The organism is Allorhizocola rhizosphaerae (assembly GCF_003426775.1).
GTDB classification, from domain to species: domain Bacteria; phylum Actinomycetota; class Actinomycetes; order Mycobacteriales; family Micromonosporaceae; genus Allorhizocola; species Allorhizocola rhizosphaerae.
Window position 1 is genome coordinate 1 of record NZ_QJUG01000003.1, and the last position, 87,255, is coordinate 87,255.

Here is an 87,255-nt window from a genome sequence, read left to right on the forward strand (position 1 = left end):
TGGACCTCGGCCAGCCTGATCGGCACCTTCGTGCGGACCCAGGGCTACCCCGGCGACAAGCCGATCAACCAGCAGTGGGCCTCCGACGGCACCATCCAGTCCGAGTCGCTGCGGCTGTTCTACAACAACGACACGGTCGGCGGGCAGAGTGGAAGCACCGTATATGTGCCGAACCTAGCCGGTTGCGGGCACTGTAGTGCGGCCATCCACGCCTACGGCGGCAGCCTCAACAGCGGCCCGCGGATCAGGGAACCGGTGTTCAACAACCTCGTCGCTTGGATCAACGCGTAACGAATAAACATGGCCCCGGACAGCTCCCCGTCCGGGGCCAGCCCCAGCGCCGTCACAGATCAGAGGAAGTCACGCATGCCCCGCTCCACCGCCATGGCCGCGTTGGCAATGGCCGCGACTCTGCTGGCGGCCTGCGCCGGCGAACGCGGGCCCGGCGCGCCGCAGCCGCACGATCCGGTCAACCCGTCTGTGACCGCGGCCGGTCCGGCAGCGCTCGGCAACGTCACGGGCCTGGTCACGGACGCCGCCGGCAAACCGCTGTCCGGCATCCTGGTGCAGGCGTCCTCATTGGACAACCCACCGCGGCCCGTGCCCGAGATCGCCATCACCACCGACGCGGCGGGCCGCTACACCTGGTCGCTGCAGCCGGGGAAGTACGAGCTCGACGCCGGCGGCGCGAAGACGACCGTCACCGTCACGGCCGGCGAGCACATACAGGCGGCCGATCTGAAGGCGAACGGCTGAAGTAACCGACCTCCGGATTATGCGCCGGGGCGGGCGGGCTCCCAATAGACCTCGACGCGGTGACCATCCGGATCGTGGGTCTTGAAGCCCACATAGTCCGGCTCGTCGGCGGCCTCGTCGCTGACCGGCAAGCCGAGATGGGTCAGTCGCATGGGCACGGGCTCATCCTAAGGTGCTGCACGAGCGAATTTTCCCGTGCAGCACCTTGGCTCCCCTACAGGCGGTGCGCCAGCGGGGCCGACGGGCGCCGCCACGCGAGCCAGAGCACGAGCCCGGCCAGCGCAAGCGCCAGCCCGAACCCGAGCGGTGTCGCGCCACGGCTCTCGGCCGGGACACCACTTCCGCCCTCGGCCGAGTCGAGGTCCATCGGGCTCGGCTGATGCGCCTTGCGGACGGCCGCCCGCAGATCATTCCCGGCGTTGAGGCGCTCGACCATCGCGGCCGCCACAGCGGACAATCCGGATGCTTTGCCGTCGGGCGTCACCTCGACGAGACCGCCCATGCGGGGATCCGCAACGACTTTGCCCGTACCTTCGCCTGTCACCAGCGCCTTGCCCGCGGTGACGTCATCGTCGGCGTAGGCGAAGGCGACCTTCCCGTCAGGGGTGAAGACCGCGGCGATCGTGCCGACGACCTGGCCGTCGCGGTACAGGGCGGCCACCCACTCGTCGCGTGCCACAACGGTCTCGGCCGAGGTGCCGGCGACGAAGGCGGGGTTCCAGTTGTGCAGGTGCACCGGCGCCCCTGCCGTGTACACGCCGCCTGATCTGCTGGCGTCAAGCCCGACCGACCTGGTCTCCAGCACGTCGCTGGCGACCTGACCCGCGTCATAGGCAAACCACGACACGATGGGCTGGGGCGCGGAAGGGGATGCGGATGCGGGCGAACCGAGCAGCACAAGGCCGATGGCGAGCGCCGCCGTCGCCAGCACACCGATGCGTAGCGTCTTCTTAGCAGTCATGTCAGCCTCGTTCACTGCCGGTAGAGATAGATGAGGGCGGTGGTTGTGGTCCAACTCGAGTTGGAGTTGTAATTGGCCCATTCGCGGGACGCGGTCGTGCCGGTCAGCGGGTCTATATAGGACACTCCCGTGGAGTAGCCCGTGCTGTAGTACCCACGGATGACGTGGGCGTGCGCGCCACCGGAGTTCCACGCGATGCCGCTGTAGATCGGGCGCGAGGTGTCGATCTCCGCGACGGTCTGGCCCCAGCTCAGGTCCACCGTGGTGCCGGGGTTGACCCCGTGGATGTCGAGCGCGCGCATCACGTTCGCCCGCGAGCCCGCCTGGTTCGGGCAGGTCGAGATGCCTTTGCCGTCCTTGACGATCTGGCACTGCGCGATGATGCGGCCCGTCTGGTACTTGATAATCATCTTCGAGGCCGCGGCCCAGCACCAATTCGACTGCTCCTGCCGGTAGGCCGTGACGCTGAGGTACCGCTCGGCCCCGAGCGCCGCGTGCGGTGCGGCGATCGCCAAGCCGAGGGAGACCATCAGCACGGCGACAATCCGTGCCGGGTGCCTCCGCAATCCGTTCACGTGCAACCTCCTGTGGGTTGGTAGGTCGAACCGCGAAGCTGCCCGAAGCGGTTCGCCGCCAAGTATCGGCACCCGTCTCACAGATCCCTCACCTGTTGATCACAAGACTGGTTGGATGGCTTCGTGGATGGGCCGATTGAGTGGATCGGACGCCGAGCGGTGGACGACGGCGTCGTCGAGGAGTGGTTCCGCCTGGTCGGGCCGGCTGGCGGGGTTCCGGGGGTCCTGTGGCTTCCGCTCGCCCCGGTGTCCCCACCGCCTGTGGTCCTGCTGGGACACGGCGGTAGCGGGCACAAGCGAAGCGAGCGCATCATGGGCCTGGCCCATTGGTTTGCGTCACATGCCGGTCTCGCGGCTCTCGCGATCGACGGGCCCTTCCATGGTGATCGAGTTGCCGCTCGGCTGACCGCTGCGGACTATCAGGCACGCATCGCCGAAGGGGGATCGAAGTCGTCCTCGATCGAATGGCAGACGAATGGAGGGCAACCGTCGACTCCCTTGGGGCCCTTGGCATCGTGGACACCGAGCACCTCGGATACCTGGGAATGTCCATGGGCACACGGTTCGGCCTTCCTTTGGCGGCCGCCATGGGCGACCAACTCCGCTGTGTCGTCCTCGGCAAGTTCGGTGTTCGGCAAGGACCGGCCATGCACAAGGGCTTGTTGACCACCGGTGAGAAACGGCCGCTCCGGCGGCTTACCGAGGCCGCTGGAGGAATCCGGCTTGTGACGGGCCACGGGACGCTGCGCAGGCGCCTTTCCTGGCGACGATCATCTGCGTGCACTGCGGTCGGTTCGGGGCCGAGTCCTGAGCCTTCACGACCCCACCGTCCATATTGGACGATAATGCCGAGTGGAGGCAACCGGTTGGTGGGCGGCAGGTCCTGCTGCCGATTTCGTTTTCATAATCCGCGAACCTGGAGCGCACTCATGCGCGTCATGTCCTCAGCGTAGTTTGAATCTATTCTGACGTTCGAAATAATTACAATGATCCCTGTTTCACGCGTCGCATGTGCACGTGAAACGCATGAACCTGGGGGGTTACATGGTTTCGAGCCTGCCGGCGTCGGTGCTTGTCTGTCACAACCTGCCCATAGTGCGCGAGGGCCTGCACAGGATGCTTACCGCCACCCCCGGCATCGATGTTGTCGGTGCCGCTGACAACGTCACGCAAGCGATCGTCGCCGCCCGGCAGACGCGGCCGCACGTGGTGCTGACCGGCCTGGCGCTCGGCAGCTCCTCGGGGATCGAGGTGATCGAGCGCCTCGGCCGCGAGGATCTCGACCCGCCGCCGCGCTTCCTGATGTACGCGACGATCGAGGACAATGAACTGCTCACGGCGGTCCTGCGGGCGGGCGTCAGCGCGGTGCTGGCCGACGACGCGAGCCCGGAGGAGATGGTTCTCGCCGTGCGCATCGCCGCCCGCGGGCAGGCGATGCTCGGCCCCGGCGTGGCCGAGCGCATGCTGACCTGGTTTCGCGGGCGCAACGGCGAATCCACGGTGCAACCGACGATGCCCATGTCCGAGCTCGCGGTCCGCTCGCTGACCCCGCGCGAGCGGGAGATCCTGCTGCTCACCGCGAGCGGCATGTCCATTGACGACATAGCACACCAACTTTACATTGGACCGACCACCGTGCGGACCCACATCTATCGACTCCGGACCAAACTGCAGGTGAAGGACCGCGCGCAGCTGGTGTCCCTGGCCTACCAGGCGGGGCTCATGACGCCCGCTTGACCCGTGCCAGGCCGACCTCCCGCCACAGGTCGCCCGGCCGGCCGAGCCGTGCGACCTCGTGGCGGACGCGCAGGTAATACCGCGAGGCGCGCAACTCGTGGGTCATCGCACGCACGCCACACAACTGCATCACCACGCTGATGGTCGCGCTCGCGGTCTCAAAGCTAACGCCTAGCGGGGCGCTTGCCGCGCTTGGGGAGCTCTTGCTGTTCCAGCCGCACAGCCAGGCCGTCGAGCAGGCTCACGAGGCCGAACTCGAAGGCGAGCGCCCGAATGACCGTCGGGTCTTCGCTCTGCATGCGTTGGTAGCCCTCCAGCAGCTCCGGGTAGTTGGCGGCCTCGGCGGCCTTCTCAAACAGCGGTCCCATCTCCGCCACGACCGCGCGCGGGTCGCCACCGGACTGGGCGAGCATGCGTTGCCATGAGACCTCGGACAGGGCCCACCCCAGGACGTACACCGTCACCGACGAGGCGGCGTAATCGACGTTGTAGCCGGCGAAGCCCGCGTCGCGCAGCGCGCCCGTGAGGTGGCTCATGGCCCGCAGCGCGTTGGGGCCGATGGCCGGCCGCGACCCCACCAAGGGCACGGCCCACAGGTGCCGGGCAAGCGTGTCGCGCATCGAGTAGGCGAACCGCTGCACGACATCGCGCCAGCGCAGTCCCTCCTCGTCCAGGGGCACCTTCAGCTCGCCGTAGACCTCGTCGAGCACCAGGTCGAGCAGCTCGTCCTTGTTGGCGACATGCCAGTAGAGGCTGGTGGCACCCGACTTCAGCCGGGCGGCCAGGCGCCGCATGCTCAGCGCGTCCGCGCCCTCCCCGTCGAGCAGGGCGATCGCCTCCCGCACGATCTGCTCCCGGCCCAGCGTCGGGGCCTTGGCCTGCCGTTTCTCCCGGGTCCACACCGAGCCCGCCATCTTCTGCATCACACGAGCATAAACCCTCTCGCACACTGTGCGAGGATGTCGTACAGTGTGCGAATGCAATCGCACACTGTACGAGAAGAGGTCCCGGTCCGGGACCCCAGGCGCTGGTGGATCCTGGCCGTGCTCTGCCTCAGCCTGCTGGTCCTGGTCGTCGACAACACCGTGCTCAACCTCGCGATCCCGGCGCTCATGACCGACCTCGGCGCCACGCCGTCGGACATCCAGTGGGTTCTCGACGCGTACATCCTGGTCTTCGCTGGTTTGCTGCTGACCTCGGGCGCGCTGTCCGACCGCTATGGGCGGCGGCGCATGCTGCTCATCGGGTTGGCCCTGTTCGGCGGGGCGTCGCTGCTCGCGCTTGTGGTGCAGGAGCCGTGGCACCTGATCGCCGTGCGGGCGCTCATGGGCGTCGGCGGCGCGCTGCTCATGCCCAGCACGCTGTCCATCCTGATCACCGTCTTCGCCGAGGACGAGCGGCGCAAGGCATTCGCCGCGTGGAGCGCGGTCGCGATGGTCGGCGTGATCGCCGGGCCCACCGTCGGCGGTTTCCTGCTCGACCAATACTGGTGGGGGTCGATCTTCCTGGCCAACGTGCCGATCGCGATCGTGGCGATCATCGCGGCGCTGCTGCTCATGCCGGAGTCGAAGGGCCCGGCGCGGGCGATCGACCCACTCGGCGCGGTGCTGTCGACCGTCGGCATGAGCGCCCTCGTCTACGCGATCATCGCCGGGCCGGTCGACGGCTGGTCCGAGCCGCGCGTGCTGATCGCCGTCGGCTTGGCAGTGGTCGGCCTGATCGCCTTCATCGTCTGGGAGCGGCGGACCGAGCATCCGATGCTGCCGCTGGGGTTGTTCCGCGACCGCCGGTTCAGCGGCGCCAGTTTTTCCATTGTTCTGCTTTCTTTCGGTACCGGTGCGCTGCTGCTCATGCTCACGCAATACCTCCAGTTGGTGCAGGGCTACACGCCCATCAAGGCGGGCCTGGCACTGCTGCCCTACGCCGTCGCGGCCGCACTGTTCAACGCGGTCGGCGCCGGGCTGGGCCAGCGGGTCAGCAACCGCCTGCTGATCGCGGTCGGTCTGGTGGTCATCGCGGCCGGATTCTGCGTCATCGCGTTCCTCGACGCGGACAGCAGCTACGGCACGCTCATTGCCGGGCTGCTCATCATGGGAGTCGGCGGCGGGTTGGCCGGACCGGCGGCCTACACCACATTGCTGGGCGCGGTGCCGCCACAGCACGCCGGGGTCGGGTCGGCGCTCAACGACACCGTGCAGCAGGTCGGCATGGCCCTGTCGGTGGCGGTGCTGGGCAGCGTTCTGGCGTCCGTCTACACCGGACGGATGCCAGAGTCGGCGCCCGACGCGGCGCGCGAGTCGATCGCCGGTGCGGTCGCACTGGGCGACCCGGGCATCATCGCGGCGGCCCGCGAAGCGTTCGTCACCGCAATGGCCCTCGGCTCGTGGATCGCCGTCGCCTTCTCACTGGCGGCAGTGGCGCTCGCGCTCATCATGCTGCCCCGCACCAAACCGGCCGCACCCGCAGCACCCACAGCCGACCCCACACCGGAACTCGCCAAAACCACCACCCACTAACCCCTTTCCGGTCGAGCCGCGCTACCCAAGTGCCAGCGTGACCGGCCGGTGGCATCATTGCCCGATGGAAATCCTGCCTGGCGAGGGCGTGGCATCGGCAAAGGTGGGCCACAGCCGGGACGAGGTCGAGCATCGCCTAGGTGCGCCTATACATCCCGGCCGCTCACGCAGAGCGGTCTACGACACCGTTCCCCAACTTGTGCTGACCTATACAGAGGACGACACGGTCGAAATCGTGGAGCTCGGCTATTGCGGTAACGGTGGTGAGGAGGTTTTCTTCGACGATGTTCAGCTGACCTACCGGTTCCTCGACGACGTCGTGGCTGACCTGGCTGCGAAAGGCTACCGCTACGAGCCGATCGACATCGGATATCGGTTCGAGCCAGGCTTCGCGATCTGGTCGATGGGATCAAGGTGGGCCAGGGACTTGGACCCTGACGCGACGGAGGATGATCCCCGTCGGGTCTGTGAAGGTGTATCCGTTGCACCGTACGACTACTTCCGGCCGCCGACCGAAGAGGAGATCGAGGCGTACATCCGCAAACTTCGGTGAGTCCTTGTAGCCTCTTCGCCCCGGCGGTGGAAAAGCCGGATGAGATCACCGGTGTCGGCGTACGCTCCGCGCAGGAGATCATCGCCGAGATCGGTGGGACGTGAGGTGGGACCGGGGCGAAAACCCCGGCCCCACAATGGTTTTCAGAAGCGGGCTCCCACGTTGGCGTTGTTGCTGGGGCGCAGGAACGTGGTTGACGGGATCGAGCCGTCGGCGTTGCGTGGCCCGGTGATGACACTGGGATCAGTGCTCTGCAACGACCAGCTGCCGCCCAGATCCCACGAGTTGCCCGAGCCGCTGGAGTTCGAACCGTAGGAGTGGGTGGTGCCGTTGGCCACGGCGAGGTTGCCGGTCAGCGTGCTGTCGGAGCGGTCGAAGTCGAACCCGGTCCCGGGGTTGTCCCACGCGGTGCACCGCTCGATGCGGTGTTGGCCCGGGTTGTTGTTGTCGATGAACCCACTGACCGCGTTGTCCCATGCCATGCTGTTGCGCACCGTGATGTTGGCCGCCACACCGTTGCCACCGAGCTTGAACCCGTTGCCGTCGCCCGTGAAGTTGGGGATGTTCCACCGGTTGAACCCGTTGCCCCACGCCAGGCTGTTCTCCACCAGGATGGGCGATTGGAACATCCAGAAGTCCAGGCCGTCGTCGGAGTTGTTCCACAGGCGGGCTCCGCGCACGACGTTTCCGGTACCAGATCCCTCTTTGATGGCAAGGCCGTCGGCCGACTCGCCGTTGTTGCGGGGGTCGCGGTTGCCGTAACTGTCGAGGTTGACAATGGTGTTGTTGCTCGACGTCAGGAACAGGTGGAACCCCGACTCATAGTTGTCCCGGGTCACCAGCCCCTCATAGTAGTTGTTGCTGGAGTCCAGGCCGAAGACGCCATAGGGGCCGTGGATGATTTCCAGTCCGATGATGCGCCACCAGTCACCCTCGATGTGGATCGCGCCACGCTCCGGGCGGGGGATGGTCGAGCCGACGGCGCCGGGGGTGTAGGGCATGTTTTCGCCGTCGAGGATGACCCGCTCGTTGTTGTAGTTGCGCATCGTGATCGGCTGCGACGACGTGCCGTTCTTGAGGATCTGAATGTTGGTGGACGGGGCGTAGGTGCCACCGCGGATGTAGATGGTGTGTCCGGGCTGGGCCAGATCGACCGCCCGCTGGATGGTCCGAAGTGGAGCGGCAAGCGTGCCCGCGTTGCTGTCGTTGCCGTTGGTCGCCACGTAGACAGCGTTGCCCGCCGGAGTCGATGGACTGACGCTTGGCGACACGCTCGGCGACACGCTCGGCGAAGGCTGCGCTCCGTCGTTGACCGCGACGTCGTCGAAACGGGCGCTGGCGTAGAACGTGGCCACGCCCACCTGCCCGCTGGCGAATTGCGTGTCCGTCGCGGTCAGAGCGGTTCCGCCGTTGACCATGCCGCGCAGCGTGCTGCCCGAGACTTCGAGGCTCAGCGTGTGCCATGTGTTGAGCGAGAACGTGACGCCGGCCGAGGCCAGCGTGGTCGCCGAGCCACCGACGAGCTTCTTCAGCTCGACCGTGTTGTTGCTGCGCAGCGCGAGATAGTAGTAGCTCGTGGACGACTGGACCCGGGCGAGCACCGCCACGAACCGGTTGCTGCCGTTGATCGCGGTCGGCTTGACCCGCGCGGTCACCGTGTAGTTGGTCCAGGTGGCCGAGCCGGCGCGGGCACGCGCGTCCGAGCTCGTGCCGCCCTGCTGATAGACGGGTGTGCCGTCGGCGACCACCGACCACGACCCGCCCGATGTCGTCCAGCCGCCGGCGTTGCCATCGTTGAAGTCATCACTGAACAGCGTCGCCGCCGCAGCCGTGGTCGACAGTCCAATCACGACCATCGCCGCCGCGGCCAGGGAGCCCGCGGCGGCCGCCACGAGCCCCTTGCGCCCGGTTGGCTTTCCCATGACCGTTAGCCTCTCCGTATCGGCATACTTGATTGGCCCTCAGCCTAGGGAAAGCGCTTTCCTAAGTTCAATAGCCTGCGTTTGCAGGTTTGTTGCAGTGGCCCGGCTCGTGGCTACCCGGTCTTCTCCGGCATGGCCGACGAGTGGTGGTTGATGATGAGCCACTTGCCGTCGCGCAACTCGTAGACGTACGTGTAGCGCGCCTCAACCTGCTGCTGCTTTCCGTCTTTGGTGAGGGTGAAGACGTACACGCCCGCGTCGACGGCCGTGTTGTCGTCCAGGACATGGATGGTCGACTCTTTGATCGCGCCCTGCGGCTTGCCCTCCAGGAAGTGGATGAAGTAGTCGACAATCTCGTTGCGGTCGGTGCGGACGTTGTTGGAAAGCGTGGGCAGGAGCACCGCGTCCGGCGCGTAGCGGTCGGCCACCCGCTGCGGGTCGCCGGTGGCCAGCGACGCGTTCCATTCGGCGAACAGGTTCGCGATCGTCTCCTTGGTCGGCGTCTGTGATGCACCGGCGGCGGTCGCCGCGTGGTATGCCGTTACACCCGCTGCCTGGCTTGTGCCGCACGCGGCGGCTCCCAGCGCCAGCGCTGCGGCAAGCGCACCGGTGACAACGAATCGTGGTGTCCTTCGCACTCCGAATCCTTTCTCGGCGGGATCTTCAACACCACCAACGATGCGGAGTCGCCATCCAGCAACGGGTCAGCGGACCGGCAAGGGAGTGCAAGGTTATGGCAAGGATTGTCTTTACGTGGCTTGGGGCGTGCGCAGCACGATGCGGACGGTCACGCCGCCGGAGGGTGATTCTTCCAGCGATACGGTACCGCCATCGTCCATCAGGAGCTGTTTGACGATCGCGAGACCCAGCCCCGAGCCCGGCCTGCTTCCGGGCTGCCGCCGCCCGCGCCAGAACCGGTCGAACGCCCGCTCGCGGTCATCCGGACTCCGGGGTGTAGGCGCCTCGTCACCGTGGCGCTGACCCGGCGCCGCCACCCGGGTCATCCGGACTCCGGGGTGTAGGTGCCGAGGAGCCGGCCGTCGGAGCTGGTGACGATGGCAAGGGCGACGCGGCGGCGGCGCATGCGTTCGTTGAGGTCCTTGACTTCCTCGCTGGGCCGCACCGTGCTCACGCCGAACGTCATGGCCTGCTCCGCGGTCAGCTCGCCCGGCTGGTGGTGCAGCGCGTCATGGGTGAGGATGCCCTGCAGGATGTGGTCGTCGGTCACGACACACAACTGCGCCTCGCGACCGAGCCTTTCCCGCAGCGCCGCGAGGGTCGTGTCGGTGGGGCAGGTGGGCACGTCGCGGTCGAGATGGTTGCCGACCAGATCGGCGTTGCCGTCAAACGGGAGACCGAAGGACAGCCAGTCCATCTTCCCGCCCGCGTAATCGTAGACCTGGCGCAAGCCGAGCCGCTGCAGCCGGACCGCCGCACGCGGGCTCATGTCGCACTCCGTGTTGTTGCAGTACGTGATCACGGGCCGCTGTGTGTCCAGGGCTGCCGCACTGTCCGCGTCGAGCTCCTTGAGGTGCAGGTGGACTGCGCCGGGCAGGTGCGCCCACTCGTACTCCGGGCGCGGCAGCACCTCCACCAGCTGGGCCCGGTGCGACGCGATCAGCTGCAACACCGCGGCACGCTCCACGATCTCGACCATGTCCGGGACTTTCCCGCCTCGGGGCGGGAGAAAACGCGGGTGCCCGATAATGCTTTCGTAAGGACGTCAATGCTTGCCTGCCTACCGGCGCGGGAGTTGAATCGGCTGGTGAACACTTCATCCACGAAGCTGGATCGCGCGCTGCTGGCCGTGGTCCGCGTGGGGCTCGGGTTCCTGTGGCTGGGGGGTGCCGGCTGGAAGGTGCCGCCGGAGTTCGCCGACCTGCGCCACTGGACGGGCTTCGCGGTGCAGTTTCCGGTCCTCCCCCCTTACACGTGGTTGGTGGAGCACGTGGTGTTGCCCAACTTCGCGTTCTTCGGCTGGGCCGTGCTGTTCCTTGAGGCTTCGCTGGGCGGCTTCCTCCTGGTCGGCCTCGGCACGCGATTCTGGGCGGTGCTCGGGATGGCCCAGACATTGGCCATCATCTTTTCGGCGCTGCGGGCTCCGCACGAGTGGCCCTGGTCGTACTTCCTGATGTTCATGGCGCACCTGGCCGTTTTCGCCACGGCGGCCGGGCGCTATGCCGGAGTCGACGGCGTGTTGCGGCCCGCGTGGCAACGGTCCCGCTCGTGGCCGGCCCGGACCCTGGTGAGGGTGTCATGAGCGAGGGCTTGCCCGAGCGAATCGAGGGGCATGCGCCGCGGAGCGCAGCGGAGGGACGCCACAGTAGCGAGGGCTTGCCCGACATGAGCGCGCGGACCGCGGCCGACCGGGCCGCCGTGTGGCTGGGCGTCGCCTCGCCGGCGAGCCTGATTTTCCTTGTCCTCAAGCGGGAACTGCACTTCGTGCTGATCCCTCAGGCGGGCATCGCCGTTGCCATCGTGCTCGGCCTGCTGGCGATCGCCGGCGGCTGGCTACGTGTGCGGGCGGTGGTGCTCCTGGCGGGAGCCGGGTTCCTCGCGGCTGCCATCGCGCAAGTCGTGTTGCAAACCAACGGCTCCTCGCTCGCCACCAACAGCAACGGCTCCACGTTCGGGCTGTGGCTGGGGCTCGGCTTCGGCCTGCTGGCAGTCGCCCTCACCCGCGCGGACCCGACGCCCTGACCCACCACACGAAGCGCCCGGCTCGCCGGCCTCGATCAGCGGCCATCGGAGGTTCGCGGCTGAGCCGTTCCCTGCCACCACAGGGTGACCAGCTCGCGTCCGGATGAGCCGAGGTCGGGTGGGGTGTGCTCGCTGATTGCGTCGCGGCGCAGCGCGGCCGCGACATCGCCCGCGCGGTGCGGCGGCAGGCAGAGGCGGCGGCGGGTGACATCGACGAGCGTTTCAAAGCTCGCATACTCGGCCATCGGCGTGCGGGTCCACCGTTCGGATTCCACGTCGAGGCCGAGCGCCCGCAGCGCCGCGATGGCGTCCTCGGCCGTGGGGCCTTCCGGCCGGATGATGCCATGGAATTCTTTCCAGTACCGGTTCAGCTCCGCCAACGGATGGCGCACCGTGATCTCGGCGATGACGACCCGGCGCGCATGCGAGGTCAGCGCCGCCACAAACGGCTCCAGCTCGGCGACGTTGTAGAGCACGTGATGGCACAGCACCACGTCCGCCGGCTCGACCTCGCCCGCGACGTCGGGCCACCTGCCGCACACCAGCCGCGCCTGCACACCCAACGGCGCGGCACGCTTGCGCAGATCGTCGAGCAGTGGCCGATGCGAGTCCACGGCGGTCAGGCCGGTCAGCAACCGCGCGAGCGGCAGGCTGGCCGCCCCGGCCCCGGCCCCGATGTCGAGCACGGTGCCGCCGTCGCCGAGCGCCTGCACGGCCAGCCGATGCGACGCGCCTTCCGGATGCGCGATGTAGCGCTCGGCCCGCCGCGCGAACACCTCGTCGGGCAACACCCACGGCGACTCGTCCACCGCCAACAGGATCGACTCCGGGATGCGCCAGGCGGCCAGGTCGTCCGCCCACGCACGCAAAACGTTCATGAGGTCGCTCCCAATCTGCGGCGCACCGCGCGCGAGGCTCGATCGACAACCAGGATGATGGCGAGTATCGCAAGGATCAGCGTGGACAGTTCGTCGTACCGGAAAAGTTTGAGTGAGATGGCGAGCTCCTGCCCGATCCCACCGGCGCCGACGAAGCCCAGCACGGTCGAGGTGCGCAGATTGCACTCCCACTGATAGAGCAGCAGCGAGGCCAGTCCCGGCGCGGCCTGCGGGACGACGGCCAGCATGGCGGTGGCCGGGCGGCCCGCGCCGGTCAGCCGCAGCGCCTCGACCGGGCCGGGGTCCACCGCCTCCATCTGCTCGGCGCACAGCTTGGCCAACAGTCCCGCGCCGTGCACGGCCAATGCCATCGCACCGGCCGCCGCTCCCGGGCCGACCGTTGCCACGAACAGCAACGCCCACAACAGGTCTGGCACACCGCGCAGCATCGCCGCGACGACACGCGCCGCGGAGCGCAGCGGGCGCGGCGCCTGCACGTTGCCCGCGATCAGAAACGCCAGCGGCAGCCCGAGCAGAGCGGCAAACAGCAGGCCGGTCAACGAGATCTGCACCGTCTCGACCACCGCCGCGGCCACGTCGCCCAGGAACTCCCGCGAGAGGTCCGGCGACAGGAAGCCCTCGATCAGCGCGGCGGCCCCCTGCCTGCCCTGCACGAGCGCGGCGACGCTCACCCCGCTGCCGCTCACCGCCCATCCGAGGACGACAGCCAGCGCGGCCGTCCCGACCCACCGCGAAGTCGTCGTCACGTGTAAATCTCCGCGCCGATGGTGGCACCGTCATGGGCCAGGCGCCCGTCGCGCAGCGCCAGGATGCGGGGGAACCGGCCCGCCACCGCCAGGTCGTGCGTCGCGACGATGACCGTCACCGAGCCGGGCAGCGCGCACAGCGCGTCCACGGCCGCCGCCGCGTTGACCGGGTCGAGCCCGCTGGTCGGCTCGTCGGCGAGGATCAGGCGCGGGCCGGGCAGCAGCGCACGGATGAGCGCGACCCGCTGCCGCTGCCCTCCGGACAGCTCACGCACCGGGGCGCTCAGTGACTCGGCGACGCCGTGGCGTTCGGCGAGCGTGCCGAGCCGGACGGCGTAACGACTCGGCACGCGTCCACACAGGACGGTCAACCAATCGCGCACCGTCCACTCTGGACTGCTACCCATAAAAGCATTTGTCCGGGCAGTCAGACCCGGCACCAGATCGCCGCCCTGCCGGATGACACCGGTGGCGCGGCGCACGGCCCGGCGCTGCGCCGCGGAATACGGGTCCATCCCGCCCACCCGCACGGACCCGGTGGCGCAGACCGCGCCCAGCAGCGCACGCAGCAATGTGGACTTGCCCGCGCCGGACGGCCCGAGCAGCGCGACGTGCTCCCCCGCGGCGATCCGCAGGCTCAGCCCGTCGACCGCGCGCAACCGGCGGTGCGCGAAGTCGACCGTCAGATCACTGGTGTGGATGTCCACTCGTTCAGCCGTTCGTGGTGAGCAGGCCGAGATCCGTGGCGGCGCGCCGGATCGGTTCGTAGTCGGCAGGGGTGACCGCCGTGTATCCCTTGGCCCGCATCAGATCGAGCAGCACCGTGTCCTGAATGGACACGAACGCGTCGGCGAGCGCGGCCCGCGCCGGTTCACCGAGGGCCGCGCGCATCACCCACGGATAGCCCTGGACGCGGCGCTCGGCGATGACGCGCAACCTGCCGGCCGGCACCTTGCCCTCCTTCTCCAGGCGGCGCAGGATCCGAAGCTCGATGCCGCCCGCGTCCGCCTGCCCGCTCAGCACCGCTTGCGCGGTCGCGTCGTGGCCGCCGGTGAAGCTGACCCTGCGCAGTGGCGGGCATTCGTCGACCTTGCGCGGCGAGCATTTCGCCCCCGCGTCCGCGAGCATGAGGCGCGGATACAGGCTGCCAGAAGTGGAGCTGACGTCGCCGAACGCGAACGACCGTCCGGCTTGGACGATGTCGGCGCGCAGGTCACGATGGGGCACGTCGTCGCGGACCACGATGGCCGACACATACTCCGCCGTGCCCGTCTCGTGGTCGATCTCGGTGACCAGCGGCGTGAGCTTCGCCTGCTGCTCGGCCTGCACATAGGTGAGCCCGCCCAGATAGGCCAGGTCGATCCGCCCACCGGCGAGCGCCGCCACCACGCCCGCGTAGTCGGCCGCGACGAACAGCTCCACCTTGACGCCCAGGCGTTGGCGCAGGTGCTCGGCGAACGGTTCATACTTGGCGCGCTGCTGCTCCGGCGCGATGTTGGGGATCAGGCCGACACGAAGCGTTTCCGGAAGCCCGTTTTCTTCAGAAGCTTTTCCTCCAGTACACGCCGAGGCGAACACGAGCGTCAGGACGATCAAGGACACGAGTCGGCGCACGCCTACAACGGAACCATGCGCGTGCCGGTTCGTGTCTTACGAAACGATGACATCCTTGAGTGCGTCGATGACAACACGAGCACGGGCCGCCTAGCGTGATCGCCGTGACTGCCGTCCGTCTGCTCGCCGCCGCCGACGCCCCGCTGCTGGCTGCTCCGTATTACCGGGGCGGCGACCCGGGCCCGATCGTGCGCTCGCTGGCCCACGTGCCCGAGCTGCTGGAGGCGGCCATGCCGTTCATCGGTGTGGCGCTCGGGCCGTCGGGGATCCCGTGGCGGACCAAGGAGCTGGTGATAGTCCGGGTTTCCGCGCGGGCCGGGTGTCGGTACTGCGTGCAGGCGCACACCGCCGTCGCGCTCGACGCGGGCCTGACGCGCGACGAGATCCTGGCGCTGCGGCTCGCACACGACTTCCGGCAGGTGTTCACCGATCCACGCGAACGCGCGGTGATCGCCTGGTCCGATGCCGCGACATCGTTGACCCCGCCCGACCCGCAGACGCGGGCGGAGGCGGCCGAGCACCTCGCCGAGCACGAACTGGTCGAGTTGACCGTCCTCGCCGGGGCCACGCTGATGCTCAACCGGCTCGCGACGATGCTCGAATTGCCCACGGCGCCAAGCACTCTGGCCCGTCTCAACGAGCTGGCTCTCGCATGAGCGAGATCGCTGAAGCGGTAGCCGGTGGGCGGCTGCCGGGTCGGCTTTGGATGTATGCCAACTACCACTGCAACCTGGCGTGCACCTACTGCCTGACCGAATCTGCGCCGCAGGTGCCGCGCCGCGAACTGGGCCCAACCCGCATGGTCGAGATCGCGCGGGAGGCGTCCGAGCTCGGCTTCACCGACCTCGGCGTCACGGGGGGCGAGCCGTTCCTGCTCATGTGGCTGCCGCAGACGCTGGCCGAGATGGCAACGCATCTGCCCGTGCTGGTGCTGACCAACGGCACACTGTTCAGCCCGAAGCGGCTGGCCCGGCTGGAGCCGATCCGCGGGAGCTCCGTGGCCATGCAGATCTCGCTGGACCGGCCCGATCCCGACGCCAACGACGAGATGCGCGGCGCGGAAAACTTCGCCAAGGTCGTCGACGCCATCCCGCGTTTGGTAGATCTAGGCATTAGGGTACGCATCGCGACCACCGTGGAGTCCATTGAGGACGCTGAGCTGGACCGCCTGTGCGCGCTGCACCGACAGCTGGGCGTGCCCGACGAAGACCACGTCATCCGACCCATCGTGCGCCGCGGCCGGGCCGTGGACTACCGGCTCGGGGTCGACGCCCAGCGCGATGACCTGCCCGCCGAGCTGACCATCACCACCGACGGGGCCTACTGGAGCCCGTTCGGTCCGACCGTCCACAGTGGAGTCGTCGGCACCGACCTGCTGATCACGCGCACCACGAGCCCGCTGAGCGTGCCCGCCAACGCCCTGCTGCGATTGGTCGAGGCCCGGCCACCGGGCGACGACATGACGCTCAATATCCGTTGAGCGTGAAGCCATCGGTGCCCGGTCGGGTACCCTTAAAAAAAACCGGCGACGGACCGGAAGGCCGACATGTAGCATGCTTGGCCATGGAGTGTTTTGCCGCTTGGCGGGTTCGTCCCTGAGGGAGTTCATCGGACCATCCACCCCTCAGGACGAAAGGCACACTCCCATGTTCATCCGTTCCTTCGTTCAGCCTGACCTCCCACGGCTGGTCGAGCTGACCATCGAGACCTTCGGACCGTTCTACGAGCAGTCGTTCCGGCGCATCGTTGGCGAGGCCGTTTTCGCCAACCAGCACGGCAACTGGCGCGACGACTACCGCACGCAAGTGCCGCAGCTGCACGACCCGAGCCAGCACAGGCAGGTCGCGGTCGCGCAGGTCGACGAGATCATCGTCGGTTATGTGGCGTGGAGCGTCGATCCGGCGCGCAAAAACGCCACCATCGTGATGCTGGCGACGTCAGCCGACCATCGCAGACACGGACTCGGCACGGCGCTTTGCGAACACGCCTTCGCGCACATGCGATCGCTTGGCGCCGAGGTGGTCGAGATCGGCACCGGCGGCGACCCGTTCCATGCACCCGCGAGGGCCTTGTACGAAAGCCTCGGGTGCACCCTGTTCCCGGTCGCGCACTATTTCCGCCAGCTCTGACGCACGCGCGCAAGGACCGTTGAGCAGCTCCGGCTGCCAAACGGTCCTTGCATTCATCGATTGATTCTGACATGCTGTCGGTCGGAAAGCGCTTTCCTAGCTGGTGTACCGGGCAGCGCCAGCGTTGTCCACGCGTGTGATAAGCCGGGCGGCGCGGTCGGCGGGTCGCACGTCCCGTTTCGTCGTGTGACGAGCTAGCCCCTTCGGAGACGAAGATGCGCTTCAAAACTGTTTTCGCGTGTGTCGGTCTGTTGACCGGTGCCGTGGTGGTGTTGTCTCAGCCCGCCGCGCATGCCGCGCCCGTCCGGTATGAGGCAGAGAATTCCCCGGCGGTGTGCACGGGCACGATCGATTCGAACTGGGCCGGGTTTTCCGGGTCCGGGTTTTGCAACGGCAACAACGCGGTCGGTGCCTACCTGCAGTTCACCGTGAACGCTTCGGCTGCGGGCACCGCCACGTTGGGGGTGCGGTTCGCCAATGGCACCACGACCGCCCGGCCGGCGGGTTTGGTCGTCAACGGGTCCACGGTTCAGACGCCGTCGTTTGAGGGCACCGCAGCGTGGAACACGTGGGTTACCAAGACCCTGTCGGTGTCTGTGAACGCGGGCAGCAACACGATCCGGCTCAACCCGACCACCGCCAACGGGCTGCCCAATGTGGACTGGCTGGATTTCGAGGTCGGTGGCGGTAATCCGCAACCGCCCGGTGGGATCGTCGGCTGGGCCACACAGGGTGGCGGCACGACCGGTGGTGCGGGCGGCCCGACGGTGACGGTCACCAACTGGAACGACTTCCGCACTCAGGCGCAGGCCTCCGGTGCCCGCACGATTCTGGTCAGCGGCATGCTGTCCGGTTCGGGCACGGTGGAGATCAGCGCCAACAAGACAATTCGCGGTGTCGGCGCCAGTTCGGGGGTTTCCGGGACCACGTTGAACATCGAGGACATGCGTCCGGCGAATGTGATCATTCAGAACATGAACATTCGTGGGGTGCGGGGTACTGATGCGATCCAGATCGAGAACGCCACGCACATCTGGATCGATCACAACACGATGTCCTCGACGATCGAGAGTGATCCGGACTTTTATGACGGGATGCTGGACTGCACGCATGCCTGTGATTATGTGACGGTGTCGTGGAACATCATCCGTAATCACTGGAAGACGTCGCTGGTGGGGCATTCGGACAGCAATTCTGGTGAGGATCGGGGTCATCTGCGGATCACGTATCATCACAACTGGTTTGACCGGACGTTTGAGCGTAGTCCGCGGGTGCGGTTCGGTGAGACGGTGCACGTGTACAACAATTTTTACTCGAACGTGAACAACAACTCGGCTTCGTATGCGATCGCGTCGACGATGGATGCGGGTTTGCTGGTTGAGGGCAATGTGTTCGAAAACGTGCAGCAGGCGTGCTGGTCGGCAAGTGGCTACGCCGATTCTGATCCGGGTCGGTTGGTGGCGCGTAACAATTCGCTGACCAATTCCGGTCCGTGTGAGACCAACGGCTCGGTGGCAGCCGTGCCGTACAGCTACACGGCCGAAAACGTCGCCACTGTCAAGGGATCCGTCACCGCCAACGCGGGCGCGGGCAAACTCTAGACACGACACCACACGCGGCGGCCGGCCTCCATCCGGTCGCCGCGCGAAAGCAGCCCCCACCCGGGTGCGACTTGCCCCGGCAAGACGCACACCAACCACCCCCGCCGGCATCTCGGCGCAGCGGCCATGCGGGACGGCCGGTGCGAGGCACCATGCGAGGTAGCACCATCCACTTCGGACGGCATGGGGGGTCGGGTGGCCATGCGGGCGCGCTTTTGGGATGATCTCCGCGTTGGGTGACGGTGGAAGGGACCAGCACGATGGACGTGGAGCGCACAGATCTTCCCGGAATTGGGCTGCGGCACGAGTTTCGCACGACTCGCGGCCAGCACGCGGCAGTGATCTCGCATCACACCGGCCGTCGCGATGTGGTGGTCTATGACCGCAACGATCCCGACACCGCGCTCGCGATTTTGACCCTGACCCCGGACGAGGCCAACGGCCTGGCGGAGTTGTTGGGTACCGCCCGGTTGGTGGAACGGTTGGCACAGCTGAACAAGCAGGCCACCGGGCTGGTGACGTCACAGACCCCGATCGCCACGGACTCGGTCTACGACGGGCAGACACTCGGCGACACCCAGGCGCGCACCCGCACGGGCGCGTCCATCGTGGCGGTGGTGCGCGGCAGTGAGGTGATCGCGTCCCCACGGCCGGACTTCCGGTTCCGCGGGGGCGACATCGTCGTGGTGGTCGGGACCGAGGAAGGGACCGCTGCGGTGGCCCAGATCCTGGCCCACGGTTAGCCGGGACAGCGGGCATGCACAGCGCCATTGTCCTGATTGAAATCGGCGCCATCGTCCTCGGCCTGGGACTGTTGGGCGCGCTTTCGGTGCGGTGGAGCATCTCCCCGATCCCGCTGTATCTTCTGGCCGGTTTGGCGTTCGGCAAGGGTGGCGTCCTCCCGTTGGCCACGAGCGAGGAGTTCACCGCGACCGGTGCCGAGATCGGCGTGATCCTGCTGCTGTTCACCCTGGGACTGGAATACACCGCGCCGGAACTGGTGGGCACGCTGCGCAACAACGCCCCGGCGGGCCTGGTCGATCTCGTGCTCAACGCGGCGCCGGGGGTCGCGGTCGCGCTGCTGCTCGGGTGGGGACCGGTCGCGGCTGTCGCACTCGGCGGCATCACCTATGTCACGTCCTCCGGCATCGCCGCCAAGGTCATGGCCGACCTCGGCTGGGTCGGCAACCGCGAGGTGCCGGTGGTGCTGTCGCTGCTGGTGTTCGAAGACCTCACCATGGCCATCTATCTGCCGATTCTCACCGCGCTACTCGCCGGGGCGGGTCTGCTGGCGGGGTCGATCACCCTGGCGATCGCGGCGGCCACGATCACCGTCATCCTCGTCATCGCGTTGCGGTTCGGCGGGCTCGTGGAGCGTCTTGTCGCCTCGCCCAGCGAGGAGGTGCTGCTGCTCAAGGTGCTCGGGCTGACCCTGCTCGTGGCCGGTGTGGCGCAGTACCTGCAGGTGTCGGCGGCCGTGGGCGCCTTCCTGGTGGGGATAGCGCTGTCCGGCCCGCTCGCGCACACCGCCCGCCAACTGCTCACCCCGCTGCGGGACCTGTTCGCCGCGGTGTTCTTCGTCTTCTTCGGGCTGCACACGGACCCGACGCTGCTGCCACCGGTGGCGTGGATCGCCGCGCTCATGGCCCTGGCGGGGATCGCCACGAAGCTGGCCACCGGCTGGTGGGCCGCCCGCCGCGCCGGGATCGGCACCGCGGGGCGCCTTCGCGCCGGGGCGGCGCTGATGCCGCGGGGCGAGTTCAACATCGTCATCGCCGGGCTGGCCGTTGCGGCGGGCATCAACCCTCAGCTGGGGCCGCTGGCCGCCGCGTATGTGCTGATCCTCGCCGTGTTCGGCCCGATCGCGGCGCGCGGTATCGAACCTCTGGCGCGCTGGAACGCCGCACGCAGGCGCCGCCGCCTGACGGTGACGCCGGAACCGACTGCGGACTGACGCCAGTACCCCCTAGGGGTATGATCGGGGTCACGCGCCGGGTGGTTGATACCCGAGGGGGGTAGGGGTAGATTCATGGGTAGGACGAATGGGGGTGCTGATAATGGACAAGAAGGCTGACAGTCTGGCCCGGCTGCGCCGGGTGGAGGGGCAGATGCGCGGCCTGCAGCGGATGGTCAAGGCGGACGCATACTGCATTGATGTGTTGACGCAGGTGTCCGCGGCGACCAAGGCGTTGCAGTCGTTCGCGCTGGAGTTGCTGCACGAGCACATGGCCACGTGCGTCGTCGACGCCGCGGTCAAGGGCGGCCCCGAAGCCGACGCAAAGGTGAAGGAAGCCTCCGACGCCATCGCCCGCCTCGTCCGATCCTGACAAACACTGACACCAGAGGAGCTTTCGCCATGACCATTCAGACCTACACCGTTTCCGGCATGACCTGCGGCCACTGCGTCAACTCCGTCAGCTCGGAGATCGGCAAGCTGCCCGGCGTGCGGGACGTCAAGGTCGACCTGGCGTCGGGTGCGGTGACCGTGCAGTCGGAGCAGCCGCTCGACGACACGGCCGTGGCCGCGGCCGTCGATGAGGCGGGATATGAGGTGGTGAGGGCGTGAAGACACCAGCGCAGCTAGGGTTGTTCGGGTTCGGCCTGGTGGCGGTGTTCGCGGTGGCTTGGGGAGCCGGCACTCTCGCCGGCCCCATCGCCGCCCCGTCCGAGGGTGATGCCGCGCACGGGGGCGGGCATGAGGAGCCCGCCGGCAGTCCGGTGAAGATCCCCGGCGGGTTGCAGGTCGCGCAGGATGGTTACCGGCTTGAGCTCACCACACCGACCCTGTCGACGGTGGACGCGCAGCCGTTCACGTTCAAGGTGATCGGGCCGGACGGCAAGCCCGTGACGGCCTATACCACCGCGCATGAGAAGGACCTGCATTTGATTGTGGTGCGCCGTGACCTGTCCGGGTTCCAGCATGTGCACCCGGCGCTCGGGCCCGACGGGCTGTGGTCGGTGCCGCTGAAGGTGGCCGAGCCGGGCGTTTATCGGGTGTTCGCCGACTTCGTGCCGGCGGGCCGGGCCGAGGGCCTGATCCTGGGCGCGGACGTCAATGTGCCGGGTGACTTCCGGCCGCGGGCCGTGCCGGTCGGTGTGGTCGACGACTACACCGTCACGCTGGAGGGCGACCTCGTCCCGGGCACGTCGTCGAAGCTCACGCTGACCGTGTCCAAGGGCGGCAAGCCGGTCACCGATCTGCAGCCTTATTTGGGTGCGTTCGGTCACCTGGTCGCGTTGCGCCACGGTGATCTGGCCTATCTGCACGTGCACCCCGACGAAGGCACCAAGGCCGGGCCGCAGATCGTGTTCTACGCCGAGGTTCCCAGCGCCGGCACCTACGGGCTGTATCTGGACTTCCAGCACGAGGGCACGGTGCGCACGGTGTCGTTCACCGCGACCACCGCGGGTGTCGTGACTCCTCCAACCCCAACCCCTACACCGAGCAAGGACGGGCACGGACATGGTCACTAAAATCGCCGCGCAGCAGATCGAGCTGGCGATCGGCGGGATGACCTGTGCCTCGTGCGCCGCACGGATCGAGAAGAAACTCAACCGGCTCGACGGTGTGACGGCGACGGTCAACTACGCCACCGAAAAGGCGCACATCACCTTCCCCGACACGGTGACACCACAGGAGCTGGTGTCCACTGTGGAGGCGACCGGCTACACGGCGGCGCTTCCGTCCACTGTGGAGGAGGCGGCCGAGGTCGATGAGCTCAAGCCGTTGCGTGACCGGCTGATCACCTCGATGGTGTTGTCGGTGCCGGTCATTGCGCTGGCGATGATTCCGGCGCTGCAGTTCACCTTCTGGCAGTGGCTCTCGCTGGCTCTGGCCGCACCGGTCGTGGTCTATGCCGGCTGGCCGTTCCACCGGGCGGCCTGGGCAAACCTGCGGCATGGCGCCGCGACCATGGACACTTTGATTTCTGTCGGTACCCTGGCGGCGTTCGGCTGGTCAGTCTATGCCCTGTTTTTTGGTACCGCGGGCGAACCCGGCATGACGCACCCGTTCAGTTTCGCGATCGAGCGGGGCTCCGGCGCGGGCAACATCTACCTCGAGGTCGCGGCCGGGGTCACGATGTTCATTCTTGCCGGACGCTTCTTCGAGGCGCGGTCCAAGCGGCGGGCCGGTGCCGCTCTGCGCGCGCTGCTCGAACTCGGCGCCAAGGACGTGGCCGTGCTGCGCGGCGGTGTGGAGACGCGCATCCCGATCGACCGGCTGGTCGTGGGCGACCGGTTCGTGGCCCGGCCCGGGGAGAAGATCGCCACCGACGGCGTCATCGTCGACGGCGTGTCCACGGTGGACAACTCGATGGTGACCGGCGAATCGGTGCCCGTCGACGTGCAGCCCGGTGATCGGGTGGTCGGCGCGACGGTCAACGTCAGCGGCCGCCTCGTGATCGCGGCGCAGCGGGTCGGCGCCGACACCCAACTCGCCCAGATGGCCAAGCTCGTGGAGCAGGCCCAGACCGGCAAAGCGGCGGTGCAGCGGCTGGCCGACCGGGTGTCGGCGGTGTTCGTGCCCATCGTCATCGCGCTCGCCGTGGCCACGCTTGGCTTCTGGCTCGGCACGGGCGGAGGTCTGACGGCGGCATTCACCGCGGCCGTGGCCGTGCTGATCATCGCCTGCCCCTGCGCGCTAGGGCTGGCCACGCCGACCGCGTTGCTGGTCGGCACCGGACGCGGCGCGCAGCTGGGCATCCTGATCAAAGGTCCGGAGGTGCTGGAGTCCACCAGGACGGTCGACACCATCGTGCTGGACAAGACCGGCACGGTCACCACCGGGCACATGACCCTGCTCGATGCCGTCATCGCGGAAGGCGAGGACCACGACGAGGTGCTGCACGTGGCCGGGGCACTGGAGTCCGCGTCCGAACACCCGATTGCCAAGGCCATCGCGGCGGCTGCGGCTTCCACCGGTACCGTCGACAAGTTTTTGAACGTAGAAGGATTGGGTGTCAGCGGGACCGTCGGCGACAAGAAGGCGTTGGCCGGGCGTGCGGCTTTGATGGCCGAGCACGGCCTGGACATGCCCGCCCAGCTGGAGTCGGCGCGCCAGGAAGCGCAGGCCAAGGGGCACACGGCGGTCCTGGTCGGCTGGGACGGCCGGGTGCGGGCGGTGCTGGCTGTCGCTGATGCCGTCAAGCCCACCAGCAAGGCGGCCGTCGCCGCGCTGCGTGGACTGGGGTTGACGCCGGTCCTGCTCACGGGCGACAACACCACCGTGGCCCACACGATCGCGGCCGAGGTCGGCATCGACCAGGTGATCGCCGAGGTGCTGCCGCAGGACAAGGTGGAGGTGGTGAAACGTCTTCAGGCGCAGGGCAAAGTCGTGGCGATGGTCGGCGACGGGGTCAACGACGCCGCCGCGCTGGCGCAGGCCGACCTGGGTTTGGCCATGGGCACCGGCACCGACGTGGCCATCGAGGCGTCGGACCTGACGCTGGTGCGCGGTGACCTGATGGCCGCGGTGGATGCGATCCGCCTGTCCCGCAAAACTTTGGGCACCATCAAGGGCAACCTGTTCTGGGCGTTCGCCTACAACGTGGCCGCCCTGCCCCTGGCCGCCATCGGGGTGCTCAACCCCATGATCGCCGGACTCACCATGGCGCTGTCATCGGTGTTCGTGGTCTCCAACAGCCTACGACTACGCCGATTCAAGGCAATCGCGGCGTAACGTTGCTGCCGGGCGCGTCCACAGTGGACGCGCCTGGCCTCACCATCCCGGACATCATCGACCGGGCCGAGCGGGTCCATCACTGATCCTAGGTAGCGCCACGGGCGCGGTCGGAGTCAGTATGGTACGAGCATGAGCCACGCTGACGGTAGGGGAGGCCACATTATGTCGGAGCTGAAACGGTACCGGACAATGGTTTCCGACAACGCACTCTGGGTCGACTTCCCATTCCGCGCCGACGACATCGTGATCAGCCCACCGGCGAAATGCGGCACGAGCTGGATGCAGATGCTGTGCGCCTTGCTGATCTTTGATACGCCGCGGTTTCACCGTCCGCTGACCGAGATCTCACCATGGCTCGACGCCACCACCTACGACTTCACCGCGACGGTCGCCACGCTGGAGGCCCAGAAGCACCGGCGCTTTATCAAGACGCACACCCCGCTGGACGGGTTGCCCATCGTCGAGGGCGTGACCTACATCTGCGTCGGGCGTGACCCCCGCGACGTGGCCATATCGTTCGACCACGCGATGGCCAACGTCGCCCCGGAGGCGATGCAGAAGGCCGCGGCCATGGTCGGCCTCGGTCCCGACGATGCCCCGCCGCCACCACCCGAGGACCCGGTCGAGCGGTTCCGGATCTGGGCCGACGCGGAATTCATCAACGGACCCGATGGCATGGGCGCGACGATGGCCAACATGATCCACCACCTGCAGACCTACTGGGACCGGCGGCACGAGCCACATGTCGTGCTGTTCCACTACCACGAGCTGCTGGCAGACCTGCCCGGTCAGATGCGCCGCCTGGCCGATGCGCTGGGCATCGACGTCACGACCGAGCGCATCGAGCAGCTTGCCGCCGAGGCCGCCTTCGACCGCATGCGGGACCGCGCCGACGAGCTCGCACCCGGCCTCGACAGCAACATCTGGCGCAGCAACCGCGCCTTCTTCCACTCCGGCACCAGCGGGCAGTGGCGAGGGCTGCTCGGTCCCGACGACATCCGTCACTACCAAGACCGCCTGGCCGAGCTCGCCTCGCCCGACCTCATCGACTGGCTCCACACCGGCTCGGCCGGCGGGCCGGACCGCTAGGCACACGGCTGCGGTGAAGGCCGGCGATTCCGCGATGCTGCCACTCCGACGCTCTGGGCGCGCTGCGCCCCGGGATTCCCGCCCCGCTGATCGTCCAGTTAGGACAGCAGCTCAATGCGTGCCGATTTGGGTATCCTCCATCCCAACACGGGTTGACAGGGAGAATAGAAGTGAGTAGCACGATGCAGCGCGAGCGGGCGGCGGCACGGGCCCGGCTGGAGCGTCAGATCGCCGAGAAACTCGAAAAGGCCAAGCGCCGCAGGCAGCGCACGATCATCGCCGGATCGGTGACCGCCGGGCTGGTGCTGATCGGTGCTGTGGTCTGGGCGATCACGGCCAACGGCGGCGAGAAGCCCGCCGACGCGGCGCCGCAGGATCCGGGCTGCGTCTGGACTCCCGACGACACCACGGCCAACCCTGATCTGAAGGATGTGGGAGCCCCGCCGACGGGCAAGGCCCCCGCCAAGGGCACGCAGACCATGACCCTGGACATGAACATCGGCGTGGTCGAGATCGAGGTGGCGACCGCCAAGGCGCCGTGCACCGCGCAGAGCATGACCTACCTGGCGAACAAGAACTTCTTCGACAACACCAAGTGCCACCGCCTCGTGACCGATGGGATCCACGTGCTTCAGTGTGGCGACCCTTCCGCGAAGGGCACGGGCGGCCCGTCCTACAAGTTCGCCGAGGAGAACAAGCCCGACAAGACCGACTACTCGCAAAACTATCCCGAGGGCACGGTGGCGATGGCCAAGGCCCAGGCACCCGGTTCGACCGGCAGCCAGTTCTTCCTGGTCTGGGGCGAGACCCCGCTTCCCGGCGACTACACCATCCTGGGCAAGATAACCAAGGGCCTCGATCTGATCAAGAAGGTCGGCGCCGAAGGCGCCACCGAGGCCGACGCCAACGGCCTCACCGCACCGAAGAGCGAAGTCATCATCAAGAAGCTCACCATCACGCCGCCCCAGTCCTGAGCCGCACCGGAAGGTTTTGAATACGAATACCGGAAGGTGGCCCCGATACCTTCGGGCACCAGCCGGCCAAACGGACACGCCATTGTTGAGGGGGAGGGCGCCGGCCTCGGGATGCGACCACACCATCCCCACATCCCGAGGTCGGCCTTCCCACCGTTGCGGCGCAAGCCGTCCGGTGTGGCGTTGTGCTCGGCGAGGATGTGGGCCGCGGTGCTGGTGCCTTCGGCGGCCACCGACTGATCTTTGCCCGCCTGACGGTTATCGGTTCACTGCCGTGACGGGTTCGAGCACAGCGGCGGTCGAGGGCTGGTGTAGGTGTCGGGCCCAATCCAGCGGGGTGGCGTCGAAGCGTTGGTCGCGCAGGTGAGGGTCCGCGCCCAGTTCCAGCAGCAGACGGGTGAGTGCGGCGTTGCCGTTTCCGGCGCTCTGGTGCAGTGCGGTCTCCCAAGGCTGTTCGACCGGGGCATCGCCGCGCCCGTAGGCGTTGACGTCGAAGCCGAGTTCAGTAAGCAGAGTGACGGTCGCGATGGGCGCCTGGGTCGCGGCCCACACGATGAGCCCGGGGCGGCTGCGGCGGGCTTCGGCCACAGCGTCGGGATGCGCGGCGACGATACGGTCCACTGTGGACCGATCGGCGCGGAACGCCGCGGCGATCAGCTCGCGCACCGGGTCGGGGCCCGGCGGCGCGGCGCCCTGCGCGACAAGGTAGTCCGCGATCCCGGTGTCGCCGTTGAGCAAGGCCAGCTCGACCGGCGTCCGGCCGTCGCCGGGACCCCACGCGGGCCCATCGTCTTCGAACGGCGAGCGGAAGTCGACGCCGTGTTCGGCCAGCAGCCGTACCCGCGCGGCCTGGTGGTGTTCGACGGCCCAGCGCAGCTGGACCCGCAGCATCCGCGCGGGCGTGGCGAGATCGGCGATCCGCCTCTTCCACGGCCCGCCGTCGCCGGCGCCGAGCCCGTAGTCGAACAGCAGCTCCAGGTGGGAGTTGTCCGGGTCGAACATCCGGTTGTAGAGGGTCTGTGCGTCGTTGGGATCGGCGCCCGCGTCAAGCAGCAGCCGGCCCAACGCTTGCCAGTGCGGGTGGTGGGGCTGGCGCCGCGTGCCGAGCTCGCCGTGGCCGAACACCCCGGTCAGCAACGTGAACGGCGATGGCAGGGCGTCGAACAGGTAGCCCTCGTCGGGGTCGGCACCCGCGTCGAGCAGCAGCCGGGCGACCGCCAATACATCCGCGGCGGGCACGGCCAGGTCGAATCGCGAGTAGACGAGGTAGTACAGCGGCCGCCAGCGAAACGGGCCACCCCGCTCGGTCGCCCGGCGCGGCTGCTCGGCGAGCAGCCGGCCGACGTCGTGTGGGCGGGCGGCGGCCGCAGCGGCCCAAATGTCCATTGTGGTCAGGTCGGGATGGGCAGCGAGCAGCTGCCTGGCCTGCGCCCAGCGCGCCGGACCGTCCTCACGGCTGTAGGTCAGGCATGCCAGGCGGCAGAACTCGTGCGCCGGGCCGGCCGCGGGAGCCGCGCCCAGGCCGGTGTCCCAGCCGTGCTCGGCAACGGTTTCCAGATATCGCGTGAGCCGGGGCCAGCTGGCAAACCCGTACTCGCGGGCGACGACCAACTGTGCCGCGCTGAGCCGCAAACCGCCGGTGTCGCCGGGCACGGCGCCCGGGTGGTGGCGGGCCAGCCGCGCGATGGCGTCGGGGTCGCCGGCCCGAACGGCCCGCTGCAGGGCACGCGCTTGCCGGCGAAAGCTGTCGAGGTGGGGACGGTCGGGCATGTCCAGGGTCGGCACGATGGCCTCCTCTCGTCTGCCTGATGTCCGCTCGTTCAGGCCGAAAGGAGAACGATGGTGGAGCGTGCTGCACCCGCCAGGTGGGCTGAGCCCATTTCCGCGGACCGGTGGCTCCCTGGCAGCCGTCGCCATCCTAACCCAGTCGCGGGCGCTATGGCAGCGTGCCGGGCGCGGGCCAGGTGCCGTCGATCAGGCGACGCAGCCGACGCAGTGGGTGATCTGGCCGCAGCAACCACGCGCAGGCGCTCAGCCCTTGCCAAGACCACTGGTGAGCCCGCTGATGAGGTGCCGCTCCGCGATCGCGTAGAACGCCAGCGACGGCACCATGGCCAGTGTCACGTATGCCAGAACCCGTGCCGTGTCAGTCGAATATTGAGTCTGGAACTGCCGCACGCCCAGGGGAAGAGTCCACCACTCCGAGTCGTTGAAGACAATCAGCGGTAGCAGGAAGTTGTTCCAGCTTCCCACGATCGCGAGCACCGACACGGTCGCGATGGCCGGGCGGGCCATCGGCAGCAGGATGCGCCAGAAGAAGCCGAACGGGCTGCACCCATCGAGCACCGCCGACTCCTCCACCTCGGCCGGGATGGACCGGAAGAAGCTGCGCAGGATGATGATGGTGACCGGCAGCCCGAACGCCGCCTGCGGCAGGATCACCCCGAGCGGGTTGTCGAGCAGCCCCATCGACCGGAGCAACACAAACAGCGGCAGGATCGCCACAGCGAACGGGAACATGAGCCCGACCGCGAAAAGCGTGAAAACCCCTTCCCTGCCCGGGAACGAGTACCGCGCGAACACAAACGCGGCCATCGCCGCGACGATGACGACGAGCGCCGTCGTCGCGAGCGCCACACCGAAGCTGTTGCCCATCTGGCGCCAGAACATCTCGGACCCGAGCACATCCGTGTAATTGCCGAGAATCCACGGATCGGGCAACCCGAACGGACTGTTGAACAGCTGCCCGTTGTCCTTGAACCCACCGAGCACGCCGAAAACGATGGGCACGACAATCGCGGCCCCGACCGCGATGCTCGTCAGATGCAGGGCTGTGGAGCGCACACGCCTCATCGCTGGTCTCCCATCGTGGTGATCGCGCCCTGCAGGTCCCGGCGCAACACGAATCGCTGATACAACAGTCCGAACAGGAGGCTCAGCAGGAAGATGACCATGCTGATCGCGCTGGCGTACCCGACGTGGAAGCGCTTGAAGCCCTCCTGGAACATGGTGATGGCCAGCGTTTCCGAGGCGCGGATGGGCCCGCCGCCGGTGAGCACCCACACCATGTCGAACAGCTGGATCGTGCCCAGGATGGACAGGAACACGCTCACCCGGATCGTCGGCCCGAGCAGCGGCAGTGTCACATAGCGAAAAGCGTGCCACGGACCGGCCCCGTCCAAGGCCGCCGCCTCGTGCAACTCGGCCGGAATGCCTTGGCGCCCGGCGAGATACAGGATCGTGTGGAACCCGAAGTACTTCCACGAGATGACCAGGAACACCGAATACATGACGGTCGACGTGTCGGCCAGCCAGACCGCGCCCAGGTCGCCCAGCCCGATCAGCCGGGTCACGTGGTTGGCCAGGCCCTGATTGGGCGAGAAGATCATCGTGAACAGGATCGCGGTGACGACCTCCGACAGCACATACGGCGCGAAGAAGAGCATGCGATACACCCGCCGCCCGCGCAGCGGCTGGTTGAGCAGCATGGCCAGGGCCAGCGCCACGGGCAGCTGGACCGCCACCGACAGCGCGATCAGCAGCAGCGTGCGTTCGAGGTCACCCAGGAAGATCTCGTCGGCGATCAGCCGGCGGAAGTTGTCCAGCCCGATGAAGTTGGTCGGGGTACCAAATCCATTCCAATTGAAGAAGCTGGCATAGGCCGCGACGACGATCGGCGTGAGCACCAGCAGCCCGAACATGACCAGTGCGGGCGCCAGAAACAGGATTATCGTGCGCCAATCGCGCCTGCGGCGGGGCGGCTCAGCCCCGCTTGGCCGCATCGGTGATGTCCTTGACGACCTTCTCCGGGCTGGCCTTGCCCGCCATCAGCTCGGCCACGCTGTCGTTGACCTGCTGCCCGACGGCGGGCGCATATGCCTGGTCGAGAAAGAGCTGGAACCCGGTGCCCTTCGCCAGCGCCTGGGACACCAGCTTCAGGTGGGGTTCGGTGACGGCGTCCTGCGCGGCCTTGACCACCGGCAGCAGCGCACCCGCCTTGGCGTAGGAGCGCACGTTTTCCGGCTGGGCAAGGAACTTCAGGAACTCGACCGCCTCGGCCGGCGCCTTGCGGCCCACGGCAAACCCGCCACCGCCGCCGAAGATGTCCGTGTTCGGGCCCTTGCCGCCGTCGACCGCGGGGAACGGGAAGAACCCGAGCTTGTCGCCCAGGCCCTGTTTGCCCTGCGACGATTCTTTTTGGACACCGGGCGCCCACTGGCCCATCAATTCCATGGCCGCCTTGCCGTTGCCCATCGTGGCCGCCTGACCGTCTGATGCGGAGTATCCGGCGGCGAGGAAGCCTGGCTGGAACGGTTGCAGGTCAACGAGTTCCTTCAGGCGTGTGCCGGCCGTGACGAAGTCGGGCTTGGTGAAGTCTTTGTCCTGTGCGGCCCGCTTGAGCGCGTCGACCCCGGCCACCCGCATGGCCAGATATGCCCAGTAGTAATGCCCCGGCCACTTTTCCTTGCCCGCCAACGCGATCGGGATGATGCCCGCGGCCTTGAGCTTGCGTACAGAATCGAGGAACTCGCTCCACGTCTGCGGCGGTGCGCTGATCCCGGCCGCAGCGAACAGCTCCTTGTTGTACCAGAACCCAACCATGCCGGTATCTATCGGTAGCGCATAGATTCTTTGATTTATCGTGTACGCGTCGAGAGCCGCAGGAATCAGGCTGTCCTTCAAGGGTGCGATGTCCTGCGTGATGTCCTTGGCCATGCCTGCCTCGGCCTGCTGGCCCAAGACGCCGCCACCCCACGTGTGGAAGATGTCCGGCGGGTCGCCCGCCTGGACGTTGGTGGTCAGCTTGGTCTTGAAGGCATCGTTCTCCAGCGGCGTGACCTCGAACTTGACGCCGGGACGGGCGGCCTCGAACTGCTGGGCCAGCGTCGCCCACTGCGATTTCATCGGATCGGTGTTGGCGATGTGCCACCACCTGATGGTCCCGCCGGAAGGGCCGGTGCTGCCGCCGTCGCCGCAGGCGCCAAGGGCTGCCGCGCCCATGCCCGCGCCGATCAGCCCCAGCAACGACCGCCGGTTGATGCGATTGGAGTCCATGGGATTGCGCCATCCCTCCATAGCTCATGGGCCACGGGCGCCGTCGAAAGTTTCGGGACTTGACTCGCAACTGTTGCGATTGCAGCGCACGTTACGGCCTCGTCGCGTCTCGGTCAAGGCTTGATCGGGGGCGCGGTGCTCTCCCGCACCACGAGCTCGGTCACGAGCTCCAACCGGTGCTGCGGCAGGGGATCGCCCTTCCGCAAGGTGATCACCATCGATGCGGCGGCCGCGGCCATCCGGCGCAGCGGCTGGCGGATCGTGGTCATCGCGGGGATCGCCCACTGCGCCGGGGGCAGGTCGTCGAAGCCGACCACGCTCACCTCCGTGGGCACGCGCAGCCCCGCCTCGTGCGCCGCCTGATAAACCCCGATGGCCTGCAAGTCGTTGCAGGCGAAGAAGGCCGTCGGCCGATCCTTGAGCTTCAACAGCTTGCGCCCCGCCGCGAGCCCGTCCTGCAGGTGAAAGTCGCCCTCGTAGACCAGCGCCGGGTCGACCGGCACCCCCGCGGCGTCCATCGCCGCGCGATAGCCGTCGAACCGCGCGCGGCTGGACAGCACGCCCGCCGGGCCGGTCACGATCGCGATCCGCCGGTGGCCGAGCTCCAGCAGATGGCGCGTCGCGGCCAGGCCGCCGTTCCAGTTCGTCGCCCCCACCGACGGGAACTGATGGTCGGGCTCGCCGGTCGGATCCACGAGCACGAACGGGATCCCGCGGCTGTGCAACTGCTCCCGCTGCCCACTGTCCAAACCGGAGAACACCGAGATGACCCCGGCCGGCCTGCGGCGCAGCACCCCCTCCACCCAACCCTTGCCGGGGGTGTGCCGGCCGCGCAGCTCCGAAAGCACCACCGAGAGCTGGTTGTCCCACGCGACCTGCTCGACTCCCTTGATGACCTCCATCGCGTAGGCGCCCTCCAGCTCGTGGAAGACCAGCTCGATGATGTCGGCGGAGGCGGCCCGCTTTTTCGGGCGGTGGAAGCCGTGCTGGCGAATCAAGGACTCCACCAGCGCGCGGGTCTCGGGTGCGACATCGACGCGGCCGTTGACCACCTTCGAAACGGTCGGCACCGACACGCCAGCCAGTTCTGCGATCTCCGTGATGGTTTTCGACCGGCGCCCGGCGGCGGTTGGCTCGGTCGTCGCGCTCGTCATGCGGTGGAGTGTAGCCAGCGTGCGGCCGCGGGTCGTCCAGCATTTCGATGGTTGTTTCGACGACCGGGGCGCGTGCAGCGCCCTTGACCGCGGAGCCGGCCGCGCCTAGCATCCAGGCGGTGACGATCGGAATTCGGCCCGAAACTTTCAGCGCATCCCTTCGCGACGGGCGGGCGGGCGGCCGATGACCCAGCCGACTGGACACCCCGGCTACGACAACCCGGTGATCCCCGGCTTCCACCCCGATCCCAGTGTCTGCCGCGTCGGCAGCGACTACTACCTGGTCACCTCCAGCTTCGAATACTTTCCCGGCGTCCCGCTGTTTCACAGCCGGGATCTGGTGCACTGGCGGCAGATCGGCAACGTGCTCGACCGGCCGACGCAACTGCCGCTGCCGGGCGACCTGCCCGCGTCTGCGGGCATCTACGCGCCGACGCTGCGCCATCACGACGGCCGGTTCTGGCTCATCACGACAAGCGCCGGCGGCGGCGGCAACTTCATCGTGTCCGCCGAGCGTCCCGAAGGGCCATGGTCGGATCCGGTGTGGGTGGACCTGCCCGGCATCGACCCCGACCTGGCTTGGGACGAGGACGCAAACTGCTACTGCGCCACGGCCGGGTGCCAGATCGCGCGCATCGACCACGTCACCGGCAAGGTGCTCGACGGGCCATCCCCCATCTGGTCGGGCACCGGGTTGCAGGCACCCGAGGCACCACACCTGTATCGCATCGACGACTGGTGGTATTTATTGATCGCCGAAGGGGGGACCGAGCGCGGCCACGGCGTTTCCATCGCCCGCGCCCGCCACCCGCTCGGCCCCTACGAGCCCGCGCCGCACAACCCGATCCTGACGCACCGCAGCACCAACCTGCCCATCCAGAGCACCGGGCACGCCGATCTGGTCCAGGCCGAGGACGGCAGCTGGTGGATGGTGCTGCTGGGCACGCGCCCGCGCGGCTACACCCCGGGCTTTCACGTGCTCGGGCGGGAGACGTTCCTGGCCCCGGTGTCGTGGGTGGACGGTTGGCCGACCGTGGCGACGGTCGAGCCACGACAGACCGCCGCGCCCGCCTGGCACCCGCTGCCCGCGCCCGCACCGCGCGACGACTTCGACGCCGATGCGCTTGCGCCCGAGTGGGTTTCGCCGCGTGCGCGGCCGGACGGGGCGTGGTCGCTGGGCGAACGGCCGGGGTGGCTCACCCTGCACGCGACCGGCGACACGCTGGACCGGCCCGGATACACCATGATCGCAAGACGCCAGCAGCACCACGACTGCCACGTCAGCGTGCTGCTCGACGCCGACGCGGGGCGCGGCGGGCTGAGCGTGCGGCTGGACGAGGCGCACCACTACGACCTGGAGGTCGGCGACGGCCTCGTGCGTGTCGTTGCCCGCATCGGCCCGCTGCGCCAGACCGTTGCCGAGCAAGCTTGTGAGGCAGGGCCCGTTGTTCTCACCATCGGCATGCGCACGCTCGACGTCCTGCCCCCGTCGGTGACGTCCGCCGATCAGGCAAACGCACCGACGGGAACCCTCGTCGGCGCGCCCGACACGATCAGCTTCGGGCTCCTCGCACCGGAACCGGCCGTGCTGGCCGAACTGGACGGGCGTTATCTGTCCACAGAGGTCGCTGTCGGCTTCACCGGGCGGGTCATCGGCATGTATGCCACGGCCGGCACCGTCCACTTTGACTGGTTCGAATACCGCGCCGCAGCCACTGCATGACCACAGGTCTGGTCGAGCTCATCCTCGACGCGTCCGCGGTACCGTGGACAACGGAAGTCATCGGCGGCATCCACGCGGCCGGCCTGTCCGCGATTGTGTCGCGTGCGGACCGGCGGCCGCAGTCGTTGCGCAGGCAACTGCGCAGCATCGGCCGCCGGCCCGCCGATGGTGTCATCATCGTCAATGCGAGGCACCAGCCGCTGGCGCACATCGACCTGTGGCGCCTCACCCTTCCGGCCGTCGTGGTCGACCTGGCGGGGGCACGGTCGTCGGGGTTTCCCACGATCGGCACGGCCAATTGGTCGGGCGCGCTACACGCCACCGATCATCTGATTCGCTTGGGGCACAAGCGGATCGGTTTCATCGGCGGACCGGCGCAACTGCTGTGCGACCAGGAGCGGCACAACGGGTACCGTGCCGCGCTCGAAGCCGCCGGGCTGGCCTTCGACGACGGGCTGGTGCGCCGGGACGGCGATGCCGACCACCCGACGGGCCTCGCCGAGGGTATGCGCCTGCTGGGCTTGCCCTTGCCGCCCACGGCCATCATCACCACCAGTGATCACGCCGCGTTCGGGGTGTACGAGGCGATCCGGCGGCGCGGGCTGCGGGTGGCCGATGACGTGAGCGTTGTGGGGTTCGATGACCTGCCGGCCGCGCTGCGGGCCTCGCCCCCGCTGACGACGACCCGGCAGCCGGTGCGCGACATGGCCGTGCTGGCGGCGCGCACACTGATGCGCAAGGAACATGTGGGCGCGTCGCGTGTCGAGGTGGCCACCGAGCTGCGAATCCGCCACAGCACGGGGCCGCCCGCGTTCGGTTGACGGGTGCCCGAACCACCGAGGTCGTCGGCTGAGCGGATCCTGCTGATCGTCTCCGGCCCAGGCCACGTGGCCGCCCGGGGGTCGCAGGAGCTCGCAATTACGCTACAGATGAACTGTCGCGTGTGGAACGCATACCGACGCCGAATGACTGAACCAGGAGTCGTGATGACCACGTTCCGGCTGAGCCTGCCGGTTGCCGAGGCCTTTCCCGGTACCCTCATCATTTTGGTGACCGCCGAAGGGTTACGCGGCACGGAGCCGTGGCCCGAGCCCGCCAAGGCCCTCGAAGAGATGGAGGCCGAGGTCGCGGCTGGGACATGGGCGCCGGCGGACGAGGACCACCGGCGCATCGCGTCGTGGCATGCCGCCTACCGCTCCTTCGGCACCAACCCGCGGCGCGAACGGCCGAGCGTCGACGCCCTCGCCCGCCGCCTCGCTCGCAAAGGTGCCCTGCCGCGCATCAACCCCGCCGTTGACACCTACAACACCGTGTCCGTGCGCTATGGCCTGCCCGCAGGCGCCTTCGACCTCGCCGCCGTCATCGGTGACATCCATATCCGGTACGCCGACGGAACCGAGGATTTCACCCCGCTCGGTGAACCCGACGTCATCGAGCACCCGAAGCCAGGCGAGATCATCTATACCGACGACGCCTCGGTGCTCACCCGCCACTGGAACCACCGCGACGCACACCGCACCCGTGTCAGCGAGCACTCGCGGCACGTCACCTTCATCATGGAGACCGTCGAATCCGCGCGGGACAAGGAGGCACTGTCCCACGCCGCGCATCGGCTCAGCGGCTGGCTCACACCGCACGCCGACCGGGTGACGACCCAATACCTCAGCCCGCAAAGCCCGCAGGCACGGATAGCTTGAGCGCCGGCGGCCTGGTGGGCGCGGCCGGGTCGGCTCACCCGGTCGCGCCCGCCGAATCAGGCGATGGTGCAGTTGGTGCCGTTGAGCGCGAACGCGGTCGGGTTGGGATTGCCACCCGAGAACGTGCCGTTGAAGCCGAAGCTCTGCGTGCCTCCGTTGGCCCCGATGGAGCCGTTGTAAGAGGCGTTGGTGGCGGTCACGGTTGCGGCCGGTTGGGTGTAGCTCGCGTTCCACATGTAGGACACGCGTTGCCCGTTGCCGAATGTCCACACCAGACTCCACCCGTTGATGGCCGTTGGTCCGGTGTTGGTGATGCTCACCTCGGCCGTGAAGCCGCCACCGCCGCCCCAGTTCGACGCGCGGTAGGCGACGCGGCACGATCCGCCGGCGCTTGGCAGCGTGGTGAACGTGACTGCGCCGGACGTGGCCGAGAGGTTGTTGGCGGCGTCGCGGGCGCGCACCACAATCTGGTATTGCGTATTGGGGGTCAAGCCGGTCAATGTCGTGCTGTTGGCGTTCGATTGCGTCAGAAGGGTGTCGGTGGTGCCTTGGCGGCGATAGATGTTATACCCGGCGACGCCGACATTGTCGGTCGAGGCCGTCCACATGAGACTCGCCGTCGATGACGTGATCCCGGAAGCGCTTGGGGTGCCCGGAGTTGAGGGCGGGGTGGTGTCGGGTGTGGCGCCGAGCGCGTTGGCGATCGCATGATATGCGGGCTTCTTGTTGAAGTTTTCGTCGTACGGCAACGCGGCGCCCTGACCGGGAAAGACCGACGGGATCCACGAGTATTTGTCGGTGTAGTCCCACACGGTGATGCCGACACAGCGGGTCACCGCGAGGCAGGCGTTGACCACGCGGCGGTAGTCGTCGGCCTGCTGCATGTCCTTGGCCGTGTCGCGCGGCAGATTCATCCGGATGTCGAGCTCGGTGATGGCGACATCGAGGCCGAGATCGGCGAACCGCTGGATGTTTTGCTGAAGGCTTGAGGGCACCTGGCCCAAGATCAGATGCGCCTGCATGCCCACGCCGTCGATCGGGATGCCCTGCTGCAGAAACGATCGGACCATGTTGTAGACCGCGTCGCTCTTGGCGTTGATGCCCTCGATGTTGTAATCGTTGTAGTACAGCTTGGCCCCGGGATCGGCGGCGCGTGCGGCCCGGAAGGCCTCGGCGATGTAGCTGTCGCCGATCTTCTGCTGGAACACGGTCTGCCGCCGGGTGCCGTTCTCCTCGAAGGCCTCGTTCACGACATCCCAGTGGATGACCTTGCCCCGGAAGTGGGTTGCCTCGTGGGTGATGTGATTGCGCATCACGCCGAGCAGCTCGTTGTTGGGGACGCTGTTGACCCAGCTGGGCAACTGGTTGTGCCAGACAAGCGTGTGCCCGCGCACGAGCTGGCCGTTGGACTGTGCGAGGTTCACAATCGTGTCGGCCTGCGAGTAGTTGAACTGGCCCCGTGCCGGCTCGGTGTATTGCCATTTCATCGTGTTGCCGACCGTGATCTGTCCGAACTCGGTGGTGAGGATCTGCACGTACGGTGCGTCGGACAGCTCCGGATTGTCGGTCGCGGACCCAAAGAACTTGCCCTTGGCTGCGGCGAGCGCGCCCAGCGAGCCGGGCGCGGGGTCGGCCATGGCGGGGGCGCCGCCCAGGCCGGCCGCGATCAGCAGGAGGCCGGCGGCAAGCGCACAGGCGCGGCCGAATTGCCGTTGTGGTGACATGTGTTTCCTCGACTCTCGATGGCATGAACGGGTACCGGAGGCGCGCCGTGCCCGAAGGCGCGCTGGGGCAAGGGCCTTCCCCGTAACACTCCGCAGCGCTACGCCGGGGAAGCCCCAAGCCGGCTTGCAGGCTCCCGAAAATTTCGGTCGAGTTCCCGAATATCTAGGCTGGAACTCTAGGCCGCCCCCGCTCCACCGGTCAAGCCTTCGCCCCCTGAGCTGGCCGTATCATCGCGCTCTGCGGCCCAAATCGACCCCGATCGTTTCGAAGATCGTTCGGAAATGAGCCGCCGACTTTACCCGCGCCGGGTCTGACGCCTATGTTATCTATGTGGTCGACCACCGAGACGTAGCCAACCACCATCCCCTGGCTCACGTGCGTCAACAGCGGGGCTGGACGCTGGCCGATGTCGCCCGGATCGTGGCGCGCCGTTCCGTGGTGGAGTCGGCATCGTTTGACCGTAGGGGTTTCCTCGTCGTTTCAGGCGAGCTGTTGGCTACGGCTGCTGGGGCGTCACCGCGGACAGTGCCGGAACCAGTGTTATCAGCGGTTGACGGCCGCCATGCCGGATCGGAAATGTTGGCTGCGATGCGAGCGAGGCTCGAAAAGCTGTGGCATCTTGACGATCTGCTCGGCGGCGGACCGTGCTTTGCCGCCGCGGGCTCAGACCTGCGCCTGGTGATCAGCGTGCTCGGCCGTGCCGGCTATAGCGGCACGACCGAGGCTGGGCTGTACTCGGTGGCCGCGTCCATCGCCCGGTTCGCTGGCTTCGCCGCATTTGACACCGGACTACACGCTGCAGCTCAACGGTTTTGGCATGCCGGGCTGCGAGCCGCACACATCGCCGGCGATCGGGGTGAGGCGGTCTACATCCTGTCCAACCTTGCCCTGCAAGACATATACGTCAACCATGCGCGTACTGCTCTGGACATTCTCGAGGCCGCGCGCTCCAGCGTGGACAGTGCACATAAGACGGTGCTTGCCATGCTGGATTGCTGGCAAGCGCGTGCCCACGCCGTCCGTGGCGAGAGGCGGCAGGCAGCGGCACTACTCAATCGGGCGGACGACCAGTACGACAGGCGCAGCGAGGGCGACGACCCACCATGGATCTATTGGATGCCGCAGCCGTCTCAGACCGCCGAAGCGGGGACCGCGATGCGAGAGATCGGGCAGTTGACGCAAGCCCAACGCATGCTCACCGAAGGCTTACAGAGCCTGCCGAGCGATGCCGCACGCGAACGCAACCTCTACCTGGTCCAGTTGGCCGAGACGCATTTGGACGCCGGAGAGCCGGAACAGGCTGTCGCCACAGCGCGTCAAGCACTCCAGGCAATCCCAGCAGTCGAATCGGCAAGGATCAGAGAACACATGGACGCGCTCCTGCACCGCCTCCCCGGTGAGAGGGTTTCACCAGACTAGTTGGTGCAGGTTCACGGCGTCGGCCATGGCCTGGCAGCCGGCGTCGTTGGGGTGCAGGTGGTCGCCGCTGTCGTACGCGGGCTGCAGTGTGAATGGGTCGTCCGGCATCGCGGTGGCCGCGGCGAAGTCGAACACGCCGTCGAATGCGCCACTGGTGCGGATCCAGTTGTTGACCGCGCTCCAGGTGGCCCTCCGCTGCGGGGTGTCGACGAACGAGCCGCCGAACGGGGTCAGCGTCGCGCCGTAGATTCGCAGCCCGCGCGCCCGGGTCAAGGCGATCACCTGTTGCCGGTGGTGGCCGAGGTGTCGGTGATGGAGTCGCCCAGCGCGATGACGGTGCCGACCACCCGGGTCGGAGCCTGCACGTCTATCCCGTCGATGAGCAACCAGCACGGCAGGTCGGTGAAGCCGCTTCCGGTCGGGGATGCCGCCGCGTCGCCGTTGGCGATGAAGTTGCCCTGGGCGGTGAAGGGATGCATCGTCACCGGGCCCGTGGGTCCGGGCACGAAAACGCTGACAAGCAGCGTCGACAGGGGCGCCACGGTCAGCTGGACCGGGTCGCTCAGCGCGCGCCCGCCGGCCGCGAGCGTGACATCCTTGCGGCCGCCGAAGGTCAGCGACCGGAGCGTGCCGGGCGCGACGTCCGCATTGGATGCCTGTACCGCGACGGTCGCATGCGCGACCCGGATCGACCGCTGCCCGAACGTGTTGGTCAGCCGAACCCGCACCCTGTCCCCGCCGGCGCTGACGAAGGCGACGTTGCGCACGGTCTGGTCGGTCAGGCCGGTACCGGCCGGGCAGCCCGGATTCCACGGGATGGGCACCCCGACGACCGGGCCGGCCGCCCAGGCCGTCACCCAGTTGCCGGGGCGAGCGCGGTCATCCGCCTGGGCCGGAGCACCGGCGGGCGCCGATGAGGGAGCGGCCAGCGCTACGGCAACGACTACACCAGCGATGAACAAGCGGCGCATGCCCACTCCCCACGACTCCATCGATGCATCTAATAATCGCTATCCTAGACGAGCCGCCGTGTGCCGTCATGGGGCCGGACGGCGGCAAGACAGGTCGTGCGCCGTCGAACGTGGACCTAAGTTCATGATCAACCAGAAAGAGGTCAGGGCCAGTAGAGGGAGAGGATTTGTTGGGTGATGTTCACCTGGCGGCAGCCGAGTTGCGTGGTCGCGTAGCCGGTTGAGGCCATGACGCACAGGTTGTGCGGGCCGGGGAAGATGAACTGGCCCGGGTTCTCGGGATCGATGGACGGTCCTATCTCGACACCACTGGCGTCGTCGCGCGTGCTGAGGTTGAACCCGTGGGCACCGACGTCGGCGCGATACAGGTTGGCCCATTGCATGCCGAACAGGTATCCGCCATGCGGGTTGGGCATCAGGTAGAGCCAGACGTTGACCGGCTGGCCCGGGTTGCCGGGGTTGACGGCCCAGCCGACGACGTCGAGGTGTCCGTCCGGCGCGGTCCCGATGACGTCGACGGCGCCATAGGGCGCGGAAGCCACGGCCGGCGTGGCGGGGCCGAGGGTAACCCCGGTGGTCACGAGGACCGCGGCAACGACAGTGGCGGCGATCCGGCGCGGTGTTCTCATGCGCGGGACTCCTTCCGGGCGACGGGCTATGGGCGCCGGGCGACGGCGATGGACGATGGGATGGCGACGCCGGCAGAAAGAGTGTCGTCAGGCGGCGCCAGCGAAGTCAACCATTTCCATTTGCAGATTAGTTGCAGCCGCCGGATGGGCCGCGAAAGCGCAGCACTGCGCTTGGAAAGCCAGGCGAGGAGCCTACGTGGCGGTCGCGGCCAGGGTGAGCGAGCCGAGCAGGGCGGCGTCCTGGGCGAAGGCGGACAGCACGATCTCGGGCGGGTTCGGGAGGGCACGCGAGAGGCGGTCCGTGAGCAGCCGGCGGATCAGGTCGTTGCGGGCCACACCACCCACCAACACGAGCCGCTGCGGGTCCAGCAGGAGGCAGCAGGTCGTGACATGCTGGGCCAGAGCCTCCACTCTGGACACCAGCTCATCCCGCACCCGGCCCGAGGCCAGTGCGGCCTCGCCGATCCCGGCCGCGCCGCCCGCAACGCCGAGCGACTCGGCCAGCTCGTCCAAAGCACGGCCCGAGAACTCCCGCTCCAGCAACGGTTGCGGCGACGCGGGCCAGTCGCGGCCCGTGACGGCGTAGGCGATTTCGCCCGCCGCGCCGTGCCGTCCCGCCACCACCGCGCCGTTGACCGTGATGGCCGCCGCGACGCCCGTCCCGAGCCCGACCACCAGCCCCGGATCCGCGTCACGCAACGCGCCGTGGTGCAGTTCGGCCAACGCCGCCGCGTTGAGGTCGTTGGACACGCGCACCCGCGCAACGCCCAGATGCGTGCGCACCGCCTCGGCCAGCCGCAGACCTTCCCACCCCGGCACATTGGGCGCCAGGTCTATGCCGTCGTCGCGGATGACGCCGGGCGAGGCGATCCCGGCGGCGTGCAGGGTGCCGCCGGTCTCGGTGATGAGCTTCTGTGCGACGTCCAGCGCGCGCGCCAGCGCCTGCCGCGCGCCCTTGGCCGCCAGAGTCGGCAGTCGTTGTGAGATGAGCAGCTGCCCGCCCGCATCGCCGATTCCGATTGCCATTTTGGTACCGCCGAAGTCGATGCCGAGCAGGCGGCGATCACTGTCATCGGCCGTGGAACTCAAGCTCACCGAGCGGCCCTCTCCGCGACCGCGCCGGCCAGCTTCGCCTCCGCGCGCTGTAGCCGCTCGCGCAGAGCGGCCACGCGCACGGCCGAGCCCTCCAGCGCGGACCGCAGCCGCTTCACCTGAGCCCGCACCGCGTCTTCGCCCGGCCCGTCGGCCTGCCTGCGCCGCAACACCAGCTCCGGCCGGACCGCCGCCGCGATGAGATCTCGCACCGCGGCGTCCGTCAGTTCGCCCGCCACGCCAACGGCTTCCGCCGCCGATCGCACGCCCTCCTCCGTCCACGTCGAAGGTGCGCCGCCCCGAATCAGCCTGCCTACCACCGAATGCGCGCCGCGGAACGGCACGCCATGCCGCGCCAGCGCGTCAGCCGCGGCCGTCGTGGTCGCGCCCGACGCCACGATCGCCTCGCCCGTGGGCGGGCGCAGCGGCTCCAGCCGCACGAACAGCCCGCTCAGCAAGGCGAAGAACCGCCGCGCCCGATCGTTGCTCTCCCACAACCGCATCTGCACGTCGGTCGTCGCGTTATTGGAGTCCTCCCACCAGGCCGCGCCCACGTTGTTGAGCACCGACGCGGCATCCGCCGCGGCCGCGCCCGCCATCGACACCAGATGCTCCAGCACGACCGGGTTGCGCTTCTGCGGCATGATGCTGCTGCCCTGGGTGAACTCCTCGGGCGTCACGACCCACTCCCAGCTGAGCCAGTCCATCAGCGTGCGGGCCACACGCGCCCCGGTGGCCAGCGCCTGCGCGTTGAGCGCACCGTTGCGCGCCAGGTGGTCGGCCCCCGCCACCGCCTCATACGAATTGACGATCACCTCGTCGAACCCGAGCAGCTCGGCCAGCCTCCCGGAAGCGATGTCCAGATCCGTGCCGGCGAACGCGCACGACCCCAGCGGCGACCGGTTCATCTCCTCCAGCATTGCGGCATAGGCCATCGCCTGCCCCGTCAGAGCCTCCGCGTATCCCGCCAGCACATGACCCATGCTCGTCGGCTGCGCCGGCCGCCGGTGCGTGTATCCAATCACGACGACATCGGCATGGCGATCCGCCCGATCCAGCAGCGTCGTCCCGGCGCTCACCAGTTCGTCGAACACCGCCAACAACTGTGCGCGCAACACCATCCGGAACACCCCGGCGTCCAGATCGTTGCGGCTGCGCGCGAGCTGCACGTTGAGCTGTGCCGTGGTGATGCCCGCCGCCTCGGCGAGCCGCCGCTCAAGCGTGTAGTACACGTCCTCGACCGACCCGTCGTAGACGAACTCCTCGGGCCGATCGCCTTCGAGCGCCAGCAACCCGCGCAGCATCTGGGCGGCCGACTCGGCGGGGATCAGCGCCTGCTCGGCGAGCATGACCACGTGCGCCTTGCTCGCATGCACCATCGGGCCATACAGATAAGCCGCGTGATGGTCGAACACCGGCCGCAAGTGGTGCTGCTGATAGATGGTCAGTGATGTCTCGGTCATGGCCTCCCCTTCGCATTACCGTTCCATGTGTGCAGGAGTTCGCGCAGCCGCACCGCTGCCAGCTCTCGCACGCGCGCCGCGGCGGCGGGAGTGACCAGCGAGGGGTGACCGGACCAGCCCTGCCAAGGGTCCGGATTGGACTCGACGAGCACATACGGATGCGCGGTCGCCAGCTTGGGCTTGGGCGGCAGATCCGAAACAGCACCCAAATGCACGGCCTCCGAGTCGAACGCCAGCGCCGCCGCCGTCTCATACGCGCCGCCGTGCCCCCGCGACGGGAGCTCACCGAAGATCTCCGTGGTCTCCTTCGGCGTGATGAGCTGAAACCAGTTGGCCAGCAATAGACTGCACCGCTGCCGCCCCGACACCCACTCCATCGCCGACCGCACCGTGGACATATTCGCATCGTGTCCGTTCACGACCAGCACCCGCGGAAAGCCCGACGCCACAATGCCTTCCAGCACATCGCACATGTATGCCAGCGCGACCTCCGGCCGCACGCCGATCGTGCCGGGCCAATGCCGCGTCTGTCCCGGCACCGCCGTGTAGGCGACGGCCGGATACAACACGGCCCTGAACCCGTCCACTTCGGACGCGAACCCGTCCGCGAGAATCAGGTCGGTCCCGAGCGGCAAGTGCGGCCCGTGCCATTCGACCGCGCCGACCGGCAGCACCGCGAAGTCTGCCGCGCCCGCGACCCGGTCGAGCTCGTGGCCCGGAACCCGGGTCGCGGGCAGCGACCCACCCCCCACAATCCAGGCGGAAATCAGTTCGTCCATTGCTCAGCCCGCCTCCCGCCGCGCTCCAGCCGGCCGGAGAACCACATCACCACAAAGATCAGCACAACCTGAAGCATGCCGTATGCGGCGGCCGTCCCGATCTCAAACGAGTACATCCGGTTATTGATGGCCACCGAAATCGGCACGGTCGACGACGTGTAGATGAGGACCGATGCCACGAACTCGCCCACGCCGTGCACGAACGCCAGCAGCGCACCCACGATGACGCCAGGCAGCATGAGCCGCACGGTGATGGTGACGAACGCGCGCCCCCACGACGCGCCGAGGTTGCGCGCCGCCTCCTCCAGCGACGGGTCGACCAGCGCCAGCGACGCCGAGCTCGCCCGGAACACCAACGGCAGGAAGCGCACGAAATAGGCCAGCGGCAGGATCCAGAACGTCCCGATCAGGGCCTGCCCGAAGCTGAAGGCCGTCCCCGTGCTGAAGGCAGAGATGAGATTGATTGCCACTACGGTACCGGGCAGAGCCCAAGCGATCATGACGGCCACATCGAGCAGTCCCCGCCCCACGAACTTCAGCCTTCGCACCGCATAGGCGATGAGCACCCCGACCACCACGCACCCGGCCGTCGCGAGCAAACTCATCTTGAGCGAGTTGAGGATCGGCTCGAACGCCTTGGGCTCGCTGAAAATCGTCTCGAAGTTCTCGACCGTGTACTTCGACGGGATGACCTCCGTGGTCCACGACCCGTCGGCGGAGAACGCCACCAGCGCGATCGTCGCCACCGGCGCCAGCAGCACGACCGACGCGAGCACCGACGCGATCGGCGCGAGGACGCGCCCGATCGGGTTGCTGATCTCCCGCCGCTGGGTCGAGATCCCCTTGGACTGCGACATGTAGCTGCGCCGTCCCTCGTACCATCGCATAAGAAGCAAGAACAGGATGGAGACCAGGCCGAGCACCGACGCGTAGGTGGAGGCCATCGGCAGATCCCCGTTGGTACGGTTGATATAGATCTGCATCGTCATGGTCTGGTCGACGCCGAACAGCAGCGGCGCGGTGTAGCTCGCCAGCGACGTCATAAACACCAGCAGCGAGGCCGAAACCAGCGCGGGCGTCAGCATGGGCAGCAACACGGTGCGCCACACGCGAATCCGCCCGGCCCCCAGATTGTAGGCGGCCTCCTCAATGGACGGGTCCATCCCCGCGAGCGCCGCCGACGTGGCCAGGTAGAAGAACGGATACATCGTGAACGTGTGCACCACGAGCACGCCCGCGATGTCGTCGAACGCGAGCACGGGTTTCTCGGCCCCGAACACCTGCTGCAGCCAGCGCGGCAGAATCCCTATCTCGCTGTACAGCAACTGAAACGAGATGGCGCCAATCAACGGTGGCAACGCGGCGGGCACGAGAATGAACGCCTCGATGAGCCCGCGCCCGCGAAACGAGAACCGCTTCAACAGGAATGCCATTGCCACGCCGACGACCCCGCACAGCAGCACGCTCGCCAGCGAGATGCCCAGCGACGTGATGAGCGACGTGCGCGCGACACCCGACGACGACAGGAATTGCGCGTAGTTGACCGTCCCGTCCTCGCTCACGCTCTCGACGAATGTGGCCAGCATCGGCTGCACCACATAGCCCCACAGGATGAGCGCCAGCGGCAGGACGAGCAGGTAGGGGAACCACACGGATCCGGCTCCGCCGCGCAGCCGCTCGGCAAGGCTCAGACGGCGGGCCGAGACGGTGGTCGACGCAACGCTCACGGCTTGACCACCCACAGCCGGTCCGCATTGAACCGCAGCCCCGCCCGATCGCCGATGGCCACATTGGACGGCGCGTCCACGGCCGCGACCATCAACTCGTTGCCATCCACGTCAACGGTCAAATGCGTGGCCATCCCCGTGAACTCCACCCCAGTCACGCGCGCCTGGACCACACCATCACCTTCGGCGCTCGCCAGCACGATGTGCTCGGGCCGGGCCGAAACCCACGCCGTGTCACCCTCGCTGAGGCCATGTCCCTCGGGCGCGCCCGCCGCGACCGTCGCCCCACCCGGCAGCCGCACCGCAACCCGTTGCGCCTCAGCCGAAACCACGGGCAGCGACAGCACGTTGCTGCGGCCGATGAACCGGGCCACAAAGGCGTTGGCGGGCTTGCCATAGACCTCCTGCGGCGTGCCGATCTGCTGCACCCGCCCGGATTGCATGACCGCGATCCGGTCGGACATCGCCATGGCCTCCGCCTGATCGTGCGTCACGTAGATGGCGGTCGTACCCGCCTCCCGCTGGATCCGCCTGATCTCCATGCGCGTCTCCTCGCGCAGCTTGGCGTCCAGATTGGACAACGGCTCGTCGAGCAGGAGCAGGCGCGGGCGGATCACCAGCGCACGGGCCAGCGCCACCCGCTGCTGCTGCCCGCCCGACAGCGCGTCGATCCGGCGCGACCCGTATCCGTCCAGATGCACCTCTGCCAGTGCTTCGCCGACACGCCTGGCCGACTCGGCGCGCGACACCCGCCGCACCCTCAGTCCGTAGGCGACGTTCTGCGCCACCGTCATATGCGGGAACAGCGCGTAATTCTGAAACACCATGCCGGTGTCGCGCTTGTTCGGTGCCAGCCGGGTCACGTCCTGCTCGCCGAAGTGGATGTGCCCGGCCGTGGGGAAGTAGAAGCCCGCAACCATGCGCAGGGTGGTGGTCTTGCCGCATCCGCTCGGCCCGAGCAGGGTGAAGAACTCCCCCGCCCCGATGGTGAGGCTGACGTCGTCGACCGCGGCCGCGTCCCCGCCCCGGGCGAAGCGCTTGCTCACCGAGCTCAGTTTGACGTCAATCATGCTCTCCCCTTCTCAAGCCGATCATGAACTTCAGTCCACGTTCGACGGCGTGTCGTGACACCAACCTCATGGTCAACACCGGTGGCCCGGCCGGGCCGCCGCGATGCGGTGCGGCAGCCCGCCGCCGGGGCGCGCTGCCCGGCTCCGGTCCAGCGCGCCCGTCAAGGCCCGTCAGCCCTTGTTCTTGATGTTGGCGTTCCAGTGGTTGATCCAGGCGGTCTCGTTCTTGCCCACCACGTCCCAGTTGACGTTCATCGGCTTGAGGTTGAGCTTGGACAGCCACTCCGGCTGCTGCTGGATCGGGATGGCCGGGATCTGGAAGTAGTCCTTGGCCAGGCTGGCCCGCAGGGTACCGTCGAAAAGGAATTCAAGGAAAAGTTTGGCCCCGGTGGTGTTGCCGCCCTTGATCATCGCCACGCCGTCCACCAGGATCGGTGCGCCGGAGGCTGGCATGACATAGCCGAAGGGCATCTTCGCCTGGCCCTCGGCCTGCAGCAGGATGTCCTGCAGGTTCCAGGCGCTGAGCACGCCCTGGCCGCGCGCCATCTTCACGTAGAGGTCGGTCGGATTGGCCGCGTATTCGACGGTGTTGGCGTCGAGCTTGCGCAGCCAGTCATAGCCGGGCTGCGGGTTGCTGCCGTCGGCCGAGAACCGCTGGATCATCGAGGCGTAGATGGACCGCATGGTGCCGGACGCGGGCACGTCGCGGATGATCACCTTGTCCTTCCACTTTGGATCGATCAGGTCGTCCCAGTCCTTCGGCGCCTGGTCGGCCGGGACGAGTTTGTTGTTGTACATGATGACTTCCGGGAGCAGGATCTCGCCGAACCAGCGGCCCTGCGCGTCCCTGTAGCGGGCGTCCATCTGCCCGGCGAAGGCCGGCTGCCACGCCTCCAACAGGCCCTCGTTGGCGCCTGCCGTCAAACCCTGCTGCGTGCCGCCCCACCAGACGGAGCCCTGCGGGTTGCTCTTCTCGGCGCGGGTGCGCTCCAGCACCTCCTGCGCGCCCATGTTGAGCACCTCCACCTTGCCCTTGTACTCCGGGTATTTGGCGGTGAACTGCTCCACGACGTAGTCGGTGACCTTCTTGTCGCGGGCGCTGTAGATGACAAACTTCTGTGCTTGTGTACCGCTTCCGGCCGGCGCGGGATCGCCCGATCCGCCGCATGCCGCTAAGCCGGCCGTGACCATCGCGCCTAACGCGATGAGAGCCAGGCGACGTTTCATTGTCGTGCCTCCAAAGGTTTTCAAGGGATGGAAGGGAGACGCACCGCCGCCGACAGGGCATAGCTGATCGCGCCGTGCAACACCGCTTGGTCGCCGAGAACGGCCCGCCGGACCTCGGTCGCGGCCGGGGCCTTCGCCGAGACCAGATCCTGCATTCGCGCCAGCGCCGCGTCGTCGAGCTGCGCCGCCGCACCGCTGAGCAACACCCGGCCCGGGTCGACGACGCAGGCGCAGGAGATGATGAGCCGGGCCCACGCGCCGAGCACCTCGTCGAGGTAGGCGCGGGCCGCGACGGAGGACTCGGCCAGCCGGACCAACTCGCTGACCGGTGACTCAGGACGGCGGCCGGGGTGCAGTGCCACCACCCGTTCTGCGATCGCGTTGGCCGACCACATGGCCTCGAACGGCCCGACGCCGCTGTAGGCCCGGTCGGTGAACCCGTCCAGCGGGAGGAAGCCGACCTCGCCGGCCGCACCGCTCGCACCCCGGCGCACCTTGCCGTCGAGCACGAGCCCCGCGCCGATGCCGTCGGCCACGTGCAGCAGCAACAGGTCGTCGACGTCTTTGCCGGCCCCGGCGACGCGCTCCCCCGCGGCCATCAGGTTGACGTCGTTGTCCACGATCACGGGCACGCCCAGCTCGTGTTGCACGGACTGGCCGATCGGACGGGCCTCGACCAGGCCGACGGACGGGGCCAGGCGCACCGCGCCGTCGACGGAGACGCCGGGCACCGCGATGGCCACGCCGCGCAGCGACGGGCGGGCGTCATCGACGAGTTCGAGCACGAACTGGCACACGGTCTCGACCATGTCGCCCGCGAGCCGGGCCGTGCGGTGCGCGATCACCGCGCCGTTGCTGTCGGCGATCTCGCACGTGATCCGGGGCGGCTCAAGGGAAACGGCCGCGACGAGTTCGGCGCGCGGGTTGAACTCGAGCATCGCGCGCGGGCGGCCCGTGGTGTTGGTGCCCGAGCCGGGGCCGCGCTCGATGAGGTAGCCCTCGGCGACGAGGTCTCGCACCAGGGCAGTGAGCGTCGCCGGAGGCAGCCCGGTCAGCTCGGCGAGGTCCGCCCGGGACAGCACCCGGGCCTCCCTGGCCGCCGAAATCACCGACAGGCGCTTGATTTCACGCGACCGCTCCCGGCTGACCGGGCTGGTCGGCGTCTTCTCCATGACAATCACCGTTTCTTCCTACTATGAAGAAAATGCTTGGTCAAGTAACGAATGGATCTCGGTAGAACCTAGCCGATGGCGCGCGGTGCACCTTCTTCGCCGATCGGTCCACGGTTGTCCGAAAGCCGGTCAAGCCAAGGCCACTCGGCCGCTCGCCTCGCGCCGCATTGGACAGACAGTAGTGAGACCCGACGGCGAAGGCAAATGCCTACGCGAGGCCGCAAGGTGGGCAAAAACCCCGCCAATTTTTTCGATAAGGAAGAAAGTCGGCTCGAGCTATTGACGTCGCTCCGCGAAGATCCCTAGTGTTCGGCAGCGAAGGTCCTTCCAGAGCTGACGCGAATCGCGATGGCCACCCACGCACACTGCGCCGACCGGCCAGGCGCGCCCCTTAATTACTAGAGAGAATTAATCTACCGAAGAGGTATGCCTACATGAGATGGGCCACCATGACCGCGCTCGCGATGTGCGGTCTGCTGCTGACCACCGGGTTAGGACAACCGGTAGGCGCAAAGGACAACACGGCCGTCGACCTGGACATCATGTTCATCGGCGCGCACCCGGACGACGAAGCCGGCCAGCTCGGCATGTTCGGATACTGGAACGAGTACCACCACATGAAGGCGGGCGTCATCACGATGACCCGCGGCGAGGGCGGCGGCAACGCGGTCGGCCTCGAAGAGGGCCCGGCCCTGGGCATCCTGCGCGAGGCCGAGGAGCGGCGCGCCGTCAAGTGGGCCGGCATCGACCACATCTACAACCTCGACGCGCTCGATTTCTATTACACCGCAAGCGCTCCGCTGTCCGAGAAGATCTGGGGCTACCACAACTCGCTGTCGCGCATCGTGCGCGTGTTGCGCACGACGCGGCCCGAGGTCATCGTCACCATGGACCCGTCGGCCACTCAGGGCAACCACGGCAACCACCAGGAGGCCGCGATGCTCGCGGTCGAGGCGTTCTACGCCGCGGCCGACCCCAACGCGTTCCCGGAGCAGCTGAGCAAGGAGGGCCTCAAGACGTTCCGTCCGGGGCGCCTGTTCCAGATCGGCGGCGGTGGTGCCGGCGCGCCCGGCCAGGCGTGCGAGACCGCGCCGTTCACACCGGCTCAACCCACCAATGTGGTCTTCGGGACGTGGGCGGGCTACGAGTCCGCCCGCCACAACGGCACCCGCTGGAACCAGGTCAACGTGTGGGCCCGGCGGGAATACGCCAGCCAGGGCTGGGCGGGCACGCCCGACGCGCAGCCCGACCCCGCGCAGATCGGCTGCACCCGGATCACGCTGCTCGACAGCCGCACACCCTACCCGGACCCGCGAGTCGGCGGCACCGCCGCGCTGCAGGGCACCAACATCCGGGCGCAGGGCGGCCTGCCGCTGGGCACCGAACTGCACCTGCGGTCCGAGTGGAATGTGCTCGGCGGGGTCCCGTTTGAGGTCAAGGCACACGTGCGGGCTGAGCACACCTTGCCGGGTGCCAAGGTGTCGCTGGAGGTTCCGGCCGGCTGGACCGTGCAGGGCAACGGCGACCTGGGCACCATCCCGGGCAACGGGAGGGAGAAGGTGGCCACGTTCACCGTCACCGCACCGCAGAATATCGTTGCGGGCGAACGGTTCCGGCTCAAGGCGCACATGACGACGCCGCGGGACGGGTCGGGCACCAACTCGACGCTCGTGCAGGCGACCGCGCCGGTGCGCGGAACGCTGGAGCCGCTCCCCGAGATCGGGCTGTTCCGCCAATGGACCGAGCGCAACAACGTGCAGGCGCTCGACGCTCTGATCGCCTCTATGATGAGCATTTCCAGTGGGGGTACCAGATCCGTCCGCGTCGACCTGACAAACCACAGTCAGCAGACCCAGTCGGGCACGGTCAAACTGAACCTCCCCGCCGGGTTCGCGGCGGCGCAGGCCCAGCAGTCGTACAGCGGACTCGCCCCCGGAGCGCGCACGTCGGTCACGTTCACCGTGACCAACACGGACGCCAGCCTGCCCACGGCCAACCGCGCGCCCAACGACGGCGCGTATCCGGTGCAGATCGAGACCAGCTACACCGGGGGCAGCGCCACCGAGCGGGGCGTGTTCAACCTCGTGCCCGTGACGACGATCCCCAAGACGGGCACCGCACCGATCGTGGACGGCACGGCGGGCGCGGGTGAATACACCGGCCCGGTGATCGACATCTCCACCAGGTGGGAGGGCACGCCGGCACCGGCGAGCGACATCTCCGGCACGGCGCAGCTCACGTGGACCGACGAGGCCCTGTACGTCATCTTGAACATCACCGATGACGTGCTTGGTACCGTGTTGCCGCCCAACGACTGCAAACGGCCACGGCGCAACGACAACGTGGAGTTCGGCATCGACCCGCGTGGTGGCTCCCCCAACACGTCGACCGTCTTCAACGCGGCGCTGTTCCCGATCACGCGCGACGCGGCCAACGGCAACCCGCCGTGCTTCGCCCGCGAACGCGACAACCACCAGGGCGGCCCGGCAACCGCGCCCGGGATGCAGATCGCCTCCGTGGTGACGAGCAACCCGTACACCGGTTACCGGATCGAGGCGAAGATTCCGTTCAGCGTGCTGCCGGACACCATCGACCCGGCCGCCATGGGCATGAACATCCTGGTGAACGACTCCGACACGCAGGATCTGACCGGCCAGACCCGGGTGGGCTGGTCCACCTGGGCCGGTGTGCGGGCCGATCCGTGGCGTTGGGGCGTGGCACGGGTGGACGGCTACCCGGTCAAGCCGCCTGCGCCGAAGGAGCCCATCATTCCGGACACCGCGGCTCTAAGCGTGAACTCGCCGCAGACCATCCTGCAGTCCACTTCGGACGGCTTGGCGCCGGGCGGATACACCAAACTGCCTGACGGCACCATCGAGGTCGATGACGTGTCCACACGGGACGGTCGGGTCGCGTTCGAACTCGAAGCGGAACGGGCCGGCACCGCACGGGTGTTCATCTGGGACGGCACGAGGGTCGTGGCCAATACGGTGGTCGAGTTCGGCGGTGACGGTGAGCGCGATGTCGTGCTGCCGCTGTCGGCCGCCCTGCCCACGGGCGCGACGCTGCTGGTGTCATTTCAGTCCGGCGACGCCACCGCCGCAGCGGGTCACCGCCTGAGCTGAACATCCGCAACACCAAGGGGACCGGTCTCACCCACCGGTCCCCTTGCTTTATTGGACAGCCGGCCATCGGTGGCGCGTCAAAGATGCGCCACCGTGGGCGCGGTGTGGGCCGGACCTCACTGTGGCGATGCCGGGCAGCGTCACGTCCAGCACGGCCAGATCGGGCCGATGCCTGCCCGCCATCCGCACCGCTTCGTGGCCGCAGCCCACGGCGACCACCTACAACCCGCCGCGCGCAGCCTGTCGGCCAGCAGCTCGCGCAGATCCGGTTCGTCTTCCACCACCAGCAACCGGTACAGGCCAGACAGCGTGCGGCCCGAAGCTAAGCGCGACCTGAGAGCCCGCTACCGATCGGCGGTGCAGGCGGGACAGGTACCGAAAATGTCCAGGGTATGGGAAACCTCGGCGAAGCCATGCTGGGCGGCGACGCGGTCGGCCCACCTTTCGACAGCGGGGCCGATGATGTCGATGGTACGGGCGCAATAGCGGCAGACCAGATGATGGTGGTGTTGCTTGCCCTGCCCGCACAGCCGGAAAAGCTGCTCGCCGTTGGGCAGGCGCATGGTGTCTGCCTCACCCGCGTCGGCAAGGACCTGCAGGTTGCGATAGACCGTCGCGAGCCCGATCTTGCTGCCCTGCAGGCGCAGCTCGGTGAAGAGCTGTTGCGCCGTGCGGAAGTCGTCGGTGTGGCGCAGCAATGCGAGGATCTCCTCACGCTGCCTGGTGTTGCGCATGGCGCCGGGGACGTTTTCGGTCACTGTGACCTCCCTGCTTCGCGTGAGGCCGCCCAGGGCCAGTTCGGAGCGGCCCTGGGCGACCGGCATGAGGCGGGTTGGCTAGTTGGTCGCGACGAAGGTGTAGTTCACCGGGCCGGACGACACGGTCGCGCCGTCGGAGGCGCGGACGCCGGTGACCTCGAACGTGACGGTGTAGGTGCCCGCCGCTTCGACGGCCCAGTTGACGTGACCGTGCGCGTTGACGTTGAGCGTGCGCGAGTCGGGCATCCCGTCCTCGCTGTCGAACCACTTCGTGACCGCGCCGAACGTGCCGACCGTGTAGACGCTGAATCCGTTGGGTCCGGACATTCCGGTGAGCTTGAGCTGCAGGTTGTTGTTTTGCAGCACGCCGCTCGGGACGCCGAGGGTGTTCCAGCCCAGCCACAGGAGCCCGGACTTCTGGGTCTGCGGCAGGATCCACACGGTGTCCCCGGGGTTGCCGAGGAACGCGTAGCTGCTCCCGCTGGGCACTGTGGTCTTCGCGGCCGCAGGCGCCGACAGGGTCACGGTGGCCGGGTCACGCTCGACGCCCGGCGAGACGGTGTCGTCGAAAACCTTGACGGAGAAGGAGTTGTTCACCCAGTTCACATCGACGGCATCGGCGTGGCCCTGGGAGAGGGTGACGGCGTGCGCCGGCGCGGCGGCGAATGCGACGAGCGCGGTCGCCATCACGCCGCTGAGCATGAGGCGCTTCATGAGCTGGCTCCTAACACGTTGAAGCGGTAGACGACCGGGCCCGAGCTGACGACCTTGTTGGTGTTGGCGTCGCGAGCCGTGACCACGAACACGAGGTAGTACGAGCCGGACTTGGTGAAGGCCCAGTTGGCGTGCATGTGCGTGCCCGCGGCCACCGTGAAGCTGTCGGGCAGCCCGTTGCGGCTGTTGAGCAGCACGGTCGGCGCGCCGACCTCATCGGTGGTGAACAGGCTGAAGTGCCCGGGTCCGTAGACGCCGGCCAGCTTGATCCGCACGCTGTCGCCGACCAGCGCGCCCGGCTCGATCTCCTCGGTCCCGATCCCGGCGAACAGCAGGTTGGGGTCTTCGACCTGAGGCAGGATCCACACCGGCGCGCCCGGCGCGCCGAGGAAGGCGTAGGCCGGGTCATCCGGCACGGCCAGCTGGGCCGAAGACTTGACCTCGATGATGACGTCGCACGGCTCGCGTTCGACACCCGGCTCGACGGTCTCGTCATGCACGTGAACGTGCAGCTGCCCGTCCTCGTAGGCGACGCCGATGACGTCGGCGTGCCCCTGGTTGAGCACGACCGGGGCCGCCTGGGCCGGTGCGGCGCCGACCGCGATCGTTGCGGCCGTGCCAAGAGCGACCAGCAGGGACCTGGTGCGCATGCGCATAGATATTCCTTTCAAGAGGGTGGAGCATCTAACGAAAACCATAACCGTTTTCATTAGACGTGTCGAGCGCGCATCGCGAGACGGCGCACCAACCCGTGTTTCGGCGCGAAAACCCAGCACAGCAGGAAAATCACGGTCACCACGAGCACGATGAGCCCGCCCGCGGCAAGGTTGTACGCATAGGACAGGTACAGCCCCGACACGGCCGAAAATGCGGCGATGGCCGGAGCGAGCAGCATCATGAGCCCGAGCCGGTCGGTCAGCAGCCGCGCCGCCGCCGCCGGGGTGATGAGCAGCGCCAGCACCAGAATGTTGCCGACCGCTTGCAGCGACACGACAATGGCGAGAGTCACCATCGTGTACAAAGCGATGTCCAAAGCGAACAGATGGTGCCCGGCGGCCCGTGCGGTCTCCCGATCCAGCGCGACCGCGACCAGCCGCCTATGCAAAAACGCTGTCGCGGCAAGCAAAGCCGTGCCCGCGACCAGCACCGTGCGCACATCCTGATCCGAGATGCCGAGAATCTGTCCGAAAAGGAACGACTCCAGCGAGCCGCCGTAGCCCGGCGTGGCACTGAGCACCACGATCCCGAGCGCGAACGCGGCGGCGAAAAACACGCCGATCACCGCATCCTCCTTCAGCCGCCGATTCTGCGACAGCACGGCGATGAGCACCGCCGTGGCAACCCCGGCCACCGCGCCACCGAGCGCCAGATTGAGGTGCAACGCGAACGCAATCGCCACACCGGGAAAGACCGCATGTGCGACCGCGTCACCGATGAAGGCCATGCCGCGCAGCACCACATGCGTGCCGACAATGCCGCAGACGACACCGGAAGCCAGGCACATCAGCAGCGCGCGCTGCATGAAGGCGTGCTGCCACGGTTCCATCAAAAAATCGATCATATGGGTACCCCGAAAGCCTTCAGCCACACCTGCGGATCGGTGAGCTCGTCCGGTGGCCCGTCCGCGATGACGGTCCGGTTGAGCAGGCACAGCCTGGTGCACACCTGCCGTGCCGCGGGCAGGTCGTGCGTGGTCATGAGCACCGCCACGTCCTCCCGCCGAAGTTTGGTCAGCAGGTCCGTCAGCGCCTGCTGGGTGGGCGTGTCCAGGCCGGTGAACGGCTCGTCGAGCAGCAGGACCCGTGGCCGCAGCGCCAGCGCGCGGGCGACCAGCACCCGCTGGCGCTGCCCGCCCGACAGCTCACCGATCGGGCGCCCGCGCAGCGCGAGCATGTCCACCTGCGACAGTGCCTCCTCGGCGACCGCCCTGTGCGAAGCGGTGAACCGGCGGTGCGCCAACGCCGAGCGCACCGCCTTCTCCACGCTGATCGGATAGTCCCACGCGAACTCGTGCCGCTGCGGCACATAGCCCACGGTGCCCATCGCCTGGCGCGGGCCCCGCCCGCCCACCGTGATCCGCCCCGCCGAGACGGGCAACAGCCCGAGCACCGCGCGCAGCAGTGTCGTCTTGCCCGCGCCGTTGGGCCCGATCAGGCCGACGAGCTCACCGGGAGCGACCACCAGCCGGACGTCCTCCAGCACCGTGCGCCCGGCCAGCTCGACCCGCACCCCTTGCGCGTCAATCATCGCCGCCTCCGCCAAAGCAGGAGCAGCACACCGAGCACAACGACAACTGCCGCAGCGCCCACCGCAACCCACGGAAACTCGGCGGGCCGGCTGTCTTGTGCGACGACGGCCGCCGTCGATGACGGTGCGACGGTGGGAGACTGGGTCGGAGTCGGGATTGGACCATCACCGGCGAGGATGGTCAGCGTCTGCCGGTCCGTGACCGTCGTACCGCTGTTGAGTGTGGCGCTCATCTCGATGTCGAGCTGATACGCGCCCTGCGTGGTGAACACCCAGTTGCCGTGCGCGTGGGTGTTGGTCTCGATCGTGCTGCGCTGCGGCATCGGTTTGGCGCTGTCGAACACCTGCAACGGCTCGCCGAACGCGCCATTGAGGAACAGCAGCATCTTCCCCGGCCCGCGCACCCCGTGCAGCGTCCAGCTCATCTCACGCTTCACCTCGGCCGCGACCTGTGGATCCTGCGTGTTCCACCCGGGCCACAGCACTCCCGGCTGCTGCACCTGAGGGAACAACCACACCTTGCTTCCCGGAGCACCGAGGAAGGCGAACCTGTCGTCGGAAGGCACCTCGATGACGGCTTTGTCACCGGCCTTCAACACGACATCACGCAGCTCCCGCCACGCCGACGGCTGCGTGGTGTCGTCGCGCAACTGGATGCGCCACTTGCCGTCCACGAAGCGTGGTCCGATGTCGACATGGCCGTCCGCGATGACGATCGGCGATGCTTGCGACAGCTGCGACAACTTCGGGCCGCCCGCTTCACCCAGGCACGAGCGCAGCTCGGAAGCATTGTGGCGCATCATCTTCAGGTAGGTGTCGGCCTGACTGTCGAACGAGTCACCGTACAACTTGCACACTCGCACGCCCCGGTCGGCGGCGACCTGTTGCAGCACACCGCCGCGATGCGCCAAGTGTGGCTCCAGGAACACCGCGGGCACCTTGAGATTGCCGATCGTCTCGGTGAGCTTGCGCACCTGCTCGACGCTTGGCTCCTGCGCAGGGTTGGGCACCACGAAGCCCGCCACCGTCATGTCATAGGCCGCGGCCAGATAACCGAAGGCGTCGTGAGTCGTGATGAGCTGCCGCCGCCCGGACGGTATCGCGGAAATCCGCTCCCGCACAAAGGCATCCAGGGCGTCCAGCTCGGCGAGGTATGCCCGGCTTCGGGCGGCATATCCCTGCGCCCCGGCAGGGTCGGCTTTGGACAGTGTATCCCGGATGAGTTGCACATAGGCCTTCACATTGCGCACGTCCTGCCACAGGTGCGGGTCGATTTCGCCGTGCACGTGCTTGCCGAGAACCGCCTGTGGCAACTGATGGATTTGCTTTCCGGCGGTGCCGAGAAAGCCGAACCGGGCATCGGCGGGCACGCTGACCAGCGCCTTGTTCGGCACATCGATGACCACCTGATCCGCGGCGATCACGTCCTGCTTGCGCCCGCTGATCGCGTCGCTGTACGCGTAGACCTGGCCCTTGTCGATGTCCACGGTCAGGTCGGTGTGCCCCTTGCCGAGGATGGTGGGCTTGCCCGCGGTCTGCGGGTCGACGCCCACCGCGAAGGTGAAGGTCCCCTCTCCCGCGGGTTTGCCTTGCACCTGCGCGGTGAGCGTCAGCTGGTAGATGCCGGGCGTGGTGAACGCCCAGTTGAGGTGGGTGTGCGCGGCCGGTGGGAGCACCGCCACGTCCTTTTCGTCCAAGCCATCAGCGGAGTTGAAGTACACCGTGGGCTCGCCGAGCGCACCCGTCAGATAGACGACGAGCGCGCCCGGTCCCTCCAGTTTGGACGCTCGCAGGTGGACATCGTCGGCCCGTGACAGACCGCCCGTCCCGCGCACGGCCAGGCCCAGCCAGATCACGTCCAGCCCGAGGTCTTCGACGAGCGGGATCACGTGCGCGCCGTACATCTCCGCCGACTCGGCCAGCGACACGTTGGGTATCCCCTTGGGCGCGTTGGCGTCGATCGCCTTGATCAGCGCGTGCGGCTCCAGCAGGAGGTGGTTGGTGAACACCACATCGGCCTTGGTCACCTTCACCGCGTCGGCGGGCGTGGGCTCGTACGAGTGCGGGTCCGCGCCCGGTGGCACGAGCGAGTCGACGACCACACGGTCGCCGCCGACGTTGCGCGCAAGATCGGCGATGATCTCAGTGCTGGCGACGACCCGAATGTCACTGTCGCTGTTGGACAGTGCGGTGCACCCGGTGGAGGCGACGGCCAGGCACATCGCCAGCGTGACGGCACGCCATCTCATGCCGCGGCCCTCCTGCGCCGCATGACGAAGGTGAGGACGACACCCGCGGCGAGCAATCCCGTGCCGGTCACAAGGATCGGCGTGAGCGAGTCGCCCGTGCGCGGCAGGCCACCGCAACCGGTCGTGCGCTTGGCGTGCGGGCGCGGATCGACGTCGCCGACCACGATCGTCACCGTGGCGGTGTCGCTTGTGGACTGCGACTGCTGCCGGAACGTCAGCTTGTACACGCCCTGCTTCGTGAAGGCCCAGTTGCCGTGCGCGTGCGTGCCAGCCGCGACGGTGAACGTGTCGGGTAGGCCGTCACCGCTGTTGAAGTGAATCCGGGGCTGGCCGAGCGAGGTGTATTCGTAGACCGCGACCCGGCCCGGTCCGCTCACCTTCGTCAGCGACCACTGCACCGGACTGCTGACCGACTCGGTGTTCCAACCCAGCCAGATGATGCCGCTGCGCTGCGTCTGCGGAATCTGCCAGATCGTCGAGCCGGCCGGCCCAAGGAACTCGAACCCGGCCGGGAGGGTGATCGCCGCCGCGGGCTTGAGATGCAGCACGACATCGGCCGGGTCGCGCACCGCGTCGGTCTTGACCCCGATATCGATCCGTCCATTCACGATCCGGCTGGCGATGTCGGCGTGTCCGTTGTCGACGATCGGCAGGTTGACGGTGGTAGGAATGCATGCGGGCGAAGTGCTGGTTGGCGGGGTCGTTGTCGCCGAAGGGCTCGGCGTCTGGCTCGTCGAAGGGCTCGGCGAGGCGCTTGGCGAACGACTGGGCGAAGCGCTGGGCGACACGCTCGTCGGCGGCCCCTCCACGACGACGGTCACGGGCGCGGAAACCGATGGCGCGAAGTCATTGTCGTACTTGGGAATGAAATGAGCCGTTATCTCGTGGGTGCCGGACGGGAGGCTCGTGGTGGTAAGAGTCGCCGTGCCACCGTCCACATTGGTGTGTCCCAGCGACCCACCCGCATGGCGGAAGTCGACCCAGCCCACCGCGCCTTGCGGCTGCACCGTCGCGGTCAGCGTGACCTGCCGGTCGGAGACGGACGCCGTCAGCTGAGTCTGCGTCGAGGTGGGCGTCACCGTGTCGCCGACCACCCAGGTGTAGCGCACCGGATCGGAGCTGACCTGGCCGCCACCGGCCAGCGTCGCCTTCGCCTGGAAGGTGAGCTCGTAGCGGCCGAGCGCGGTGAAACTCCAGTTGACGTGGGCATGCGTGTGCACCGGCACGGCCTGCGTCCGGTAGCTCGTGTCGCTGGAGCTGAACAGGCGAATGGGCTCACCGAGCGGGCCGACCTGGAACATCTCCAACCGGCCCGGCCCACTGACGCCCTTGAGCTCCAACTGCACCTGGTCATCGGCGAACACACCCGAGTCGAGGCTCTGCGTGTCCCACCCGGCATACAGCAGACCGTCGACGGGATCCTGCGGCGCGACCCACACCGTGTCGCCCGGCGCGCCGAGGAACCCGAACTGCGGCTCGTCGGGGATCTGGAGCGCGGCGGCCTCCTTGAGCTGGAAGATCACCTCTTCGGCGGGCTTGTAGGTGTAGGGCGTGCTGCCGATGCGGGTCTGCAGCCGCAAGCGGCCGTCCGTGTATTGCATGTCTATGACGTCGGTGTGCACGTCGTGCAGCACGAGTCGCGACCCGCCGGCCGGTGGCTGCGCGGCACCCGGTGCCGCCAAGCCAAGCCCCGCCAGCAGCATCGCGGCAACAACAAATCGTGACCTCATCAGCCTTCCGTTCCTCCCCGCGTTATTAGCAACGATTATCGTTACCATACGTCACTCATAAACGGAAGGGGTAAGCGCCCTGGATGAGATGAACCTCGCGTGAGGTTTTGCTCAGGCCGACCTCATCGCCGGCTCACCGCCGGCCCGCACTGTCGTGGGATGGAAGCTGCTCTGGCGGTGGTCTTCGCCGTGCTCACCGTGCTGCATATGGCGTACTATCCGCTCTCGGTCCTGTTCGAGGCGCGGGCGCGGTCCCGCCCGGCGACGCGCTACCTGGACAGCCCGTCGCCGCTGGTTTCGGTCATCATCCCGGCCTACAACGAACGGCTCGTCATCGCGGCCTGCCTGGATTCGGTGCTCGCCGATCGGTACCAAAACAAAGAAATCATTGTTATCGACGACGGTTCGACCGACGGCACCCTGGCGGTGCTCGACCGCTATCGGCATCGTCCGGGCGTGACGGTGCTCGCGCAGGCCAACGGCGGCAAGGCAAGCGCGCTCAACGCGGGCATCGCCCTGGCCAACGGCGAGATCATGGTGTTCGCGGACGCGGATGGCGTGTTCGCCGCCGACACCATCGACCGGCTGCTCGACGGGTTTGACCGGCCGGACGTCGGCGCGGTCTGCGGCAACGACACACCGTCCAACCTCGATAGTGCGTTGCCGCGCCTGCTCGCCCTGCTCACGCACGTCACGTCGCTCGTGCGCCGGGCGCTGTCGGTGGTGAACTGCCTGTCCATCGTGTCCGGCAACTGCGGCGCGTTGCGCAGCCGGGTCGTGCGGGAGGTGGGCGGCTTCACCGAGGGCATGGTCGGCGAGGACCTCGAAATCACGTGGCGGGTGCATCGCGCCGGCTACCGGGTGACGTTCCAGCCGCGGGCCATGGTGCGCGCGGAGGTCCCGTCGACCGTTGGGGCGCTTTGGAAACAGCGCGTCCGCTGGACCCGCGGCCTGATCCAGACCGCGCGGATGCACCGCGACATGCTGTGCCGCCCGCGATATGGCGCGGTCAGCTACTACATCACGCTCAACCTCATCACCACGCTGCTGCTGGCACCGCTGCAGCTCGCGTTCCTGGCCGTGCTCATCGGCACCACCTCCCTCGGCGACATCGCCGGGCTGGTGGTGTCGTTGACGATAACCCTTGCCCTGGTCGACTTCTGCTTGGCCGCCGGGCTCGATCGCGCCTGGCGAGATTTGAGATTCCTTTATCTGATACCAGGAATGCTCCTGTACTCCACGGTGCTGAGCGCGGTCGTGCTGTGGGCGTGGCTGCACGAGCTGCGCGGCACGCCCGCGCACTGGAACAAGCTTGCCCGCCGGGCGAACGTGCCGCGCTGATCACGCTGCCACGGCGGGCACCTCGTGCTCCTGCATCAGCGCATCGATGACCTCCGGTGCGGCGGCGCAATGCGCGCCATACCTGGCATTGATCTCCAACACGGCGGGCATGCCGTCCGCCCGCCGCCGGATATCCACATCGGACGGTCCAAACAGGCCGATCGCGCGCACCGCGGCCACCGCCAGCGCACCCACGTCGAGGTCGTCCACCCGGGACACCGCCACGCCGTTGCCCACCTCCCCGCCCGTCAGCGCGTCCTTGCGCAGCACGCCGCCCGCGACACCGCCGTCGGCCGACAGGTACAGGTTCACCGCGTATTCCGCGCCGGGAAGGAACTCCTGCAACACGAACCGGTCCTCGGTGATGCCGTCCAGGATGGTGCGCGGGTCGCGGTGCACCGTCACGCCGCGCGCGCCCCTGCCCGACCGGGGCTTGCGCAGCACCGGCAGGCCGAGCCGCCGCTGGACCTCGGTGGCGGTGACCATCTCGCCGGCGAGCACGGTCTCGGGCACGGCCACCGACATCAGTTGCAGGCACTGGAAGGTGAGCCACTTGTCCGACGCCACGTTTACCGACAGCGGATCGCCGACCGCGATGGTGATGCCGCCGCGCTGCGCGGTCTGCTTGACCGCGGCGAGCACGGGCAGCTCCTCGGTCACCGTGGGCACGACGACGCGGACGGCGTAGGCGCGGCACAGCTCGAACACGGTGGGCACGAAGCGCGACGAGCTCGCGGGCGGCACGACCCGCGTGGGGTAGGGAGCCCAGCCCACCTCACGCGCATCCACCCCGACGACGTGGCGGCCGCGGGCGAACAGCTCCCCGGCGACGGCCCGGCCAGCGGGCCCACCGACACCGGTGACCAGATATGTGGGCCCGCTCATCACAGCTCACCCGGTGTCGCGCGCAGGAGGCGTACCGGTTCGAAGCCCTCGGCCAGGCGGACCTTGGCCTGCGCGCCCCGGAAGAGCGCGATGCCACGGACCCGCTCGGCCGACATGTACGCCTTGCCCCTCTGATCGGCGTGCGCCCCCACCGCCGCGATCTTCAGGTCCACGTAATCCTCGACATCCACAAACACACGCGGGTCGAAATCGGTTGTCACCGAAGGGCTTTCGTAGCACAGGATCGCGGAGTGGCTGCGCGCCGCCTGCAGGGTGGCCACATGCGCCGCGCGATGATCGGCGTGCTGGTCGTTGGCGGAATGGGTGAAGATGATGTCCGGGTTGAACCGACGCACCACGGCCTCGATAGCCGCCACCGCCTCGGGCTCGTGCGCGGCCAGCCGCGTGTCCGGCAGGTCGAGCACGCGCACCTGGCTCACCCCGAGCAGGCGCCCCGCCGCCACAGCCTCCCGCGCCCGCTCCTCGGCGCTGCCGCCGTTGCCCCCGCGCGTCAGCACGAGTGCGAAGATCTCGTGGCCGGAGTCGGCGAGCTTGGCCACCGTCGCGCCGCACGCGAGTTCGAGGTCGTCCGGGTGGGCGCCCACGACCAGCACGCGGCGGGCAGCCCGCACAGGCACGGGCCGGGCCGGCGTCACCGCGGCGATCCCGCCGACCCCACCGAGCACGAGCACACTGCTCGCGGTGACGGCGAGCCCGGCGGGCGTCTGGTCGTGGTTGCCGGTGAACAGGCACCAGAGATTGGCGCCAAGCCCCGACCACAGGCACACATGGATCGCCCACAGTCCGGGGATCCTGCCACGCAACCGGCCCGGCACCGCGACCGCGGCGAGGGCGAAAACTCCCGTGAGGATGACACATACAGCCACGGTCCCAATCTGGCCGCACGCGATGAGGCCGCTATGAACCGCACATGAGACGGTTCTCATCCGGGCCTCACCGGCGCGTCACGCGGGTCGCGCAGGCTGTCAGCATGAGTGAGAGCTTGCCCAGGCGAACCATGCGAGTGGGCCGCTCCGAAGCCAAGCGCAGCGGAGTGACGCCGGAGCCGGCGGAGGTGCCGGCATGAGTGCACAGCAAATCGCGACCGGTGTCGCGCTGGTCGCACTGACCGCACTGGTCACGGCGCTGGGACTGCCCGCGCTGCTGCCGGCCGCCGACGTGCCGCCCATCGTCGTCAACCCGGCGGGCGCCGTCGACCCAATGAGCCCGGTGAGCCCGGTGAGCCCGGAAGGGCCGATGGACGGCGACGATCAGGGCGACGACGATGGCCTGGACGACGACGGCCCGGACAACGGCCACATGGGCGGGGGTGACGATGCCGACGACAGGGAAGGTACCGGTTCCGGCGATGACGGCGGCACGGACGACGACCGTGGCGATGACGGAGACGACGACGAACGGGATGACAACGACGGAGACGACGACTGAGCAGCGATGGCACAGGCCGGCGCTCAGCCTGCGATTGCGGCTGCTGGGCTGGGCCCTGGCCCTGCTCGCGCTGGCCAGCCTCGCCTCGGTGCTGGTGATCCGGCAGGTGCTGCTCAACCAGTTGGAGAACCGCGTTGCCGCCGACATGCGCCAGGAGGTCACCGAGTTCCGCCGGCTCGTCGACGGGCGCGACCCGACGACCGGCCAGCCGTTCGGGGGCAACCTGCGCGCCATCGCCGACACCTATTTGATGCGCAATGAGCCCGCTGCGGGGGAGGCGGTGCTTTTGTTCGTGGACGGCCGGTTCTACCGGGGCACGGCCGACCCGGCGGAGCTTGCTCTCACGGGCGACCTGCTGCGCAACTGGCCCACCGTCGCCGAGAGCGCCGAGGGCCGGGTTTCGGGGCATCCGCGCGGCCCGGTCTACTGGCTCGCCACGCCAGTCGTCATCAACGGCGTGGTGCGTGGGCAGTTCGTCGTGCTGGACTTCACCGGCCCCCGCCACGCCGAGATCGACCGCGCTGTGCGGCTGATGGGGCTGTCCTGCCTGCTCGTGATCGTCGTCGTGGCCGCCGGGGGCTATCTCGCCATGGGTCGCGCACTTCGTCCACTTCGGACGGTCACCGAGACCGCCCGCGCCATCGGGGAGACCGACCTGTCCCGGCGCATCAGCGTGCACGGCGGCGACGAGGTGGCGCAGCTGTCGCGTACCTTCAATCTGATGCTCGACCGGCTGCAGCGGGCGTTCGTCAACCAGCAGACGTTCCTCAGCGACGCCGGCCACGAGCTGCGCACGCCGATCACCATCGTGCGCGGGCACCTGGAGCTCATGGGCGACGACCCGGTCGAGCGCCGCGAGACCATCGCGCTCGTCACCGACGAACTGGACCGGATGAACCGCATGGTCAACGACCTGCTCCTGCTGGCGCGCACCGAGCAGCCCGACTTCGTGCAGCCCGGCCTCGTCGACGCCGCCGCGCTGATGGCCGAGGCGTTCGTGAAGGCGACGGCTCTGGGCGAGCGCGACTGGCAACTCAACGCCACAGACCCGGCCTGGGTGTGGGCCGACCGCCAACGGCTCACCCAGGCCGTCATGCAACTCGCGCAGAATGCGGTCCAGTTCACCGAGCGGGGCAAGCGCATCAGCCTCTCGGTCGAGGTGGCCGAGTCCGCTGTGCTGCTGTCGGTGTCCGACGATGGCACGGGCATCGAGCCGCAGGATCAGGAGCGCATCTTCCAGCGTTTCGCACGGGCCGGCCGCGGGCACGAGGGCTCGGGCCTGGGTTTGGCCATCGTGGCCGCGATCGCGCATGCTCATGGCGGGACCGTCGAGGTGCGAAGCGCGCCCGGCGCGGGTTCCACGTTCACGCTCAAACTCGCACGACAGGAGGGGCCCGGCCGGTGAACCGAGTGCTCATCGCCGAGGACGAGCCGCGCATCGCGTCGTTTCTCACCAAGGGGCTGCGCGCCGCCGGCTACGTCACCACCGTGGTGACCACGGGCGTGGAGGCCGCCGACTACGGCCGCAGCGCGGATTTCGACCTGCTGATCCTCGACCTGGGCCTGCCCGGACAGGACGGCATGGCGGCGCTGGCCCAGATCCGGGCGCGCGGCGACCGGCTCCCCGTGATCGTGCTGACCGCGCGCGACGGCGTGCCCGACCGGGTCGCGGGTCTGGACCTCGGCGCCGACGACTACATGACCAAGCCGTTCAGCTTCGAGGAACTGCTGGCGCGGGTGCGGGCTCGGCTGCGCGAGCACGGGCAGACCAAGCTCACCGTGCTGGAGGCGGCGGGCGTGTCGCTGGACCTGGTGCGGCGGGTGGCCACGGTCGACGGGCGCCAGGTCGAGCTCACCGCGCGCGAGTTCCTGCTCGCCGAGACGTTCATGCGGCACCCGCGGCAGGTGCTCAGCCGCGAACAGCTGCTGGACCGGGTCTGGGGCCTGGCACACGATCCGGGATCCAACATCGTGGACGTCTATATCGGCTACCTGAGAAAAAAGCTCGGAAACGACCTCATCGCCACGGTCAGGGGGATGGGTTACCGCCTGGGGGATTAATGAGTTCTCATCCGGTACCCGAACCCGCGCAGCGTCTCGATGACTCCCGTGCCGAGCTTCTTGCGCAGCGAGCTCACATACACGTTGATGATGTTCGACGTCGGGTCGAAGTCGTAGCCCCACGCCCGCGACAGCAGCTGCTCCCGGCTGAGCACCTGATCCGGGTGGCGCGCAAGGATTTCCAGCAACGTGAACTCGCGCGCGGTCAGCTCGACCGGCCGCCCGCCGACCGTCGCGCGGCGGGCCAGCAGATCGAGCTCCACCACGCCCGCACTGATCACGTGGGTCTGTGGCGTGCCGAGGTCGCGCAGCCGCGCCCGCACCCGCGCGAGCAGTTCCTCGAACCGGAACGGTTTGGTCATGTAGTCGTCCGCGCCGAGATCGAGCGTATCGACCACATCGGACAGTTGGGGCCGCCCGGTGAGCACGAGCACCGGCACGCGATGCCCGCGCCCGCGCAGTCCCCGCAGCACCTCCAGCCCGCCCTTGCCGGGCAGTCCAATGTCGAGGATCAGCAGATCGAACTGTCCCGAGGCGCCCAGCTCCTCGGCGGCGTGCCCGTTGTCGACGTGGACCGTGGGCCATCCCTTGGCCCGCAATCCCTTTTCCAGGAACGACGCGATCAGCGGGTCGTCCTCGGCGATCAGGATTCGCGCCATGGCTCGTGGTCCTTTCGTGGGGCGGCGGGAAGCACGAGCACGAACGTCGACCCGCCCCCCGGCCGGCTGGTCACCTCGACACGGCCGCCGTGCGCCTGCACCAGTGCCCTGACGATGGCAAGGCCCAGGCCCGAGCCTCGGTATCGGCGATGCGCCTGCGCTCCGCGCTGGAACCGCTCGAAAATCCGGACCAGGTCGGCCTCTGCGATGCCGCTGCCGGTGTCGCGTACGCTGATCCGCCATTCGTCGCCGGTGCGCGACGTCGCGAGCGCGATGGTGTCGGTGCTCGACGTGTGATGCACGGCGTTCTGCGCCAGGTTGACCACGGCCTGGGTGAGCCGGTGCCGGTCGCCGAGCACCGCACCGGTCGCGGCATCGTCGACCGTCCACATGCGATGGGCCAACGAGGACAGCTTGCCCGCCAGCTCGTGGGTGAACGAATGCAGGTCGATCGATTCCAGGCGCAGGAAGTCGGGCTGCGCGATGTCGGCCAGCAGCCGCAGGTCCTCCACGATCCGGCCCATGCGCTCCAGCTCGTCGGTCACCAGCGCGATGGTCTCGCTGCGCTCCAGCGGATCGTCGCCAACGACACCGTGCTCCAGCAAGCCGAGGTGGCCCATGCAGATGGTCAGCGGCCCGCGCAGCTCGTGACTGGCGTCCAAAATGAACTCGCGTTGCTTGCGCAGCACGAGTTCGAGCCGGTCCATCATGGCGTTGAAGGTGCGCGCCATCTCGGCGGCCTCGTCGCTGCCGCGCACCGGGATCGGGATGCGTTGCGACTGTTCGGATTGCGAGATGAGCCGGGCGGTCTGGGTCAGCTGGCGCACCGGCACGAGCAGCCGCCCGGTCAGCAGCCAGGCGAACGCCGACGCGACGAGCACGATGGCCGCCACGACGAACACGCCGTAGGTCTGCACACCGACGATCTCGCCGTGCTCGCTGACCGGCAGGATCGTGACCACGAACAGCCCGGTCCGCTCGCCGAGCGACACCTCCTGCGCGCCGTAGTAGGCCAGGCCGAGGTCGGTCTCGAAGGTGCCGATCCGCCCCGGTGCGCTCGCGGCTATCCGGGCCATCACGTCGCCGGGCAGCTCCCGCAGCGGGAAGCGGTCCAGCGAGACGCGGGTGCTGCGGTCGGGGATGAAGACCACGAACGCCTCTTCGTTGCTCGGCACGTTGCGGTCGAGGAACACGTCGATGGCCGCGGCCAGCGAGCGGAACGGCAGCCCGGTGCGCGGGTCGACCCCCGTCGACAGGAGCCGGTTGACCTCTTGGAACTCCTGCCGGATCGCCTCGGAGACGCGGTCCTCCAGCCGGCTGACCAGCACCTCGCGCAGGCCCACGACGGCCAGCCCGCCGCAGAGCACGATCAGGCACAGATATGACAGCAGGAGCCGGGATCGCAGGTGGCGAGCCAGCCCGAACCAACCAGGCTCTTTCTGCTCACGTGGAGCCCGGGACAGTACCGCCCGCAACTCCCCTCCCAATGAGCATCAGCCCGTGTTGCTGGCGTGACACAGTGTAGGGTGGACCGTCCTACCACGACCCTCGGCGGATCGGCCAGACATGGGTGTGCCCTCCGGCAGGGGTCGCCGGAGGGCACACGATCATTGACCGATGATCAGCCGAAGGTGATCACCAATCGGGGTGGGTTGTCGGTACCTTTCTCGCGCGAGTGGAAGCTCTGCTCCACGCCGCTCGCGCCCTCGACGCTGTCCCGGATCAGGAACCCGTGGTTGCCACCCGAGTACATCGCGCCGACATGCGCGGTGACGCCCCACTGGAGGTAACCCGACGTGCTCGCCGAGGCGACGGTGGCCGCCGTCCCGGTCGTGGCCGGCTGGTTGCTCCAGCGCACGGTCGACTCCGTCCACGACCCGCCGAGCTGGAACGCCTGCAGCGTCCGGCCCGGCTTGTACGAGGACGAGTACAGCCGCAGCTGCGCGTCGACCACCTGGCATCCGGCCGGGATGGCCGGCAGGTTGAACCGGACCAGCGCCCGTGCGTTGGCCCCGGCCTTGCTGTCCACCTTGAGCACCGAGTCGGTGCCGTAGTTGCTGCTGGACGAGCTTTGCAGCACCCAGCTGTCGGCAGCCGCACCGACCGTGACCGAGCCCGGCGCCGCGCACGACGGCGGTGCCGTGACGGCCCAGACATACTCGGCCGGTGTCGGATCGGTGTTGCCCGCCGGGTCGACGGCGGCCACGCGGAACGTGTGCTGCCCATAGCCCAGACCCGCGTAGGTCTGCGGCGTCGAGCAGGCCGCGAACACCGCCCCGTCCAGCGAGCAGACGAACGCCGACCCGGCCTCGTTGGAGGTGAAGGTGAACGTGGCGCTCGTGCTCGTGGTGTTGGGGTCCGGCCCGGAGTTGATGGTCGTCACGGGCGGCGTGGTGTCCAGTTCGTTGGTCACCGTCCACTCGTAGATGCCCATCTCCTCGTCGCCGGAGATGTGCCCATCCAGATCCACGCCGATCACACGGAACACGTGGTCGCCGACGGCCAGCCCGCTGTAGGTCACGGGCGAGGCGCACGGCGCGAACGGCTCCAGGTCGAGCGAGCATTCGAACCGCTGCACGGGCTCGTTGGCCGCGAAGGCGAACGTGGCCGTGGTCGAGGTCGTCTCCTCGCCCGGTCCGGCGCCGATGGTCACCACCGGCGGGCCGGTGATGGTCCACGCGTAGCTGGCCGGGGTCGGATCGACGTTGCCTTCCAGATCTATCGCCCGTACCCGGAAGTCGTGCACCCCGAGCGTGAGGTCGGCCAGTTCGACCGGAGAAACGCACGCGGCGAACGCGGCGCCGTCCAAAGAGCACTCGAACGTGACGTCCGGCTCGTTGGCCGAGAACGTGAACGTGGCCTCCAGCGCGGGCGTCTCCGCCCCCGGACCGGAGTTGATCACCGTGTTCGGCGGCACACCCGGCGGCAGCAGGGTGACCGTCCAGACATACCGCGCCGGGGTCGGGTCGGCGTTGCCAGCCAGATCCACCGCACGCACGTCGAAGAAGTGCGTGCCCGCGCCGAGGTTGGCGTAGGACTGCGGGTTTTCACACGCCACGAACGCCGCCTCCAGCTCGCTGTCCAGCCGGCACTCGAACTCCAGCTCGGCCAGCGGCGTGTTGTCGTCCACGCCGGTGAAGATGAAGCTGGCCATCGTGCTGTTGCTCGGGTTCGGTGGCTGGTCGACGATCTGCGTGTCCGGCGGGGCGAGCTCCGGCGGCGTGCTGCCCGAGCCATCGCACACCACGTTGTAGCACTGCGCCAGTTCGATGTTGCCGCTGGCACGGTTGCCCCCGCCATCGGTGTTGCCGATGGCCGCGTAGATGCCCCAGCCGCCGTTGTTGTCGGCCAGGTTGGCGGTGATGACATGCCCGGCCTTGTTCACCGAGATGCCGTCGCTGTCGTTGTGGTGCGCGGTGTTGCGGTCGATCCGGTTGCCCGGGTTCGGGCTCCCCGGCAGCACCTCAGCCTCGACGGAGATGCCCTCGGCGCTGGCGTTGGCCACGTTGAGCACGATGTGGTTGTCCAGCGAGTGGTCGCCGATGGCGATCGCCGACGAGCTCGACTCGCTGGCGTCGTTGGCCCGCATCTCATTGCCCACGGCCGCATAGGTTTCGATGCCGGTGGTGTTGCCCCGCACATCGTTGCCACTGACCAGGGTGTCGGTCACCGTGTCGAGTGAGATGCCGGCGTCGCTCATGCCACCGGCCTTGTTGCCGATGACCTGGTTGCGGTCCGACCCGGACACCAGGATCCCGGACTCGGCGTCGAACAGGTCGTTGCCCTCGATGCGGTTGTCGTGCGAGGCGAGCTCGACGATGACCGCCGCGTCGGCGATGCCGTCCATCGTGTTGCCGGTGATGGTGTTGTTGGTGGCACCGTCGAGCCGGAGCCCGGCCTCGCTGATGCCGCTGATGTCGTTGCCCTCGATCCGGTTGCCGCTGGAGGCGGACACCAGGATCGCGTCGCCCGATCCGGACCCGATGGTGTTGTCCACAATGGACGCACCCTGGGTGCCCTCGGACAGCCAGATGCCCACGCCGGTGTTGTTCATCAGCGTGTTCCGCGCCACCCGGTTGCCGTTGCCGCCCTGGTCGGCGTTGACGAGCATGACCGCGGCCACCTCGTTCATGGCCAGTACCAGATCGGTCACCACGTTGGACCCGGTGCCCGCGCCCAGCCGGACGCCGTCGTCGAACCCGCTGATCGTGCCGTTGGTGACGGTCACCGAGTCGAACCCGTTGTTGAGCACGCCGGCTGCGAGCCCGACGCCGTCGACGGTGTGCCCGCCGAGGTCGACGGTGATCGACGCCGCCCCAACCACCAGGCCGTTGCCGCCGCAGTTGGTCAGGTCGTTGAGCAGCAGCGTGCTCTGCGTCAACGTCTGTCCACACGCGACAGTGGTCGGCACAGGCGGCGGCCCGATGATCCAGGAGTGCACGGCCGGGGTCGGGTCGGTGTTGCCCGCCGCGTCCGTGGCCCGTACCTGGAACTCGTGCTCGGCCACGCCGAGACCGGTGTAGCTCACCGGAGACGTGCACGCCGCGAACGCCGAACCGTCCAAAGAGCACTGGAAGGTCGAGTTCGGCTCGGTCGACGTGAACACGAACGTGGCCGCGGTCTGCACCGTGGTACCAGATGGGGCTGAATCAATCCTCGTGTCCGGTGGGATGGTGTCGGTCGGCGCCGCCACGATCGTCCACGACCACGTCGCGGGCGTCGGGTCGGCGTTGCCCGCCAGGTCCACGGCCCGCACCTCGAACGTGTGCGCGCCGAGTCCGAGCGCCGGATAGGTGGCGGGGCTCAGGCACGGCCCCCACGAGGCACCGTCCAACCGGCACTCGTAGCGCAGGTTCGGCCCCGGTGTGGCGTTGTCACTCCCGCGGAACCCGAAGATGGCCGTGCTTGTCATGGCCGTCGCGTCCGGGTGGCGGAACAGGGTGGTGCTCGGCGGGATCGCGTCCGGGCCGGGCGGGATGGCCGCCACGGTCCAGCCGAACACCGCCGGTGTGCTGTCCACGTTGTCGAACGGGTCGACCGCGCGCACCTCGAACCGGTGCAGCCCGGTGATGAGGAACTGGTACTGCACCGGGCTGGCGCAGTCCTCCCAGCCCTCCTCGCTGGCCGGGTCGGGCGCGTCGAGGCGGCACTCGAACCGCAGTGCCGTCACGGGCGCGATGTTGTCCGAACCGGTGAACGTGAACCGCGCCACGGAAGCGCCGCTGCTGGGATCTGTCGGGTGGGTCAGCAGTGTAGTGTCCGGCTCGACCAGGTCGGGCTCGACCACCGGCACGGGTGTCCCCGCCCCGCACACCACGTGCTCACACTGCAACGGCTCGGCGTTTCCGGCCGCTGTGTTGCCACCGCCGTCGATACTCAGCTCGTCGGCGGAGACACCCCAGGCGCCGTTGTTGTTGGCGGCGTTGCCCGTGATGACGTGCCCGCCGCCGAGGACCGCGACACCCGATCCGCCGTTGCCGTGGGCCGTGTTGGCCTCGATGACGTTGCCGCCGATCGGTGTGCCGTTGAGGTCGACCGCGGTCACCTCGACCGAGACGCCGTCGCCGCCGTTGTCGTTGGCGGTGTTGTTGGCGACCCGGTTGCGCAGCGAATCGCCGGCCAGCCCGATGCCGTTGCCGCCGAAGCTGGCGATGTTGTGCTCGACCACACTGTCGCTTGTGGAGTCGAGCTCGACGCCGCCCGGGTTGAACCGCACATCGTTGTAGCGCACGATGCTGTTGTTGGCCCCGCTGAGCGCGATGCCCGCATCCGACCCGAGATGGAACGTGTTGTCGATGATCACCATGTGGTCCGAGTCGGACACGTTCACCCCGGCGTCGCCGATCCGGTAGGCGGTGTTGCCCTCGATGTGGGTGCGGTGCGAGCCGTCGCGCACGATGATCGCGCCGTCGCCGGTGTCGTGGATGCTGTTGTCCAGCAACGTGTTTCCGGTCGAACCCTCGATGTCGATCCCACCGTCACTCGAAAGCAACGGGTCGGTCATGACCCCGCTGATCTCGTTGCCGCGCACCGTGTGCCCGCCGCCCTCCCACAGGTGGATGGCCAGGCCCAGGTTGCCGAGGAACGCGCTGTCCCGGATGACGCTGTTCTCGGATCCGTTCAGGACGGACACGCCGATCTCATTGCCGTCAAATGTGCTGTTGCGCACGATGTTGCCGATCCGCCCATCGTCCGCATCGGACAGCTCGACCCCGCTGACGGCATTGCTCACCACCGTGAGGCTGTGCACCTCGTTGTAGATGGTCCCGGCCATCAGGTGCACACCGTAGGCGAACTCCCGCACCGTGCCATTGGACACAATGACGTTGGAGAATCCGAGGTTGCGGATGCCCGCTGGGCCGCCAAGCTCCGGCAGCTCCACGGGTGGGAAGTAGCCGGGGCCGTCGATGATGTGGCCACCCAGGTCCAAGCGGATGTTTGGGGCGCCGATGACCAGCCCGTCGCCGGGGCAGTCGGTCAGGTCGTTGAGCAGCAACGTGCTCTGCGTGATGACCTGCCCGCACGTCACCGTCGCCGGAATCGCCGCGGGCGGCGCGGACGGTGGTGGCGTGCCCGCCGCCTGGTAGCGCAACACCAGTTGCGGCACGGTCGGCGGCTCGGCCGCGGCCTCACTGCTGGCGTAGCCCTGCGAGGCTCCGGTCGGGTCGCCCTCGGCGGAGTCGCGCACCACGAAACCGTGGTTGCCGCTGGCGTACATCTGGTTGACGAGCGCGGTGACGTCCCACTCACGCCAGCCCGCGCCGGAGGTCCCGGTGGCCGGGGTGCCCACGGTGCCCGGCTGGTTGTTCCACGTCACCTGGCTCTCCGCCCAGGACGACGCGGCCCGGTGCACCTCGATGGTCCGCCCCGCCGTGCCCTCGCCGGACAGGCGCAGCGTCGCCGACTCCAGCACGCAGCCGGAGGCGTCGCTGGGCAACGGGAAGGAGACGAAGGCACGAGCGTTACCGTCCACCTGCGACGTCACGGAAAGTTCGGTCGCGATGCCGAAGTTCTCGTCCGGGTTCACCTGATCGGCCCACGTGTCCGCCGACGCCGTGACCGTGACGTTGGCCTGGTTGCAGTCCAGCGGCGGCGCGACCGTCCAGGTGTAGGTGGCCGGGGTCGGGTCGAAGTTGTCGCTCTCGTCCACCGCGCGCACCTCGACCGTGTGCTGCCCGGTCGCCAGATTGGAGAAGCTCCACGGGCTCGCGCACTCCAGCCACATCTCCGGCTCTGCGCTGTCGATGCGGCACTCGAACTCGATGAGCTGTTGCGGGGTCAGGTTGTCGGTCGCGGTGAATCCGAATACGACAGTGCGGCCCGTGCTCGGGTTGGGCGGAGTCATCACGAACGTGGTCTGCGGCGGGGTCGTGTCCAGGCCCACCTCGAAGACGTGCACGGCCGGGGTCGGGTCGACGTTGCCCGCCCGGTCGATCGCCCGCACCTCGAACCTGTTCTCCCCCATTTCCAGTCCGAGTACCTCGTACGGCGTGGGGCAGCCGTGGAAGAGCGTCTCCGGATCCGGTGGCTCGGTCGGGTCCGGCGGCGGTTCGGTCGGGTCGGTCACCAGCAGGCGGCATTCGAACAGCAGCTCACCGGCCGGGGTCGTGTTGTCCGTGCCCGCAAAGACGAACGTCGCCCGCTCCTCACTCGCGAAGGCGGGAGCCGACGTGATGCTCGTGTCGGGCGGGGTCGTGTCGGGCGCCGGGAACGGGCCCTCGTGTTCGAAGGCACCGACGTCACACGCCGTCGACTTGGGACGCGTCACACCGCGCTGGTCGACCGCGGGGCACGGGGCGACACCGCCGTCGACGGCGAAGCTGAGGTCCTGCAGCGCGTGCGTCATGGTCGGGCCACCGTTGTCGGCGATGGCGTCCAGGCCCGGCTGGGCGTGCTGCCGGTCGCGCGGCCCACGGAAATAGCACGAGTCGCCGCTGTCGAGGTTGCCGCCCTCCGACCCGATGGCGAACCCGCACTCGGGGCCGAGCTGGTTGCCCGCCACGATGGTGTTGCGCAGGATCACGCCCGTGCTCGGGGTGATCGGGAAGTTCACCGAGCCGCCGACCTCCGACCCGACGCCGCTGCCGTGCGGCGACGTGTTGCGGGTGATGGTCACGTTGACCACGCGCAGGCCCGCGTCGGCGTCGGAGTAGAGGCCGCCGCCCGATGAGCCGGCGGTGTTGCTGGAGATGGTGGTGTTCTCGATGACCGCGCCGGCGTCGCTCTCGTTGAACACGCCGCCGCCGTTGAGCCGGGCGGAGTTGTCCCAGAACGTGGAGCCGGTCACTGACAGCGTGGAGTCCGCGACGTTGGCGAACCCGCCGCCGTTCTCGGCCCGGTTGCCGCTCACCGTGGTGTCGAGAATGTTGAAGTGGCCGCTGCCCTGGCTCTCGATGCCACCGCCGTCGCCGGTCGCGCGGTTGCCCGTGATCTGCAACCGGTTGAACGTGACCCGCATGCCGCTGTTGAGCACGCCGCCACCGCCCGCGCCGGCCGTGTTGTCGCGGATCACCGTGTCGACGACGGCCACCGAGCCGCCGGAGTGGATGCCGATGCCACCGCCCTCCCCCGCAGCGCTATTGGCCACAAAGGACGACCCGGCGATGCTCGCCGTGCCGTCGCCGCCGACGTCGAGACCGCCCCCGCCACCGTCGATGCCGTTGTGCCCGGCCGCGTTGCCGGAAAACGTCACCGAGTCGACGCTCAGCGCCCGCTTGGAATCGGAGAAGACACCTCCCCCGGAGCCGGTCGCGCGGTTGCCGGTGACCGTGCCACGGGTAACGGTCAGCTTCGCGAACGACACCGAGGAGACGCCACCACCGTCTCCGCCCGCGGTGTTGTTCGCCACGGTGCTGTCGGTCAGCGTGAGCTCGGCCTCCATCTCGCCGGCGATGCCACCACCGTTGCCGCCCGTCGCGTTGCCGGTCACCTCGGTGTTCACCAGGTGCAGCTCGCCGAAGCCGGTGTTGAGCACGCCGCCACCGGACACGAGGGCATAACTGTCCACAATGGATGAGTCGATGAACCGCACCGTGCCGTCGGCGACGTTGTAGACTGCGCCACCGTACTCGGCCTCATAGCCTTTGCGAAGGGTGACACCGTTCACGGTGACGCTGAGCGCGTCGGGGTGGATCTCCAGCAGGCGGTCAAGCCCCTGCTGCTCGGGCGGGGCGCCCACGGGCGGCACGCCGCCGTCGATGACGGTCGTGGCCCGGCCGGCACCCACGATGTTCACCGACCGCACGATGTCCAGATCACCGCTGGCGTCGAGGTTGTCGCCCACGGGCGCGATGCCCAGCCGGTAGATGCCGGCCGGCAGCTGGATCGTGTCGGCCGCAGCCGTGGCGTTGGACTCCTGCACGGCAGCGCGCAGGGTGCACGTGTTGGCGGAGGTCAAGCAGAGACCGTCGCCGATGTTCGCGTCGACGAGATCGGCCGTGCTGTTGACGGTGAACGTGGCGGCCCACGCCGGGCCCACACCCACCAACATGGACACCGTCAGCGTGGCGGAAGCGGCAAGCGCGATGAGGCGCCTGTGAAGCCTGCGGGGTGCCGCGCGCCCGGGTGGTCGCGGCCCGCTCGCGGGCAGAGCTGAGTTGGTCATAGCCGCGAGCATCGGGGCGGCGAATAAGCCCAGTCTCAGCGGAGAGTGAAGGATTACTTATACAGTCGGCCTCCCGACTGGGCGCCACCCGGGTACATTAACAGATTCTCATCTTCGCTTTATGGGACTCCTCTCATCGGCTTCCTACATTGCGGTTCGTGAGTGGACAATCTTTTCGCGCAGGAGCCCGGCTCGCCATCGCCGCGCTGGTGACGGCCGCCGTGATGGTGCCACCCGGCACCGCCCACGCCGCACCCGGATGCGGCGCGGTGGTGAGGGTCAGCACCACGGTCACCGCCGACCTGGTCAACTGCCCCGGCGACGGGCTCATCATCGGCGCGCACAACATCACGCTCAACCTCAACGGCAAGACCATCGACGGGGTCGGGCTGGGCGTGGGTGTCCGCAACAACGGCTTCGACAACGTGACCATCCGCAATGGACGGATCACCGAATTCGACCACGGCGTCGCGTTGAACACCGGCACGCTTGGCAACCTCGTCACCGCCCTCACTGTGCGGCAGAACGAGGTCACCGGGATCCAACTGTCCAATGCGGACAACAACAACCGCATCATCGGCAACGTCGTCGAGCTCCAGTCGCAGCGCGGCATCGCGCTGCTCGCCGACTCCAACAGCAACACGGTGCGCGGCAACACCGTGCGCGACAACTCCGACGGCATATACCTTGAGACCTCGCTGAGCAATCTGGTCGAGCTCAACCAGGCCACCACCAACAGCGACCGCAGCATCGAGCTCGTCAACGCCCGCGGCAACACCCTGCGGTCCAACACGGTCAGCGGTGGCGGCGACACGGCCATCGCCCTGACCGGCTCCCCGCAGAACGTCATCGACAGCAACACCGTCACCGGCAGCGGCGACGCCGGGATCGGCCTCACCGGCTCGAACAGCAACCAGATCATCAACAACCGGGTGTCCGGCAGCAGCGACGCCGGCATCCTGCTCGACCTGTCGCACGGCAACACCGTGCGGGCCAACAACCTGTTCGTCACCGCGCCCAACGCGGGCGGCATCGAGCTCCTGTCGGCCAACACCAACACCATCCAGTCCAACACCGCCAACTCCCAGCTCAGCACCGGCATCGAGCTGCAGAACTCGGCCGGCAACCGGCTGCTGAGCAACAGCGCCACGAGCAACAACGGCCCCGGCATCCATGTCGTCGGGTCGGCCGGCGTCGCGTCCAACCTCCTGGAGGCCAACACCGCGAACAGCAACAACGGCGACGGCATCCATGTCGCCAATGCCGGCAACACGGTGCGTCGCAACATCACCCGCAACAACGGCGGCTGGGGCGTCTACGCCACGGCCGGCACCACTGACGGCGGCGGCAACCGCGCCAGCGGCAACGGCCAAGCCGCCCAATGCTTCGGGGTGGTCTGCACCGTCTGAGACCAAAGTCCCCTCCCCCGAAGAACACCGGCGCGCGTCAGCCTCCGTCGACGCGCGCCGGTGCCATGCTGTCGCGTATCCGTCCAATGCCGGAAGTTCACCGGCGACTTGCGCATTCCGCCGTGCAATGCGCGACGGCGGGCCGCCATCTTGGTAAGGCGCCACGCACGTCGCGTGGCACAACCGAGAGGACAAAACAGATGCGCAGAACCAAACTCCGGTGGGTATTCGCGGCGCTGGCGGTCATGACCGTCGTCGCTGGGGCGTCACCCGCCGGTGCGGAGGATCCCGACCCACGGCCACAGCGCCCACCGGTCGGTGATCCGATGCCGCCGCGGACGGCACCGGTCGGGGAGGTGTCCACCGAGGATCTCCCGGCGGGATTCGCTTCCTGGGCGGCGCTATTCGCGGAGCAGCACCGGCTCAACGCGGTCGCGGACCGGATCGAGGCGGCAGGGCGCGGCGACGGGTATGCGGGGCTCATCGTGGATCCGGAGAACCACGACGTCCGGCTGTACTGGAAGGGCGCGCTGCCGGCCGAGGTGCAGTCCGCGGTGGACGCGGGCCGCAGAAGCGTGCCGGTGCAGGTGTTCCAGGCCGCGTACTCGGCCGACGAGTTGCGTGCGGAAGCCCAGCGGTGGCTCGACTCCGGGCATGTCGTCGACGCCTACGAGAAGGCCGACGGCAGCGGACTCGTGCTCGGCGTCGCGGAGTCGGCTTCGGCCGGGCCGCCGCAACTGCCGGGCGGGACGCGGGTGCCGTTCGAGGTGGAGTACGACCAGTCGGCGGAGGTGCCGCTGAACGCGGAGCCGTCAGCCGCCGACAACGCTGTCTCGGCCACCTGGTGGCGGCAACACGATCAGTCCCCCTATTGGGGTGGCGCCAGGTATGAAACCCCCGGCAGTTCATGCACGACGGGTTTCGCGGTCACCGACAACGAGGGATACCCCGGCTTCCTGACGGCCGGCCACTGCGGTGAGCCGGGAGACATCGTTGAGACGTACGTGGGCGACGACTTGATCGGCAAGATGTGGTCGGACTGGGACTACCAGGACATCGCGTTGATCTGGGCCTTCTCCAATGTGGAGGGCCGCGCGTACGTCGGCCCGTGGCACTCCAACTGGCAGCGGCCGATCAACTCCGCGGCGAGCAACTATGTGGGCAACTACGTGTGCACGAACGGGGCGGCCAGCGGCGAGCACTGCGCGATCAAGGTGTACTACCGCAGCCCTTCGGACGTGACCATCAAGGCGAAGCGGACCAAGTCGGGTGCGTGCGCGGTCGCCCACGGCGACAGCGGCGGGCCGGTCATCGCGCAGAGCACCGGAGCCGCCTTCGGGCACGGCATCATCACCAACGGTGCCAACGGCGAAGTCAGCACCTGTGGGTACGGCTACAACGGCGAGAAGCTCAAGGGCTACCGCGGCCTCGTGTTCAAGGGTCTGAAGTTCGCGCTGGGGCACTTCGGCGCGACCCTGCGGACCGCTCCATACCACTCATAGCAAATCCCCGGGCCACGGTGGCGCACCGCCACCGTGGCCCTTTTCGCTTACCCGGCCTCGATCGCGGCGCACATCTCGGCCAGACCCTGCCAGTCAAGCGCGAAGCCGCGCCGGTAGTGCTGGTCGAAAGCGTCGGCGCCCAACCGTTCTCGGCAGGCGGTGCCGACACGGCGGGCAACGGCCTCGGCGGCGGGTGTGACGGCGCGGATCGAGTCCCGGCGCAACCGGTTGGCCGTGCCCAGCATGCGGGTCGCGGCGACCGGGTCTCGCGCGGCCATCCGTTCGGCGTGCATCTCGACCGCGCTGGCGACCTCCTCCCGGTCGCGCTGCGTGCTGTCGAGCACGGCCGGCACCACGTCACGCAGCAGTTCTACCGCATGTGCTCGATCCCCCGCCGCATGGCAGACGACGCTGCGCCGAAGGCCGATCACGGTCGGGGTGCGGCGGTCGTCCGGCTCCTGCTCCTTGAGCAGGGCCGTCGCCCGCTCGGACGCGACACCCGCGGCATCGACCCGGCCGAGATGCAGGTGGGCGAGCGCGGCCGTGGTGGCGGCGAACGCGGCGAGCCGGCAGTATCCCCCCGCGAGCAGCCGCTGCATCGCCTCTTCGGCGTAGGCGAGCCCCACCTCGAACCGCCCGGCGTCGACGGCCGTCTCCGCCAGGTTGAACAGCGTCCGGCCGCGATCGATGTCGCCGCCGTCGCCGCGCCGCTTGGCCTCCAGCGCCGCGCGCAACAGCCGCTCCGCGTCGTCCAGCCGGCCCAGCTCCATCGAGAGAGTGCCGAGATTATTCAGTACCCGGCCGACGAGCCGCACGTCGCCCGCCCGACGCGCATGGACGAGAGCCGCGTGCAACTCCCGCCGTGACGTGGTCAGCTCGCGCAGATCGGTCGCGACGGAGCCCAGCATCAGGTGGGTCCGGCAGCGCCCGGCGTGGTCGGTGGGCGCGAGGCCTTGCAGCGCAAGGCTTCCGAGCCGGCGTGCCGCGGTGAAGTCGGCGCGCAGGCGGGCGAGATGGCCCGCGTAGACCCACGCCTTCGGCTGCCCGCGCTCGGCCACCCGCGACAGCGCGGCCACGCCCTCGGTGAGCCGCCCGGCCACCTCGTAATAGCGGACGAGCCCATTCACCACGGCCTCGGCGAACAGGTCCGGCTCGTGGGCGACGGCCCAACCGATCGCCGACCGCACGTTGGCCGCGTCGCGGGTGGCCAGCACGCGTTCGGAGCCTTGGTCGGCCACCCGGGTCAGATAGTGCTTGGCCAATGCCCGGTGCGCCCGATCCCAGGCCGTGCCGTTGGCCAGCCGCTCCCTGGCGATGTCGCGCACCGTGTCCGGAAGCGTGTAGCGGGTCTCGCCTGCCGTGGCTGCGGCCCGTACCAGATAAATATCTATGAGTTCGGCCAGCGCTTCCAGGAGGGAACCGCGGTCATGGCCCAGATCGCCGGCCACACTCTCCACATCATCGAGCCCGACGCCGCCGCTGAAGGCACCCATGAGATCGAACAGCGCACCGGCCGCAGGCGTGACCACATCGAGGCTCGACGAAATCGTGGCGTGCAGCGAGCGGTGCCGCGCCGGCAGGTCGGGCCCGCCGTCGGCGAGCAGGGTCAGCGGCCGGTCCAGCCGCTCAAGCAGTTCGGCGGGGGTCAGCAGGCGCATGCGGGCCGCGGCGAGCTCGATCGCCAGCGGCAGCCCATCGACCCGCCGGCAGATCGCGGCCACCGCATCACGATTGCCCTCATCGAGCGTGAAACCGTCCGTGACCTCCGCCGCCCGCGCCGCGAAAAGCTCGACGGCCACGGGCAGCGGCAAGGGTCCAAGGCGGAACCGGTGCTCGCCGCCCACGCGCAACGGGCGCTGGCTCGTGACCACCACGGTCAGGCCGGTACACCGCCGCACCAGCACGGACAGGTCGGGCGCGGCGGCCACGACCCGCTCCATCCCGTCCAGCACGAGCACGGTCCGGGCGCCACGCAGCAGGGCCGCGAGCCGATCGATCGGCCCGAGCCGCACGGTCCCACCCACACCGAACGCCTCGGCCACCGCTTCCAGGACCAGTGTTGGATCGTCCAATGCGGACACGTCCACGGTCCTGACGTCCCACGCGCGATGCGACAGCTCGTCGACGAGCGCGGCGGACAACCGGGTCTTGCCCACACCACCCGGGCCGGTCACACTGATCAGCCGGTGCCGCCCGGCCATCACCAGCTCGACCAGCGAGCGCAGCTCGGTGAACCGGCCGAAGAGCCGGGTCATGGCCTCCGGCAGGGCGCCCGTTGCCGCTGCGGCGGAAGGCATCCGGGCCGCCGCGAGGAACGCCGACAACTGCGCCCCGCTAAGCTTGAGCGCTTCCGCCAGCGCGCGCACGGAGTGCTGGCGCGGCCGCCCGGTAGCGCCGCGCTCCAGATCGCGCAGGGTCCGCTCGCTCAACCCCGCCCGGCGAGCCAGCTCGGCCTGCCCGAGGCCCACGGCGATCCGGTGCCGCAGCAGCAACTCCGCGAACGGCGCGGCCGAAACCTCATATGTCACAGCCAATGCTCAAAAGCCTTCCGTCAATGTCCGGAGCACAGCAGACCACTGACGGCAGCACCTGTCCACGTCTTTTTACACACACCACGCGACTCACCAGGCCGCGGCGCACACCTCGATCCAGGTCGCCAGATCGGGCACGTCATCGATCGTGAGCAGTGAGTACGGCGGACAGCCCGGCAATGGCCTGACACCCGTGAACGAGTGATCCGGCGCGAAGACCAACAGCCGTCCGTCGTCGCGACGCGCGAGTGTCAGATTTCCGTTGGCCTCCACGGCGACGGGATAGTAGTCATCGGGGTCAATGGGGATCCGCAGGCCCTCGTCTTGCCAGAGCCAGTCGTAGTCATTCAGGACGCTCGCGACCCGTAGGCCGGCGGCGTCGGACGTGAGCACCTGGTTCTGGTTGAGCCACCAGGTTTCCGGCTCGCCGAACCGCTCGACGATCCCGCCGCAGACCCGCCAGAAACCCTTGTGGGTCTGAGGAATGCGCTCACCGTCTGCCTCGTGCGGCGGGTGGCAAAGCCAGCCCCGCCGAGCGTCCGGTGACCCCCATGCCAGCAACTCGTAGGGCTTGCCTCCGACAGAGACGGGAGTCAGGGTCGCCGCGCCGAGCAATGCGGACAGCACGGGCAGGTCATCGATGGACCCGCGGTCCCACGGTCGCGCCTCGCCGACGGCAACGCTCTGTCCGGGTTCGACGAACCACGAAACCACATCAATGAACTGCTCCCAGTCGCCTGTGGCTTTCATTGCGGTACGACGGCGTATGCGCGCACGGGGAAGGTGCCGAAGGCGCGGATCGGGGCGGGCACGGCGTGCAGGCGGGCGCCGTGCTCGGGCAGCGCGGCCAGATTGGTCAGGTGTTCCAGGATCGGGATGCCCCCGGCGAGCAGGATGGAGTGTGCGGGCCGCTGCTTGCCGTCGGTCGAATCGATGTTCACGCTGTCGATGCCGACCAGCCGGGCGCCCTCGTCGGCCAGGTGCCGCGCGCCGTCCTCGGTCAAGTAGGGTGCCCCGACACCGTAGGCCTCCGTGCGCCAGTGCCGGTCCCAACCGGTGTGCAGCAGCACGGCCTTGCCCGCCACGTCATAGTGCGCCAGCGTGTGCGCGGTGATGGCCCGCTCGGCCGGGTCGGTGCTGTGCACGACCACGGTGGGCAGGTCGGCCAGCGACTCCAGGGGCAAGCCTGCCAGGTCCACACCGCCGTCGTACCGATGGAACGGGCTGTCCACATAGGTGCCCGTGTTGCCGAGCATGCTGATGCGATCGATGGTGAACTCGGTGCCCTCCGCATAGACCCGGCGCGAATCGACACGGGTCAGGTGCGGCGTGATCTCGGGGCCGGGCAGCCCGGGATACGTGGTCATCCCGGCTTCGATCACATGGCTGAGGTCCACCAACCGGCTAAGGGTCATGCCCCATGATCCCATCCCGTTCGGCTACCGTCTCACGGCATGGGCGTAGACGACTGGCTGGCGGATACCCGGATTTCGTACGACACGGTCGCGGTCAGCTATGCCGACCAGCTGCGCGACGCTCTCGCCGGGTTGCCCTACCTGCGCGGGGCTCTGGCTTTGTTCGCCGACCTGGTTCGCGCCGCGGGCGGCGGGCCGGTCGCGGACGTGGGCTGCGGCCCGGGGCACATCACCGCTCACCTGCATGGGCTGGGCGTTGAAGCCTTTGGTGTAGACCTTTCACCCGCGATGATCGACGTTGCCCGCGCTGACCACCCGCACCTGCGGTTCGAGGTCGGCTCGATGACCGATCTCGACCTCCCCGACGCCTCGGTGGCCGGCCTGCTCGCCTTCTGGTCGCTGATCCACATCCCCGATGACGCGATCCCCACGGTCCTCGGCCACTTCCGCCGCGCGCTCAAGCCGGGCGGTCCGCTGCTGGTCGGCTTTCACGTGGGCGATGGATCACAGCTGAAGACCGAGGGTTACGGCGGCCACCCGATGAAGGTCTACGTCCACCGCCGCCGGCCCGAGCGAGTGTCGGCCTGGCTGCGGGACGCCGGTTTCGCGGTCGAGGCCGAGCTGCTGCTCGATCTCGACGGGAGCAGGCCCGGCGCGATCATCTACGCCCGCCAACCAGCTTGATCATAAGTTAACGTCGCGACACGCCGTCGCACATGGACGTGTGGTCATGATCGGCCCAAACGGGTTTGGAGTGGGGTGAGTGGGGGTATCGGCAGGCCGGCAAGCAAACGATCTCTGGTGGGAGGACGCAAGTGACCGAGCCAGCAACCTCCAACGTGGACGATACAGAGCCACCAACATCGGCCACCCGACTCTTACGTCCGGACAGCCCGGTCGTGACCACCGCGCAGGAGCTGTTCATGGCGCACGCCCGGCAGGACGGCGAGACCTGCTCGCGCTGCGGCAGGCCCAGCCCGTGCCCGGTGGCGACGCATGCCCAACAGGTGTGCGAGGCGGCAGGCGTCCCCCCTCGACCCGTGACGAGCTCACACAAACGCAAGAGCACCAAGGCAACCAAGAAGCCGAACGTCCTGGCCAACGCGGCGTAGCAACGGGCACACATAGGGAGTGTCGGGAGTCTGCATCCCTGTCTTGTGGGGGGACGGACAGGGATGCGACTGACCGTGATCGATCTCCCGGGCCGAGGGCTGGTGCTCGCCTCGATGGAGCCTTGCGCCCGCGCCTCGGCGTGCCGGTGCGCCAGCTGTCCGGCCGGCTCGGCCGCGAACATCGTGGGCCGCTGCGGCGGCATAGACCTTGGCTCGCACATAGCTCGCCAAATCGGGCGTCCTGGATAATTTCACCCCAAACGCGCACGCCTTGCACCAAGGCGTTACCAGGCGGCGGACGGTTTTGCAGCGAATCTGCGAAAACCTTTGGCCCCAATACCTGATCAATCGGTGGATGTCGCCTGCCGCAGGCATTCGTTACTTTTGGTACACGCGCCCTGGGAGCGCTTCCAGACTTCCCGGTGCATCCATCCCCCGGATAGCGGCGGCGCCTCCTTCCCATCCACGGAAGGAAGCGCCGCCGACCCCTCTTTCTGGTCGATCATGACTTACGTCCGTGTTCGACGGCGTGTCACGACAGAAACTTCATGGTCAACAAGGCGAAGAGGGCGGTGTGCGCGACGCGCCCGGTGTGATTTGATGCCGATATTCTTGACTCATTCCAGAAAACCAACCAGACTGCGGTACGTGGTCATGACCTTGGACACCCGCGCACGGATACGGCGAGGTCGTCTACCGGGGCTCATGTCCCGACTGGTCTACTGCAGGCAATTCCTGATTCTCACGATCCACTGATCCGCCAAATCACGGAAGGAATCCGATGTCCGAGAACCACGATGCCGTCGTCCATGACGCGGAGGCGGGCGCCGAGTCGCGCTGCCCGGTCGCCCACGGACGCGCCCCCCACCCGACACAGGGTGGCGGCAACCGCGGCTGGTGGCCGAACCAGCTCAATCTGAAGATTCTCGCCAAGAACCCGGCCGTGGCCAACCCGCTCGGCGAGCGGTTCGACTACGCCGAGGCGTTCAAGAGCCTGGACCTGGCGGCCGTGAAGCAGGACATCGCGGAGGTCCTGACGACCTCGCAGGACTGGTGGCCGGCCGACTTCGGCCACTACGGCCCATTCATGATTCGGATGGCGTGGCACAGCGCGGGGACCTACCGCATCAGCGACGGCCGCGGTGGGGCCGGCGCCGGGCAGCAGCGCTTCGCCCCGCTCAACAGCTGGCCCGACAACGGAAACCTGGACAAGGCCCGGCGCCTGCTGTGGCCGGTCAAGAAGAAGTATGGCAAGAGCCTCTCGTGGGCCGACCTGATGATTCTCGCCGGCAACGTTGCGCTGGAGTCGATGGGCTTCAAGACTTTCGGCTTCGCCGGTGGCCGTGCCGACGTGTGGGAGCCCGACGAGGACGTCTACTGGGGCCCCGAGACCACCTGGCTCGGCGACGCCCGCTACAGCGGCGACCGTGAGCTGGAGAACCCGCTCGCAGCCGTGCAGATGGGCCTGATCTACGTCAACCCGGAGGGCCCCAACGGCAACCCCGACCCGATCGCCGCGGCCCGCGACATCCGCGAGACGTTCGCCCGCATGGCCATGAACGACGAGGAGACGGTCGCGCTGATCGCCGGCGGTCACACGTTCGGTAAGACCCACGGCGCCGGCCCCGCCGATCACGTCGGCCCCGAGCCCGAGGCCGCGCCGATCGAGGAGCAGGGCTTCGGCTGGAAGTCCAGCTTCCGCAGCGGCAAGGGCGCGGACACCATCACCAGCGGCCTGGAGGTCACCTGGACCACCACGCCCACCCGATGGAGCAACAGCTTCTTTGAGATCCTTTTCCGGTACGAGTGGGAGCTCACGCAGAGCCCGGCCGGTGCGCACCAGTGGGTCGCCAAGGACGCGGAAGCGATCATCCCGGACGCCCACGATCCCGCCAAGAAGCAGCTTCCGACGATGCTCACGACCGACCTCGCGCTCCGGTTCGACCCGGTCTACGAGCAGATCTCGCGCCGCTTCCTGGAAAACCCGGGCCAGTTCGCCGACGCCTTCGCCCGCGCGTGGTTCAAGCTGACCCACCGCGACATGGGCCCGATCGCCCGCTACCTCGGCCCGGAGGTCCCGGCCGAGAAGCTGATCTGGCAGGACCCGCTTCCGCCTGTGACGCACGAGCTGATCGACGCTGCGGACATCGCCAACCTCAAGGCCCAGATCCTCGCCTCCAGCCTGACCGTGTCCCAGCTGGTTTCGACCGCCTGGGCGTCGGCTTCGACGTTCCGCGGCAGCGACAAGCGGGGCGGTGCCAACGGTGCGCGCATCCGGCTGGAGCCGCAAAACGGCTGGGAGGTCAACGAGCCCGACGAGCTGTCGAAGGTGCTGAGCACGCTTGAGGGGATTCAAGAGTCCTTCAACGCGGCCCAGGCCGGTGGCAAGCGGGTCTCGCTGGCCGACCTGATCGTGCTCGGCGGGTCCGCCGCGGTCGAGCAGGCCGCGAAGAACGCGGGCTACGCCGTGGAGGTGCCGTTCACCCCCGGCCGCGCCGACGCCACGCTGGATCAGACCGACGTGGAGTCGTTCGCCCCGCTGGAGCCGACCGCCGACGGGTTCCGCAACTACCTGGGCAAGGGCCACCGCCTGCCGGCCGAGTTCCTGCTGGTCGACAAGGCCAACCTGCTCACGCTGAGCGCCCCCGAGATGACCGTGCTCGTCGGTGGGCTGCGTGTGCTCGGCGCCAACTTCAAGCAGTCGCCGCTGGGCGTGCTCACCGACAAGCCCGAGTCGCTGACCAACGACTTCTTCGTGAACCTGCTCGACCTGGGCATCCAGTGGCGCAAGTCGTCCGACGACGAGGAGACCTTCGAGGCTGTCGACCTCGCCACGGGCGCGGTCAAGTGGAGCGGCAGCCGGGTGGACCTGGTGTTCGGGTCCAACTCGGAGCTGCGCGCGCTGGCCGAGGTCTACGCCAGCGACGACGCGAAGGAGAAGTTCGCACAGGACTTCGCCGCCGCGTGGGTCAAGGTGATGAACCTCGACCGGTTCGACCTCGCCGCCGCCTGATCTACCACAAGCCGGGCCGGTCCGCGAAACGCGGACCGGCCCGGCTCAGTCGACACTCATCATGAAGTTATCCGGAATGTCGCGTCCTGCCGG

Annotated in this window: 79 protein-coding genes; 33 read left to right on the forward strand and 46 right to left on the reverse strand. The window is 68.3% G+C overall.

Annotation, left to right across the window (positions count from 1 at the left end; translation table 11 throughout):
• Positions 1-291: trypsin-like serine peptidase (locus tag DM816_RS00935; RefSeq protein ID WP_425455200.1), on the forward strand; the 291-nt coding region annotated here is incomplete at its 5' end.
• A gap of 75 nt (positions 292-366) precedes the next feature.
• The gene (locus DM816_RS00940) at positions 367-756 is read left to right on the forward strand and encodes a carboxypeptidase-like regulatory domain-containing protein (RefSeq protein WP_162906972.1); all 390 of its coding nucleotides are present in this window, start codon (positions 367-369) and stop codon (positions 754-756) included.
• A 17-nt stretch (positions 757-773) separates the two neighbouring features.
• Here DM816_RS00940 and DM816_RS42050 read toward each other — a convergent pair whose 3' ends face one another.
• The 4 genes from DM816_RS42050 to DM816_RS42055 all read right to left on the reverse strand — a co-directional run bounded on the left by DM816_RS42050 (position 774) and on the right by DM816_RS42055 (position 3,029).
• On the reverse strand, positions 774-914 hold the full coding sequence (locus DM816_RS42050; RefSeq protein WP_162906973.1) for a VOC family protein: 141 nt from the start codon (positions 912-914) through the stop codon (positions 774-776).
• Positions 915-970: 56 nt separating this feature from the next.
• Entirely contained in the window at positions 971-1,717 is a 747-nt protein-coding gene (locus DM816_RS00945; protein ID WP_162906974.1) for a hypothetical protein, read from the reverse strand.
• An 11-nt stretch (positions 1,718-1,728) separates the two neighbouring features.
• Entirely contained in the window at positions 1,729-2,292 is a 564-nt protein-coding gene (locus tag DM816_RS00950) for a papain-like cysteine protease family protein (RefSeq protein WP_117208108.1), read from the reverse strand.
• 419 nt (positions 2,293-2,711) lie between these two features.
• Positions 2,712-3,029: a hypothetical protein gene (locus DM816_RS42055; protein ID WP_162906975.1), complete on the reverse strand. Its 318-nt coding sequence runs from the start codon at positions 3,027-3,029 to the stop codon at positions 2,712-2,714.
• A 289-nt stretch (positions 3,030-3,318) separates the two neighbouring features.
• Here DM816_RS42055 and DM816_RS00955 point away from each other — a divergent pair, with 289 nt between their 5' ends.
• Positions 3,319-4,029, forward strand: coding sequence for a LuxR C-terminal-related transcriptional regulator (locus tag DM816_RS00955; RefSeq protein ID WP_246001418.1), 711 nt, complete (start codon positions 3,319-3,321; stop codon positions 4,027-4,029).
• On the opposite strand, the gene DM816_RS42060 is transcribed toward DM816_RS00955, so the two are convergent.
• Both DM816_RS42060 and DM816_RS00960 read right to left on the reverse strand, forming a co-directional pair.
• Positions 4,013-4,162 (reverse strand): hypothetical protein, encoded by a 150-nt coding sequence (locus tag DM816_RS42060; protein ID WP_162906976.1) that lies wholly within the window; start codon positions 4,160-4,162, stop codon positions 4,013-4,015. The genes DM816_RS00955 and DM816_RS42060 overlap by 17 nt on opposite strands.
• Before the next feature lie 31 nt (positions 4,163-4,193).
• Positions 4,194-4,952: a TetR/AcrR family transcriptional regulator gene (locus tag DM816_RS00960; protein ID WP_117208171.1), complete on the reverse strand. Its 759-nt coding sequence runs from the start codon at positions 4,950-4,952 to the stop codon at positions 4,194-4,196.
• A gap of 54 nt (positions 4,953-5,006) precedes the next feature.
• Between DM816_RS00960 and DM816_RS00965 the strand changes: the two genes are divergently transcribed.
• Entirely contained in the window at positions 5,007-6,545 is a 1,539-nt protein-coding gene (locus DM816_RS00965; protein ID WP_117208109.1) for an MFS transporter, read from the forward strand.
• Between the two features lie 64 nt (positions 6,546-6,609).
• On the forward strand, positions 6,610-7,098 hold the full coding sequence (locus DM816_RS00970; RefSeq protein WP_117208110.1) for a hypothetical protein: 489 nt from the start codon (positions 6,610-6,612) through the stop codon (positions 7,096-7,098).
• Between the two features lie 143 nt (positions 7,099-7,241).
• On the opposite strand, the gene DM816_RS00975 is transcribed toward DM816_RS00970, so the two are convergent.
• The 4 genes from DM816_RS00975 to DM816_RS00990 form a co-directional block, all read right to left on the reverse strand.
• Positions 7,242-9,020, reverse strand: coding sequence for a right-handed parallel beta-helix repeat-containing protein (locus DM816_RS00975; protein WP_211588502.1), 1,779 nt, complete (start codon positions 9,018-9,020; stop codon positions 7,242-7,244).
• A 113-nt stretch (positions 9,021-9,133) separates the two neighbouring features.
• Entirely contained in the window at positions 9,134-9,658 is a 525-nt protein-coding gene (locus tag DM816_RS00980) for an SgcJ/EcaC family oxidoreductase (protein WP_117208111.1), read from the reverse strand.
• Positions 9,659-9,769: 111 nt separating this feature from the next.
• Positions 9,770-10,024, reverse strand: a complete 255-nt coding sequence (locus tag DM816_RS00985) for a sensor histidine kinase (protein WP_117208112.1) — start codon at positions 10,022-10,024, stop codon at positions 9,770-9,772.
• Entirely contained in the window at positions 10,021-10,677 is a 657-nt protein-coding gene (locus tag DM816_RS00990) for a rhodanese-like domain-containing protein (protein ID WP_117208113.1), read from the reverse strand. The genes DM816_RS00985 and DM816_RS00990 overlap by 4 nt, the downstream gene beginning before the upstream one ends.
• A 108-nt stretch (positions 10,678-10,785) precedes the next feature.
• Here DM816_RS00990 and DM816_RS00995 point away from each other — a divergent pair, with 108 nt between their 5' ends.
• Both DM816_RS00995 and DM816_RS01000 read left to right on the forward strand, forming a co-directional pair.
• Positions 10,786-11,280, forward strand: a complete 495-nt coding sequence (locus DM816_RS00995) for a TQO small subunit DoxD (protein ID WP_211588503.1) — start codon at positions 10,786-10,788, stop codon at positions 11,278-11,280.
• A gap of 83 nt (positions 11,281-11,363) precedes the next feature.
• Positions 11,364-11,720 carry an Rv1678 family membrane protein gene (locus DM816_RS01000; RefSeq protein ID WP_117208114.1) on the forward strand — a complete coding sequence of 119 codons (357 nt, stop codon included), beginning with the start codon at positions 11,364-11,366 and terminating at the stop codon, positions 11,718-11,720.
• Between the two features lie 35 nt (positions 11,721-11,755).
• On the opposite strand, the gene DM816_RS01005 is transcribed toward DM816_RS01000, so the two are convergent.
• Genes DM816_RS01005 through phnD form a run of 4 tightly spaced genes read right to left on the reverse strand, consistent with a single transcriptional unit; the run spans position 11,756 to position 14,979 of the window.
• Positions 11,756-12,598: a class I SAM-dependent methyltransferase gene (locus tag DM816_RS01005; protein WP_117208115.1), complete on the reverse strand. Its 843-nt coding sequence runs from the start codon at positions 12,596-12,598 to the stop codon at positions 11,756-11,758.
• Positions 12,595-13,365 carry a phosphonate ABC transporter, permease protein PhnE gene (gene phnE / locus DM816_RS01010; RefSeq protein ID WP_117208116.1) on the reverse strand — a complete coding sequence of 257 codons (771 nt, stop codon included), beginning with the start codon at positions 13,363-13,365 and terminating at the stop codon, positions 12,595-12,597. The genes DM816_RS01005 and phnE overlap by 4 nt, the downstream gene beginning before the upstream one ends.
• On the reverse strand, positions 13,362-14,072 hold the full coding sequence (locus DM816_RS01015; RefSeq protein WP_162906977.1) for an ATP-binding cassette domain-containing protein: 711 nt from the start codon (positions 14,070-14,072) through the stop codon (positions 13,362-13,364). Before DM816_RS01015 ends, phnE begins: the two co-directional genes overlap by 4 nt.
• Positions 14,073-14,076: 4 nt before the next feature.
• Entirely contained in the window at positions 14,077-14,979 is a 903-nt protein-coding gene (phnD, locus tag DM816_RS01020) for a phosphate/phosphite/phosphonate ABC transporter substrate-binding protein (protein WP_117208118.1), read from the reverse strand.
• 104 nt (positions 14,980-15,083) lie between these two features.
• On the opposite strand from phnD, the gene DM816_RS01025 reads away from it, so the two are divergent.
• The 12 genes from DM816_RS01025 (at position 15,084) to DM816_RS01080 (ending at position 26,455) form a co-directional block, all read left to right on the forward strand.
• A complete protein-coding gene (locus DM816_RS01025) occupies positions 15,084-15,635 on the forward strand; it encodes a carboxymuconolactone decarboxylase family protein (RefSeq protein ID WP_162906979.1) in 552 nt (183 codons plus the stop codon).
• A complete protein-coding gene (locus DM816_RS01030) occupies positions 15,632-16,459 on the forward strand; it encodes a radical SAM protein (RefSeq protein ID WP_117208120.1) in 828 nt (275 codons plus the stop codon). The genes DM816_RS01025 and DM816_RS01030 overlap by 4 nt, the downstream gene beginning before the upstream one ends.
• A gap of 166 nt (positions 16,460-16,625) precedes the next feature.
• Positions 16,626-17,108, forward strand: a complete 483-nt coding sequence (locus DM816_RS01035) for a GNAT family N-acetyltransferase (protein WP_117208121.1) — start codon at positions 16,626-16,628, stop codon at positions 17,106-17,108.
• A gap of 215 nt (positions 17,109-17,323) precedes the next feature.
• Complete coding sequence (locus DM816_RS01040; protein WP_117208122.1) at positions 17,324-18,709, forward strand: pectate lyase family protein; 1,386 nt, start codon at positions 17,324-17,326, stop codon at positions 18,707-18,709.
• A 260-nt stretch (positions 18,710-18,969) separates the two neighbouring features.
• The gene (locus tag DM816_RS01045; RefSeq protein ID WP_117208123.1) at positions 18,970-19,452 is read left to right on the forward strand and encodes a cation:proton antiporter regulatory subunit; all 483 of its coding nucleotides are present in this window, start codon (positions 18,970-18,972) and stop codon (positions 19,450-19,452) included.
• A gap of 14 nt (positions 19,453-19,466) precedes the next feature.
• Complete coding sequence (locus DM816_RS01050; RefSeq protein WP_117208124.1) at positions 19,467-20,663, forward strand: cation:proton antiporter; 1,197 nt, start codon at positions 19,467-19,469, stop codon at positions 20,661-20,663.
• A 103-nt stretch (positions 20,664-20,766) separates the two neighbouring features.
• Positions 20,767-21,036, forward strand: coding sequence for a metal-sensitive transcriptional regulator (locus DM816_RS01055; protein WP_117208174.1), 270 nt, complete (start codon positions 20,767-20,769; stop codon positions 21,034-21,036).
• A gap of 29 nt (positions 21,037-21,065) precedes the next feature.
• The gene (locus tag DM816_RS01060; protein WP_117208125.1) at positions 21,066-21,275 is read left to right on the forward strand and encodes a heavy-metal-associated domain-containing protein; all 210 of its coding nucleotides are present in this window, start codon (positions 21,066-21,068) and stop codon (positions 21,273-21,275) included.
• Positions 21,272-22,183, forward strand: a complete 912-nt coding sequence (locus DM816_RS01065; RefSeq protein WP_117208126.1) for a hypothetical protein — start codon at positions 21,272-21,274, stop codon at positions 22,181-22,183. Before DM816_RS01060 ends, DM816_RS01065 begins: the two co-directional genes overlap by 4 nt.
• Complete coding sequence (locus tag DM816_RS01070; protein WP_117208127.1) at positions 22,173-24,389, forward strand: heavy metal translocating P-type ATPase; 2,217 nt, start codon at positions 22,173-22,175, stop codon at positions 24,387-24,389. The genes DM816_RS01065 and DM816_RS01070 overlap by 11 nt, the downstream gene beginning before the upstream one ends.
• A 165-nt stretch (positions 24,390-24,554) precedes the next feature.
• Entirely contained in the window at positions 24,555-25,481 is a 927-nt protein-coding gene (locus tag DM816_RS01075) for a sulfotransferase domain-containing protein (RefSeq protein ID WP_162906980.1), read from the forward strand.
• A 170-nt stretch (positions 25,482-25,651) separates the two neighbouring features.
• Complete coding sequence (locus DM816_RS01080; protein ID WP_246001411.1) at positions 25,652-26,455, forward strand: peptidylprolyl isomerase; 804 nt, start codon at positions 25,652-25,654, stop codon at positions 26,453-26,455.
• A 258-nt stretch (positions 26,456-26,713) separates the two neighbouring features.
• Here DM816_RS01080 and DM816_RS01085 read toward each other — a convergent pair whose 3' ends face one another.
• The 5 genes from DM816_RS01085 to DM816_RS01105 all read right to left on the reverse strand — a co-directional run bounded on the left by DM816_RS01085 (position 26,714) and on the right by DM816_RS01105 (position 32,664).
• Positions 26,714-28,240 carry an ankyrin repeat domain-containing protein gene (locus DM816_RS01085; RefSeq protein ID WP_117208130.1) on the reverse strand — a complete coding sequence of 509 codons (1,527 nt, stop codon included), beginning with the start codon at positions 28,238-28,240 and terminating at the stop codon, positions 26,714-26,716.
• A gap of 246 nt (positions 28,241-28,486) precedes the next feature.
• On the reverse strand, positions 28,487-29,308 hold the full coding sequence (locus DM816_RS01090) for a carbohydrate ABC transporter permease (protein WP_117208131.1): 822 nt from the start codon (positions 29,306-29,308) through the stop codon (positions 28,487-28,489).
• Entirely contained in the window at positions 29,305-30,237 is a 933-nt protein-coding gene (locus DM816_RS01095; RefSeq protein WP_117208132.1) for a carbohydrate ABC transporter permease, read from the reverse strand. Before DM816_RS01095 ends, DM816_RS01090 begins: the two co-directional genes overlap by 4 nt.
• Positions 30,218-31,510, reverse strand: a complete 1,293-nt coding sequence (locus DM816_RS01100; protein ID WP_117208133.1) for an extracellular solute-binding protein — start codon at positions 31,508-31,510, stop codon at positions 30,218-30,220. Before DM816_RS01100 ends, DM816_RS01095 begins: the two co-directional genes overlap by 20 nt.
• Before the next feature lie 113 nt (positions 31,511-31,623).
• Positions 31,624-32,664 (reverse strand): LacI family DNA-binding transcriptional regulator, encoded by a 1,041-nt coding sequence (locus DM816_RS01105; protein ID WP_117208134.1) that lies wholly within the window; start codon positions 32,662-32,664, stop codon positions 31,624-31,626.
• Positions 32,665-32,848: 184 nt separating this feature from the next.
• Here DM816_RS01105 and DM816_RS01110 point away from each other — a divergent pair, with 184 nt between their 5' ends.
• The 3 genes from DM816_RS01110 (at position 32,849) to DM816_RS01120 (ending at position 36,084) form a co-directional block, all read left to right on the forward strand.
• Entirely contained in the window at positions 32,849-34,387 is a 1,539-nt protein-coding gene (locus tag DM816_RS01110; RefSeq protein WP_117208135.1) for a glycoside hydrolase family 43 protein, read from the forward strand.
• Positions 34,384-35,208 carry a LacI family DNA-binding transcriptional regulator gene (locus DM816_RS01115; protein WP_117208136.1) on the forward strand — a complete coding sequence of 275 codons (825 nt, stop codon included), beginning with the start codon at positions 34,384-34,386 and terminating at the stop codon, positions 35,206-35,208. Before DM816_RS01110 ends, DM816_RS01115 begins: the two co-directional genes overlap by 4 nt.
• 144 nt (positions 35,209-35,352) lie before the next feature.
• Positions 35,353-36,084: a B3/B4 domain-containing protein gene (locus DM816_RS01120; protein WP_246001413.1), complete on the forward strand. Its 732-nt coding sequence runs from the start codon at positions 35,353-35,355 to the stop codon at positions 36,082-36,084.
• A gap of 56 nt (positions 36,085-36,140) precedes the next feature.
• Here the strand turns inward: DM816_RS01120 and DM816_RS01125 are convergent, their stop codons facing one another.
• Entirely contained in the window at positions 36,141-37,808 is a 1,668-nt protein-coding gene (locus DM816_RS01125; protein ID WP_117208137.1) for an endo-1,4-beta-xylanase, read from the reverse strand.
• Between the two features lie 439 nt (positions 37,809-38,247).
• Here DM816_RS01125 and DM816_RS01130 point away from each other — a divergent pair, with 439 nt between their 5' ends.
• Positions 38,248-39,228 (forward strand): NsdA family TPR-like regulatory protein, encoded by a 981-nt coding sequence (locus tag DM816_RS01130; protein ID WP_483964153.1) that lies wholly within the window; start codon positions 38,248-38,250, stop codon positions 39,226-39,228.
• Here DM816_RS01130 and DM816_RS43600 read toward each other — a convergent pair.
• The 10 genes from DM816_RS43600 to DM816_RS01175 all read right to left on the reverse strand — a co-directional run bounded on the left by DM816_RS43600 (position 39,217) and on the right by DM816_RS01175 (position 49,358).
• Positions 39,217-39,501, reverse strand: coding sequence for a GDSL-type esterase/lipase family protein (locus tag DM816_RS43600; protein WP_211588504.1), 285 nt, complete (start codon positions 39,499-39,501; stop codon positions 39,217-39,219). The two genes, DM816_RS01130 and DM816_RS43600, sit on opposite strands and share 12 nt — an antisense overlap.
• A 5-nt stretch (positions 39,502-39,506) precedes the next feature.
• Positions 39,507-40,199, reverse strand: coding sequence for a hypothetical protein (locus DM816_RS01135; RefSeq protein WP_211588505.1), 693 nt, complete (start codon positions 40,197-40,199; stop codon positions 39,507-39,509).
• A gap of 143 nt (positions 40,200-40,342) precedes the next feature.
• Positions 40,343-40,828 carry a hypothetical protein gene (locus tag DM816_RS01140; protein ID WP_117208139.1) on the reverse strand — a complete coding sequence of 162 codons (486 nt, stop codon included), beginning with the start codon at positions 40,826-40,828 and terminating at the stop codon, positions 40,343-40,345.
• Between the two features lie 192 nt (positions 40,829-41,020).
• Positions 41,021-41,923, reverse strand: a complete 903-nt coding sequence (locus tag DM816_RS01145) for an ROK family protein (RefSeq protein ID WP_246001414.1) — start codon at positions 41,921-41,923, stop codon at positions 41,021-41,023.
• A complete protein-coding gene (locus DM816_RS01150; RefSeq protein ID WP_117208140.1) occupies positions 41,920-43,383 on the reverse strand; it encodes an argininosuccinate lyase in 1,464 nt (487 codons plus the stop codon). The genes DM816_RS01145 and DM816_RS01150 overlap by 4 nt, the downstream gene beginning before the upstream one ends.
• Positions 43,380-44,162, reverse strand: a complete 783-nt coding sequence (locus tag DM816_RS01155; protein WP_117208141.1) for a creatininase family protein — start codon at positions 44,160-44,162, stop codon at positions 43,380-43,382. Before DM816_RS01155 ends, DM816_RS01150 begins: the two co-directional genes overlap by 4 nt.
• On the reverse strand, positions 44,150-45,889 hold the full coding sequence (locus tag DM816_RS01160; RefSeq protein WP_117208142.1) for an ABC transporter permease: 1,740 nt from the start codon (positions 45,887-45,889) through the stop codon (positions 44,150-44,152). Before DM816_RS01160 ends, DM816_RS01155 begins: the two co-directional genes overlap by 13 nt.
• Complete coding sequence (locus DM816_RS01165) at positions 45,886-46,959, reverse strand: ABC transporter ATP-binding protein (protein WP_117208143.1); 1,074 nt, start codon at positions 46,957-46,959, stop codon at positions 45,886-45,888. Before DM816_RS01165 ends, DM816_RS01160 begins: the two co-directional genes overlap by 4 nt.
• 171 nt (positions 46,960-47,130) lie before the next feature.
• The gene (locus DM816_RS01170) at positions 47,131-48,186 is read right to left on the reverse strand and encodes an extracellular solute-binding protein (RefSeq protein WP_117208144.1); all 1,056 of its coding nucleotides are present in this window, start codon (positions 48,184-48,186) and stop codon (positions 47,131-47,133) included.
• A 20-nt stretch (positions 48,187-48,206) separates the two neighbouring features.
• The gene (locus DM816_RS01175) at positions 48,207-49,358 is read right to left on the reverse strand and encodes an ROK family protein (RefSeq protein WP_117208145.1); all 1,152 of its coding nucleotides are present in this window, start codon (positions 49,356-49,358) and stop codon (positions 48,207-48,209) included.
• Positions 49,359-49,792: 434 nt separating this feature from the next.
• On the opposite strand from DM816_RS01175, the gene DM816_RS01180 reads away from it, so the two are divergent.
• A complete protein-coding gene (locus tag DM816_RS01180; RefSeq protein WP_117208146.1) occupies positions 49,793-52,483 on the forward strand; it encodes a sugar-binding protein in 2,691 nt (896 codons plus the stop codon).
• A 140-nt stretch (positions 52,484-52,623) separates the two neighbouring features.
• On the opposite strand, the gene DM816_RS42065 is transcribed toward DM816_RS01180, so the two are convergent.
• The 8 genes from DM816_RS42065 to DM816_RS01215 all read right to left on the reverse strand — a co-directional run bounded on the left by DM816_RS42065 (position 52,624) and on the right by DM816_RS01215 (position 60,181).
• Positions 52,624-52,773: a hypothetical protein gene (locus DM816_RS42065; protein WP_162906982.1), complete on the reverse strand. Its 150-nt coding sequence runs from the start codon at positions 52,771-52,773 to the stop codon at positions 52,624-52,626.
• A gap of 54 nt (positions 52,774-52,827) precedes the next feature.
• On the reverse strand, positions 52,828-53,217 hold the full coding sequence (locus DM816_RS01185; protein ID WP_246001420.1) for a Fur family transcriptional regulator: 390 nt from the start codon (positions 53,215-53,217) through the stop codon (positions 52,828-52,830).
• Between the two features lie 102 nt (positions 53,218-53,319).
• On the reverse strand, positions 53,320-53,955 hold the full coding sequence (locus tag DM816_RS01190) for a choice-of-anchor M domain-containing protein (RefSeq protein ID WP_117208148.1): 636 nt from the start codon (positions 53,953-53,955) through the stop codon (positions 53,320-53,322).
• Positions 53,952-54,605, reverse strand: a complete 654-nt coding sequence (locus DM816_RS01195; RefSeq protein WP_162906983.1) for a choice-of-anchor M domain-containing protein — start codon at positions 54,603-54,605, stop codon at positions 53,952-53,954. Before DM816_RS01195 ends, DM816_RS01190 begins: the two co-directional genes overlap by 4 nt.
• Before the next feature lie 59 nt (positions 54,606-54,664).
• Complete coding sequence (locus DM816_RS01200; protein WP_246001416.1) at positions 54,665-55,501, reverse strand: anchored repeat-type ABC transporter permease subunit; 837 nt, start codon at positions 55,499-55,501, stop codon at positions 54,665-54,667.
• 11 nt (positions 55,502-55,512) lie between these two features.
• Positions 55,513-56,202: an anchored repeat-type ABC transporter ATP-binding subunit gene (locus DM816_RS01205; protein WP_117208177.1), complete on the reverse strand. Its 690-nt coding sequence runs from the start codon at positions 56,200-56,202 to the stop codon at positions 55,513-55,515.
• Positions 56,199-58,451, reverse strand: a complete 2,253-nt coding sequence (locus tag DM816_RS01210; RefSeq protein ID WP_117208151.1) for an anchored repeat ABC transporter, substrate-binding protein — start codon at positions 58,449-58,451, stop codon at positions 56,199-56,201. Before DM816_RS01210 ends, DM816_RS01205 begins: the two co-directional genes overlap by 4 nt.
• Positions 58,448-60,181: a TIGR03773 family transporter-associated surface protein gene (locus DM816_RS01215; protein ID WP_162906984.1), complete on the reverse strand. Its 1,734-nt coding sequence runs from the start codon at positions 60,179-60,181 to the stop codon at positions 58,448-58,450. The genes DM816_RS01210 and DM816_RS01215 overlap by 4 nt, the downstream gene beginning before the upstream one ends.
• Positions 60,182-60,340: 159 nt before the next feature.
• Here DM816_RS01215 and DM816_RS01220 point away from each other — a divergent pair, with 159 nt between their 5' ends.
• Positions 60,341-61,522, forward strand: a complete 1,182-nt coding sequence (locus DM816_RS01220; RefSeq protein ID WP_117208153.1) for a glycosyltransferase family 2 protein — start codon at positions 60,341-60,343, stop codon at positions 61,520-61,522.
• On the opposite strand, the gene DM816_RS01225 is transcribed toward DM816_RS01220, so the two are convergent.
• Complete coding sequence (locus DM816_RS01225) at positions 61,523-62,407, reverse strand: ATP-grasp domain-containing protein (protein ID WP_117208154.1); 885 nt, start codon at positions 62,405-62,407, stop codon at positions 61,523-61,525.
• Positions 62,407-63,294, reverse strand: coding sequence for a PIG-L deacetylase family protein (locus tag DM816_RS01230; RefSeq protein ID WP_162906985.1), 888 nt, complete (start codon positions 63,292-63,294; stop codon positions 62,407-62,409). Before DM816_RS01230 ends, DM816_RS01225 begins: the two co-directional genes overlap by 1 nt.
• Positions 63,295-63,490: 196 nt before the next feature.
• On the opposite strand from DM816_RS01230, the gene DM816_RS01235 reads away from it, so the two are divergent.
• From DM816_RS01235 to DM816_RS01245, 3 genes are read left to right on the forward strand one after another with little or no spacing between them, the layout of a single operon-like run.
• A complete protein-coding gene (locus DM816_RS01235) occupies positions 63,491-63,856 on the forward strand; it encodes a hypothetical protein (protein WP_117208156.1) in 366 nt (121 codons plus the stop codon).
• A complete protein-coding gene (locus DM816_RS01240; RefSeq protein WP_162906986.1) occupies positions 63,831-65,261 on the forward strand; it encodes a sensor histidine kinase in 1,431 nt (476 codons plus the stop codon). The genes DM816_RS01235 and DM816_RS01240 overlap by 26 nt, the downstream gene beginning before the upstream one ends.
• Positions 65,258-65,917 carry a response regulator transcription factor gene (locus DM816_RS01245; RefSeq protein ID WP_117208158.1) on the forward strand — a complete coding sequence of 220 codons (660 nt, stop codon included), beginning with the start codon at positions 65,258-65,260 and terminating at the stop codon, positions 65,915-65,917. The genes DM816_RS01240 and DM816_RS01245 overlap by 4 nt, the downstream gene beginning before the upstream one ends.
• On the opposite strand, the gene DM816_RS01250 is transcribed toward DM816_RS01245, so the two are convergent.
• The 3 genes from DM816_RS01250 to DM816_RS01260 all read right to left on the reverse strand — a co-directional run bounded on the left by DM816_RS01250 (position 65,914) and on the right by DM816_RS01260 (position 76,180).
• Complete coding sequence (locus DM816_RS01250) at positions 65,914-66,576, reverse strand: response regulator transcription factor (protein ID WP_117208159.1); 663 nt, start codon at positions 66,574-66,576, stop codon at positions 65,914-65,916. The genes DM816_RS01245 and DM816_RS01250 overlap by 4 nt on opposite strands.
• Positions 66,561-68,051 carry a sensor histidine kinase gene (locus DM816_RS01255; RefSeq protein WP_162906987.1) on the reverse strand — a complete coding sequence of 497 codons (1,491 nt, stop codon included), beginning with the start codon at positions 68,049-68,051 and terminating at the stop codon, positions 66,561-66,563. The genes DM816_RS01250 and DM816_RS01255 overlap by 16 nt, the downstream gene beginning before the upstream one ends.
• A gap of 146 nt (positions 68,052-68,197) precedes the next feature.
• On the reverse strand, positions 68,198-76,180 hold the full coding sequence (locus DM816_RS01260; RefSeq protein WP_162906988.1) for a CBM96 family carbohydrate-binding protein: 7,983 nt from the start codon (positions 76,178-76,180) through the stop codon (positions 68,198-68,200).
• Positions 76,181-76,338: 158 nt separating this feature from the next.
• On the opposite strand from DM816_RS01260, the gene DM816_RS01265 reads away from it, so the two are divergent.
• The gene (locus DM816_RS01265; RefSeq protein WP_162906989.1) at positions 76,339-77,589 is read left to right on the forward strand and encodes a right-handed parallel beta-helix repeat-containing protein; all 1,251 of its coding nucleotides are present in this window, start codon (positions 76,339-76,341) and stop codon (positions 77,587-77,589) included.
• 200 nt (positions 77,590-77,789) lie between these two features.
• Positions 77,790-79,091 carry a S1 family peptidase gene (locus tag DM816_RS01270; protein ID WP_117208163.1) on the forward strand — a complete coding sequence of 434 codons (1,302 nt, stop codon included), beginning with the start codon at positions 77,790-77,792 and terminating at the stop codon, positions 79,089-79,091.
• Positions 79,092-79,138: 47 nt separating this feature from the next.
• Here DM816_RS01270 and DM816_RS01275 read toward each other — a convergent pair whose 3' ends face one another.
• The 3 genes from DM816_RS01275 to DM816_RS01285 all read right to left on the reverse strand — a co-directional run bounded on the left by DM816_RS01275 (position 79,139) and on the right by DM816_RS01285 (position 83,037).
• Positions 79,139-81,619, reverse strand: a complete 2,481-nt coding sequence (locus DM816_RS01275; RefSeq protein WP_162906990.1) for an ATP-binding protein — start codon at positions 81,617-81,619, stop codon at positions 79,139-79,141.
• 93 nt (positions 81,620-81,712) lie between these two features.
• Entirely contained in the window at positions 81,713-82,372 is a 660-nt protein-coding gene (locus DM816_RS01280; RefSeq protein WP_117208165.1) for a hypothetical protein, read from the reverse strand.
• Positions 82,369-83,037 (reverse strand): cyclase family protein, encoded by a 669-nt coding sequence (locus DM816_RS01285; RefSeq protein ID WP_117208166.1) that lies wholly within the window; start codon positions 83,035-83,037, stop codon positions 82,369-82,371. The genes DM816_RS01280 and DM816_RS01285 overlap by 4 nt, the downstream gene beginning before the upstream one ends.
• A 39-nt stretch (positions 83,038-83,076) precedes the next feature.
• On the opposite strand from DM816_RS01285, the gene DM816_RS01290 reads away from it, so the two are divergent.
• The 3 genes from DM816_RS01290 to katG all read left to right on the forward strand — a co-directional run bounded on the left by DM816_RS01290 (position 83,077) and on the right by katG (position 87,162).
• Positions 83,077-83,721 (forward strand): class I SAM-dependent methyltransferase, encoded by a 645-nt coding sequence (locus DM816_RS01290; protein WP_117208167.1) that lies wholly within the window; start codon positions 83,077-83,079, stop codon positions 83,719-83,721.
• A gap of 131 nt (positions 83,722-83,852) precedes the next feature.
• Positions 83,853-84,149: a hypothetical protein gene (locus tag DM816_RS01295; RefSeq protein ID WP_162906991.1), complete on the forward strand. Its 297-nt coding sequence runs from the start codon at positions 83,853-83,855 to the stop codon at positions 84,147-84,149.
• Positions 84,150-84,930: 781 nt separating this feature from the next.
• Positions 84,931-87,162: a catalase/peroxidase HPI gene (gene katG / locus DM816_RS01300; RefSeq protein ID WP_117208169.1), complete on the forward strand. Its 2,232-nt coding sequence runs from the start codon at positions 84,931-84,933 to the stop codon at positions 87,160-87,162.
• Positions 87,163-87,255 lie beyond the last annotated feature (93 nt).

Coding starts and splice junctions, on each gene's coding strand:
- DM816_RS01180 (WP_117208146.1), top strand. CDS start 49,793: ATGAGATGGGCCACCATGACCGCGCTCGCGATGTGCGGTCTGCTGCTG.
- DM816_RS01215 (WP_162906984.1), bottom strand. CDS start 60,181: ATGAGGTCACGATTTGTTGTTGCCGCGATGCTGCTGGCGGGGCTTGGC.
- DM816_RS01100 (WP_117208133.1), bottom strand. CDS start 31,510: ATGGACTCCAATCGCATCAACCGGCGGTCGTTGCTGGGGCTGATCGGC.
- DM816_RS01150 (WP_117208140.1), bottom strand. CDS start 43,383: ATGACCGAGACATCACTGACCATCTATCAGCAGCACCACTTGCGGCCG.
- DM816_RS01035 (WP_117208121.1), top strand. CDS start 16,626: ATGTTCATCCGTTCCTTCGTTCAGCCTGACCTCCCACGGCTGGTCGAG.
- DM816_RS01155 (WP_117208141.1), bottom strand. CDS start 44,162: ATGGACGAACTGATTTCCGCCTGGATTGTGGGGGGTGGGTCGCTGCCC.
- DM816_RS00975 (WP_211588502.1), bottom strand. CDS start 9,020: ATGGGAAAGCCAACCGGGCGCAAGGGGCTCGTGGCGGCCGCCGCGGGC.
- DM816_RS01285 (WP_117208166.1), bottom strand. CDS start 83,037: ATGACCCTTAGCCGGTTGGTGGACCTCAGCCATGTGATCGAAGCCGGG.
- DM816_RS00945 (WP_162906974.1), bottom strand. CDS start 1,717: ATGACTGCTAAGAAGACGCTACGCATCGGTGTGCTGGCGACGGCGGCG.
- DM816_RS01075 (WP_162906980.1), top strand. CDS start 24,555: ATGTCGGAGCTGAAACGGTACCGGACAATGGTTTCCGACAACGCACTC.
- DM816_RS01050 (WP_117208124.1), top strand. CDS start 19,467: ATGCACAGCGCCATTGTCCTGATTGAAATCGGCGCCATCGTCCTCGGC.
- DM816_RS00960 (WP_117208171.1), bottom strand. CDS start 4,952: ATGCAGAAGATGGCGGGCTCGGTGTGGACCCGGGAGAAACGGCAGGCC.
- DM816_RS01195 (WP_162906983.1), bottom strand. CDS start 54,605: ATGCGCACCAGGTCCCTGCTGGTCGCTCTTGGCACGGCCGCAACGATC.
- DM816_RS01250 (WP_117208159.1), bottom strand. CDS start 66,576: ATGGCGCGAATCCTGATCGCCGAGGACGACCCGCTGATCGCGTCGTTC.
- DM816_RS00965 (WP_117208109.1), top strand. CDS start 5,007: ATGCAATCGCACACTGTACGAGAAGAGGTCCCGGTCCGGGACCCCAGG.
- DM816_RS01070 (WP_117208127.1), top strand. CDS start 22,173: ATGGTCACTAAAATCGCCGCGCAGCAGATCGAGCTGGCGATCGGCGGG.
- DM816_RS01000 (WP_117208114.1), top strand. CDS start 11,364: ATGAGCGCGCGGACCGCGGCCGACCGGGCCGCCGTGTGGCTGGGCGTC.
- DM816_RS01125 (WP_117208137.1), bottom strand. CDS start 37,808: ATGTCACCACAACGGCAATTCGGCCGCGCCTGTGCGCTTGCCGCCGGC.
- DM816_RS00985 (WP_117208112.1), bottom strand. CDS start 10,024: ATGACCCGGGTGGCGGCGCCGGGTCAGCGCCACGGTGACGAGGCGCCT.
- DM816_RS01095 (WP_117208132.1), bottom strand. CDS start 30,237: ATGCGGCCAAGCGGGGCTGAGCCGCCCCGCCGCAGGCGCGATTGGCGC.
- DM816_RS01105 (WP_117208134.1), bottom strand. CDS start 32,664: ATGACGAGCGCGACGACCGAGCCAACCGCCGCCGGGCGCCGGTCGAAA.
- DM816_RS01005 (WP_117208115.1), bottom strand. CDS start 12,598: ATGAACGTTTTGCGTGCGTGGGCGGACGACCTGGCCGCCTGGCGCATC.
- DM816_RS01120 (WP_246001413.1), top strand. CDS start 35,353: ATGACTGAACCAGGAGTCGTGATGACCACGTTCCGGCTGAGCCTGCCG.
- DM816_RS01220 (WP_117208153.1), top strand. CDS start 60,341: ATGGAAGCTGCTCTGGCGGTGGTCTTCGCCGTGCTCACCGTGCTGCAT.
- DM816_RS01040 (WP_117208122.1), top strand. CDS start 17,324: ATGCGCTTCAAAACTGTTTTCGCGTGTGTCGGTCTGTTGACCGGTGCC.
- DM816_RS00990 (WP_117208113.1), bottom strand. CDS start 10,677: ATGGTCGAGATCGTGGAGCGTGCCGCGGTGTTGCAGCTGATCGCGTCG.
- DM816_RS01060 (WP_117208125.1), top strand. CDS start 21,066: ATGACCATTCAGACCTACACCGTTTCCGGCATGACCTGCGGCCACTGC.
- DM816_RS00940 (WP_162906972.1), top strand. CDS start 367: ATGCCCCGCTCCACCGCCATGGCCGCGTTGGCAATGGCCGCGACTCTG.
- DM816_RS01290 (WP_117208167.1), top strand. CDS start 83,077: ATGGGCGTAGACGACTGGCTGGCGGATACCCGGATTTCGTACGACACG.
- DM816_RS01235 (WP_117208156.1), top strand. CDS start 63,491: ATGAGTGCACAGCAAATCGCGACCGGTGTCGCGCTGGTCGCACTGACC.
- DM816_RS01140 (WP_117208139.1), bottom strand. CDS start 40,828: ATGAGAACACCGCGCCGGATCGCCGCCACTGTCGTTGCCGCGGTCCTC.
- DM816_RS01135 (WP_211588505.1), bottom strand. CDS start 40,199: ATGCGCCGCTTGTTCATCGCTGGTGTAGTCGTTGCCGTAGCGCTGGCC.
- katG (WP_117208169.1), top strand. CDS start 84,931: ATGTCCGAGAACCACGATGCCGTCGTCCATGACGCGGAGGCGGGCGCC.
- DM816_RS01090 (WP_117208131.1), bottom strand. CDS start 29,308: ATGAGGCGTGTGCGCTCCACAGCCCTGCATCTGACGAGCATCGCGGTC.
- DM816_RS01170 (WP_117208144.1), bottom strand. CDS start 48,186: ATGAAACGTCGCCTGGCTCTCATCGCGTTAGGCGCGATGGTCACGGCC.
- DM816_RS00955 (WP_246001418.1), top strand. CDS start 3,319: ATGAACCTGGGGGGTTACATGGTTTCGAGCCTGCCGGCGTCGGTGCTT.
- DM816_RS01030 (WP_117208120.1), top strand. CDS start 15,632: ATGAGCGAGATCGCTGAAGCGGTAGCCGGTGGGCGGCTGCCGGGTCGG.
- DM816_RS01270 (WP_117208163.1), top strand. CDS start 77,790: ATGCGCAGAACCAAACTCCGGTGGGTATTCGCGGCGCTGGCGGTCATG.
- DM816_RS01200 (WP_246001416.1), bottom strand. CDS start 55,501: ATGGAACCGTGGCAGCACGCCTTCATGCAGCGCGCGCTGCTGATGTGC.
- DM816_RS01260 (WP_162906988.1), bottom strand. CDS start 76,180: ATGACCAACTCAGCTCTGCCCGCGAGCGGGCCGCGACCACCCGGGCGC.
- DM816_RS01240 (WP_162906986.1), top strand. CDS start 63,831: ATGACAACGACGGAGACGACGACTGAGCAGCGATGGCACAGGCCGGCG.
- DM816_RS01165 (WP_117208143.1), bottom strand. CDS start 46,959: ATGATTGACGTCAAACTGAGCTCGGTGAGCAAGCGCTTCGCCCGGGGC.
- DM816_RS00970 (WP_117208110.1), top strand. CDS start 6,610: ATGGAAATCCTGCCTGGCGAGGGCGTGGCATCGGCAAAGGTGGGCCAC.
- DM816_RS01175 (WP_117208145.1), bottom strand. CDS start 49,358: ATGGAGAAGACGCCGACCAGCCCGGTCAGCCGGGAGCGGTCGCGTGAA.
- DM816_RS01205 (WP_117208177.1), bottom strand. CDS start 56,202: ATGATTGACGCGCAAGGGGTGCGGGTCGAGCTGGCCGGGCGCACGGTG.
- DM816_RS01055 (WP_117208174.1), top strand. CDS start 20,767: ATGGACAAGAAGGCTGACAGTCTGGCCCGGCTGCGCCGGGTGGAGGGG.
- DM816_RS01115 (WP_117208136.1), top strand. CDS start 34,384: ATGACCACAGGTCTGGTCGAGCTCATCCTCGACGCGTCCGCGGTACCG.
- DM816_RS01110 (WP_117208135.1), top strand. CDS start 32,849: ATGACCCAGCCGACTGGACACCCCGGCTACGACAACCCGGTGATCCCC.
- DM816_RS01225 (WP_117208154.1), bottom strand. CDS start 62,407: ATGAGCGGGCCCACATATCTGGTCACCGGTGTCGGTGGGCCCGCTGGC.
- DM816_RS01190 (WP_117208148.1), bottom strand. CDS start 53,955: ATGAAGCGCCTCATGCTCAGCGGCGTGATGGCGACCGCGCTCGTCGCA.
- DM816_RS01210 (WP_117208151.1), bottom strand. CDS start 58,451: ATGAGATGGCGTGCCGTCACGCTGGCGATGTGCCTGGCCGTCGCCTCC.
- DM816_RS01185 (WP_246001420.1), bottom strand. CDS start 53,217: ATGCGCAACACCAGGCAGCGTGAGGAGATCCTCGCATTGCTGCGCCAC.
- DM816_RS01280 (WP_117208165.1), bottom strand. CDS start 82,372: ATGAAAGCCACAGGCGACTGGGAGCAGTTCATTGATGTGGTTTCGTGG.
- DM816_RS01045 (WP_117208123.1), top strand. CDS start 18,970: ATGGACGTGGAGCGCACAGATCTTCCCGGAATTGGGCTGCGGCACGAG.